This window comes from Asticcacaulis sp. (assembly GCF_027484505.1).
Lineage (GTDB): Bacteria > Pseudomonadota > Alphaproteobacteria > Caulobacterales > Caulobacteraceae > Asticcacaulis.
On sequence record NZ_JAIXSV010000118.1, the window covers coordinates 1 to 91,679 of the forward strand.

80 protein-coding genes and 1 pseudogene are annotated in these 91,679 nt (G+C 57.0%); 25 read left to right on the forward strand and 56 right to left on the reverse strand.

All coding sequences use genetic code 11. The features are described from left to right. Window positions 1-71: 71 nt before the first annotated feature. The 3 genes from Q0072_RS07100 to Q0072_RS07110 are packed head-to-tail and all read right to left on the reverse strand — an operon-like array spanning window position 72 to window position 3,050. Window positions 72-836, reverse strand: coding sequence for an SDR family oxidoreductase (locus tag Q0072_RS07100; RefSeq protein WP_298327704.1), 765 nt, complete (start codon window positions 834-836; stop codon window positions 72-74). Further along, complete coding sequence (locus Q0072_RS07105; RefSeq protein ID WP_298327707.1) at window positions 833-1,996, reverse strand: aromatic ring-hydroxylating dioxygenase subunit alpha; 1,164 nt, start codon at window positions 1,994-1,996, stop codon at window positions 833-835. Before Q0072_RS07105 ends, Q0072_RS07100 begins: the two co-directional genes overlap by 4 nt. Beyond that, complete coding sequence (locus Q0072_RS07110; RefSeq protein ID WP_298327711.1) at window positions 1,983-3,050, reverse strand: 3-oxoacyl-ACP synthase III family protein; 1,068 nt, start codon at window positions 3,048-3,050, stop codon at window positions 1,983-1,985. The genes Q0072_RS07105 and Q0072_RS07110 overlap by 14 nt, the downstream gene beginning before the upstream one ends. Before the next feature lie 191 nt (window positions 3,051-3,241). Here Q0072_RS07110 and Q0072_RS07115 point away from each other — a divergent pair, with 191 nt between their 5' ends. The 4 genes from Q0072_RS07115 to cimA all read left to right on the forward strand — a co-directional run bounded on the left by Q0072_RS07115 (window position 3,242) and on the right by cimA (window position 6,793). After that, window positions 3,242-3,463, forward strand: coding sequence for an acyl carrier protein (locus Q0072_RS07115; RefSeq protein ID WP_298327714.1), 222 nt, complete (start codon window positions 3,242-3,244; stop codon window positions 3,461-3,463). A gap of 14 nt (window positions 3,464-3,477) precedes the next feature. Further along, window positions 3,478-4,407 (forward strand): phytanoyl-CoA dioxygenase family protein, encoded by a 930-nt coding sequence (locus tag Q0072_RS07120; protein ID WP_298327716.1) that lies wholly within the window; start codon window positions 3,478-3,480, stop codon window positions 4,405-4,407. After that, complete coding sequence (gene pseF / locus Q0072_RS07125; RefSeq protein WP_298327720.1) at window positions 4,404-5,096, forward strand: pseudaminic acid cytidylyltransferase; 693 nt, start codon at window positions 4,404-4,406, stop codon at window positions 5,094-5,096. The genes Q0072_RS07120 and pseF overlap by 4 nt, the downstream gene beginning before the upstream one ends. Window positions 5,097-5,200: 104 nt before the next feature. Continuing rightward, window positions 5,201-6,793 (forward strand): citramalate synthase, encoded by a 1,593-nt coding sequence (cimA, locus tag Q0072_RS07130; RefSeq protein WP_298327723.1) that lies wholly within the window; start codon window positions 5,201-5,203, stop codon window positions 6,791-6,793. 105 nt (window positions 6,794-6,898) lie between these two features. On the opposite strand, the gene Q0072_RS07135 is transcribed toward cimA, so the two are convergent. The 3 genes from Q0072_RS07135 to Q0072_RS07145 form a co-directional block, all read right to left on the reverse strand. Next, window positions 6,899-8,512 (reverse strand): MFS transporter, encoded by a 1,614-nt coding sequence (locus Q0072_RS07135; protein WP_298327727.1) that lies wholly within the window; start codon window positions 8,510-8,512, stop codon window positions 6,899-6,901. Between the two features lie 156 nt (window positions 8,513-8,668). Next, window positions 8,669-9,865, reverse strand: a complete 1,197-nt coding sequence (locus Q0072_RS07140; protein WP_298327730.1) for a glycoside hydrolase family 88 protein — start codon at window positions 9,863-9,865, stop codon at window positions 8,669-8,671. Between the two features lie 32 nt (window positions 9,866-9,897). After that, window positions 9,898-13,764, reverse strand: a complete 3,867-nt coding sequence (locus Q0072_RS07145; RefSeq protein WP_298327733.1) for a beta-galactosidase — start codon at window positions 13,762-13,764, stop codon at window positions 9,898-9,900. Window positions 13,765-14,099: 335 nt separating this feature from the next. Between Q0072_RS07145 and Q0072_RS07150 the strand changes: the two genes are divergently transcribed. Then, a complete protein-coding gene (locus Q0072_RS07150; protein ID WP_298327736.1) occupies window positions 14,100-15,344 on the forward strand; it encodes a rhamnogalacturonan acetylesterase in 1,245 nt (414 codons plus the stop codon). A gap of 5 nt (window positions 15,345-15,349) precedes the next feature. Beyond that, entirely contained in the window at window positions 15,350-15,667 is a 318-nt protein-coding gene (rhaM, locus tag Q0072_RS07155; protein ID WP_126422475.1) for an L-rhamnose mutarotase, read from the forward strand. A 173-nt stretch (window positions 15,668-15,840) separates the two neighbouring features. Here rhaM and Q0072_RS07160 read toward each other — a convergent pair whose 3' ends face one another. From Q0072_RS07160 to Q0072_RS07175, 4 genes are all read right to left on the reverse strand, one after another. Beyond that, complete coding sequence (locus tag Q0072_RS07160) at window positions 15,841-16,701, reverse strand: nucleotidyl transferase AbiEii/AbiGii toxin family protein (RefSeq protein ID WP_298327740.1); 861 nt, start codon at window positions 16,699-16,701, stop codon at window positions 15,841-15,843. After that, window positions 16,698-17,402, reverse strand: a complete 705-nt coding sequence (locus tag Q0072_RS07165) for a hypothetical protein (protein WP_298327745.1) — start codon at window positions 17,400-17,402, stop codon at window positions 16,698-16,700. The genes Q0072_RS07160 and Q0072_RS07165 overlap by 4 nt, the downstream gene beginning before the upstream one ends. 52 nt (window positions 17,403-17,454) lie before the next feature. Further along, window positions 17,455-18,303: a DeoR/GlpR family DNA-binding transcription regulator gene (locus tag Q0072_RS07170; RefSeq protein WP_298327748.1), complete on the reverse strand. Its 849-nt coding sequence runs from the start codon at window positions 18,301-18,303 to the stop codon at window positions 17,455-17,457. A 137-nt stretch (window positions 18,304-18,440) separates the two neighbouring features. After that, window positions 18,441-19,958, reverse strand: a complete 1,518-nt coding sequence (locus Q0072_RS07175) for an FGGY family carbohydrate kinase (protein WP_298327751.1) — start codon at window positions 19,956-19,958, stop codon at window positions 18,441-18,443. Window positions 19,959-20,256: 298 nt separating this feature from the next. Here Q0072_RS07175 and rhaI point away from each other — a divergent pair, with 298 nt between their 5' ends. Next, a complete protein-coding gene (gene rhaI / locus Q0072_RS07180) occupies window positions 20,257-21,597 on the forward strand; it encodes an L-rhamnose catabolism isomerase (protein WP_298327754.1) in 1,341 nt (446 codons plus the stop codon). Window positions 21,598-21,635: 38 nt separating this feature from the next. Next, window positions 21,636-22,385 carry a DUF1961 family protein gene (locus tag Q0072_RS07185; protein ID WP_298327758.1) on the forward strand — a complete coding sequence of 250 codons (750 nt, stop codon included), beginning with the start codon at window positions 21,636-21,638 and terminating at the stop codon, window positions 22,383-22,385. Here the strand turns inward: Q0072_RS07185 and cutA are convergent. Further along, window positions 22,375-22,692: a divalent-cation tolerance protein CutA gene (cutA, locus tag Q0072_RS07190; RefSeq protein ID WP_298327760.1), complete on the reverse strand. Its 318-nt coding sequence runs from the start codon at window positions 22,690-22,692 to the stop codon at window positions 22,375-22,377. The two genes, Q0072_RS07185 and cutA, sit on opposite strands and share 11 nt — an antisense overlap. A gap of 88 nt (window positions 22,693-22,780) precedes the next feature. Here cutA and Q0072_RS07195 point away from each other — a divergent pair, with 88 nt between their 5' ends. Continuing rightward, window positions 22,781-23,617 (forward strand): AraC family transcriptional regulator, encoded by an 837-nt coding sequence (locus Q0072_RS07195; protein WP_298327763.1) that lies wholly within the window; start codon window positions 22,781-22,783, stop codon window positions 23,615-23,617. A 168-nt stretch (window positions 23,618-23,785) separates the two neighbouring features. On the opposite strand, the gene Q0072_RS07200 is transcribed toward Q0072_RS07195, so the two are convergent. Beyond that, window positions 23,786-24,226: a VanZ family protein gene (locus Q0072_RS07200; protein WP_298327766.1), complete on the reverse strand. Its 441-nt coding sequence runs from the start codon at window positions 24,224-24,226 to the stop codon at window positions 23,786-23,788. A 261-nt stretch (window positions 24,227-24,487) separates the two neighbouring features. On the opposite strand from Q0072_RS07200, the gene Q0072_RS07205 reads away from it, so the two are divergent. Then, window positions 24,488-24,682 (forward strand): hypothetical protein, encoded by a 195-nt coding sequence (locus Q0072_RS07205; RefSeq protein ID WP_298327768.1) that lies wholly within the window; start codon window positions 24,488-24,490, stop codon window positions 24,680-24,682. Between the two features lie 9 nt (window positions 24,683-24,691). On the opposite strand, the gene Q0072_RS07210 is transcribed toward Q0072_RS07205, so the two are convergent. From Q0072_RS07210 to Q0072_RS07220, 3 genes are all read right to left on the reverse strand, one after another. After that, window positions 24,692-25,756 (reverse strand): mannose-1-phosphate guanylyltransferase/mannose-6-phosphate isomerase, encoded by a 1,065-nt coding sequence (locus tag Q0072_RS07210; protein WP_298327771.1) that lies wholly within the window; start codon window positions 25,754-25,756, stop codon window positions 24,692-24,694. Window positions 25,757-25,923: 167 nt separating this feature from the next. Further along, complete coding sequence (ahcY, locus tag Q0072_RS07215) at window positions 25,924-27,321, reverse strand: adenosylhomocysteinase (RefSeq protein WP_298327774.1); 1,398 nt, start codon at window positions 27,319-27,321, stop codon at window positions 25,924-25,926. A 376-nt stretch (window positions 27,322-27,697) separates the two neighbouring features. Then, window positions 27,698-28,360: an exopolysaccharide biosynthesis protein gene (locus tag Q0072_RS07220; protein ID WP_298327777.1), complete on the reverse strand. Its 663-nt coding sequence runs from the start codon at window positions 28,358-28,360 to the stop codon at window positions 27,698-27,700. Window positions 28,361-28,510: 150 nt separating this feature from the next. Between Q0072_RS07220 and bioB the strand changes: the two genes are divergently transcribed. Both bioB and Q0072_RS07230 read left to right on the forward strand, forming a co-directional pair. Continuing rightward, a complete protein-coding gene (gene bioB / locus Q0072_RS07225; protein WP_298327780.1) occupies window positions 28,511-29,497 on the forward strand; it encodes a biotin synthase BioB in 987 nt (328 codons plus the stop codon). 159 nt (window positions 29,498-29,656) lie between these two features. Next, complete coding sequence (locus Q0072_RS07230; RefSeq protein ID WP_298327783.1) at window positions 29,657-30,823, forward strand: nucleotide sugar dehydrogenase; 1,167 nt, start codon at window positions 29,657-29,659, stop codon at window positions 30,821-30,823. On the opposite strand, the gene Q0072_RS07235 is transcribed toward Q0072_RS07230, so the two are convergent. From Q0072_RS07235 to Q0072_RS07245, 3 genes are all read right to left on the reverse strand, one after another. Then, window positions 30,793-31,665 (reverse strand): TIGR03915 family putative DNA repair protein, encoded by an 873-nt coding sequence (locus Q0072_RS07235; protein WP_298327785.1) that lies wholly within the window; start codon window positions 31,663-31,665, stop codon window positions 30,793-30,795. The genes Q0072_RS07230 and Q0072_RS07235 overlap by 31 nt on opposite strands. Beyond that, window positions 31,662-32,888 carry a putative DNA modification/repair radical SAM protein gene (locus Q0072_RS07240; RefSeq protein ID WP_298327788.1) on the reverse strand — a complete coding sequence of 409 codons (1,227 nt, stop codon included), beginning with the start codon at window positions 32,886-32,888 and terminating at the stop codon, window positions 31,662-31,664. The genes Q0072_RS07235 and Q0072_RS07240 overlap by 4 nt, the downstream gene beginning before the upstream one ends. A gap of 295 nt (window positions 32,889-33,183) precedes the next feature. Then, complete coding sequence (locus Q0072_RS07245; RefSeq protein WP_298327790.1) at window positions 33,184-35,295, reverse strand: M3 family metallopeptidase; 2,112 nt, start codon at window positions 35,293-35,295, stop codon at window positions 33,184-33,186. Window positions 35,296-35,468: 173 nt separating this feature from the next. On the opposite strand from Q0072_RS07245, the gene Q0072_RS07250 reads away from it, so the two are divergent. Continuing rightward, the gene (locus Q0072_RS07250; protein WP_298327794.1) at window positions 35,469-36,320 is read left to right on the forward strand and encodes an aspartate/glutamate racemase family protein; all 852 of its coding nucleotides are present in this window, start codon (window positions 35,469-35,471) and stop codon (window positions 36,318-36,320) included. A 3-nt stretch (window positions 36,321-36,323) separates the two neighbouring features. Further along, the gene (locus Q0072_RS07255) at window positions 36,324-37,655 is read left to right on the forward strand and encodes a glycosyltransferase family 2 protein (protein ID WP_298327797.1); all 1,332 of its coding nucleotides are present in this window, start codon (window positions 36,324-36,326) and stop codon (window positions 37,653-37,655) included. 14 nt (window positions 37,656-37,669) lie between these two features. On the opposite strand, the gene Q0072_RS07260 is transcribed toward Q0072_RS07255, so the two are convergent. The 18 genes from Q0072_RS07260 to Q0072_RS07345 form a co-directional block, all read right to left on the reverse strand. Beyond that, window positions 37,670-38,932: an FAD-dependent oxidoreductase gene (locus tag Q0072_RS07260; RefSeq protein ID WP_298327800.1), complete on the reverse strand. Its 1,263-nt coding sequence runs from the start codon at window positions 38,930-38,932 to the stop codon at window positions 37,670-37,672. 23 nt (window positions 38,933-38,955) lie between these two features. Further along, on the reverse strand, window positions 38,956-41,016 hold the full coding sequence (locus Q0072_RS07265; RefSeq protein WP_298327804.1) for a hypothetical protein: 2,061 nt from the start codon (window positions 41,014-41,016) through the stop codon (window positions 38,956-38,958). Window positions 41,017-41,228: 212 nt separating this feature from the next. Next, a complete protein-coding gene (locus tag Q0072_RS07270; RefSeq protein ID WP_298327805.1) occupies window positions 41,229-42,161 on the reverse strand; it encodes a GDP-L-fucose synthase in 933 nt (310 codons plus the stop codon). A 2-nt stretch (window positions 42,162-42,163) separates the two neighbouring features. Continuing rightward, window positions 42,164-43,294: a GDP-mannose 4,6-dehydratase gene (gmd, locus tag Q0072_RS07275; protein WP_298327807.1), complete on the reverse strand. Its 1,131-nt coding sequence runs from the start codon at window positions 43,292-43,294 to the stop codon at window positions 42,164-42,166. Window positions 43,295-43,447: 153 nt separating this feature from the next. Beyond that, window positions 43,448-44,548, reverse strand: coding sequence for a mannose-1-phosphate guanylyltransferase/mannose-6-phosphate isomerase (locus Q0072_RS07280; RefSeq protein WP_298327809.1), 1,101 nt, complete (start codon window positions 44,546-44,548; stop codon window positions 43,448-43,450). Between the two features lie 140 nt (window positions 44,549-44,688). After that, on the reverse strand, window positions 44,689-45,624 hold the full coding sequence (locus Q0072_RS07285; protein ID WP_298327812.1) for a WcbI family polysaccharide biosynthesis putative acetyltransferase: 936 nt from the start codon (window positions 45,622-45,624) through the stop codon (window positions 44,689-44,691). Beyond that, the gene (locus Q0072_RS07290; RefSeq protein WP_298327814.1) at window positions 45,624-46,700 is read right to left on the reverse strand and encodes a GSCFA domain-containing protein; all 1,077 of its coding nucleotides are present in this window, start codon (window positions 46,698-46,700) and stop codon (window positions 45,624-45,626) included. The genes Q0072_RS07285 and Q0072_RS07290 overlap by 1 nt, the downstream gene beginning before the upstream one ends. Before the next feature lie 153 nt (window positions 46,701-46,853). Continuing rightward, on the reverse strand, window positions 46,854-48,029 hold the full coding sequence (locus Q0072_RS07295) for a glycosyltransferase 61 family protein (RefSeq protein ID WP_298327817.1): 1,176 nt from the start codon (window positions 48,027-48,029) through the stop codon (window positions 46,854-46,856). Window positions 48,030-48,063: 34 nt separating this feature from the next. Next, window positions 48,064-48,999, reverse strand: a complete 936-nt coding sequence (locus tag Q0072_RS07300) for an NAD-dependent epimerase/dehydratase family protein (RefSeq protein WP_298327819.1) — start codon at window positions 48,997-48,999, stop codon at window positions 48,064-48,066. After that, window positions 48,999-51,584, reverse strand: a complete 2,586-nt coding sequence (locus tag Q0072_RS07305) for a rhamnan synthesis F family protein (RefSeq protein WP_298327821.1) — start codon at window positions 51,582-51,584, stop codon at window positions 48,999-49,001. Before Q0072_RS07305 ends, Q0072_RS07300 begins: the two co-directional genes overlap by 1 nt. After that, entirely contained in the window at window positions 51,584-53,476 is a 1,893-nt protein-coding gene (locus Q0072_RS07310) for a hypothetical protein (RefSeq protein ID WP_298327823.1), read from the reverse strand. The genes Q0072_RS07305 and Q0072_RS07310 overlap by 1 nt, the downstream gene beginning before the upstream one ends. Window positions 53,477-53,580: 104 nt before the next feature. Further along, the gene (locus tag Q0072_RS07315; RefSeq protein WP_298327825.1) at window positions 53,581-54,342 is read right to left on the reverse strand and encodes an ABC transporter ATP-binding protein; all 762 of its coding nucleotides are present in this window, start codon (window positions 54,340-54,342) and stop codon (window positions 53,581-53,583) included. A 7-nt stretch (window positions 54,343-54,349) separates the two neighbouring features. Next, a complete protein-coding gene (locus tag Q0072_RS07320; protein WP_298327828.1) occupies window positions 54,350-55,144 on the reverse strand; it encodes an ABC transporter permease in 795 nt (264 codons plus the stop codon). Window positions 55,145-55,261: 117 nt separating this feature from the next. Then, a complete protein-coding gene (locus Q0072_RS07325) occupies window positions 55,262-56,023 on the reverse strand; it encodes a sugar phosphate isomerase/epimerase (RefSeq protein WP_298327830.1) in 762 nt (253 codons plus the stop codon). Between the two features lie 56 nt (window positions 56,024-56,079). Further along, complete coding sequence (locus Q0072_RS07330; RefSeq protein ID WP_298327833.1) at window positions 56,080-56,853, reverse strand: pyridine nucleotide transhydrogenase; 774 nt, start codon at window positions 56,851-56,853, stop codon at window positions 56,080-56,082. A gap of 2 nt (window positions 56,854-56,855) precedes the next feature. Further along, window positions 56,856-57,944 carry an FAD-dependent oxidoreductase gene (locus Q0072_RS07335; protein WP_298327836.1) on the reverse strand — a complete coding sequence of 363 codons (1,089 nt, stop codon included), beginning with the start codon at window positions 57,942-57,944 and terminating at the stop codon, window positions 56,856-56,858. 173 nt (window positions 57,945-58,117) lie between these two features. After that, window positions 58,118-59,896 carry a hypothetical protein gene (locus tag Q0072_RS07340; protein WP_298327840.1) on the reverse strand — a complete coding sequence of 593 codons (1,779 nt, stop codon included), beginning with the start codon at window positions 59,894-59,896 and terminating at the stop codon, window positions 58,118-58,120. Between the two features lie 245 nt (window positions 59,897-60,141). Further along, window positions 60,142-62,826, reverse strand: a complete 2,685-nt coding sequence (locus tag Q0072_RS07345) for a glycosyltransferase (RefSeq protein ID WP_298327842.1) — start codon at window positions 62,824-62,826, stop codon at window positions 60,142-60,144. 194 nt (window positions 62,827-63,020) lie between these two features. Here Q0072_RS07345 and rfbC point away from each other — a divergent pair, with 194 nt between their 5' ends. The 6 genes from rfbC (at window position 63,021) to Q0072_RS07375 (ending at window position 69,938) form a co-directional block, all read left to right on the forward strand. Then, window positions 63,021-63,563 carry a dTDP-4-dehydrorhamnose 3,5-epimerase gene (rfbC, locus tag Q0072_RS07350; protein WP_298327847.1) on the forward strand — a complete coding sequence of 181 codons (543 nt, stop codon included), beginning with the start codon at window positions 63,021-63,023 and terminating at the stop codon, window positions 63,561-63,563. A 43-nt stretch (window positions 63,564-63,606) separates the two neighbouring features. Then, a complete protein-coding gene (rfbB, locus tag Q0072_RS07355; protein ID WP_298327849.1) occupies window positions 63,607-64,656 on the forward strand; it encodes a dTDP-glucose 4,6-dehydratase in 1,050 nt (349 codons plus the stop codon). A gap of 3 nt (window positions 64,657-64,659) precedes the next feature. Next, window positions 64,660-65,559 (forward strand): dTDP-4-dehydrorhamnose reductase, encoded by a 900-nt coding sequence (rfbD, locus tag Q0072_RS07360; RefSeq protein ID WP_298327851.1) that lies wholly within the window; start codon window positions 64,660-64,662, stop codon window positions 65,557-65,559. A 1-nt stretch (window position 65,560) separates the two neighbouring features. Beyond that, a complete protein-coding gene (gene rfbA, locus Q0072_RS07365) occupies window positions 65,561-66,430 on the forward strand; it encodes a glucose-1-phosphate thymidylyltransferase RfbA (protein WP_298327853.1) in 870 nt (289 codons plus the stop codon). Window positions 66,431-67,059: 629 nt separating this feature from the next. Further along, window positions 67,060-68,460, forward strand: a complete 1,401-nt coding sequence (locus Q0072_RS07370) for a hypothetical protein (RefSeq protein WP_298327856.1) — start codon at window positions 67,060-67,062, stop codon at window positions 68,458-68,460. A 308-nt stretch (window positions 68,461-68,768) separates the two neighbouring features. After that, on the forward strand, window positions 68,769-69,938 hold the full coding sequence (locus Q0072_RS07375) for a glycosyltransferase family 4 protein (RefSeq protein ID WP_298327858.1): 1,170 nt from the start codon (window positions 68,769-68,771) through the stop codon (window positions 69,936-69,938). Here Q0072_RS07375 and Q0072_RS07380 read toward each other — a convergent pair. From Q0072_RS07380 to Q0072_RS07435, 12 genes are all read right to left on the reverse strand, one after another. Beyond that, on the reverse strand, window positions 69,935-70,933 hold the full coding sequence (locus tag Q0072_RS07380) for a KpsF/GutQ family sugar-phosphate isomerase (RefSeq protein ID WP_298327861.1): 999 nt from the start codon (window positions 70,931-70,933) through the stop codon (window positions 69,935-69,937). The two genes, Q0072_RS07375 and Q0072_RS07380, sit on opposite strands and share 4 nt — an antisense overlap. 2 nt (window positions 70,934-70,935) lie before the next feature. After that, on the reverse strand, window positions 70,936-71,667 hold the full coding sequence (locus Q0072_RS07385; RefSeq protein WP_298327863.1) for a 3-deoxy-manno-octulosonate cytidylyltransferase: 732 nt from the start codon (window positions 71,665-71,667) through the stop codon (window positions 70,936-70,938). 1 nt (window position 71,668) lies between these two features. Next, entirely contained in the window at window positions 71,669-72,529 is an 861-nt protein-coding gene (gene kdsA / locus Q0072_RS07390; RefSeq protein ID WP_298327866.1) for a 3-deoxy-8-phosphooctulonate synthase, read from the reverse strand. Between the two features lie 112 nt (window positions 72,530-72,641). Continuing rightward, the gene (gene cysN / locus Q0072_RS07395; RefSeq protein ID WP_298327869.1) at window positions 72,642-74,564 is read right to left on the reverse strand and encodes a sulfate adenylyltransferase subunit CysN; all 1,923 of its coding nucleotides are present in this window, start codon (window positions 74,562-74,564) and stop codon (window positions 72,642-72,644) included. After that, window positions 74,564-75,478, reverse strand: a complete 915-nt coding sequence (gene cysD, locus Q0072_RS07400; protein ID WP_298327872.1) for a sulfate adenylyltransferase subunit CysD — start codon at window positions 75,476-75,478, stop codon at window positions 74,564-74,566. The genes cysN and cysD overlap by 1 nt, the downstream gene beginning before the upstream one ends. A 315-nt stretch (window positions 75,479-75,793) precedes the next feature. Then, window positions 75,794-76,312 carry a hypothetical protein gene (locus Q0072_RS07405; protein ID WP_298327874.1) on the reverse strand — a complete coding sequence of 173 codons (519 nt, stop codon included), beginning with the start codon at window positions 76,310-76,312 and terminating at the stop codon, window positions 75,794-75,796. Between the two features lie 125 nt (window positions 76,313-76,437). Further along, on the reverse strand, window positions 76,438-77,250 hold the full coding sequence (gene cysQ, locus Q0072_RS07410; RefSeq protein WP_298327877.1) for a 3'(2'),5'-bisphosphate nucleotidase CysQ: 813 nt from the start codon (window positions 77,248-77,250) through the stop codon (window positions 76,438-76,440). Window positions 77,251-77,328: 78 nt separating this feature from the next. Then, window positions 77,329-78,489, reverse strand: a complete 1,161-nt coding sequence (locus Q0072_RS07415) for an AGE family epimerase/isomerase (protein ID WP_298327880.1) — start codon at window positions 78,487-78,489, stop codon at window positions 77,329-77,331. Between the two features lie 66 nt (window positions 78,490-78,555). After that, window positions 78,556-79,437 carry a hypothetical protein gene (locus Q0072_RS07420; protein WP_298327883.1) on the reverse strand — a complete coding sequence of 294 codons (882 nt, stop codon included), beginning with the start codon at window positions 79,435-79,437 and terminating at the stop codon, window positions 78,556-78,558. Window positions 79,438-79,439: 2 nt separating this feature from the next. After that, a complete protein-coding gene (locus Q0072_RS07425; RefSeq protein WP_298327886.1) occupies window positions 79,440-80,204 on the reverse strand; it encodes a hypothetical protein in 765 nt (254 codons plus the stop codon). A gap of 189 nt (window positions 80,205-80,393) precedes the next feature. Beyond that, window positions 80,394-81,377 (reverse strand): serine/threonine dehydratase, encoded by a 984-nt coding sequence (locus Q0072_RS07430; protein WP_298327888.1) that lies wholly within the window; start codon window positions 81,375-81,377, stop codon window positions 80,394-80,396. Window positions 81,378-81,381: 4 nt separating this feature from the next. Then, window positions 81,382-81,984 carry a hypothetical protein gene (locus Q0072_RS07435; protein WP_298327891.1) on the reverse strand — a complete coding sequence of 201 codons (603 nt, stop codon included), beginning with the start codon at window positions 81,982-81,984 and terminating at the stop codon, window positions 81,382-81,384. Between the two features lie 44 nt (window positions 81,985-82,028). Here Q0072_RS07435 and Q0072_RS07440 point away from each other — a divergent pair, with 44 nt between their 5' ends. Beyond that, window positions 82,029-82,214, forward strand: a complete 186-nt coding sequence (locus Q0072_RS07440) for a hypothetical protein (protein WP_298327894.1) — start codon at window positions 82,029-82,031, stop codon at window positions 82,212-82,214. Between the two features lie 12 nt (window positions 82,215-82,226). On the opposite strand, the gene Q0072_RS07445 is transcribed toward Q0072_RS07440, so the two are convergent. Beyond that, on the reverse strand, window positions 82,227-82,664 hold the full coding sequence (locus Q0072_RS07445) for a transposase (RefSeq protein WP_298327897.1): 438 nt from the start codon (window positions 82,662-82,664) through the stop codon (window positions 82,227-82,229). Continuing rightward, window positions 82,665-82,874, reverse strand: coding sequence for a hypothetical protein (locus Q0072_RS07450; RefSeq protein WP_298327900.1), 210 nt, complete (start codon window positions 82,872-82,874; stop codon window positions 82,665-82,667). On the opposite strand from Q0072_RS07450, the gene Q0072_RS07455 reads away from it, so the two are divergent. From Q0072_RS07455 to Q0072_RS07465, 3 genes are all read left to right on the forward strand, one after another. Continuing rightward, the gene (locus tag Q0072_RS07455) at window positions 82,848-83,366 is read left to right on the forward strand and encodes an SIMPL domain-containing protein (RefSeq protein ID WP_298327903.1); all 519 of its coding nucleotides are present in this window, start codon (window positions 82,848-82,850) and stop codon (window positions 83,364-83,366) included. The genes Q0072_RS07450 and Q0072_RS07455 overlap by 27 nt on opposite strands. Window positions 83,367-83,626: 260 nt before the next feature. Beyond that, the gene (gene galU / locus Q0072_RS07460; RefSeq protein ID WP_298327905.1) at window positions 83,627-84,505 is read left to right on the forward strand and encodes a UTP--glucose-1-phosphate uridylyltransferase GalU; all 879 of its coding nucleotides are present in this window, start codon (window positions 83,627-83,629) and stop codon (window positions 84,503-84,505) included. Between the two features lie 27 nt (window positions 84,506-84,532). Next, window positions 84,533-86,038, forward strand: a complete 1,506-nt coding sequence (locus Q0072_RS07465; protein WP_298327907.1) for a phosphomannomutase/phosphoglucomutase — start codon at window positions 84,533-84,535, stop codon at window positions 86,036-86,038. Window positions 86,039-86,054: 16 nt separating this feature from the next. On the opposite strand, the pseudogene Q0072_RS07470 reads toward Q0072_RS07465, so the two are convergent. From Q0072_RS07470 to Q0072_RS07480, 3 genes and pseudogenes are all read right to left on the reverse strand, one after another. Continuing rightward, window positions 86,055-86,808: pseudogene (locus Q0072_RS07470) on the reverse strand (IS5 family transposase). Window positions 86,809-86,984: 176 nt separating this feature from the next. Beyond that, a complete protein-coding gene (locus tag Q0072_RS07475; RefSeq protein ID WP_298327910.1) occupies window positions 86,985-87,656 on the reverse strand; it encodes an HAD family phosphatase in 672 nt (223 codons plus the stop codon). Window positions 87,657-87,917: 261 nt separating this feature from the next. Then, window positions 87,918-88,211, reverse strand: coding sequence for a hypothetical protein (locus Q0072_RS07480; RefSeq protein ID WP_298327911.1), 294 nt, complete (start codon window positions 88,209-88,211; stop codon window positions 87,918-87,920). Window positions 88,212-88,652: 441 nt separating this feature from the next. Here Q0072_RS07480 and Q0072_RS07485 point away from each other — a divergent pair, with 441 nt between their 5' ends. Next, window positions 88,653-89,249 (forward strand): DUF6088 family protein, encoded by a 597-nt coding sequence (locus Q0072_RS07485; protein WP_298327913.1) that lies wholly within the window; start codon window positions 88,653-88,655, stop codon window positions 89,247-89,249. 409 nt (window positions 89,250-89,658) lie between these two features. Here the strand turns inward: Q0072_RS07485 and Q0072_RS07490 are convergent, their stop codons facing one another. The 3 genes from Q0072_RS07490 to Q0072_RS07500 all read right to left on the reverse strand — a co-directional run bounded on the left by Q0072_RS07490 (window position 89,659) and on the right by Q0072_RS07500 (window position 91,544). Further along, window positions 89,659-90,057, reverse strand: a complete 399-nt coding sequence (locus Q0072_RS07490) for a hypothetical protein (protein WP_298327915.1) — start codon at window positions 90,055-90,057, stop codon at window positions 89,659-89,661. After that, entirely contained in the window at window positions 90,057-91,112 is a 1,056-nt protein-coding gene (locus Q0072_RS07495) for an endonuclease/exonuclease/phosphatase family protein (RefSeq protein WP_298327917.1), read from the reverse strand. The genes Q0072_RS07490 and Q0072_RS07495 overlap by 1 nt, the downstream gene beginning before the upstream one ends. Before the next feature lie 69 nt (window positions 91,113-91,181). Continuing rightward, complete coding sequence (locus Q0072_RS07500; RefSeq protein WP_298327919.1) at window positions 91,182-91,544, reverse strand: hypothetical protein; 363 nt, start codon at window positions 91,542-91,544, stop codon at window positions 91,182-91,184. Window positions 91,545-91,679: the final 135 nt, after the last annotated feature.

A 91,679-nucleotide genomic window follows, 5' to 3' on the forward strand; every position in this document is an offset into this window, starting at 1 on the left:
AAGTGGCCAAGGCCAATCTGTGCAGAGGCTTCGGTACGCACCCACAGATGCATGTGCGCCCCCTCCCCCGATCAGGCCGTGAAGCCACCATCGACACACAACACGGTGCCGGTGATCCAGCGCGAGGTGTCGGCCAGCAGGAAGGCGATAGACGCCGCCACGTCCTCAGGCCGCCCCAGACCCAGAGGCTGCATGTCGATAATCTTCTGGAACTTCTCTTCGGAGACCTTGTTCTTGAAATTCTCCGACATCGGTGTTTCAACCATGGCCGGTGCAATGGCGTTGACGCGGATACCGTCCCGGACCAGTTCGACCCCAAGCCCCTTGACGGCCGAGATCAGCCCACCTTTCGACGCCGCATAGACCACATTGCCCGGCGCGGTTTTCAGCGCCGCCGAGGACGAGACAAACACCAGCGAAGCCTGCGGCGTGTGGCAGACCTTGAGGCGGAACCCCTGCGCCAGCATCAGCGAGGCCGCCAGATTCTGCATCAGCACATCGTGGGCAAAGGTGGGCGTCACCGCCTGTATGGGCAGGGTGCCCTGTATCCCGGCGCAATGGGCGATACCGTTCAGCGGCCCAACCTCGGCGCACAAGGCCTTCAGCCAGGGCACGATACCGGCGGTGTCGGCCAGATCGAACAGCTTGCCCACATGGCCTTCGCCCTCCAGCAGGGAAAGCGTTTCCTCAAGCCGTTCAGCGTTGCGGCCACTTGCCACCACGCGCGCCCCCAGCCGCGACAGATAGACCGCCGCCGCCTGTCCTATGCCGCTGGTCGCCCCGGTGACCAGAACGGTCCGTCCCGTCATATCCATCGGATGAAATGAAGTCGTCACGGCATATCTCTTTCAGCAGGAGGGGGAGGCGTCATCAGGTGCATATAGGTGCGCTGAAACTCAGCGATACGGTCTTCCATGGCCCCCAGAAGCGGCGGCCGCTCCGGCGGCGCATCGCGCATCCCGGCCTGGGTCACCTGACAGATGTCGCGGTCTTCGTCACGGACCTGTTTCGTAAAGCCGCGCAGGCTATCGGCCACCATGTCGCGCGCGGCGCGGCCATTGTTTTTACCGAGCCAGCCCGTTGTCGTCAGACGCAGACTGTCCGTGCCGGTCGGCTCAAACGTCTGAAACGTCAGAAACGCCCCGTAGGAGAAGGTCACGATGATGTTGGGGAAGATCAGAAAGCTGGTATATTCCGGGTAAAGATCACCGCGCTCAAGCTCTATGGCGCGCGCCACATTGTCCCACCATTTGCGTGAGCGGTCGCGCAGCTTACCGGTATAGCGGCTATGGCCCGCATCGGTGCTCAGCGTCAGATCGGTAGACAGGATAAGGCTGAAACTGCCCGAATGGACCATGGGCAGATGATAGCCTTCGGCGGCATTGTCCATGCCCAGCTTCCAGTTGACCGACCAGTCGAGCACTTCGTGCTCAAAACGGTCCGGACAGGCCTCGGAAACGTGGGCGAGGTCATCATAAAAGCTGCCCAGAAAGGTTTTCAGGTCAGGCCCCTCGGCATTCATCCGTACAAAGACGAAATGCCCGACGGTTTCCAGCGCATAGGCTTTCAGCGCCAGCGCGTCCTTATCGGCGTCGTTAAACTCAAAATTCTGCCGGTTCAGCGGGATGCCCGCCGGGCGGCCCGCCGCATCGTAGGTCCAGCCATGATAGGGACAGGTCAGGGGCCGGTTGCCCGACCGCGTACACTGGATTCGGGCAAAGCGGTGCGAGCAGACATTGCGAAAGGCACGCAAAACGCCCTCACAGTTTTGCACGACGATGCTGTGGGGGCCAACCTGAAAGGTAAGGAAATCATTGGGCTGCGCCAGATCCCGCACAAAGCCGACGCACAGCCAGCTACGCGCAAAGACGCGCTCAATCTCAGCCGAGAGGATGTCCTCGCGATAGTAATGATCCGCCGGGATCAGACCCAGCCTTTGCCTCCAGGTTTCATGCGTCGGGGGCATGTCCTGAGGCGCTGCGTCAGTCATACTCATCGACCACACAGTGTGGCATCGGGCCCAGATGCAGCTTCAGAGCTGCCCACGACCAGCCGATACCAAAACCGACCAGCAGGACCGGTGTGGGGGTGGCGAAGGTATCGGACAGACGGTCGGCAATGGTCAGGGGGATCGAGGCCGAAGAGGTGTTGCCATAGGTTTCCATGGCGATCGGCACCTTCTCCGCCGGCAGGCCCGCCTTCTTGCGCAGATGTTCGAGCATGAAGACATTGGCCTGATGGAAGACGACATGGTCTATGTCCTCAACCGTGCTGCCGGAGGCGGCGAGGATCTGATTGACCAGAGACGGGACGTTTTTGAGCGTGAAGGTGAAGACTTCGGGGCCATTGAGATAGAGGCGCGAGGCGCGGTAAAGCCGGGCCTGCGTCTCTTCGTCCTGCGGCCCCTCCTGCGGCAGAAGCGGCAGCTTGATGCCCCCGGCCTCGACCATGATGTGCGGGGCGCCGGCCCCATCGGTGCCGAACACACCCGTCATTTCCGGGGCAGACGCATCCACCTCCAGCGCCGTGGCGGTCCCTGCATCCCCAAACAGCGGCACGGTGGCGCGATCATCCTTCAAAAGGCGCGAGGTCGAGACATCCCCGGCCAGCAGCAGGCCGCGTGCCGGACGCCCGCCAATGCTCAGCGTCTTCAGAAGCGAAGCCACCATCCACAGGCCGTAGGTATAGCCCGAACAGCCCAGATTGACGTCAAAGGCCAGACACGACCCCAGACCCAGCCGGTGTTGCAGCGCGCAGGCGGTGGCCGGGGCCACATAGTCGGCGCTTTGGGTGACAAAGATCAGCACATCAATGCTGTCGCGCGCCCAGCCCAGCTGATCCAACATACCTTCGGCGGCACGCTGACACAGGTCGGAGGTCATCACCCCTTCCGGGGCGATGCGTCGTGAGCGCACGCCGATGGATTTGATCAGGCGTTCGCGCTCGGCCTCATCGGGGATCAGCCCCTCCTCGGCCAGCGTCCGTCCGGTCTTGGGAACACAGGCCCGGATGCCACGCACCGCCACGCCCTGCAATCTGCCTTCGGTCATGAAACGCTCCCGAATCCCTTGTTATGGCCTGTGCCTCTCATCCGCTGCTTTGCGTTAAGATCGCGTTAAGGGACGGGTCCCGGCGCCTGCGCGCCATGCCCGGACGGACCCTGGGTTTAAGGGAATATTAAGCGGATCACCCAAGGATCCAACCGCACAATTTCAATACTTACGGCGCGGGAAAAAACCTTATGACCGACCAGACCTTCATCGCCTCTGTGGCGGAAATTCTCGAAATCGACCCGGCGGGTCTGACGGGTGCGGAAACCCTGACAGAGCTTGGCAACTGGGACAGCCTCGCCGTCATCACCTTTGTGGCCATGGCCGACGCTAACTACAATACGGTGGTCAGCGGCGATCAGCTGCGCGCCGCGCAAACCATCAACGATCTGGCCGCTCTGGTCGGGCTCTGAGACCGGCGCACGCCGTGGCCCAGACGCCGGGATTGCGAGAACGCCTGAAAACGCGGGTTCCCTCCTGGCGGCATTTTGCCGCGCGCGCCCGCGCTGACCGGCGCAATATCGCCTATGACCTGTTGCCGCTGCTCGATTATCGCGGCCGGCAACGGGTGGGCCGCCTGATCCGTCAGTTCAAGCCGCGCACACCCGACCTTGCGCCCTCACCTCTGGCCCAGTCCCTGTGTGCCGGGCTACGCGAAGACGGCTTTACCGCTATTCAGCCGTCCATTGACGCGCAGGTGTTGAGCGACCTCACGGCCTATTTCCGCGACCTGCCCTGCCACGACCCCTATCGCCCGCATCTGGGGCGGTTTCGCTGGGATGAGGTGCCGTCCGACGACATCAATATCGGCTATTTCACGCCCGAAGAGGTGATCCGCGCGCCCCATGCGCTGGCACTGGCCAACCATCCGGACGTTCTGGCGGCTGCCGAGCTGTATCTGGGGGCGCGGCCCATTCTCGACAATATCGGGGCCGTGTGGTCCTTCCCCGGCCGCGCCACGGCCAAGGGCGTGCAGCGGTTTCATCGCGATTACGACTGCGTGGGCAATGTCAAACTCTTCTACTACCTGACCGACATCGACGCCCAATCCGGCCCGCATGTGTTCGTGCGCGGCTCACACCGCTCCCCCATTCTCGAAACGGGCAAGGCCCAGACAGATGCCGACATCGAAGCGGCCTTCGGGGCCGACAAGGTGGTGACGTTGACCGCCCCCGCCGGCTCGTGGTTTCTCGAAGACGTCTATGGCTTCCATAAGGGGCTTTTGCCCGTGTCGCGCCCGCGTCTGCTGCTGGCGTTTCAGTATAATCTCTACGTCACCCCGCATTCGCCCAAGGCCCCGGTGATGGACAATCCCGGCGGATTTGACCCCTATATCAATCAGGTCTTTCTGCGATGAGACGGGTCTGTATCATTCCGGCGCGCGGCGGGTCGAAGCGCATCCCGCGCAAGAATATCAAGCCCTTCTTTGGGCAGCCCATGATCGGCTATTCGATCCGGGCCGCCCTTGAGTCCGGCCTGTTTGCGCGTATCATCGTCTCCACCGATGACGCCGAAATCGCTGAGGTGGCGCGCGCCTGCGGGGCACAGACGCCGTTTGTGCGCCCGCCGGAGCTGTCCAACGACCATGCCGGGACCGGCGCGGTCATGGCCCACGCGCTCGACTGGCTGATCACTCAGGGCGAACGGCCCGACGCCCTGTGCTGCCTCTATGCCACCGCTCCGTTTCTGACGGCGAAACGCCTGATCGAGGGCTGGGAAGCGCTTCAGGGCAAGCGCCACGCCTTTTCGGTGACCAGCTACGCCTTCCCTATCCAGCGCGCGCTTTACGTCACGCGTGAGGGCGGCGTGGCCATGTTCCAGCCCGAACATCGCATGACGCGCTCTCAGGACCTGACACCCGCCTATCATGATGCCGCGCAGTTCTACTGGAGCTGGACAGAGGCGGCGCTGAATGGCGAAGACGTCTTTTCGATCCATTCCGCCCCGGTCATCCTGCCGCGCACTGAGGTCGTCGATATCGACACGCCCGAAGACTGGGAGGTCGCCGAACAGATGTTCGCGGCACTCAGGGCCGGTGAGAAATAGTAATCATCGAAACGAATGGCGCGATTTCAGAGACTTGGCAGCGCAATTACCGCTTAAGTGCGGGAATTTTATTGACGCCCCCAAAGTCAGGCTATAGCTGAGCCATGGCCGAGCGTATCTATCTTTATGACTCCACCCTGCGCGACGGATCGCAGGCGCAGGGAATTGACTTCACCGTTGCCGACAAGCTGGCGATTGCTGAGGCGCTTGACGCCTTTGGCATCGACTATATCGAAGGCGGCTGGCCGGGGGCCAACCCCACGGATGACGCCTTTTTTGCCCGCGTGCCGAAGACGCGCTTTGCGAAAGTGTCGGCCTTTGGCATGACACGTCGCGCCGGGCGTTCGGCCTCAAACGATCCGGGCCTTCAGGATATTCTCAATGCCAATACCCCGGCCGTCTGTCTGGTCGGCAAGAGCTGGGACTGGCAGGTCGAGACGGCGCTGAAGGTGTCAACGAGCGAAAACCTGAAGATGATCGGTGACTCGCTTACCCACATGATCGCGCAGGGCCGCGAGGCGCATTTCGACGCCGAACACTTCTTCGATGGCTATAAGGCCAATCCCGCCTATGCGCTGGAAGCCCTCAGCGCGGCCTATGAAGCCGGGGCGGAGTGGATCATCCTGTGCGACACCAATGGCGGATCGATGCCGTCCGAGGTGTACCGCATCGTCTCCGACGTCAAGGCGAAGTTGCCAGAGGCGAAACTGGGCATCCACTGCCATAATGATACCGAACAGGCGGTAGCCAATTCGCTGGCCGCAGTGGAAGCGGGCGTGCGTCAGATTCAGGGCACGATCAACGGCATTGGTGAGCGCTGCGGCAATGCCAATCTGATTGCCCTGATCCCAACCCTGATGCTCAAGATGGGCTACGAGACAGGCGTGTCGATGGAACAACTCAAAGAGATCGGGTCGCTGTCGCGTCTGATCGACGACCGTCTGAACCGCGTGCCCAACCGCCACGCCGCCTATGTCGGCAAGAGCGCCTTTGCGCACAAGGGTGGCCTGCACGTGTCAGCCATGGCGCGCGACAGCCGCTCCTATGAACATATCGACCCGGCTCTGGTCGGCAATACGCGGCTGATCCTCGTCTCGGACAAGGCCGGACGCGCCAATGTGCTGAACCGTTTGGAGCAGATGGGCATTGAGGTCGCCGCTGATGATGAGCGCGTCAATGAGCTGGTCCGGATCGTCAAGGACCGCGAGGCGATGGGCTACGCCTATGAAGACGCCAGCGCCTCGTTCGAGCTTCTGGCCCGCGGGCTTCTGGGGCAGTTGCCGCGCTATTATGAACTCCTCAGCTATCGCGCGCTGAACGAATGCCGCGTTGAAGCCTCCGGGGCGCAGGACACGATGGCCGAGGCGACCGTCAAGCTGTCGGTCGCCGGCGAAACCGTGATGACGGTGGCCGAAGGCAATGGCCCGGTCAACGCGCTGGATGAGGCGCTGCGTAAGGCCCTGATGCCGCACTATCCGGAACTGAAGGCCATGCACCTTTCGGACTATAAGGTGCGCATCCTGACGCCGTCGGACGCCACGGCGGCCCTGACGCGAGTGGTGATCGAAAGCCGCGATACGGACGGCCACGCCTGGCATACGCTGGGGGTCAGCCCGAACGTGATTGATGCGTCAAACGACGCCCTGTTTGACGCGGTGACGTGGTTCCTGCTCAAGCAGAAGGTCGCTGTTCGCTAAAACCGGGCTTGAGCGGAATGATCCAATAAAGATCATTCCGCTCTGAATATCGTGACTGAAAGGAAGAACCCCGCTTCGATGAAGCGGGGTTCTGCGTTTTTTGGCTTATCGCTTATAGCGGCCCCACAGGTGCTCGAACTTAAAGCCGGTCAGGTTTTCGACCACACGACGGCTCTCTTCCGACTCCGGCTCGGTTTCGCCCGCACGCAGACGCTCGACTTCGTGGACAAGAATGCCGTGGGATTTGACATTGAGGCCGAAGCTCCACGAAATGATCATACCCAGCACCATGACGACGATCGGACCCGCGATCAGGACCAGCACAATCGTGTGGATGGCTTCCGGCGTCTGCTGGATGACCACGGTCGAGTCCTTCGGGGCCGCCAGATAGCCGCCCTGATTGATGATCCAGCCGGTCGCAACGATAGCCGCCGATTGCGCCATCTTGCGCACCAGGGTCATAACCCCGGCGAAGATACCTTCACGACGCTGACCGGTCACCGCTTCATCAATATCCGGCAGGTAGTTATAGACCGACCACGGTACGAAGTTCAGCGTGCCACGCCCCAGACCTGCCAGAATGATCGGCACGATCAGCCAGAAGGCAACGCCGAAATTGGAGTGGTTAAAGGCGGCAAACAGGTTGCCGTTGAGGCCTTCAAGGCCGGCCGCAATGCCTTCGGGCTGCGTGAAGTAGAAGGCGAGGAACAGCAGAAGCGCCGCGCCCACAAAGCTGATGGCGATGCGGTAGGCCAGGGTCGGGCCGGTCTTGATCACCACCTGAATGGCGATCATCACCGAAACGAGCTGCGCGATGTACATCAGCGTCATCATGCCCGAAATCAGCGTCGTGGTTTCGCCCTTGCTCAGCGTTGCCCCAGCCGCCAGAACAGTCGCCACAAACAGCGGGAAGGCGGTGTTGAAGATATCCTGCGACAGGTAGCCGCCCAGATAGATCGACAGGTGCTGACGAAAGGCGCGCAGTTTCAGCGTCGAGAACAGGTCGCGGAACATGTTGACCGGGATCATCAGCGCGGCGGCGGCATTGAAGGGCTGCGGCTGAATACGCTTTTCATCTTCCGTGTACGGACGCTCCCACGAGAAGATGACCACCAGAATGACCACCAGCGAGAACAGCAAACCAAAAATGGTCGCCATGATCAGGAAGGTGTCCGGCGAATCCTTGCCGCCGAAATTGTCGATAATGAAGGTCGGCAGGTAGGAGGCGAGGATGGCAGAGGACTGCGCAATGATCATGCGTGCCCCGGCGAACTTGGCTTTTTCCTTGTAATCCTTGGTCATTTCCGCGGCGAGGGTTTCCCACGGAATGAGGAACATGGTGTAGAGCAGTTCGAAGAAGATAAAGACGAAGAGATAGTACCAGAAGGTCTGACCCGTCACGAACAACAACGCGAAGGACGGCAGAAGCGGTATGGTGATCAGCAGGAAAATCTTGCGCCGGCCAATCTTTCGCCCCACCCAGGTATGGCGCAGATTGTCGGATATATAGCCGATCAGTGGGCAGGTGATGGCTTCCAGCAGGCGCGGCAGACCGAGGATAAACCCGGCATCAATGGCGCTCAGACCGCAGAAGTTGGTGAAGAAATAGAACAGCCAGCCGGTGATGACGGCCTGAGCCCCGGCACCGAGCATGTCGCCCGATCCCCAGCCCCAGTAGTTCATCCAACCCGGTTTACGTACGCTTGCCGCTTCGGCCATATCGTTTCACTCCCAAAATCCGCCTCCCCTGCATAGCGGGGGAGGTGTCGCCGTTTTGACGGCGACGCAGCGGGCTGATCATGCCGACCTAAACCCCACCGTCTTTTTTTGGCTCACACCAAAAAATCCACCTCCCCTGAACCGGGGAGGTGCGTGTTAAATAAACCGGTACAGGAACTCGCCCATGGTCAGCAGCGCCATGGCCTGACCAAACGGCATCGAGGTCAGCGGAATGTCCTTATATTCCTGAATGGAGTTGAACACCGGGGTGCCGAACGACACCTGAGTGAGCTCACCCGAACTGTTGATATGGGCGCGCACGGCCTTGGCGGCCTTGATGCCCATGGCTTCATACTCACGCGAGATATAGCCCTTACGCACGGCCTTCAGGATACCATAGGCAAAGCCCGCCGAGGCCGCAGCTTCTTCGTAAGACGTCTCATCATCAAGGATGGTGCGCCACAGGCCCGACGGGGCCTGAACCTTTGCAAGGGCTTTGACCTGCGCTTCCAGCGTCTCGATCAGAAACAGGCGGAAGGCGTCGTCCTTCGCCAGGTTGAGAAGCTCGATAAATTCCGGGATCACGATGGTGACCCACGAATTGCCACGGCCCCACAGGGCGTTGGCGAAGTTGTGACGGCCGTCAAAGGTCCAGCCGTGGAACCACAGGCCCGTCTTGCGGTCGGTCAGGTACTTAATATGGATCAGGAACTGACGCTTGGCCTCTTCGACATAGTGCGGGCGGTTAAGCAGCAGGCCGATCTTGGCCAGTGGCACGACCGACATCATCAGCGTGTCGTCCCACAGTTGCTGGTTATTGACGCTGTTATAGACGATGTGCTGGAAGCCACCTTCTTCCGTACGCGGAAGATCATTGTAGACCCACTCCGCCCACACATCGAGATAGGGCAGATAGCGGCGGTCGCCGGTGCGCTCAAACAGGTAGGCCAGCGTCAGGAAGGGGGCGACCGTATTGATATTGCGCGACGGCGAGCCTTCCTTGAACCGGTCCTCGAACCAGTTGATCATGATGTCCCAGGCTTTTTTATCGCTGGTCATCTCCCAGACCTTGTACATGCCGTAAAGGCCGATGCCCTGCGTCCACTCAAAGCCATGCCAGGCCTTAGTGTCGATCACGCGGCCATCGGTCAGACGCAGCAGGAACTCACCCGACGTGTCCTCGATGTGGATCAGATTGTCGATCAACAGGTCGATGGCCCGACGATAATCGTCACGATCGGCATCCAGCGCCGCCGACTGATGTTGCAGCAGCGGATGGATGTTGAACGGATCGGTCGGGGTAAGGACCTGATTGTTCGTATTGACGGGCTTTTTGAGGATCTGAGCGGTCATGAGAGGGAACTCTTTGGGGAGAGAAGGTACTGTTAGCGTTGCAGTTTATTGGGTGCGGGCATGATGTCGAGGGGGACGCTCGTGCGCGCGGTACGCAGATTAACCAGTTGAACGGGCTCCAGTGCGTTTTCCGGCTTGCCATCGGTGGTGACGGCCAGAGCGATGGTGTTGTCACCATTGGGGTTTAAGATACCCGGCGGGATGACAAAGGTGCGCTGCGGGCCGATATGGGCGATAAACTGCCCCATATTCCAGCCATTGACGAAGATCAGTACACGGTTTTCCCGGTCTGAGCGCGGCTGTGTCGTGTCACCGAAGCTGAGCCCCAGTTGCACATCGTGCCCCTTAGGGAGGTCGAGTTTGAACTGGGTCCGCAGCCAGTAGGTGCCCGCCGCCGGCGGGGCCGCGGTCTGGCTGGTGGCCTCCCAGCCGTCCTGTTTGCCGGGCAGATACCAGCCTTCGCGCTCGCCGTAGAGGCCACCATTGTTCAGAGGACCGCGGACGAGGTCGGCGATCTGTTCGCCGCCCTTATTGCCCTGAATGCGCCACTCAATCGGGACGGCGAAACGGCGACCGGCGCGGGTGGTCAGAGACGCGGCGATCAGGCCGCGCGCTTCGCGGTGGGCGTCGTCGGCCATCAGGTCCCAGTTGTGCGAATTGTTGCGCACCATGACCGAAATCACGTGCTCACCGGGCGTCAGCTTGTCGAGCTTGAACTTCACGCTGTCGGTGGTTTCGGGGAACTGACGGCCCGTATCGTGTTCGTGCTGGCCGATATATTTGCCATCGACCCACACCTGAATCATACCGGCCCCGCCCGCGCCGTAGAACAGCTCAAGCTGATCCGCCGTCTGATCGGTGATCCTGACGCGCCCGCGATACCAGACGTCGCCGTGGTGGAAGCCGTAATCGCTCATGCTGAGCGTCGGCTGACCGCGTTCGGTGGTCGTCCAGGTTTGAGCCGCTGTCGGGCGGTTGTCGGCCTTCACCCACTGGCTGTCGTCAAAGCCGGGCTGCGCTTCGGGGCTGTCCATGCGGCGCGTCCACGCCACCTGCGCGAGGTCCGGCAGGGTGACCTTTTCCGGGCGCGGCAGGGGCTGGGTGCTGAACAGGCTGCCGTCGTTTTGCGCCGTAACGGCGACCGGTTCCCCGTTGAAGGTGACGCTCGCCACCGACTTCGGGCCCCAGATCGTCAGGGCCGATTCCGTCATGGTGTCGCCCAGAAGATCGAGCTTGCCGCCCGACAGTCTGGCTTCGCGCACCAGTGCCGCCGTCATTTGCAGCACCGGGCCTTCCGCCGTCTCCTGACGCCAGAAAGTGTAGCTGGTCGGCTCATCGGCGATCAGCAGAAGCAGCGGCGCACGGCCACCATCGGTGATGCGCAGACGGATCAGACCGTTATGCGTATAGCTGATTTTCAGGTCGCCGGTTTTGGCATCGTACTTCCACTTGGCTTGACCGGATAGAAGCTCGACCTTCGGCGCTTGCGAGAAGCGCAGCACGGTCTCTCCCGCCTCCCCGACACGGCCATGCAGCAGCGCGATGTCCTGTTCACCCTTCTGGAAATGCGTCTGGATTTCCGAGTTGGAATAGACAAGGTGCTGACGCTCCATCGCGTATGAGGCCAGCAACATCTTGGCGTCCTGACCATTGACGCGCACCGGGATGGTGTAGGTGCCGTCCTTGGTCGCCAACTCAAAGGTCGCGCTGTCGTCGGTCAGGGCATCGGACGGATTGTGAACCGCAAACAGGACGTGGGTCTTCAGCGTCGGATTGATGTTGTGATAGACCTTGATCCTGTCGTTCGAGGGCTTGAGCACCGGCCCCTTGTCCATCTCGGCCAGGACCTGTTCGGCTGCCTGAACAAACATGCCCTGCTGCTTCAGCGCATAGGCCTTTTCGCGCAGGCCCCGATCTTCGGAAATGGCCGCGCCATAGTCATAAGAGGTATAAACGACCGGCCCGGCCAGCCACCCCCACGAGGTGCCCCCGAACGTCATATAGACGTTGTGGATGGTGATACGGTTGATCAGGTTGGTGCCGTAAAAGACGCGCTGATAGCCCTTGCCCTGACGCTTGGCCGTGCATTCATAGGTGCCGTTGGAGCCCCAGTAGTCGAACCAGCCGCCCCCCAGCTCAGCCGCAAAACCGGGCGTTTTGGGCGAGGACAGCGAACCGATGCGCGGTGGCGTCGTGCCATAGATGCCCCAGTCGGGGGCCTTGTTGGGGCCGGACGGATCGGCATGAACGTTACAGGTGCCGCCCGGATAGCCATCAAAGGCATAGATGTCCGTCGGCCCCGGATTGGCCCACGGCGCGGTCGAGTCCTTCGGCGTCCAGTCGGGCAGACGCCCGGCCGCGTTATGGAAGAAGGGCACGCTGATACCATCGGCGCGGGCTTTTTTGGCCAGATGCTCCATCTGACGCACGTGCTTGGGCTCGACCTTGCCCAGCTCGTTTTCGAGCTGATAGGCGATGACGTTGCCCGTGCCGTTGGTGATCTGATGCCGCGCGATGATGGCGTTGATCTGCGTCATCCACTCATCGGTGGCGGCCAGAAACAGCGGGTCATCTGTGCGGGCTTCGGCGCGCTGACGCAACAGCCAGCCGGGGAAGCCGCCGCCGGTCAGTTCGGCATTCACATAGGGGCCGGTGCGGGCAATGACGTACATGCCCTCTTCTTCGGCGATTTCGATGGCACGTTCGACATTGCGGATGCCGCTAAAATCATAAACGCCCGGTGCCGGCGAGTGGTAGCCCCAGTTGAAGTAGAAGGCGACGCCGTTGAAGCCCGACGCCTTCATCTTTTGCAGCACATCACGCCACAGGGACGGATTGGGCAGGCGGAAGGGATGCACTTCGCCCGACCACACCATGATGCGCTTGCCGTCCACCATCAGGGAGTGTTCGTCCCAGGTGACTTTTTTGGGCGGATTTTTGGGCTTGGTGGCTTCGGCCAGAGCCTTCGGGTCTTCGGACAGGACGGTGAAGTGACGCACCACACCCGATACGCCGCCGATTTCTTTTTTCGGCGTCCAGGTTTTGAAGTTATCGTGGCTGTCGGAATACCAGTAGCGCTTGGTGATATAGTCGTCGAAATAGATGCGCCAGCCGCCATTAGGTAGCTTCACCAGCGCCTGACCTTCGCGCCAGTCGCCCCAGCCGGCCCAGTCACCCTTTTTCTCGATGGTCCACGGACCGTACAGCGATTTGGCCGTGGCCAGTTCGATAAATTTGGTCGTCTCGTTCTTGACGAAGGCGGTGTAGCCCTTGTCAGTCGCCACCACGAAGGTGTCGATATAGTTGCCTTGCAGGCCCTGCATGGGCTTGGGCGCCGACCATTGCGAGAAGTCAGCGTTGGGCTCGATCACATAGGCGCCGAACGGCCCCTTGGTGCCGCCCTTAGACAGGGACACCACGACCTTAAGGGAGCCATCTTTGTCGCGGAACCATTCGGGCGCCCAGGTGTTCGTCAGGCCCGGCAGGTCGATCTTGACCTCACGCACCAGTTCCCAGCTTTTCAGGTCTTTCGAGCGGGTGATGCCGAAATCCGAGCCGTCCCAGTTGGTGGTATAGACGACGTAATAGTAGCCGTCCGAATGGCGGATGATCGACGGGTCGCGCAGCAAACCCTTCTGCGGCGTATAAACCTCAGAGCCCAGCGTCTTAAACGTCACGCCGTCGGCGGAGGTAAACAGGCTGAGCGTGTTTTGCGAGGTGGCCATGAAGGCCGACATCAGGAAGACGTTTTGCGCTTTGGCGGCGTCACTGATTTGCGCCTGTTTTTGCGCATCGGAGCCCTGCGGAATCCCCAGTTCCTGTGCCGTCGCGCCAAAGGCCAGCAGGGCACCGGCGGCGGCGATCAGACCGATTTGCGAAACACGCGAAAGAGCTGCCATGCGGAAAAGCTTCCGGCGCAGCGGTTTCTGGTTGGGCATCGGGGGTCCTCTTTTGGGGTTCCTCTGAGACAGCGCCGTGGCCGGGATCTTCAGATCGGCGGGTCTTGGACGCCCGCGCAGCGACGGCCAGCGGCGGCTGGTGCGTTAAGATGACATTGACGACGGGCCATATCAATGAAAAAATATCACAAACGAGCACATAAAGGCCAATTATGATCAGAAAAAACGCCATTATGATCAAAACCAATCAGGGAAATGAGACTCGCTTGCGGACGGGCGGGCTTGTTTTGACGCTTGCCCTGACACTTGCCCTAACGTGGGGCGGAACCTCCGTCATGGCCCAAACCGCAGCTTCGGAAGCCTCCGTGACGACCCTGCCTCAGCGTTTCCTGTTCGATCCCGCCCTGAAAGCCGATGCGACGGCCGTGCGGGTAACCCCCGACATGACCTATGACGCAACCCGCGGCTATGGCTTTACCAATACACGCGATGGAAACGAGGTCGCGCTGGCCGTGAAGGCGGCTCCGGGTGATTACCGCGTGCGCGTGACGCTGGGGGCGAAAAAGGCAGAAAGCCGCACCTCGATCTGGGCCGAAGACCGTCGCCTGATGCTGGCCCCGGTAGCGCTGAAAAAGGGTGAGACGAAGACGGTTGAGTTTATTGTCAATGTGCGCGACGCCTCAGTCGTCACCTCTGAGCAGGACGCCAAGGGCAAGGCCCCGCGCGTCGGTCTGCGCGGCGACGAAGACATCAGCCGCACCTGGGATGACAGGTTGACGATTGCGTTTTCAGGCCCCTCACCCGCCGTGCAAAGCGTAGAGATCGCGCCCATCAAGGCCCGCCGCATCCTGATTGCCGGAGACTCCACCGTCACCGATCAGGCCGGCACGGACTACGCCTCGTGGGGGCAGATGCTGCCGCGCTTTTTAGCCAACGACGTCTCCGTGGCCAATCACGCGCGTTCCGGCGAGACGATGAAGTCGTTTGTCACCTCCCTGCGCTGGGACAAGCTCTTGAGCGATCTGCGCGCGGGCGATGTGGTGCTGATGCAGTTTGGCCATAATGATCAGAAGAAGCAGTGGCCGCGCACCTATGTCGATGCCGAGCGCTCATACCCGGCGTGGCTGAAGGCCTTTGCGACGGATGCGCAGACGCGCGGGGCGAAGGTGGTGCTGATTTCACCCGTGTCGCGCCGCTCGTTTGAAAACGGTAAGATCACCAACACGCTGGCGGGGTATGACGACGCCGTGCGGAAAGTCGCCGCAGAGCTGAACGTGCCGTTTATCGACCTGACGGCGAAGACGAAGATGCTGTATGAGGCGCTGGGGCCGCAGGTCAGCCCGCTGGCCTTTGGCAATAACGGGCAGGACAAGACCCACCACAATGCCTATGGCGCCTATCAGATCGCCAACTACGTGGCGCAGGTGATCACCGATCCGCAAAGCGGGCTGGACCTCAAGGCCGCGCCCGATTTCACCGCCTTCGATCCGGCCCATCCGGCCGATCCGAAACACTATGACCTCACCCCCGCCGACTGGCCCGTCATGCGCGAGGCCCCGGCAAAGATTTCAGGGAACTAAACCTTATGACCCAGATTCACGCCTTCAAAATGCAGCTCAAGCCGGGCTTTGAGGCCGAATACCAGAAGCGCCACGATGAGATCTGGCCCGAACTGTCGGACCTTTTGCACGAAGCCGGAGTGTCGGACTATTCGATCTTCCTTGATCCGGAAACCCTGACCCTGTTTGGCGTCCTGCGCCGCACGGACAACCACACCATGGCCGACCTGCCCGCTCATCCGGTGATGAAAAAATGGTGGGCCTATATGGCCGACATCATGGATTCAAACCCCGACAATTCGCCGGTGGCGAAGGATTTGAAGCCGGTCTTCTATATGGCCTGAGGTAAGGCCTTTCCCCGAACCGACACCCATCCTTGTAAATCTACCGACGGCTGGTAGATTTACAAGGATAACAGGTCTGCGATGATTGGGAAATTGCGCGTCGCTTGTCGTCTATCCGCACCTAGGCCACTTGCAGGCTGAACGCGGATGACCCGCCTTGGGCGTGGGCGAATTCAGGATAGATGGAAATTTTGATGTAGTTTTTGAGCGCGCACGTGAAAGAACCTCGCGCTCCACAGATCAAGGCTTTTGGCTTCGGAGGGGCGCAAAAAGCGCCTGACATCGTCTACGGCATCAGACCAGTCAATCGCATCGATCCTGTTCGTCAGCGCGCCATGCACCCAGTCCCTATCGGCCTCAAGGTCCGTCTGGCCCGCCCACGGGCCTTTTTGCCGCAGCGCCGCTGACAGAAGCTTCAGGTTCGGCCCAACACCTCTGGCTACGTACCAGGAGAAGTCAAACCAGTCGCGGCCTTTCACATAGGGCCGGCAAAGAAGCGCATGGATTTTCAGAGCAAAGTTCGACGAAAGGTCCTGGTGGCGGACTTCATAATCGGTTGGAAAATCGAGATAGGTTGTGTCCTCACCCGAACCCTCAGGCGGGTTTGTGTCAATTTCCAGTTTGATCTTAATGGTCTTTTGCCGCCCATCGGCAAAGCGCAGGTCAAGCTGTCGGGCGATTGCGCTATCTTTCAGGACGGCCTCACGAATGACACTGTCCATGCGTTCTTTTGATACCACCTCAAGCTGGAGACCAAACTGATCGAAGACCTCTAACAGAGTTTTCAAATAGGGTTGGAGGTCAAAGTCCGGGTCGGGCGTGCGCAGGATAAAATCAAGATCTTCAGAGAAGCGGGGTAGACCGTGGAGAATGCGCAGGCACGTTCCGCCTTGAAACAAGGACGCCTCAAAAAAGTCCGCGCGCCAGAGCGCATGTAAGGCGATCTCCTGAAGGATTTCCTTGAGGGCGTTTTCTGTCTCAAGGGTATTGCCCGCGTTGTATTGGTTCAGTTTTTGTCGAATAATGTCGATCATCGCGCCAGCTCCCTATGTTGGGCAAGGGCGTCATAGAGCCTGTTTGCGAATGCCCTGGCGGCTGTGTGCTTATAAACGTCGCACAACCGTTGGAATGTTTGAGGATCGAGCCCGGACATCTGTTCGATATCCACCCTCAGACCCTCGGTGATCCACGACACCCCCTGCCACCTGATTTTGCGGTAGGCCACGATATCCATCAGGGCGCGCAGAGGGGACGCAATCAGAGCCGTCGCGTCATTAAGACGATGGCGTTCTACACCAACCAGAAATTGGTAGGGTTGCAGGGCCAACGGTAAAAAGGTGAAGGCTCCGAAGGTCTCTGTCTCATAGTCGATGGACTTGCGTCCGGGGGTCACTGAGGCGGTTTGACGCACGGCCTCTGGAATCCAGCCGTGAAAGGACAGAGCGCTTTCGAAGGAAACGTAACTGCCCGGATGAAGCGCCTGCGCCACGACGTAAGGGTGTAGTGGTGTTGATCGGAGATGAGCTGGCAGAGCATAGAGCCCGCGCTTGATACGCAAAAGATTTCGGCTTTTAAGCGCTCGGTTCACTATGCCGTAGCGCCGTGCCGCGCTACCGCCGATCGCATCCGCAAGCTGGCGCTCGGTTAAGACCCGATCCGTATATCCATGTAACCTGAGTGTATCCTGCAAGCCGACCATAAAATTCTCAATACTTCCAAAAAGTGAAAGTTTCAAGAATTTTCACAGGCGCGCTATGCCCACCCCAATCTTGAGCGATTTGCCGACCTCAGACGACTTCCGAGGCCTTGCGGTCTTCGGCGGTGACCTGAGCGATGCGCACCTCGATACCGGCGTGCTCCAGCCATTCGCGGGCGGCGTCGGTCAGGCCTTCGTCAGTGATCACCACGTCAATCGCCGTCAGGGGACAGACCGACAGCGAGGCCGGGGCGTCGATCTTTGACGAGTCGGCCAGCACGATCACCTGATCGGCGCGCTCCATCAGACGGCGCTCGGACTGCACCAGCAGGGTGTCCGACTGCATCAGGCCGTTGCGCGTCAGGGCCTGACAGCCAATGAACATCTTGGCCGCCGAGAAATTCTGCAACATCCCGTCGTCATACGGGTTGAGGATGATGCGCTGTTCACGGAACAATTCGCCGCCCGGCAGGGTGACCTTCACCTTCGAGCGATCGAGCAGGCATTGCAGGATGGGGATCGAGGTGGTGAGCACGTGATAGGGCTCATTGGCCATCATATTGGCCAGGGTGTAGGTGGTCGAACCGCCGTCGATAATCATCGAAATGCCGGGCTTCAGGAAGTCGAGCGCGGCGCGGGCAATGGCGCGTTTGACCGGCGCATTGACGATGGTCGAGGCCAGAAAGCTCGATTGCCCGATCAGGCTGTCGGTCTGAAACTCCGGCGTCTTGGGTTCGGCCTTGGCCGTGAAGTGCTTGCCTTCAATGCGCATGGCCCCGCCGCGCACGCGCAGCAGATGCCCCAGTTCGTGCAACTCATTGAGGTCGCGGCGAATGGTCGCCGGTGACACGCCCAGACGCGCCGTCAGCTCATCGACCGAGGTCACGCGGTCCGGATTGAGTTCGTCGATGATCAGCTTCCAGCGATCCTGAAGGTGCATATGGCCCGCCCTGCGTTTCTGTTTCCCGACCTTATACGCGCGGCCGGCTCCGGTCCTACGCGATTGATGATCGAATGTGATTGATTCTTATAGGGCGCATTCCACATGGTGGGAAGCACCTTTTTTGGGTAGTCGCTTCAATCGTTTTCCATCGCCTTTAACCAGGCGGCGCGGTAGGCGCGTATGGCCTCAACGCCCTGCGGTTCGACCGGCTTATAGGCCGGCACCGGCGGCACATGATCACTGAAAAAGGCCATGGCCCCGGCACCGCGCGTCACCCCCGATGAGGTTTCGCAGACCAGAACGGGCGCATCGCGCATGGCGGCCAGAAGGGTGCAGAAGGCGGCATTGTGCGCGGCCGGACCTTCGATCAGCAGGGGCCGATCCGCGGGCGCGATCATATCGAGCGAGGTGACCGCGATCAGAGCCACGTAGATCAGACCCAGCGCGGCGCGCGTTTGCGGCGTGTCGGTTTCAAGCCCGACGATTTCGCCGCGCCGTCCGGGGAAGGGCCCGCCGGCATCAACGAAGCTGGGCAAGGCCATGGCCCCTGAGCCGATCACCTCAAGGACCGTATCGAGCGTCACCGGCACATCGACATGACCATTGGTGATCAGCTCCAAAGCCCGCCCGCCCATAAACCGCGCGCACGGCACCGCACGGCCATAGACGTCGATATTGACGAGGCAGTCGCGATCCGGGCGCAGGCTGTCCGACACGGCGGCCGGCGCAATACCGGGGGCCATGGCGACATACCAGGTGCCCGTCGTCAGTATGACCGGTAGTACCGCGGCCTCATCGTGCTGATGCCGCGCAATAACCAGCGCCAGAGCGGCATTGGAATCGTGCAGGCCCACATGGACCTGACAGTCGGGGCTCAAGCCCACGGCCTCGGCGATTTCGGGGCGCAGCGGCCCGGCCTTTTCCCACGCCGACCGTAGCGGCGCAAAGCGTTCCGCCCAGCCCTCAGAAACTGCCAGACTGGAGAAGGTGCCCTGGGTCGGGTTCCACAGATCCGTGTGACAGCCCAGCGATGTCACCTCCGAACACAGTACGCCCGACAGCCGCCACGTCCAGTATTGGGCATAGGAGAGGATATAGCGCACCCGCTCAAAGAATTTGGGGTCACGCCGCGCGTGCCAGAAGATTTGCGCCCCCAGATTCAGCCCGTTGGGCAGAAGCGGCGACAGGGTCTCCTCAAAGGCCGGACGCACGCGCTGATAAGCCCGTTCATAAGGCAGCGGGATCGAGGCTTCGTAGTCCTGAATGGGTTGCAGCAACTGCTCATCGGCGCTGAGGAAGGCGCAGCCCGCGCCATGCGCGACGGGGATAATGCGGTCGATGCGATAGCGCTGCGACAGGCGTTTCAGCTCGCTCAGGCACCACGTAAAGAGGGTATCGACGTCAAAGGCCGCGTAGAGCCGCGTGTGCAGGTGCGGCGTCTTGAACGTCGTGCGGCTGAGGATCTGCCCTTCGGCGTCGATAACGCTGAGCTTGGCATTGGTCTTGCCGACATCAAAGACGACGCAGACGCCTTCACCCGTCACGGCGGCGCGCGTGTGGCTCCCGGAGACGCCCGTCATCGCGTAACCGTCCGCCGACGGAATATCCTCCGTCGCGGGGCTTACCGACACGTCTCTCAGGCTATTGCGCACCCTTCACTCCCGCCATCAGCCGCTCTTTCGTGAGCGAACGGGAGCCCAATACCGGCTTTCCCGTCCATTGCCGATCATTATTGATCGAAAATTAGCAACAGAGATTGTTTTTTGCCGCTATTTCCGTTAGGATCTAACCATATAAGAAAAGCGCGTCTGCGCACACAAAAAACAGGTTGAGGGGCGGTTTCCCTGCGCTCTCATATACGGCGTGGCGTGTACGCCACATCCATTCCCTTCCCGTGAACGGTCTGTTGATTTGACTCCGTCCGTCTTTTAACCCTATCTGGAGGCCCATGTGCTGAAGGAATGGACACCCCGAATGGGCTATGTCGCCGTCAAAAAGACCCGGTCGGCCCTGCCGCAGGACATTATTGATCGTGAAAATGCGCGGCTGATGGCGGCGCATATGGCCGATTATGAGGCTCTGGGCGTCAGACTGGCGCGCGTGGGTGTCGATATCGAGCACGTGGTCGATCGCCTGATGACGCTTGAGGTCGGTATCCCCAGCTGGGGCATGGTCTCCGGCGGTACGCGCTTTGCCCGCTTCCCCATGCCGGGTGAACCCACCCATATTCTGGAAAAGATCGAAGACTGCGCCGCCGTGCATCAGGTATCAGGCCTGACGCCGCGCATTTCGCTGCATTTTCCCTGGGACAAGGCCAACGACATCGATGAGGTGCGCGACTTCGCTCACGCCTACGGCATGGGCTTTGATGCGGTCAATTCCAACACTTTTCAGGATCAGCCGGGGCAGCGCCTGTCGTACAAGTATGGCTCACTGACCCACTCGGACCCCGCTACCCGCGCGCAGGCCATCGAGCACAATCTCGAATGTATCGAGATCGGTGATCGGCTGGGGGCCAAGGCCCTGACCGTATGGATCGGCGACGGCTCGAACTTTGCCGGTCAGAACGAGTTTGCCGACACGCTGGAGCGCTATCTGGAGAGCATGAAGGCGATCTATGCCGCCCTGCCTCACGACTGGCGGCTGTTTATCGAGCATAAGCTCTATGAACCGGCCTTCTACGCCACGGTCATTCAGGACTGGGGCACCTCCATCCTCTGCGCGCAGACGCTGGGCCCCAAGGCGCAGTGTCTGGTCGATCTCGGCCACCACGCGCCGACGGTCAATATCGAACTGATCGTGGCGCGGCTGGCGCAGTTCGGTAAGCTGGGCGGCTTCCATTTCAACGACTCCAAATACGGCGACGATGACCTCGATGCCGGGTCGCTCAACCCGTTCCAGCTCTTCCTGATTTTCAACGAACTGGTCTATGCCGAAACGCGCGCTAAGGGGCAGTTCAATCCGGCCTATATGATGGATCAGTCGCACAATGTGACCGACCCTATTGAGAGCCTGCTCAATTCGGCGCGCGCCATTGCCGGAGCCTATGTCAAGGCGCTGATCGTCGATCGCAAGGCGCTGAAAGAGCATCAGGCCAATAATGACGTGATGATGGCCCACCATTGCCTGCGCATGGCCTATGAGACCGATGTGCGGCCGGCGCTGGCCATGGCACGACTGCGCAAGGGCGGAGCGATTGACCCCATGCTGGCCTTCCGCGCCACCGGCTACCGCGCCGAAAAAGCCAAGGTGCGCAAAACCCGCGCGGCGCACGGCGGCGGAATCGTCTGATCCACGCGTATAATCGGCAGCACAAACGGAAATTTCGCATGAGCCTTACGCGTCGTCAGTGGCTGGCCTCCGGTCTGGCCGCCTCAGCCTCTTCCTCGCTTCTGGCCCCCTCGCTGTTCGCGGCCGAAGCGGGTGAACTGATCTATGCCAATCCGCTGAAAACCGCTGCCGATGTGGCGAAGTTCAGGATGGAGGGCGATGCGAAGGTCGATTTCCCCAATGGCCGCATGCAGTTGAGCGCACGGCGCGATGCCGCCGAAGGACAGGCCTCGAACTTCGTCTTTTGGTGCCCGGAGGTCTTCCCCGACCATGTCGAGATCAGCTGGAACTTCTGGCCGCTGAAAGAGCCGGGCCTGTGCATCCTGTTTTTTGCCGCGGGTGGGGTGAATGGCGAGCATATCCTGTCACCAAAGCTGAAAGCCCGCGCCGGGATCTACGACCAGTATACCAAAAGCGACGTCAAGGCCTTGCAGATCTCCTATTATCGCCGCCGCTGGGAGGAGGAACGCGCCTTCCATCTGGCCAATCTGCGCTATGCGCCGGGCTTTGAACTGCTGGCGCAAGGCGCCGACCCCCTGCCCGATGTCGAGGACGCCCGACCACCTTACCGCCTTAAAATTCGCAAGTCGGGGGCGAACGTGGCCTTCACCATCAACGACCTGCCCGTCGTGAACTGGATCGGAGCCAACGACCGCCAATGGCCCACCAGCGGCAGTATCGGCTTTCGTCAGATGGCCCCGCTGATCGCCGAATATGCCGATCTCGAAGTGCGCCGGATCAGGGTGTAAGCGCGTCCCTCAGCCACTGTTCGTAATCCGCGCTGGCCCATTGAATGCGCGTGGCGATCAGTTCCGGCACCTCATAGCTATGGGCGGCCCTTACCGCCGCCTCCAGCGCCGGGAGTTTGCCGCGCAGGGTCTTGGCCGTCAACCCGATCTCGTCGGCCGTCTCCACCTTTCCCTGCCACACATAGGTCGCACGCAGCGGCACACACTGCACACAGGCGGCCAGTTTCTGCGTTACCAGAAGCTCCGCGATACGTTCGGCCTCAGCCCTATCGGCACAGGTCAGGGAAACGGTCATAAGATCGGTCATGGCCTCTTATAACCCCGACCACAAGACCGATCAAATATCGCCGTCAAAACCGGGATAGGCTAACCTCCGACGCAAACCGGAGCCCCTCGTGAGCCTGACCGCCAAACTCATCTGGTATATCGAACGCCGCCTGAACCAGCCGCTCAGCCTGTCACAGGTGGCGCGGGTGCACGGCGTCTCGGCCTGCCATGTGACGCGCCTGTTTGCCATGAGCTGTGATCAGCCGCTGATGGCCTATGTGCGGGCCCGCCGGCTGAGCGAGGCGGCGAAGGCGATCCGGGCGGGCAGCGATCTGATCGATGCGGCCTTGAGTGCGGGCTATGGCTCGCACGAAGCCTTCACCCGCGCCTTTCGTCAGCAATTCGGCGTACCGCCGCGGGCCTTGCGTCATGAGCCTGCCCCTGACCTCAGACTGACGGAGCCTCTGTCCATGAACGATATCGACCGCAATCCCAAACCCGACCTGCCGCCTCAGACGCCGCGCCTTGAAAAGCTGGACCGCCTGACCCTCGCCGGGCTTTCGGGCCGGTTTGACTTTGCCAACCTGTCCGGCATTCCGGCCCTGTGGCAGGCCTTTTGTCCGTGGTTCGGCCATATCGAAGGTCAGAGAGGCGGCCTCAGTTACGGCGTTTCGTATAATTACCGCACAGACGGTATCGACTATCTGGCGGGGGTCGAGGTGACCGAAGGCAGTGACCTGCCGCCCGACTTTACGCGGCTGATCCTGCCGGCAGGACGCTATGCGGTGTTTGAACACCACGGCCATGTGTCGGGCCTTTCGCACACCTGGCGCGCCCTTTATGATGACTGGCTTCCCGCTTCGGGGCTGAAGGTGCGCTATGATCCCGGTTTTGAGCGCATGGATGCACGCTATAACGGGGCAACCGGTCAGGGCGTCATCGAAATCTGGATGCCGGTGGAATAGGCCCGTTTCGTGAGGTGGCCGCCGCTTTAGAGCGGAGTGATTTCTACTGGAATCATTCCGCTCAAGCCGCCATTGAGGCGGCGGCCAAGGTGGCGAAGCCACCGCCCGGCGAGGGGCTAAACAAAAATCCAGATCATTATGTTTCTACCGGAAATCATAATGATATAGTCACCTCTCAACGCGATCACGACGCGCCGTTTCTCCAGCACGGGCCATATCCTGTGGCCGGCGGCGTGGCGCGCGACCGCCCAGCCGCACATAATGGCGGAAGGTTTCGGCATAGGAGGGCAGTGTGGCGACGCTGACGCCGATCAGGTCGGCCAGCCAGTCGCCGACACTGGCGCTGCGTCCGGTAAACAGTTGCGCCACCTCGATCAGCGCCCCCAGCACAAGCACCCCCAGAGCCAGGTCTGTGCGCCGCACGCGCGGAAAGGCCAGTTGCAGCATCACGGTCAGGGTAAAAAAGGCGATGATGTGGGCTTCTTTGTCCGTCAGCCCAAACGCCTGTTCAGCACCCGAAAACGGCCCCAGCACCAGCACGGCGACGGTCAGGGTGAGCAGGGCGAGGCAGATACGGATGTACAGCAGGGCTTTCTGTGCGCGGGACATGGCGACCTCTCATGTGTCCCCGCACCCTAAGCACGCAGGGTAAACAAAAGGATGGCAAGACGCGTTAATATCCACTGATCGCGTTTAGGGCGGATTTCATTCAAATTGAATCGAAATCACGCTCTAAATTTTTGGTTTAACGCGCTTTTTTATCCGAAAGTGCGTCACACTTTTCGGAAAGCGCTTTAATCGCGCACGTATCGACGCTTATTTAACCCTGCGCAGTTAGGGTGCGTGGAACCCCACACGCCGGAACCCTGTATGCGCCCTGAGACTGCGAAGCTGAACACCCCCTCAACAGCCTCCAAACACACAAACGACATCGGTCTTCTGAGCGCGCTGGACACCCACGCGGTCATCGAAGCGAAGATGCCACTGAAATGGACGCTGATGGGCCTGTTTATAACCTGCGGGGGCTTCTGGGCGCTGGTGGCGGGTCTGGCGACCCGGCACTGAACCTACGCCCTAACCGTCACTGACTTCGCTCAGCCGCTTGGCCGCTTCTGCCGCCAACTTGACATCCTGTGCGCGCGAAATGGGCGCGACGACGATACCCGACGGCGTGGACACGACCATAATGTCATCAAGACCAATAATGGCCACGGGCGGCCCTTCGGCGCGGATCAGGCAGTTGTGGGCGTCGATCAGGATAGTACGACCCTGCGCATGGTTGCCGACATCATCCTTGGCTCCCAGACGCCACAGTTCGCTGAACCCGCCGACATCGGCCCAGCCGATATCGCAAGGCGCTGTCGCGGCGCGTAAGGTGCGCTCCATCACCGCGTAGTCGATGGAGATAGAGGGACAGAGTTTGAAACTTTCCGGGTCAAGCGTGCGGGTCACGCCCTGCGTCGCGGCCTTATCAAAGGCCTGCTGCGTGGCATTGAGGACATCCGGCTCATAGCGGTTCAGCTCCTCCAGCATCACCTGCGGTGAGAAGAGGAAGATACCCGCATTCCAGTCATAGCCGCCATCGGCGACATAGCTTTGGGCCGTTTCAAAGTTAGGCTTTTCGAGGAAGCGACGAATGCCATAGACGCCCTGAGCCAGCCTCTCGCCGCGCTGGATATAGCCAAATCCCGTTTCCGGAGCGGTGGGGGTAATGCCAAAGGTGACGATGCGGTCCGTGGCCGTCGCAGCGGCCCGGTCGAGGGCGCCGCGGAACACTTCCGGCTTTGAGATCATGTGATCGGCAGGCACCAGCAGCACCAGCGCCTCCGGGTCGATCTCCAGACCGATCAGGGCCGCCACCGCCGCCACCGCCGCCGTATTGCGCGCAAAGGGTTCGAGCACGACCGCCTGCGGCGTGAGGTCGATGGCCTCAAGCTGCGCCGTCGCCAGGGCTTCGTGGCTTTTGCCGCAGATGACCACAGGTTTCAGAAACCCTGCCCCCGACAGACGCAGGGCCGTTTCCTGAATCATGGTGTGCTGGGTGGCCAGCGCGTGAAACTGCTTGGGCTGTTCAGGTGTGGACAGGGGCCACAGGCGCGTACCCGACCCGCCCGACATGATGACCGGTAAGATTTTCATAAATCATCCTTGGAATACAAACTGTTTCCGGACAGGTGAGCGACTATGCGCCGACAAATACCGGTTAGGCAACTGGATGACGGACTTTACCGGGATAGGGCTATAAAAAGTCAAGACCTCCGGTGGTACCGGAGGTCTTGTCGCGCAAACACAGCGTGGAAAAGGTGTTAGTAGCGATAGTGCTCCGGCTTGAACGGGCCTTCAACCGGCACGCCGATATAGTCGGCCTGTTCCGCATTGAGCGTCGTCAGTTTGGCGCCCAGCTTTTCGAGGTGCAGCAGCGCGACCTTTTCGTCGAGCTTCTTCGGCAGGGTATAGACCTGCTTGTCATAGGCCTTGTTATTGGTCCACAGCTCGATCTGCGCCAGGGTCTGGTTGGTAAACGAGGCCGACATCACGAAGGACGGGTGGCCGGTGGCGTTGCCGAGGTTAACCAGACGCCCTTCGGACAGGACGATGATCTTCTTGCCATCCGGGAATTCGACGTGATGGACCTGCGGCTTGATCTCATCCCACTTATAGTTACGCAAGGACGCGACCTGAATTTCCGAGTCGAAGTGACCGATGTTGCAGACGATGGCGTTGTGCTTCATCTCGCGCATGTGCTCAAGGCGCAGCACGTCCTTGTTGCCGGTGGCAGTGACGAAGATGTCGCCGACCTTGGCCACCTCTTCGACGGTGCGGACTTCATAGCCTTCCATGGCGGCCTGAAGGGCGCAGATGGGGTCGATTTCGGTGACGATGACGCGCGCGCCGCCATTGCGCAGCGACGCGGCCGAGCCCTTGCCCACGTCGCCATAGCCGAGGACGACCGCGACCTTACCGGCCAGCATGACGTCGGTGGCGCGGCGGATGGCATCGACCAGCGATTCACGGCAACCATAGAGGTTGTCGAACTTCGACTTGGTGACCGAGTCGTTGACATTGATCGCCGGGAACGGCAGCTCACCCTTTTGCGCCATGGCGTAGAGGCGGTGCACACCCGTGGTGGTTTCTTCGGAAACGCCGGTGATGGCGTCGCGGATCGCAGAATAGAAGCCCGGCTTTTCCTTCAGGTAACGCTTCATGACCTTATAGAGGGCTTCTTCTTCCTCATTGGTCGGGTTGTCGAGAATAGACGCGTCCTTTTCGGCCTTCGGCCCCAGCACGGTCAGCAGAGTCGCGTCGCCGCCGTCATCGAGGATCAGGTTCGGATAGCCGCCATCGTGCCATTCGAAAATCTTGTGCGCGTAGTCCCAGTATTCTTCGAGGGTTTCCCCCTTGATCGCAAAGACCGGCGTGCCCTTGGCAGCGATGGCCGCGGCGGCATGGTCCTGTGTCGAGAAGATGTTGCACGAGGCCCAGCGCACCTCAGCACCCAGCGCCTGAAGCGTCTCGATCAGCACGCCCGTCTGGATGGTCATGTGTAGCGAACCGGCGATACGCGCGCCTTTCAGCGGCTGCGACGGACCATATTCTTCGCGCGTTGCCATCAGGCCCGGCATTTCGCCTTCGGCGATGTCGAGTTCCTTGCGGCCCCAGTCAGCGAGGGAGAGGTCTTTTACGATATAATCTTGAGCGGCCATGACAGGTGCATCCATAGTTTCAAATGTTGCCGTCTTATAGCGGGCCACAGCACCAGATGCAATCAAGATATAAAGATGTCTTTATATGAGCGAGGGGCGCGCTCAAGAGGTCTTGACATATCAGGGAATGCAAAGGAATGTTGAACGACGTTCATTTTTTTGGAGCGAGAGGTGATGAAAAAACGACTCCGACACGTTTGCTTTGCCCTGTCAGGTCTCGTCCTGACGGCAACGCCTCTTGTGCTGACAGATTACGCCTTCAAGCATTGGAGTGATAATGGTGCCGCCCTTCTTTGGGTATATCCTCCGTATGCCTTTTTCATGCATGGAAGTTTTTGGGCAGGCCTTACATTGGTACTTCTGAGCCTATCAGGGATCATGACGCGCTCGAAAAAACCAGATTAATCATGTCTTGCCCCCACTCCCACACCCAAAGTGCGAAGTCGATCACATAGCGTGCGCCGAAATAGACCCAGGCCGTCGCCCCGACCGCCACGGGGACGGACAACAGCAGGCAGACGCCGTCCCGTTGCAACAGGCCCAGCCCCGTCAGCACCACGGCAATACCGGGTATGACATTGGCCCCCGGCATGGGCAGCAGCAGGATCAGCGCCATCAGAAGCGTCTGCGCGCCGGCATAGAACAACCACACCCCGCGCGTCAGGAAGATCAGTCGCGGCCGGGTCAGAAACTCCACCTTACGCAGCACGACGCCGCAGGCGCGAAAGGCCCCGCGCAGCGTCTCACCCTTGAACGCCCAGTTCTTAATGAAGCCCGGCATCCACAATGCCTTATGCCCCAGCAGCATCTGGATCGACGGCCCGATCAGCAGCAGGCCAAACAGGGTCGAAATGCCTGGAATATTGGGAATGCAGATCGGCAGGGCCAGAATGATCAGCAACAGCCCCAATCCGCGCCCTTCGAGGTTTTTGAGCAGGGTGCCGACCGTCACGGTGGGCGCATCGCCAAACGAGTCAGCCAGATCGTCAACCAGTTGCGAAGCCCTGATCCCATGTTGGGGGGCGGTAGCATCAGGCATGGCGAATCTCCACAAGCGCAACGACAACACCGTTACCATAACGCGCCGTCTGTGGGCTGTCATGTGCCGGGTTTGACCGGTTTGTCCGTTCGCGCTAGACGAGACGCGCACCCATGCCTTAGGCACAGGGATTAAAGCCCGGAGTTTGTGATGCCCGATACCGCCCCGACCTTCGCCACGCTGCGTCACGACTGGACGAAGACAGAGATCGCCGCCCTGTTCGACCTGCCGTTCATGGAGCTGGTTTATCGCGCGGCCACCGTGCATCGTCAGCACTTCGACCCGTCGGAAATCCAGTTGTCGCAGCTTCTGTCGATCAAGACCGGCGGCTGCGCCGAAAACTGCGGCTACTGCTCGCAATCGGCGCACCATGATACGGGCCTGAAGGCCTCCAAGCTGATGCCGGTCGATGCGGTATTAAGCGCCGCCAAAGCTGCCCGTGACGGCGGAGCGCAGCGTTTCTGCATGGGGGCGGCGTGGCGCGATCTGAAAGACCGTGACGTGCCCGCCCTCGCTGAGATGATTGCCGAGGTGAAGGCGCTGGGGCTCGAAACCTGCGCGACGCTGGGCATGGTCACCCCGGATCAGGCCAGGGCCCTGAAAGAGGCCGGGCTCGACTATTACAACCACAACCTCGACACCTCGCCGGAATATTACGAGAGCGTGGTCACCACCCGCACCTATCAGGCGCGCCTCGACACGCTGGAAGCCGTGCGCGAGGTCGGCATGAAGACCTGCTGCGGCGGCATTGTCGGCATGGGTGAAACGCGCGAAGACCGCGTCTCCTTCCTGCACCAGCTCGCCACCCTGCCCGCCCATCCGGACAGCCTGCCGATCAACAATCTGGTGCCGGTATCGAACACGCCGCTGGGTGAACTCTCGAAAATAAAGGGCGGGGTCACGCCGGTCGAATTTGTGCGCACCGTCGCCGTCGCGCGCATCCTCTGCCCCAAGTCGATGGTGCGTTTGTCGGCCGGTCGTAACGAGATGAGCGAGGAACTTCAGGCCCTGTGTTTTCTGGCCGGGGCCAATTCGATCTTTGTCGGCAATCAGCTTCTGACCACACCCAACCCGGAGCGCGGTTCAGACGCCTTCCTGCTGCAATCGCTGGGGCTGCGACCAATGGCCGCGTCATAAATCCGCCGCGTCCAAAGGCGACAGATACCCAAAGGCTTCGCAATGGGATAAAGCGAAGCGGGGTTGGGTCGCCGCTTAACCCTCTTGCTGTCTGTCTAAAGGCCTTCTGAAAACAGGAAGGTCACGGCGACCGACCTGATCCGGATATATGAGGCGAAAATGAAAATCGGTATTGCCGGCATGGGCTATGTGGGCCTGTCCAACGCCATGTTGCTGGCCCGTCATAATGAAGTTGTGGCCTTTGATATTGTCCCGGATAAGGTCGCCCTGCTCAATGCGCGCAAATCGCCCATCGTCGATGCTGATATCGAACGCTATCTGAGCGGCGAGCCCATCAACTTCCGCGCTACGCTGGATGCACAAGACGCCTTCAGCGACGCCGAATTCGTCATCGTCGCGACCCCGACCAATTACGACGTGACGACCAACCGTTTCGATACGCGCTCCATCGAGGCCGCCACCGCCAGCATCCTGTCGGTCAATCCAAAAACCACCATCGTCATCAAATCGACCATTCCGGTGGGCTATACGAACCGTCTGCGTGCGATGCACCCAGACGCCCACATCATTTTCTCGCCGGAGTTCCTGCGCGAAGGCCGGGCGCTTTACGACAACCTCTATCCATCGCGCATCATTGTGGGGGAACAGTCGGAAAAGGCGCACCTGTTTGCCGATCTGCTGAAAAACGGCGCGGAGAAAAAGGACATCGAGGTCCTCTTTACCAACAGCGATGAGGCCGAGGCAATCAAGCTGTTTGCCAATACCTACCTCGCCATGCGCGTCGCCTATTTCAACGAACTCGACTCCTATGCCGAAGCGCTGGGACTGGATACGCGCCAGATCATCGAAGGCGTTTCGCTCGATCCGCGCATCGGCAAGGGCTACAACAACCCGTCCTTTGGCTATGGCGGCTATTGTCTGCCCAAGGACACCAAGCAATTGCTGGCCAACTATTCCGAAGTGCCGCAAAGCCTGATCAAGGCGATCGTCGAAGCCAACACCACACGCAAGGACTTCGTTGCCGATAGCATCCTGCGCAGAAAGCCTAAGGTCGTAGGCGTTTACCGCCTGACCATGAAGACCAATTCGGACAATTTCCGCGACTCCTCGGTGCAGGGGATCATGAAGCGCATCAAGGCCAAGGGCGTCGAGGTGGTGATTTATGAACCTGCGCTTGAGGCCGAAGAATTCTTCAATTCAAAGGTCATCCGTGATCTGGAGACCTTCAAGTCCCTGTCGGATGTCATCATCGCCAACCGTCTGGCTGATGAACTGAAAGACGTTGCCGACAAGATCTACACGCGCGACCTGTTCGGCGCCGACTGATCGGCCCGCTGTTGCAGTCGTTCGTGAAATTTCGGCGCGGTGTCAGACGCACCGCGCTCTTTCATTTCACGCACACGGTGCTCAGCGCTGCGGATCAGGTCAGGAATTAACTCGGCCTCCGGCAGGTTCTTCCAGTATTTCTTGGGCATTTCCGACTGCATGGCCTGCACCTTCAGCCGCGCCGGATTGAAGATGTTGGCGAAATAGGTGCGCCACAGGTCATCCGTCTCGTCGCGAATGTCGGGCTTTTCGGCGGCCTCATCACTGACCCTAAGTGTCTCACCATCCCAGGCGGCCGAGCCCTTGGGCGTAGCGATCAGCCAGTCCATGTCATTGAAGCGCCGCTGAAAAAAACCAGCCGTTCGCGCGACGATAAAATGCTCCGGTTCAAACCACGCCACGAAGGCGCGGCGCGGTCCTTGCGTCGGGATTTCGCGGAAACGGACAAAGGCCTTCATCTTGTGCGTGTCACGCCCGACGGATTTGGCAAAAGCATGGGCCAGCGCCACATCCGGATCGGTCACCACGCGCAGCAGAGGCTTATCCGTCTGAAGCCGCCACAGAAGGCGGTAACACAGGTCAAAACGCCGCGGATCGCTATGGCACAGCACGGCTTTTGATAATTCGACAAAGGCGGAAGGAACGGTGACGGCCCTTCTTCCGCCAATTTCGGCCGTCTCTCCCCTGAAATCAGGAGGAAGGCCGGTATCAAACAAACCCGCCTGCGTGCCGGTCGCGCCCCATTCCACCTCCCTCGGCGAAAGTCCCTGACATAAAGCTTCACGCGCCGCGTCGCGCCATTCGCCATAGTCGCCGCGTCCGCGAAGTTCAAACCGCTTCATAGCAGCACCAGTTGCTGCGGTTCCGGCGCGAACAGGGTGCGCAGATCGGCGCGATCGATCAGACGCACCGGCGTCCAGTCAGCGGTGACGACGAACGGCTTGATCTTGCGCAACGACACCTTGAGCCGCTGCAAATCCTCCAGTTTGAGCCGCCGGAAGCGCCGCACGCTGAGGATGGACTGCACCGCCTTGACACCAAAGCCTGGCACGCGCAGCAGCATCTCCTTGTCCGCCCGGTTGACATCGACGGGGAAGCGCGCGCGGTTTTCCAGCGCCCAGGCGAGTTTGGGGTCAAGTTCCAGATCAAGCATCCCGTCGGGTCGGCCCGCCGTGATCTCCCCGATGTCAAACCCGTAGAAGCGATAGAGCCAGTCGGCCTGATAGAGGCGATGTTCGCGCACCAGCGGCGGCTTGATCAGCGGCAAGACTTTTGAGGCGTCGGGTATCGGCGAAAACGCCGAATAGTAGACGCGCCGCAGTCGAAAGCGACTGTAGAGCCCGGCGCTGGAGCCCAGAATGGTGGCATCCGTCGTCTGATCGGCGCCAATGATCATCTGGGTCGATTGCCCGGCCGGCACGAAGCGCTTGCGCCGCTTCTTGTAGGTTGGCTCAGACGCGGCGTCGATCTTCTGTTTCAGTTCGCCCATCGACCGGCGGATATTGGCCGGGTGCTTTTGCGGGGCGAAGGCCTCCACCCCGGCATCGGTGGGCAATTCGATATTGATCGACAGCCGGTCGGCATAGAGCCCGGCTTCCTCGATCAGGGCGGCGGAGGCTTCGGGGATGGTTTTGAGGTGGATATAGCCGCGAAAATCGTGCTTCAGCCGCAGGTCGCGGGCGATGCGCACCATCTGCTCCATGGTATAGTCGGAATTGCGGATGATGCCTGAGGAGAGAAACAGGCCTTCGATATAGTTACGCCGGTAGAATTCGAGCGTCAGCCACACCACCTCGTCCGGCGTAAAACGCGCCCGCTCGACATTCGACGACGAGCGGTTGATGCAGTAGGCGCAATCGAAGATACAGAAGTTGGTCATCAGTATCTTCAGCAGCGAAATGCAGCGCCCGTCCGGCGCATAGGCGTGACAGATACCCGACCCTTCGGTGGACCCCAGCCCGCCTGAGGATGAATCGCGCTTCGATGTCCCGGACGACGCGCAGGAGGCGTCGTACTTGGCGGCATCAGACAGGATGGCGAGGCGTTCCTTGAGCGTCTTCTTCATAATTGTTCATGATATGTTCCAAGGACCCTTTCGTCAATACGGTAGCCCCACCGAAAGACCGGCCACCAGAGCGGCACAAAAACCAAAGGCCATAATCATAACCGTCGCCGTCGATTTCAGTTCGCGCATCCTTGCCTCCCATGTGTGGAGACAGTGTTGCGCGTCACCCGACAGGCCGAAATACGGACCTCACCACCCGTTTATAATGGCCGCGCAAAGCGCGACATGCGCCTGAACAAAAAGGCCGGAACCCGATCAGAGGTTCCGGCCTTAGATCACGCATTTAGAGCGATACTCAGGCGAAGCCGCGTGCCCGCATAAGAGCCTTCGGGACGGCATCGCGGCCACGGAACTGACGATAGGCATCCGCCGGGTCGATGGTGTTGCCGACACTGAGGATGTATTTGAGCATCCGCCCGGCCACGGTCTGATCGTAGAAGCCCTTGGGTGCTTCGGCGAAGGCTTCGGAGCAGTCGGCCGCCACCACATCGGCCCACAGGTAGCTGTAATAACCCGCCGAATAGCCGTCCGACGAGAAGACGTGCGAAAACTGCGGCGTGCGGTGGCGCATGACGATTTCCTTCGGCATGCCGAGCTTGCTCAGTTCCTCGCGCTCAAAGGCGTCTGGATCAATGTCTGCGTCACCGGCCAGGTGCAGCTTCATGTCGATCAGGGCCGACGAGAGATATTCGACCGTGCCAAAACCCTGATTGAAGGTATCGGCCTTTTTGATCTTCTCAAGAAGCGCCGCCGGCATGGGCTCACCGGTCTTGTAGTGCAGGGCAAAGCGCGACAGCACTTCGGGGGTGGAGAGCCAGCGTTCATTGACCTGCGACGGGAATTCCACATAGTCGCGCGCCACCGAGGTGCCCGACAGCGAGGCATAGGTGACGTTCGACGACAGGCCGTGGATAGCATGGCCGAATTCGTGGAACAGGGTTGTGGCGTCATCCCAAGAGATCAGGATGGGTTCGCCCGGTGCCGCTTCGATAAAGTTGGAATTGTTCGACACAATCGGAAGGATCGGCTTGCCGGCTTCTTTCGACTGGCTGCGATAGGCGTTCATCCACGCGCCCGACCGCTTGCCCTTGCGTGCGTAAGGATCGAAGTAGAACAGACCCGACACCTTGCCGTCGCGCAGCACTTCGTAGGTCGTCACATCCTCATGGAAGACGGGCAGACCGGTCACTTTTTTGAAGGTAAAACCGTAGGACTGACTGGCAGCCCAGAACATACCTTCGACCAGTTTATCCAGTTGCAGGTAGGGCTTGATTTCGTTCTCATCGAGATCGTAGCGCGCCTTGCGCACCTTCTCTGCATAGAAGCGGTAGTCCCACGGCTCGATAGTAATACCGGCCTTTTCAGCGTCGGCGACCTTCTGCATATCGGCCACTTCTTCGTGCACGCGTTTGACCGCCGCCGGCCATACCGACTCCATCAGTTGCATCGCGTTTTCCGGCGTCTTGGCCATGGCATTTTCGACGCGCCAGTGGGCGTGCGTCTTATAGCCCCGCAGTTTCGCGCGCTCGACGCGCAGCTTGAGGATCTTCTTGATCAGGGCGTTGTTGTCCCACTGATCGCCATTGTCGCCGCGATTGACGAACAGACGCCACACCTTTTCGCGCGTCGCGCGGTTGGTGCAGAAGGTGGTGACCGGCTCCATGGCGGAACGGGTGTTGGGGATGGCATACAAACCGTCCTTACCCGCTGCCTTGGCCGACGCGGCCGCCGAGGCCATGAAGCCGTCCGGCACACCCGGCAGCTCAGCCTTGCTGAGGTAGAGCACCTGTTCTTCGTCGTGCAGCAGGTTGTCGGAGAACTGGTTGAACAGCACCGACAGTTCCTTGTTGATTTCGGCGACGCGCGTTTTGGCCTGCGGCGTCAGGGCGGCCCCCGACCGCACAAAGCCATTATAGGTGACCCACAGAAGGCGGTCCTGCTCCGGCGTCAGCTTGAACGTGGCGCGGCGGTCATAGACGCTCTTGATCTTCTGAAACAGCGCTTCGTTCTGATTGATCTCGTCGCCAAAGGCCGCCAGCTTGGGCGACAGGCGCTTGGCAATGGCCTGAAGCTCCGGCGTGGACAGCCCACCGCTCCACACGCCGTAGAGGGTGGAGACACGCTCCATCTCCTGCCCCGAACGCTCAAGCGCGACCACGGTATTTTCAAAGGTCGGCGCGGCTTTGTTTTGCGTGATCGCCGCGATTTCCTGACGCTGAGCCGTCATGGCTGCGTCAAACGCCGCTTCGAAATCCGCGATCTTGACCTTATCAAAGGGAGGGATGCCGCCATAGGGGCCGGTCCATTCCGCCGTCAGCGCCGACGCGCCCGTAGCCGCCAGAGCGACGCCCGGCATCAACCCGGCCGAAGTCATTAACCCGATCACCATGCGACGATCCATTTCCATCTGCTGCTCCTGAATACGATTATGGACTCAAGCCTTAACGCCCAGCGCCGCCAAATCCGTTCCATTCGCAATCATCTAAGCATGTACCCTTGCTGGCGACAAGGGCGCGGGTCTATAGACGAGAGGACACTCATTATCGGCATTGCCGAGTGGTTGCGTAAGGGAAAATAAACATGGCTATCGGGGTATTCGATTCAGGCGTCGGCGGGTTGAGCATTCACCGGGCGTTAGTGGACCGGATGCCGCAGGCCGACTTCATCTACCTCGGCGACCAGAAACACGCCCCCTATGGCGAACGCTCCGGCGAAGAGATCGTCGAATTGACGCGTCAGGGCTGCGAAACCCTGTTTGAGGCCGGTGCCTCTCTGGTCGTTCTGGCCTGTAATACGGCGTCGGCCGTGGCGCTGCGCCGCCTGCAATCGAGCTGGCTAGCCGGTTATCGCCAGACCGCGGGCAGAGCCGTCAATGTGCTGGGGATCATCGTGCCGACCATCGAAGCGGCGACCGGTCTGCCGTGGGAGCACGAGGCCGAACGCCGCGGCCCCAAGGTCGAGAATGTCGATGTGCTGGGTATCTTCTGCACCACGGCGACGGCGCGTTCGCGGGTCTATGAAATCGAGATCGACAAACGCCGTCAGGACCTCGCGGTGTTCAGCGAGCCCTGCATCGGGCTGGCCGGCATGATCGAGGCCGGTGAAAGCGAAGACAAGCTGAAGGCGGTCGTCGAAAGCCGCGTGCAGGCGCTCAAAACCCGCATCGGCCGCTATCCCGACCGCGCCATACTGGGCTGCACGCATTATGAGATCATTGGTGACCTGTTCAAGGCCGCCCTGCCCGAAGGCACGCCGCTGATCCATCAGCCGTCCTCAGTGGCCGACGCGCTGGAACGCTACGTGGCCCGCCACCCGGACTATCAGATTGGCACGTCCGGCCTCCGCCGCTTTTTGACGACGGGAGAGCCCGGTCCACAATCGCGCATCGTCGAAGCCTTCTGGGGCGCGCCGGTAACGTTTGAAGCGGTCTAGAACATGTCCAGCGCCTTTACAGCGGATTTCGCTCCCGACCTGTCCAGTGATCTTGGCGGCATCACGGATGATCTGCGTGTTCCTCAGCCCGGCAGCGCCCGGTTTGCGTTGGAAGGCCTTTATCGCTTTCAGGCGAATACGGGTCTGGAAATCGAACTCACCGAAACCGAAACACTACGGCGCACAATCCTGTACCTGAACCCGGCTAGCGAAACCTTCTTGTTCCTGCCGCAGGGGCAGTACGGGCTCCACTACCGCTACACTGGGAGCGCACCGGACAAGGCCGTAGTGCTGAGTGCCCGGCGTCTGGGCGCTGCTGAGAAACTCGGCCTCTATGCCGCTAAGGCGTCCCGGCTCCTGCTCACACCCGATCGGTGGGCCTCAGCCCTCAAAAGCCTGCTGAAACGCCGATCTGGCACAGCGGTCGGCATGAGTCTGACCGCCCCCAGCCAAAGCGCGGCCGCCTCAGACTACCCCATGCGTCCGCTCGAACATCCGGCCGAGGTAACCACCACACCGGCGGTCTCCATCATTATCCCGACAAAGGTCCGCTACGATCTTCTGAATGCCTGTCTGGAGTCGCTGAGCCTTGTCGAGGGCGTCCACTATGAAGTCATCATCGTGGACAATGGCGCAACCAGCCCGGCGATGCTCGACCTGCTGCAACAGGCCGCTGCCCGTCCTGATATGCGCGTTGTCCGACACGACATACCCTTCAACTTCTCGCGTCTGTGCAATCTGGGGGCGGCCGAAGCCCGGCACCCGCTATTGCTGTTTCTCAATGACGATATCGAAGCCCGAGATGGCACGTGGCTGAAGGCCATGGCCGCCTATGCCTTACGCAAAGACGTTGGCGTGGTGGGCGCAAGGCTCCTCTACGCCTCTGGTGACCTGCAACACGCGGGCGTAGCAACCAATCTTGTGCCAGGCCCCGGCCATCCGTGGCGGGGCGCCCCCGAAAGCGTCTGGCAAAACCATCCTTTGCTGGCCACAGCCGGTGAAGTCGATGCGGTCACCGGTGCCTGCCTGCTGATCCGGTCTGACCTGTTCCGGTTTTTAGGGGGCTTCGACGAAGCACGATTCCCGATCACGCTGAACGATGTCGATCTGTGCCTGAAGGCCCGTCAAGCCGGCTTGAAGGTCATCTATGCCCCGGAAGCCACCTTGCTGCACAAGGAAGGGCAGTCACGGAGCGAAGATGACCAGCCGGAACAACAGACCCGCCGTAACGCCGAACTGAGGGCCTTTGTCGAAACCTGGCCCACAGCCGCGCGACAGTCGGTCTTTTACCGTTGGGATTTGCGTCGAGACACCGATACAGGTAAGGCCGTTTGAAGATCTGGGCACCCTTATTTTGTTATCCGAGCGTCAACTTCACCGACAATATTCATCGCCGACAGTATGGCTGCGTCCATATTATAGTACTCCCACTCCGCAAAACGCCCGCAAAGCCATATATTCGACGTCTTCAAGGAGCCTCTTACCAGGTCGACTGCCTCGCGTGCACCCTTGTTTTGGATCACATAAGAATTCGGCTCAAAATTGGTAGAAATCGGGCTTAGATTAAAGGGAAGCTGGCTTATCGAGGCATCGACGACCTCTTTGGAAACCTCCCCAACGAATTCGACTGTGCAAGTCACGCGGTTAGGCGGCAAGTCAGCCGAATTGTTGTTAGGGGAGAAATTGCCAGTCATAATAATACGATGACATTTCAGGTCTTTGTGGGGGATATAGACCCATGAATAAGGGTTTGCGTCACATGAGCACAGAACGGTCGTAGTCCCATTTGACGGCAAATTTTCCACCTGAGCGAACAAGTCACCACCGGAGGTGACGATTTGAGAAATTTTGCGGATATCACCGGTGTAAATGGCTGCGTCGTATGCCTGACCGTTTATGACGACCCTTTCGGACGTTTCGATCTTATCTATCTGTTCGCTGGTATGTACGGCAATACCGTGAAGCAACCGATCGATAATGAATTGCGATCCGCCCTTCTTGGGATAGTAGAACTTCGAATGTACCATACCAGATTCCTTATCGCGCAAAATATTTGCTGCGATAATTTCCTTGACGCTGGGCATAGGGAGCTTGCCGTCCAGCCAGGACAGAGGCATCTCGCGTAGGTCCATTTTCCAGATCTTGGTGTTGTAAGGAATGAAATATTCCGTACACAAAGTTTCGCCAAACCGCTGCACCAAGAAATCGTAGAAGCTAGTATAGTCAGTCAAACGATTGGACGAATTCGTCGCCTTAAGGAGGTCCTCAATAACCTTAGACGCAACGGTTTTATCAAGTTCATACAGATACTGCTCAATTGGATATCCGACGAAACGGTCGCCGAAAAATATCGACGCATTACGTTCGGCGAACAGGAACTCTGTTTCTTTGTCGAAGTTAGACCAGAACCAGTCGGAAACCGCTGCATCCTTGGAATTAAATACATGGCCGCCCACACGGTGAAACAAATTTCCAGCTTCTTCCGTGCATTTTATCAGCCCTCCCGGAACCTTTGCCTTCTCGTAGACCACCACCTCATGACCGCGTTGCTGCAAGAGTTTGGCACAGGAGGCGCCCGATACGCCGCCACCGATGATCGCAACTTTTCCCACAATAATTCCCTTTTAAAAGCGGCTTAAATGGCTGTTTTGGCGTCTAGAGTTCTGAACAGGCGCTGAATGACCTCGGGCGCGATTTCATAATCGCAGTACCCCGCCGTACCCAAGTCCTTGATCTCCGAAAATTCGGGTGTAATTGGCTTTGGCGCGTTTTCACGAATGTGGCCCCAAAACGACATCTGATGGAGATGATGGGTTTCCGAATGTGCCACACCGGGCTTGCCCGCCAGCCACGTAACGAACACCAGACCTGAGCCGATGGTCGCAATATAGGAGTCAATTTCAAACGCCCACATCAAAGTGTCGTACATTGATACTTTGGTACCATCGAACAACTGTACGCTCGCCGGCAGCCTCTCTTTTATAGCGTTGGCCGCATCGGCACAGTCGGGTGTACCATCAAGATAAAGCGCAACCCTACCATGAGCTTTAGCCAAATCTTCCGCCACGGCCACGATACCATCGATTTGGTTGACCCAGACTTTGTTGTGCGCTCTCAACGCCGCCCAGATGAGATAATCTGCTTTCCGGGCCTGCTTCAAAGCGACTTTCTGCTCAGAGGATGCTTTCTTGTTGGCTAGGACCTTTATTTCATTTGCCATTTCATCGGAGATCGACGCACCGATAGGGCGTATGCAGAAAAGATGCTGATCCAGAACTGCTTCACATAAGTCGACTTCGGTTTTTAGGCTCTGACGATCCGGCAAAAGCGTGTCGGGTAGTATGGTGTAGGGGTCGATGTAATCGGCATTATATGTCAAGCCGACCGTAATACCGTCCAAATATCCCTTGCTGGCATAATCGTGCAATCCAGAAATTTCATTCCAAAAGAAATGTCCTACATTTTGCATAGTTCCACTAACTATCGCCCGGTGCGTCGGTGCCTTCAGATATTCCATAACTTTGACAAGTCTGGGCATCATCAGACGGTGGAATTGATCAACGATGGTTTGCATGTCACCCCACTCGAACAGGTGAGAGTGCAACCGCAAGACTATGTTGCCCTTGGGATAATAAAGGAAATTCTTGCTGCCGGAAAAGCCCGATATGATCAGATAGAATGTCTCCACGCTTTCGAAGCGGTAAAACAGCAGTACCTGTTTGACAGCGTCCGTCGGTGAAACCAAGCAGTGGCTAGAGGTTAGTATGGCACCGGTAAACGGGCAGATAGTTTGCGCGCTCCCGGTCAGGGCCGCCAGCTTGCTGAACCCGCCCTGAACTTTTTTGAGCTCCGGGAACCATTCCATTCCATGAGTCATGTCATACTCATTATGGGGTAGGTCTTTGAGCTGCAGCGCTACATCTTTAAACCCCGCGCTCTCGGCATAGAGCGCCGATAGCGCCGGCCGATCAGTGCTCAAAATTCTAACCGCTTCAATGTCGAATCCCGCATCTGAAAGGGCGATTGAATTTGGTACAAAGAACTCACCCCAAGCGTCCAACACCGTCACACGCGGCTGCGCAGCCAGCCACGGATCTAGAGCACTTTGAAAATCCAAGCCAGTCGTCAAGGCGCGCGCTACGCGAGCATCGACGCCGTCATGCAGGGCCTTAGCCACGACATCCAACCGGCGGTAGTCTTCGCCTAAGGAGCCGAAAACTGCTTCAGCCTCCTCAAGGCTCACAGAAGCGCTCCGGTCGAGAAAGGCATCCACCTTCTCGATCTCTTTTCGAATCAGCGCTTTACGCTCCGCCCTCTTTGCCGCGCTTATGTCGGGCGAATAAACCATAATCACATTCAAAAGGTCGAATGCGGCGCCGGCGGACTTGATGCGAATCTCAAGCCCTTCAAGGTCCGGCAACTTCGTCGAGAGACTACAACCCGGCTTCAAATCCGCACTGGCTAGGACCGCTCCGCGCTCGCACAGTTCTAGGACGCCATACGTCTCGGCTTCACGATGAGGGACAATTTGAGGGCTCACTACATACAGCCCCTCCTGCATTACCCAGTAAGGCCCATAGATTACGAAATCCGTGTACCCTTCAGCAACATGAAGAACGCCATCATCCGACAACGAACCTCGCAATTCATCAGGTATGCGGAAGTCACCAACAGGTATTATCTTATCCAAGGCCATTTCATCTCTAAAACTAACTCATGTTTGGAGGCAGAATTACGCCGGCTCATGAGTTGCGATACCTCTATTTACAAACACTCGATTAACTTAGTTACGTGATCGGTGGATTGGGTTGGCGTTTGAATTGGTTCAAACCATACACCTGAGACTATACCAAGGTACGTCGCTTCATTGGCTGCAAATCAGATCAGAGGGGCAGTTTATCTACCAGATCAGTGATTTTCGAGATACCACGAATAGGCATTTAGAATACCCTCTTTGAGACCTATTTTTGGCTGCCATCCCAATCCTCGCAATACGTCCGCACTCATTAATTTGCGTGGAGTTCCATCCGGTTTGGATAGATCATTAACGACTTGACCTTCGTAACCCACGACCTCGCAAACGATTTGCGTGAGTTCAAGAATGCTTACGTCTTCGCCTGAACCAACATTCACATGCTCGGGGGCGCTATAATTTTTAAATAGGAACACCAAGGCGTCGGCGCAGTCGTCACTGTGAAGGAACTCCCGACGAGGCGTCCCGGTCCCCCATACGACTACTTCTTTGTCACCATTCATCTTGGCCTCGTGAACCTTGCGAATAATCGCCGGCATCACGTGACTGGTTTTCAAATCGAAATTGTCACCAGGGCCATACAAATTGGTCGGCATCGCCGAAATATAGTCATGGCCGTATTGCTTGCGATAAGACTGAGCAAGCTTGATCCCTGCTATCTTCGCAATCGCATACCATTCATTCGTCGGCTCCAGCGCGCCGGTGAGAAGCGAGTCCTCACGAATAGGCTGCTCCGCGTATTTCGGATAGATGCAAGAAGAACCCAGAAAAAGAAATTTCTCGACATCAGCCTCATGCGCGGCATGAACAATATTCGACTCTATCATCAGGTTGTCGTAGAGGAATTCCGCTGGATAGAGATCGTTTGCCAAGATACCACCGACCTTAGCGGCGGCCATGATGACCCCGTCTGGGCGCTCGGACTTAAAAAAAGCCTCCACCTCGGACTGTCGCTTCAAATCGGCTCGCGCACGATCGGCGGTTATTACCTCGCACCCCTCTGAAGCAAGTCGACGGACAACAGCCGACCCTACCATGCCCCGGTGTCCAGCAACATAGATACGCTTGCCTTGCAAATTGTAAGTCATATTTAGCCTTCCAAACTGACCGGCAATTCCAAGCCGTGAGCTTTAAGGATGGCAAAACGACGGGCAGCCTTATAGTCCTCGGCAACCATCTCAGCGCACATTTCCTGCACGGTGATCTCCGGTGTCCAGCCCAGACGTTCCTTTGCCTTGGTGGGGTCACCTAGAAGGGTCTCCACTTCGGCGGGACGGAAATAGCGCGGGTCGATCCTCACGATAACATCGCCGACTTTCAGGGCCGGGGCAAGTTCGCCCTCGATCGCCGCCACTGTAGCAACCTCATCGATGCCCTCGCCAGAGAATTCAAGCGTAATCCCCAACTCCTTCGCTGACCAACTGATGAATTCACGGACTGAATATTGCACACCGGTAGCGATAACGAAATCTTCCGGCGCTTCCTGCTGCAACATCATCCACTGCATGCGAACGTAATCCTTGGCATGCCCCCAGTCTCGCAAGGAATCGATATTGCCCATGTAGAGGCACTTTTCGAGGCCGAGAGAAATATTGGCTAGACCACGCGTGACCTTGCGCGTAACGAAGGTTTCCCCGCGGCGTGGTGACTCGTGATTGAAGAGGATGCCGTTGCAAGCGTAAATCCCATAAGCCTCCCGGTAATTCACTGCAATCCAGTAAGCATATAGCTTGGCGACCGCGTACGGCGAACGGGGATAAAACGGAGTCGTTTCACGTTGCGGAATCTCTTGAACCAGACCGTAAAGCTCAGACGTCGAGGCCTGATAGAAACGGGTTTTCTTTTCTAGGCCGAGGAAGCGGATGGCCTCGAGCAGACGCAGAGCCCCCATAGCATCAACATCGGCGGTGTATTCCGGAGCCTCAAAGCTCACGGCCACATGGGATTGGGCGCCGAGGTTGTAGATTTCATCCGGCTCAATGTCGCGAATGAGACGAGTTAGGTTTGATGTATCCGTCAGGTCACCGTAGTGAAGTTTGAAATTCGAGTTGGAAATGTGCTGATCTTCATAAATATGGTCTACACGCGCCGTATTGAACAACGATGCGCGACGTTTAATTCCATGAACCACATATCCTTTTTCAATAAGGAACTCTGCCAGATACGAACCATCTTGGCCAGTCACGCCCGTTATGAGGGCCGTTTTTTGCTTTTGTGTCATCTCTAAAATCTCGAAAAGTTATAATTCTGGAACCTACGCCTACGGCGCGACACCATGATGGTTGATTTCATACGACCAAATCGCGGCATTTGCCAACGCTTGTTAAAATAATTTTGCCGCACCGCACATCAGGAACCGTTTTTTAATTAACAGCTAATTCATTTCGACCAAACCAGCAAGCTCAGCTGGAAGGGCGCGCTGTTCAATTTGCAGCTTTTTGGCGGCTTCTGCCGCTAGCTTGACGTCTTGGGCACGGGCAATGGGCGCCACGACAATTCCCGAAGGGGTCGAAACCACCATGATGTCGTCTAGCCCGATGACCGCCACAGGCGGGCCGTCGGCCCGTACTAGGCAGTTGCGGGCGTCGATCAGGATGGCACTGCCCTGTGCGTGGTTGCCACTACCGTCCTTGGCCCCCAAGCGCCAAAGCTCGCTGAATCCCCCTACATCGGCCCAGCCGATGTCGCATGGTACCGTTGCGGCTCTTTTCGTGCGCTCCATGACCGCGTAATCGATCGAAATCGACGGGCATAGCATAAAGCTTTCAGGATCAAGCAGGCGGGTCTTGCCATTATTTACCCCACGTTCGAGCGCGTCACGCGACGCTTTCAGCACCGCGGGCTCATAGGCCGCAATTTCCTCAAGCATGATTTTTGGCGAAAAAAGAAATATGCCAGCATTCCAAGCATACCCGCCGTCGTTGACATATGCCTGTGCGGTCTCGAAATTCGGCTTTTCAAGAAAGCGGCGAATACCATACACACCGTCCGTCAGCTGCTCGTCGCGCTCTATGTAGCCAAAGCCCGTTTCCGGAGCGGTGGGCTGAATACCGAACGTAATAATCCTGTCGTCGGCGACTAAGCTGGCGCGCCGCATTGCAGCGCGAAAGGATTCGGGCTTTGAAATGACATGGTCAGCGGGCACCAAAAGAACTAAAGCCTCAGGATCTACCTCCATACCTATCAAGGCCGCCACCGCCGCTACCGCCGCCGTATTTCGCGCAAACGGCTCAAGCACGACCGCTTGGGGCGACAGATTGATGGCCTCAAGCTGAACGGTCGCCAGCGCGTGATGGCTTTCACCGCAGATAATCACCGGGCTTAGAAATTCCGGCCCCGAAAGACGCAGAGCTGTCTCCTGAATCATCGTATTATGCGTCGCCAGCGCGTGAAACTGCTTGGGCCGCTCCGGCGTAGACAAAGGCCAAAGTCTAGTACCTGATCCGCCCGACATGATGACCGGCAATATTTTCATAACTGGGTATCCCCAAAATATTCAAACGCCATTATAAGCCCCTCTCCCCCACATAACAAGGCGCTTATACTTCCCCATAAGCACGAGAAATACACCGCGACACCGTTCGTAGATGTCCATAGGCCGCCACTAAATACAAGTCATGACGCCGATATCGAACCGCCACTCACCAGCAAGGGTTCGATTTTCGCCACCGTTTCTAAAAAGGGCGAAACAAGCAAGCGCTCACGTGGGACGTTATCATAAAAATTAAATAGATCAATGAGATATTGCTTCATGGTGAGCGAGCGGCTCTCACCAGCTGGGGTAAGCCAAGCTGGGCGCTTAAAATCGAATGATCCGCGCGCGCCGATCCGCGCGGCTAGGGCCGGATAGACTGGCCAAGTAAAGCTTTCCCCGAGATGGTCCTTCTCGATTTCGGGCAGGGGGGCGCTCCTGGGAATAAGGCCGAGCCGACTGTAGAGCTGAGCAGCTAGGGCAGCGAGTACGCGAACGGCAGGATGATTGGTCATATACATGAAGGGCTCCCCCTGGCCGAGCCAACCATCAATCATTCCGTCGATTTCGAACCCCATCTCTCGCAACTGCGATTCAACAGCGTTTCTTGCCGCTGGGAAGACGTCGAAATACCCTAACTCGGTAAAAATCAGACCGTTGTAGAGGCTCAAGGTGCGCTGAGGCGACAACCCCAAAAGAAAGCCAGCGACTGCAATCTTCGAGTGAAAATCGGAATGGACAGCGTTGATAAGTCCCGTACTGTCGAAAGCGTAGCTGAGATCGGGGTGGAATCCCGAGAATACGAAGGTGGGCATGAAATGGGCGTTGGGATGCCATCCCGTTAAACGATCGATCTCCAATTCGGGCATGCCATGGCCTGAACCGATTTGTGTGAGGACAAGATCGAAATCCTTAATTTTTGCGACAATTGCCTCAGGTGAGTCCGGGGGATTGACGCCGGCGTGCCACGCCGAAACGACGGCGTGTGGAATTAGGTGACGCGTTGCCTCCGCCAGTCCTTCCGCCTGACACCCTCCGACAATCGCCACTTTCAGCTTTTTCTTGAACAGCTTGAACATTAGGCCCTCCGGTCAATGTGTTCTTCGTCGCAGATGACCTGACTCACGCTTTCGATGAGTGCTCTCTGGTAACGAATATCTTCTTCCCGGATCACATAGCTTCCCGCTGCGACGTGCGATTTGACGAGTGTCTCGTCGAGATAGTGGCGGGCGAAGTTGCGCATGACATGATCGACCCCTTCGGCGGTAACCTCACGCAAGTCTTCCATGAAAAATCTACCTCGCGCATGCGGCCCGGTGATCATCTCGTAGGACGGGAAATAATCGACAAAATCGAAAGCATGCTGCGCCATGTCAGCCACGACCCGTAAGGCAGCCTTGGAATAGGCGTTTGCTACCAGGACATGCTGGCGTGCATACGTGGCGATCAGCGCGACCGGCGACACTGTCAAAACGACTCGCACAGTTGGGTTCACCTTGCGCAGCAATGTCAAAAACAGGGACAGGTCGGCAGACATCTCCGGAACAGAAAAATTATGAAATACAAAACTCTCACCGGCCGGGGCTTCGGCCACAACACCGGGCGCGAGAGGTACGACCGCCTCATCCGACTGACTCCTCCACCCTTCCGTCAAGCCAAGCGTAAAGATGAAAACGTTGCAGGTTTCAAAAATAGTCTGTACCGCTGCCAGATGCGCCTCCCTGTCTGCCAGCACATCCTCCTCGTTCGCAAAACCTTCGGACTGGATCACTGGGCGAAACGGATCCACAAAGCGTCCGTCGTCCCTGCGCCAGGCGCGTCCGGCGGGATCGAAAAGTCCGAACGCCCTCTGAAACAGTTGCAGAAGCTGACGCACGGTATATATGTTGCCATAGCGCGCCGAGAAAGTGCTGTAATTTTCGTCAGTTGCGCCGACAGAGCTGGGGCCGGTTTCCGCGCGCAAGTAGGTGAACCCTGTGGATTGCAGGGTCCGGGCGATATGCTGGGCGAAGCAGCTTCCCGCAGTAGCTATGCGATCTTCGCGGCCAAACCGAAATCGTGAAGGGATAATCGGATCTAAGGTCTCCGGGGTTCGCCCGGACACGGATCGACGCCAGAAGTGATGATCGGGAAGGTCTCGGTAAGGACTGATCATAACGGCTCCGGTTTAAACACGGCTTCAGACAACATTCGGAAAATATGCCCGGTGGTCCGCAGAAACGACCGAGACAAAGTAGTCCTTCGGTTTGCCGAAAACAACGGCCGACCCGCAGAGGCATGTCCGCCGACAAACCGACAGTATGGCGAACTAAGCTTCAAGCGCATCCACAAACTCATGGAAGGTACTGACTTCAATATGTTTGGGCGTATGGTTTTCGGGGAATATGTAAGCCACATGCCCCTGCTTGATGTGGGCTATCCCATAGTGCCAAAGGTTGTTGCGATGGCGGAGTGACAATACGCCCAGCCGAATACCCGGTTGAGCGAATACTATATTATGCAACGCACTCCCGTCTTCACCTATGACGATTCGTGCCTCCCTCATCATCAACAACTGCTGTTCGACCGTGTAATCTTGTGGGGAAACGATCCGATATCCGCGGCTTTGCGCGGCGCGCTCCAGAGCATCGATATTATCGAAGCTCTCCCGATTTCCCTTTGACCAGCCCCGACGACTGAAGAAAATTTTCTCCGCCATCGCGCTGATCGGCATACTGTACACCGCCGGAGGGCGCACCTGGGCCCATGCGTCTTCAAGCGCCCGCCCACCCAGACGGAATCCAGATTTGGAACTAGTGGGCACCTTGGCGTGTTCGACTCTGAAAAAGCGTGAAGGATGTGGCCTTATGGCATCTATGTCTAAACCAAAAGACTTTAGGAAATAGGCGGCCCAACGCGGGACGCTGTCGCAATACACTGGCAATGAATCGAGCCCGGCCTCACGCAGGACATTGAGCCTCGGCAACATGTCAAGCAACCAATGCCCATAAATATCTTGACCCGGCGCAGAAAGGACCACCGCCTCACCTCTTATAGTATTCCGGTCAAGAGTTTCGTCCAGTTGGCGACGAAAGCATGGGTCGGCGAACCTTCGGACCATTTTAGGCAATTTATGGCGTTCGGCGTACCAAAGGGCGAAATCACATCCCCAGCACAAAGGCTCGCCAATAACGGCCTCGTTCGTGTCGAAATCGATAGGAAGTGCGCAGTTTTCAACGAAGGCATACTGATTGAAATCAATTATGCCAGATGCAATGAAGCCAGGCGTTGCTAACGCATCCTTGTATTCCTGATGAATATGATCGTCCGGACCGAAGCGTATGAGGGTCTTTTCGTCGAACTCCAGAAATGGGCTGTCAATTACGCGATCGAAAGCGATCTTGCCGTCCTGCGTTACAAAGCCGGCAAATGCGTCTTGTCCGTCCGTCGGAATGCTACGAATGGCGATATGTTCAAGATACTCGTATTTTATTTCGGCAGTCATGCAAGACCGTAGCTCGCGGTTGGGCGCAAAAGAGTTATTTGGAAATGGTGGCTATCAGATTTCGGATACCATCCGCCAGTTCCACGGTCGCCTGCCAACCCAGAATTGACCGCGCCTTATCGACATTCAGTACATTCGAGCGGACGTCGATGCGGCGCCCGGGCATACGAGTCACGGACAGTTTACGCCCGAGCTCGCCTTCGATTTTAGTGAGGAGACGATTGAGACTGGTACCCCGACCGCTGCCTATATTGAAAACCGCCGGCGCGCCCTCGGTAAGAGTATTGCATTGCGCCAAAGCTATCATCCCCCTTGCCGCGTCATCGATATCGATATAATCGCGAACGACTTCTCCATCGCCCCATATCTCGATCTGCTCGCCGCTCACAGCAAGACGTACGAAACGTGACAAAGCTCCCTGCATTCGGCCCTTGTCTTGACCGGCACCATAAGGGTTCGACAGGCGCGCTACGCGGGCATCAACTCTACCGGTAAAGCGATAGAGATTACAGTAGGTTTCCGCGCAAACCTTGCCAGCGCCGTATGCATTTATAGGCTGAAGCGGATGCGTCTCGTCTATTAGGTCCATGGCTGCATGCCCGTAAACCGTTCCGCCCGAAGAACAAAAGACAAGACGGCCGCCCGTCTTTTCCATCAGATTGAGTAGACGAAGCGTGAATATCACATTGGTTTCCATGTCAGCAAGTACATCGGCTTCAGCCGACGAGGGCAGACTGGACCATGCCAGATGGTAAACCACGTCGCATCCGTCAATGACACGGCGCAGGTCATCATCCGAACTGTTGAACAGGTCGAGCCCCACCCCCTCGAAAGGAGGCGATTTGGCTTCGGCCATCCTAGGAAACGACCTGCCGACAACCCGGACGTGCCCGCCCTGTTCGCCCAAAGCGCGCACCAAACCATTGCCGACAAATCCTGTCCCGCCAAGGACTACGCTGCGCAAAGTCATTACCGCGTGTACTTAGGGAAGTAGGTGGAGGCGAGCTTGTAGCCAGACTCTTCGACGATGACAGGCAGAAGGCGTTCTAACGCGTGTAACATAGTGCCATCGATCGGCAGTGGCTCCTGCGGATAATCTTCCTCTGTGAATTGGGCTTCGACCAGTTTCTGAAGCGCATCTCGACGGGCCCAGAACATGGTCCCGACCGGGAATTCCAAGTGCTCAGGAATCTGCTTAATGCCCAGTCTTGGTGCCATGTCAGCCGCAATTTCCTTATTGAGCTCCCAGCCGACCAGAAAATCGTTTTGCGGAAACACCATGCCGATCGACGGATCTTTTTCCATCTCTTCAATGATGATGTCGGCGGCCGGAGCGTCTGGCCCCATGAGATGCTGCCACAGGAACACACGCCATCGGTTACCCAGATCGGAGTCGTAATCCATCGTATGGACGCTGCGCTTGCCGTGTACGTGACCAATGATATCGTACCCGTCCAGAGCGCCTTCAAGTAACTTCACGAATGGACGCACATCACGTCCGAGGTTGTTGAGAACGCTGATCTGTACGCGTCCCTTAGTATAGGCCTCGGTCATTTTTTCCAGACGGTGCGCTGCTTCGGAAGCGGTGGTGGTTAGGAAAAGGTCGACCGGCTGTTTGTTAGCGTCCATCGCCTCAAGAAATTCGGGGAAGTTGTCGAGGTAATGGAAGTGACCATGCATTGCGACCGGTTTGCGGGTAACAACGAGCTCACGTTCGCTACGGTCACCAGGCAGATGAATGACTTTATGTATCCAAGGCCCAATCGGGCGACCGGAGCGGGCGAAGTGGACCAAGGGATCGACCGTCCCGTCACGCGGGAAATCCGGAGCAAGCTCCCCGTAGCGCAAAGCGTGAAAGCCCTCCAGTGCCCGCCGCGGGTGATCGCCCCACACGGCCGGGCCACAAAAGTTGACGTTGCTAGTGTCGAGCAGGTAACGACGCGCCGCTTGGGCGAGAGTCAGCGAGGCAGTCGCCTTAGCCCCAAGATAAAGTTCAGCGTTGAACGATTTTTCAGTCACCAGCGTTTCGACCTGATCGTCAATGCCCTTCAGACGTGCCGCCGCATGACGGCCGAACGTGTCGAGCTTCTTAACGTAGGTCATCATGTTAAAATTCGCGCGAGCGATGCGCGATACAGTGCGGGAAATCTTTTGCTTTCGTGAAGCATCTTGCGCTAGAGACGCCAACTCTTCAGCGATGGCGCCCGTATCCATATAAGCGGCCACAAGTCCGCGGGTGTCTTCATGAGCGGACAGAATTTCTGCAAATCCCGTCGCTTCCTCGAAACACAGAACTGGCACGCCGCGCAACATGGCGTCAATGCCAACATTGGGAAGCGGATCAAGCCGTGAGCTTACAAAAAGCGCGTCCGCAGCCGCGTAGACTGGCTCAAGATCATCGACGGGTGAATACATATGTATCCGGTCTTTTATTCCGCAACGTTCGATCTGTTCGTCTAGGAAGGTATAATACTGATTTGGTTTGGGAAGAACCCGCTCGCCGATCCAGATAAAACGGAAATCGATATCCGGGTAGCGAGCATTCAGTGCGGTCGCCGTGGCGATGAACAGATCAACGCCCTTGCGCAAATCGACCGCACCGAGACCGACCACCGTAAAAGGAGCATCCTTGGCCGCCAGCAGTTTTTCCAAGGCCTTGTCTGAAGCACCCGACATGGAGTTGCCGGCTTCAATCACTTCGCCGTCCAGAAGCCGCGGAACCTCGGAGGGGCCTTGTGGTTGCAGTATGTAGTGACGCTGTTCAATTATGCCGTAGGCATCTGAATTCGACCTGTGAACCAGCTTCGACGGAAAAACGATCAGGTCGCTGCTCTTGAAAAACGCTGTCAAAGCGTAAGGCGCGCTATGGCTCGCAAATTCATGGACCAACGAAATAAGTGGTATCTCAGTCTGGCGCAGCGCCACCCCGAACATTCGCGTTTCGACACTGTTGGCAATGACATAAATCGGATCATAGGCGGCCTTGATTCGCTCGGCCAGACGCTTACATTCGTGCGGATTGTCCGTCACCTCCGGGCCTGGACACTCGATCACAGCGGAGGCGAACGTGTCTAAACTCTTTGTTAAAGGCCCCCCTTTACGCAGGAGAACCACGACGTTACGCGTTAGTTTCAACTCGCGCATGATATTCCAACCAAGGATCGGCGCGCCGGAATAGGTAGCTTCATGCAGGATCAGCACGACCGTCGGTTTGCCGGGGTCTATCTTCGAAAGGTTCAACCTTATGCGATCACAGGCGAACGTGATCGCCCGTCCCTCATGCCGCCCGAACAACTCGTAATGAACCAGCGCACTCATGCCCGACGCACGCACGTCGGGGTTTAGACTATGATAGACTGAAGGATCGAACACCGCCGACGCCGGTATACCCAGCCTCTCACCGACTGTCAGATAATGCAGAGCTGGGTTTTCGGCCGCCTTGGGATCGGCGGCCTGCTTGAGGTAAAAATCTTTATCGAAGTAAACACTGTCAGTGATCAAGTGGACCGTGGACGTGTCTATGGCAGCATCATTTTTTTGAGCCGAATTACTCATTATTTCCTAGTCCTGAATACGGTCAAAATAGCTCTAGGCAGAGCTGTCAGTTTCCAGCTGTTCGACGCCAAGATAGCTTCGCGTTCCCGAAGTAGCGGTGCGGCGTCTAATTTTTCCTGGCGAAGAGTCAATACTTCCTGCTCAAGCAAATTCAGTTTTTCCGTTGCATCAACATAGACATCACGGGACACCATATTCTGCTCATTGAACGATTGAATGCGCATTATCTCCAAACTCAATTCCGCTACCCGCGCCGCCATAATCCCGCGCTCATGGTCAATCGAACTTGCGCGAGCCACTTCATGTTCCAGTGCCTCGCGTAGAGACGCAACAGTCTTTTCCCGGTCAGCCTCGACGTTTCGCACGTGCTGCTCGACCTCTCTGAGCCGCTGGACCGTGCCATTGTATGCTTCCTCTGCTCTTATTGCCCGCGCCTCGACGGCTTCAGTGGAGTGCGACAAGCCGGCCTGCAGACTATCGGCATATTGTTGAAGGCGGATGACTTCGGAAGAAAGTTCATCGATGCGCTCCTGAGCGGCATCACGCTCGCGCTCGGCAATCGCCATACGTTCTTCGATTTCCCTCGCTTCGGGCGGGGCATCGGATCCGCCCATCTGGGGCACGGGTTGTGAAACAACAATTTTATTGTTGGCGAGAACACTCTCGAGAAGCGTGCGGTTTTCCTCCTGCAGCTTTAGATTCACTTCCTGCAGCCGATAAAGCTCCCGTTCAAGCTCAATTTTACGCTCCGAGTAAAAACTAAGCTCTCGGGAAAGGTCCCGAATCTCTTCTAATAACTCCGAGGCCTTACCATCACTATCCTGCGATACAATGAGATCGGTCTTGAGGACAGAGACCGTAGGCTTTTTGAGGAATTCTGCGCCTACCACGAGCTTATCGTCCGGTAAAAGGGCCCCACGAGTACGGTCGGCGCCGGAAATCTCGCTAATTGGATCCGATTTCGCTTGTTCGTCTTCGCCGAGGGCTTCCGGTATTGACCTTTCTTCGACAAACTCTGCTGAGACAGCAGCCTCCCTGACATCGGTAGGCTTGATCGGTTCCACGAAGTCCACGGACTCGACGAGATCGAGTTGCGGAGGTGACACGTAGTCGCGGCTATCGTTTAAGTAGCGCTCAATAGCTTTTATAACGTCTGCGTCAACCTTCTGGTTGTTTTTTGTCGCCCGTAGTAACGCTTGGTGCACCATATCAGCGAAAGGGTGAAATGGAGCGGTCAGAGTGTCACAAGGTTTTGATATAGCAAATTCTATCCGGCGCCGTAAGATCAATGACTCCACTTGCTGGTAGGACTCTTCGGATAAATCTGGCAGACGGGTCTTGGTTATCCGCTCTACGTCGTCAAGACGCTCAATCCAAGATTCCAGCAACGTTGCATAGTCAAGGAAAATGCCGCCTCCCTTTTCGGCAAGCGTATTCGCAATGACGATAGCTTTAAGCCAAGTCCTGAATTTCTCCCCAGCATCACCGAAACTGTTCGTGGTAAGGTTCTCTGGGGCAGACACCTCAAAAATGGATACCACTTGCCCGCCCGATGCTTGAAAGGCCCTGAGCCAGAAACCCGAAAGGGCACCAATGTCGGATAGATTTACGGCGATTTTCTCGCAGTCCGTGAACGCCGCGTCCAACGCCTCTACGGCGCGCTGCGTGAAAACTGTGTCGAAGTTAGAAAGATCCGCCGTTTCAGGACTGATATCATCCAGTTCCCCAACCGAAGGAACAATGTCTGAGACATCCTTCGACAACGCCGCAATCTCTTTATGATTCCAGTAATCCGCGGAGTTCGTTATACCAAGGGCACAAAACAACCTATGGAGCGTGGAAACGTAACGTGGCTCGCCCCCTGCGATAACATAAAAAATTTTGAATGACATTACAATCCCACCATCATGCGGCAATGCCGAAATAGAAAGTGCAAAATAAAATTATTGAAGTCGTTAAAAAGATGCACAATTAGTGAAGGGTAAAAAGCCCGTTGTCACTCCTGTTTTTTCGTTTTCGGCGTCATTGTGGAGAAGTCCCAACCGTCGACCGGTCCAAAATAGGATTGGCTTCCGCTGTCAAGGATCAGCAGCTTGTTACAAACGTTTTGCACCAAATCAGCATTATGGGTCCCTACCACCATAACACGCGACTTCTCCAGTATCTGATTCATACGTTGGATTGCGCGATCCTGGAAGGACGCATCGCCAGCACCGATCCATTCGTCCAGCAAAAGCACATCGGGTTCTAATGATGTTGCCACGGCAAATACAAGCCTTGCCTGCATGCCAGCGCTATATGCCTTTACTGGCAAGTCCACATAACTACCCAGTTCGGAAAATTCGACCATTTCTGGCATTCTCGAAAGTATTTCCTTCGTGCTGTGTCCTCGCATACGACCCATGTTCATAATGTTGTCGCGCCCGGTCAGCGAACTGTCCAGCCCAAGCCCAATATCGATCATTGACGAAATCCGCCCCTTGACATCTACAAGGCCTCGATCAGGTTCGTAAACGCCAGCTAGAACCTTCAAGAGAGTCGTCTTACCGGCACCATTGTGTCCCATGACACCCAATCGATCACCTTCCTCCAAGGAGAACGTGATCGAATCAAGTGCTTTTACGTGGATCACATCTTGACCGTCACGCAGCAGCTTCCCTCCTATAGCCATATTGGCAAGCGTGTTTCGCAACGAAGCGGCACGGATCGAGTATATCGGGTAAGCAAGCGAAACGGAATTCAGAGAAACAATAGACATTATTCACCTATACCCAGAAAGGAATACGGCGTCTCAGCGGGGGAAACACGAGAGCGCTGACGAGGAGACCCGAAATCATCGTTACAAGGGCCAGAACCCAGAGATGCATGGGGGGCGCATTCCCAAGCAAGGGGTCTCGTATAACCTCAACGAGACCAAAAAATGGATTGTAATCAATTATTACCTTCCGCCATCCTTCCACTTTTCCCGCAGGATACCAGAAAATGGGCGTGACGAAAAAAACGAGCTGCGAAATGTAAGGCATCAGGAAGCGCAGATCGCGAAACCGCGCTGCAAGCATACCCATGACGCATCCCCAAGATAGAATGGTGACGATAACGATTGGCAGCCCCAGCAAAACCGACCAATGCGGAACCTTAAAGTTCTGGACACACACGAGGGCAAAGAAAAACACAATCAAGTTGTGGAGGAAGATAAGCACTGAACGGGTGACGTTTTCGAATACGTAAAAAGTGAATGGATAGGCGTGATTTTTGATTGTGCCCGCCGCGCCGAGGAATATTTCGACTGCTTCGCCCAGCACATACCCCACGAGTCCGTAGACCAAGATCCCGGCCATGATTCGCGGCAGAACCTCATGCAGATTCTGACCCATGATGAGTCCAAAGACTAGGGACAGCGAAAGAGAGGTCGCCACCATGCTACCCGCAATCCACAACGATCCGAGAGCGGTGTTTTTATACTTTGAGGAGATGCCGTGGTAGGCTTGGTGAAACCATACCTTGTAAAGCTTGAGACCGTTTCTCAAGTCCTTCCCGGCCTTGTTAAAATCTGAACTCATTTATTGGACCTTATCTTGCTGCACCGCAAAAAAATCGCGATACTATGTAACTTACTTTGTGTCGGCATGCAATCTCCTGTCGCACGACGAACTTAAAAATCAAAAAAAACCAGTCACTTAATTAGGCAACTCGTTAGGCGCAAATCCGTATGTTTTCGAAACGTATTTCAGGGCTTCTTCAAGGGCTTTCAGATCATCGCCGACCTGTCGCATTTCGATTACCACCCAGCCATCATATCCAGATTGCCGTAACCTCCGGGCTACCGCAGGATGATCACATATCGGCGCTTCAAAGCTGCCGAGGTTCGGCTCGGAAGCATGAAAATGGACGAAAGGCGCTTCATTCAGTTTTTCCACCGGGTTGTCTCCGCCGAGAGTTATGCAGGCGATATCGAAGTGCGTGGCGATAAATGGATGATTACATTCTGCAACGAAGTTCGAAAGCTCGTCTATCCGGTCTAGGAAATCACAGTTATAATACGTTGGCACCGGCTCGATCCCGATAATGTATCCGTGAGACTCAGCGATATCACCCAGCAGACGCATACGCGATAGACCTAAGGCGGTCGCCGCTTCAAGGCTTAAATCACCGCGCTTGCGATTGCCAGGCGCGCCAAAAACTGCGATTTTGGCACCTAGGGCCTGAGCCACGCTACCGATACGCTCCATCTGTTGACATAGGGCCTGAAACCCATGGTCACCTGCAAGCAACTGAGCCTGCGGCTGATTGAAGAGAATGGCCTGTAGGGAGCATATTTCCAAACCGCTTGAATTGCACTTAAACCTGTACTCGTCCAGTCTTTCCGCAGTAAGGCAATCCCACGCGGCCAGACGCGAAGGCGCGACCTCCACACCCGCCACGTTATAGTCCGCCAACAAGTCAAACGCTTCAAATTCCAGCGCGGGGCCCCAAGCAAGATTGCTGACTCCAAGCCTCACAATGCACCCGCCGACACCTTGGCAATCATGCGTGCCATAGCAGCAAATATCTCCTCCTGCCTAAGGATGTATGGCACCTCCGCCCCAAAGACGCCGGCATACTTCGTACGAAAGTCGTAAACAGGCGCTCCTGCGGTCTCTGGCGCCACCTCGGCATCGGGAAAAAAACGCTCGATAAGGGCCTTCATCGTCACCGGTTCGGTCGCGAAATGCACCAACTGCAAGTTCTGCTTTTCCACTATATCGAGGTCGCGCGCTAGGCGCTCAAGCGGGTACCATTGAAATGCACTTCTCGGGTTTATATTGATCGTCCGATGCCTGTTGATGAGATCGTATAATGCGTTCTTCCGTAGATTGTCACCGAACAAAGCCGGCAGACGCACAATACTCGCGTGGGGAAAGCGAGTACGGACGAAACTTTCAAAATAAAGACGGTTAGTGCCGTACGCATTCAAACCAGCCTTGTCTGGAACGCGATCTTCAGTAGCCCCGCAGGGATTCTTAAATACATCGATCGTCGAAATCAACGTAAACGCGTCAGATTCGACATACGACAAATGTGAGATCAGGTCGTCGATCTTCGCCAAATCCTCTGCCGGATTTTCGTTTGCCCACCACTTAACGGCCGAAACGCCAGCGCAGACAAGACGATCGAACTTTTGCCCGCGGATATTCGCGATATTCGCGGAGGCATAAAGGTCGCTGAACGGCTTTTGCATCAGCAAGTTTCCTCCGACGAAGCCTGTATAGCCTATCAGAGCCTCACGCATTTTTAGACCTTGAGATTGAGCGTTTTCTGTTTCAGTGAAGAAAAATCGTCTTCGACCTGATTGTTGGAGAAAGACTGGATAAAATTGAGAATGCGGTCGGAGGCAACGAAAATGGTGTCGATCTTACCCGACATAACCTTGAAGATCCGATTTTCACGATATACACCGCAGCTGCGGTCGTCAAACTTTCCTACAGGCTTCGTTTTGATCGACAATTGCGGACCTATGAAACGGTATGTATCCCTAAATTCTGGGAGGTATCTAGTGATCTGCATCTCCATAGAATCAACCTTGCCTCTCACCACATCAACATTCACTGCATCCCTTAAGCTACGAGCTTCCTGCGGAGTCTGGCAAGTCCCTAGCGGCGTGTGAGGGACGCTGGACAGAGTATAGATATTAGGGTCTTCGGTCGGATAGATCGAGCAAAGAGGCCCATCGACTAACGTAATTGCTGGCAGATTCACTCCGGCTTCGTAATACAGTAATATGGTTGGTTCGTAGAACAAGTTAATAGGCAACCTTTTATGGTGCCCCCATGTAGCCTCCACCAAAAAATCGAAAATCTCGCCATCCACCTCGACGTGCTTACCGTGATCGACAATCTTCTGGACACGCGTCTTCAGGTGGAGGCTGTCGCCGAGGAGAGTTTTGAAGTAATTGCGAGCACGTTCCACGAGAAGGACGCGTTCGTCCACCATCATTACTCCATCCATATTTTTGAGGCCGCCCGCCGTCGCGCTTACCTCTCGATAGTTAAGGCCCGTTGACGTCATGATCAGCTTGTAAGTCTGCCAATCGATCAGGCTGTCTTCGCGCGGGACCGCGTAGATGTTTTCCTCGACTTCACGACTAAGGCCGGAATAACGTTCCATGAAGCGGCTGAAACCGTCACGCGACTGGATGCGCGTGCCGTGGTGACGGGCGTAGTGAAAGCCAAGATGGAGTCGGAACTGGTTGTTACCGGATGCTTCATGAAGCAGACGACCGTGCTGCTCGAAAAGCTTCACCTCGAAGCCGAGCGCCATAAGACTGGTGGCCACGTGACAGCCGTACCAACCACCCCCGATGACCGCAATACGCGCCGCCATATGCGCACCCCTGTTCTCAAATTTACACGACAGAAACTAGAGCGTATGTCGTTTATTTTTATTGGAATTAGCGCTCTGAATTTTTCGTTTAACGCGCCCTTTCATGCGAAAAGTGGGGCACACTTTTCGGAAAGCGCTCTAGAGTCTGCACGTCGAATAATTCACGGTTCGATTTATGCAATACTTTTTATTCTCTCGACTGCCCAGTCGGCAAAATCTTTCGGTTTAATTGTAAAATTTTCACGGTCTGCACCCTCAAATCTCAGCAAAGAAGCGTCATTCGACGGCAAAATTTGAGCCTTTTCAGATGGCATAAAATCTAGGGCTAATGCATCTTCCAAATATAGTTCAGTGTCATAAATCCGGACATCGTATTTGTAATTAATAACACTGCGACTAGAGAATACACCTCCCCTTCCATTAGCTAACCATTTATATTTGGCCAGTCCCGCGCCCCAATGAGTGATAAAATAGTCGCAACGCAAAGCAGCAATGATACTGTCGCTAACAGGGCAAGGCACGATAGATTCAATCGTTACAGGGGGTGAATCCGCAACACTAAGCACGCCTCTTCTTTTTAGAGAACTCAGTTCAGACCTATACCATGCAAGAAATTTTTCCACTTTCTCTTTCTCGATTTCGGCAATAGACTTCTCTCCTTTTATAACAGTTTCCATATGACTGTTCATCAAAGCGGTGCTGTCGTTGCCAATGTAATTATGTCCATCAAAAATGATGTGGTAGCTACCTCCATCGGCAATCAACGCTCGTATCAGCGCCTTGTAGCCGTTAAACTGTTCAGGCCACATGCGGTTTTCGAGGCGGAGACCGATAAGGACGACCTTGCGCCCCTCATCCTTTCGTGCAGCAATTTCGGCATCCAGAGCCGCACTTTTCCTTTCGGCGATTTTCAGAACCCGTTCTCGAAATGCGGTCGTTATCTTGAAAGTGCTGTAAGGGAAAAAATTGTGCTTTTCGATAAACGCGGCTCGGACCAGTTCGAAATCGGTGACGTTACGAAAGACTTGGCTCGCCAATTCGGGGAACACTTCATCGACCGGGTACAAGGGCTCGTCACAGAGGTAATGTACGAAGACCGACAGCCTGCGCCCAGGCTTCAAGCATATACCGAGTGTCGATAATTCATTCCAAATATAATGCCCAATATGGTATTCGCGGAAGCAATGCGCCCTATCGCTTGTTGGACCATCATTTAGTCTTTTCGATATCGCGCTTTTCAAAAAGCAGGTTAGTGTTAAAGCCCGAGGGAATATATCTCGACTGCGCGGCTCAAATTCGTAAGTAACACCTTCAACTGTGTCTAGAACTCCAACAATGTGTTTCTCATGGCTAGAAACTAAAAGTACCAGGCTCGACCACTCGGGATGATCATTGTAACCTAAGAAGTCGAAATTATTGACCATAAAGAAGAAGCGCCAAGAAATAGTGTCTCCCTCATCGTTGTCAGCCTCTATGGAACCTTTTTCGTACTGCTCATAGGTAATGAACTGTGGGAAACAATATCCCTCTCCCACCGCGTACGCATCCGCCTTGAGGCGCCGAATGAACGACATAATGCGCGCCTGTCGCTCGGTCTGCGGCGCGTCGAAAGTTTGAAAGGACAGGTGCGGATAGCCCGGTTGGAAACATGGACTGTGGCGACCAAGCAAGTCGCCCAAATCAACCAGGTCTTTCAGAGCCTGCTCGTCAACCTCGGCCGCCTCGGCGTCACTTAATGACGGACCTTCGCCAAGATAAAGGTTTCTTATGACGTCTGGATCAGCCGGGTCGAGGTGCGGGACCACCACATTAAGTTCATGATCGAGAATCCACAGCGCCCTCAGATCTCCGCTCACCAGCCGCATGAAAATACACTTTTGAGTGTAGACGGCATACTCCGGCCCCCAGTCCCCTGTAAACCGCGGCAAGGTTGGCCCAAAGGACTGAGACACGACCAATCCCGGGAAAATGCAGGTCATCTCCGTGTCACTGATCGTGATATTTCTTGTGTGAAGAACCATAAAACCTACCAACTAAATCTGAAGACCCGCCCCTGTGGCGAGTTCACCACCCCGTACTAAACAGCAGCGCTGCTCGTGAAATTAATTAAAAAAATCAACAAATAAAAAAATGACAACCATCCATCAAGGCCAATCCGACGGGTTGAACGCCGAACTTAAGCGACAGGACAATATCTTCAGCCACTTGGCAACAGCGTATTTGGTGCGTTTTCCAGAGATGCATCGGCAAAGTCTTGGCTTTCGGCGGCCTCCGTACAGATTTGCTCAAGCATATTGGAAAGCACTCGGGCCATGGCCTCGGCACTGTGATACTCTCCGACGAGACGGATGGCAGCATCCGAAAGTTCACGCCATGCCATATCGTCAAGGCCATACAGTTCAATAACGGCTTTCGCAATAGTCGCAGCTGAATCCGCTTCCCGGCCAAATGCCTTGATATCGGACGGCATCCCTTCAATGGCAACAGGCGTCCCTACCACCGGCAGCCCATGCGCCATGGCGGTGACAATCTTGCCTTTCGCCCCAGCACCGTAGCGAAGCGGTGCCACGAAAACGCGCGCTTGCTCAAGCCTTGCCGTAAGATCTTTAACGTAACCAGCGATGACTACGCGCTCTGACTGCAAGGCTTTAAGCTCCTCTGGTGGGTTGTTCCCGATGATAACCAGCCTGGCCCCTGGACAGGCTGCGGCAATGCCCGGCCAGATGTGCCGGATCATCCACAAGGCCGCATCTAGGTTAGGCGGGTGGCCGAAACTACCGATAAAAACGATATCAGAGCGCGCATAGGCAGGCGCCGATGCCCCGGCTATGGCAGACACAAGAGGCAGCACCGACACACGAACCGAGGGGTCGTAGTCGATTAGGAGGTCTTTTTCGACGCTGGAATGGACGAACGTGCCGTCGACGCCCTGAACGATATCCATCTCCAGTCGCTTCATATACACGGCATCGGCCAGAAGCTCCGGATTGTTTTCCACGATGGACTGACGTTCGAGGCGCAGATAGTGCAAATCCGCGTTTAGATAAAGAACCCGTGCGTCGATATTTTGTGTTTGCAGTATAGACAAGGCCCGTCCCGCCGGTGCCGGGCGAATGAGTTGCAACACGGAGATATATGGGGCAAAGCGGCCCAGAATTTCCCCCATAGACGATTCGTAAGGGGCATATAAGCACTCGACACCCATGGCTTGAAGCGCCGCGGTCCGGTCGCCGTCGTACAGGAAGTTGTCCTCTGGTAAAAAGATGACGTGGTAACCAAGGCTGAGATACGCTTTCATAAGCGCGACTGTCGCTGCCGATCCTGCATCTTGGTCCGGGGTAGGCGTAACGGAGTCGAGCATTAGGACCACTTTTTTAAGAGGCCGGTTGCGCTCTAGCCACGGCTCAACACCGTTTTCCCTGTGGCCGGCGAGAACCGGCGCCCATCGTTCAAGGAATTTTTTCTGGTTCTCGACTTGGTAGGCCTTAACACCCACTCCTGTGTCCGTTCCCGACGTGACCCCCTCATAGTGTATAACCCTGGACAGGGGCGTCATCCACACCTGTTGTCCACGTTCCCTAATACGGAACGCCATATCCGTGTCTTCGTAATAGGCCGGCGCGAACAACGGATCAAAGCCGCCAAGCGACTCCCAAATATCTCGGCGCAAAGCAATCGAACACCCCGACACATAGTCCACACGACGGGCATGACTGTACCGGGGCCGATTGGGGTCATCATTGCGTCCGTAATTCCAAGCCGACCCGTCTTTCCAGACGATACCCCCGGCCTCCTGAAGGCTGGCATCTGGAAAATAAATCTTGGAACCGACCAGTCCGGCGTTCGGTAAGGTTTCAAGCCCCTCGATCAACGCATCAAGCCACCCGCTGACAACCCGTGTGTCGTTGTTGAGGAGAACTACATAGTCCCCGCGTGCTTCGCCGACCGTTATGTTACAGTTGTGCAGAAAACCGACATTCACCCGATGCCGCACGTAGCGGATACCTTTTATGCTGCAGAGTATGGCCTCGGTACTGTCAGGCGACGCGTCATCGCCAACGATTATCTCGAAAGCATAGCGAGACCGATGCGACAGCAGCGCGTGAAGGCAGTTAAGAGTATAGGCGACCTGACCATAGACCGGGATAACTATGCTGACGACCGGCGCGGACAAGTCCCGATCCATTTGATTGAGAATGCGAACGGCGGCGTCCATATCTGGCTGGCTTTCAAATATTCGCGTCGCTGCCGCAAACTCCTTCGCAGCCCGTATCTCGTCTATCACCGCATCATCGGGTCGCTGATCGTAAGCAAGATGCCCGCCCTCCCGAGTAGCGCCGTCGCGGCGGGGCCAATTGACCGTTCGCCAGTCATCTACTCGCAGAAAACCTTCTGGCCTTCCACTACCGAAATTGGACGGCTCGAAACGTCGGCCCTCGATGTAGCCATGGGAAAGAAAGTGGACATATGGGTTGATCCCAGCCTGCGCCACATCTGCATGCGCAGCGAGATAGAAAGCAGTATCGAAAAAAGGTTCTGGGTCCAGTTGGTTTTTCACGCCGTGCATTGCAAAATGTCGGATCGGATCTTCCGGTTCACTGCTGTCGAAAGGATTCTGGCGGAGATAGAAGTCACTATCAAAATTAGAGTGCCGCAGGGCGCGCAGATCGAAAAGAAGCTTGAGGCCTTCGCGCGCACCCATTTTTTGGGCCCATTTCAGCGTCGTCACTAAATCTCCGGCCAGCGCGGTGGCATTGCCTGCGCGCAGCCATTGCGCTCTCTTTTCGGTTTCAGCGTTACCCATTGACCATGGCAAGGGTTGTCTGGACGATTTTCTGAGAAAGATCTTCTGGTCCAGCCACTGGATAAATTGCCCGAGCAAAGGATACGGCTCCCGGATTCATTGAAAAAAAATCGATAGGAGCACTACACCAACACGACAATCAAAGGAAGCCTCTTGATCTCTGATCGCTGTCAAGGCATGAAGTCGAATTTATAAACGAAGCCTGCCGGTGCCAGTTGCCTCCTGTGGTCGCAGCCCCCGTCATGAGTTGAACATTTTGCGGGTATATTTTTATGAAGTTTGCGACTTTCGATGTAGCTGGTCCAGCTATAATCACGCCGACAAAGATTGGCGATGCGCGCGGCTATTTTATGGAGACATATAAGGACGCTTGGTTTCGCGAGCACATCGCGGATGTCACATTCGTCCAAGATAACCAATCGATGTCAGCACAGGTAGGTACTATACGCGGCCTTCATTATCAAAAGACTCCGTTCGGTCAGGGCAAACTCGTGCGCTGCCTAAAAGGTGCAATTTTCGACGTCGCGGTTGATATAAGGCACGACTCGCACACATTCGGTCAATGGGTTGGGGTTACCCTTTCGGCGGCTGGGGCGGAGCAGTTGTGGGTTCCCGAAGGGTTCGCGCATGGGTTTTGCACGCTTGAGCCCGATACCGAGGTTTTCTATAAAGTGACCAATACGTATTCGCGTGAGCATGACGCGGGACTGGCCTTTGACGACCCCGAAATTGGAATCAACTGGCCGATTGATTTGGCAACTGCGATATTGTCCGATAAAGACAAATTGCAACCTCAGCTTCACGACCTACGATAAATATTTTTCTCTTTCACAACGCGATTCATTTCAAGGATTATAGATGCGCATTCTTGTCACAGGCGGAGCTGGTTTCATTGGTTCAGCACTGGTTCGTTACCTGGTTTCTGAGGTAGGAGCGACCGTTCTTAATCTCGATAAGCTGACCTATGCCGGCAATCTGGCCTCGCTGGCGCCGATCGAAGGTGCCAATAATTACAGCTTCGTTCAGGCGGACATCTGCGATTATGCCAAGGTTGCGCAGACGATTGCTGACTTCAAGCCTGACCACATCATGCATCTGGCCGCCGAAAGCCACGTGGATCGCTCGATCACCGGAGCGAAGGATTTCGTTGAAACCAATGTGATGGGCACCTTCTCAATGCTGGAAGGCGCGCGTCATTACTGGAATTCTCTGACGGGTGACGCAAAGGCGGCTTTCCGCTTCCTGCACGTCTCGACCGATGAGGTCTATGGCTCGCTGGGCGAAACCGGCCTTTTTGAAGAAACCACGCCCTATGATCCGTCGTCGCCTTATTCGGCGTCGAAGGCCGCTTCGGACCACCTGGCCAAGGCCTGGCACCGCACCTACGGTATGCCGGTCGTCGTATCGAACTGCTCGAACAACTATGGTCCTTACCACTTCCCGGAAAAGCTCATTCCGCTTAACATCATCAATGCGATGCAAGGCAAACCGCTGACGGTTTATGGTGACGGCTCCAATATCCGTGACTGGTTGTATGTCGAAGATCACGCACGTGCCCTGCACCTGATCTGCTCGACCGGCCGTCTGGGGGAAACCTACAATGTCGGTGGCCGCAACGAGCGCAAGAATATCGACGTCGTCAACCGCATCTGCGCAATCCTCGACGAACTGCGTCCGCAGAACGCCCCGCATTCGAATCTGATCACCTTTGTCACCGACCGACCGGGTCACGACCATCGCTACGCGATCGACGCCACGAAGCTGGAAAACGAGTTGGGCTGGAAGGCGCGCGAGAACTTCGACACCGGCATCCGCAAAACGGTTGAGTGGTATCTGGAGAACGAGCATTGGTGGGGTCCGCTGCGCGGCGAATACACCGGTGAGCGTCTCGGCGTTTTGAAGGCCTGAGCCATGCGCATCCTTGTCACAGGCACCGAAGGTCAGGTTGATACCTCTCTTAAAGCATTGGGAGAGCAGATGGGGATCGAAGTGATCCGCATCGGTCTGCCCGATATCGACCTGTCTAAGCCCGACACCCTCGCCGGTCCGGTGCGTGCGGCAAACCCTGACGTCATCATCTCTTCGGCCGCCTACACAGCGGTTGATAAGGCGGAGAGTGAAACCGAACTGGCTCAGGCCATTAATGGCGATGGTCCAGGTGCTCTGGCGAAACTGGCGGCTGAGCTGAACGTGCCGATCCTGCATCTCTCGACGGACTATGTCTTCGCGGGTGACAAGACGGGCGTCTATGACGAGACGGATACTCCGGCTCCGGTCAGCGTCTATGGCCTGACGAAGCTGTCTGGGGAAACACAAATCGCGGCGGCAACGTCCAATCACGTCATTTTGCGCACGGCGTGGGTTTATTCGCCCTATGGCAATAACTTCGTCAAAACCATGCTGCGGCTGGGCGAAACCCGTGACGAGCTGAATGTCGTTGCTGATCAGCGCGGCTGCCCGACCTATGCGCCGGAGATCGCCCGCGCCCTGATCGCGGTGGCGCAGCGTGTGGTGGCTGACCCAGATCCCGCTCTGAGGGGTGTGTTCCACCTGACGGGGCAGGGGGAAACAACCTGGGCCGGCTTTGCCGAACGTATTTTTGCCGGCTCGGTGGAGCGCGGCGGCAAGCCAGTCAAGGTCAATCCAATCCCGACGGAGGCCTATCCGACACCGGCCAAACGGCCTGCCAATTCGCGACTTAGCGGTGAAAAGTTAAATACATTTTTCGGGTTACGTTTAGACCCGTGGGAAAAATCATTAGATGAATGCCTGACCGCCCTGACGGGTAAGTCGGCAAACGAGGTATATTGATATGAAGGGTATTATTCTCGCCGGCGGCAGCGGTACGCGCCTCCATCCCATGACGATTGGTGTCTCCAAGCAGATGATGCCGGTCTATGACAAGCCGATGATCTATTATCCGCTGTCCACCCTGATGATGGCTGGTATCAGGGACATTCTGATTATTTCGACGCCGCACGATCTGCCGCTGTTTAAAAAGTTGCTGGGTGACGGCAGCCAGTGGGGCATCAACCTCGAATTCAAAGAACAGCCTTCGCCGGATGGTCTGGCTCAGGCCTACATCATCGGGGCGGAGTTTGTCGGTTCGGAACCGTCTTGCCTGATCCTGGGTGACAACATTTATTACGGGCCGTCCCTGCCCCTCTTCCTCGAAGATGCCGCCAAGATCCAATCGGGCGCCAGCGTCTTTGCCTACCAAGTCTCAGACCCTGAGCGCTATGGCGTCGTTGAGTTCGATGAGAACTTCAAGGCTCTGTCGGTTGAAGAAAAGCCGATCCGCCCGCGCTCGAACTGGGCGATTACCGGCCTTTATTTCTACGATCATCAAGTCGTTGATATCGCGGCGAACCTCAAGCCCTCCGCGCGCGGCGAATACGAAATCACCGACGTCAACCGTGTTTATCTGGAGCGCGGCGAACTGAGCGTGCAGGCCATCGGCCGCGGCTATGCGTGGCTCGACACCGGTACGCCGGACAGCCTGCTCGACGCCGCCGAATTTGTGCGCGTGCTCGAAAAGCGTCAGGGCTTCAAGATTGCCTGCCCGGAAGAAATCGCCTGGCGCAAGGGCTTCATTGACGACGCTCAGCTTGAGAGCCTGTCGATTACGCTCGGCAAGAGTGACTATGGTAAGTATCTGCGCAAGTGTTTGACGTTATCCTGACGCGCCAAGAAATCACACTGGATTTGTTTTTCGGACCGGTTAAGTTATTTAGCCAACTTAATCGGTGATTTTTACTTATGTATAGAACCCCGCTATGAGAGCTTTGTTTCTCTTGAGCGCGGGTATTAGTCACCGGATTGAGCCATTCGGTCCCGAAATCGCATGGTGTTTCGATGCTGTCTTTATCTGCGGATGGGCTTTCAACATCATTTTTGAGGCAAAAAAGCCTGATGTTGCCGGATGCGCAGAAAACTTATGGCACGCACAAGACGATTTACAACCTCTTTTTTTGCCCTAGACCCGAATCCCGCCAGTGTTCTTTTTCAGGTGAAAAAGCTGGAGTTGGGTCTGCACCATGCATCTCCGGATTGTGCATCTTGTCTTTTTGAAGTGTCGTCAGAACGTGAACGATGCGTAGACTAGTCTTCCATATGCGGATTGGCCAATGAACCAATATTTTTTTGTTGTGGCCAGCGCCTTACTTCGAACAGGCCTATGGTTAAAAACTGCCCGGAATGGGAGTGTGGGAGACTGCCAGAATGCTTGTTTTGCCAGTGACAACAACGGCGGACGCTTGCGATCTGGCCCGTTGTTATGCAAATAAGGCTTGATAGAAGGAGCTTGCTACAGTGAAACAAACGCTGATCGGTTATGACATCTTATCTATCCTACACACCCCGCATCAGGGCGAAGCGCGGTCGGCATACAGAGGTGTCGAGTTTTGGGAGGGGAGCGGTCACGATTGGCACTTGATGCAGGTGCCGCTGGCAGTGCCTACCGATACAGAAGTCACCGTTAGAATCGTTGTTGAAGCTGATCCCGACGCCGGGTCTCTTCTTTATGTTGGAAAGGTGAACGCGGAGCATCTTCTCTTTTTGAACACCTCTACGCTGGAATTTTCGTCATCTGAGAACGTAAAGGCTAACGTCAAGCAACAAAACGGCGGCGCAATAGAGATTAATCTCACATATCAAATCAGCGCTCCAATTCTGTTTTTGGGATCAGCCCACGCATCACAGAACCCGCAGTATCAAGGGAAAGGTGCGCGTCAATATACAATTTTAATGATTGAAATTGAGTATTGGTCAAAGCCTGTCAGTGAAAAGAACAGCGGACTAATAATAAGCTCTGACTTTATGGCCCATCGTGCCAATGTTGAGCTTACAAGTTTGACATTGCCAGTTGGATATTCATCGCGTGATCGTGTTTTAGCCGTAGGAAGAAACGGCTATATATTTGTTTATGAAGGAACAAATAACCACGCGATGCAGCTTACCATGCCGGAAGAGATTGCATCTGATTATGCAGATTTATGGAAACGGACTATAAACAATCGGAAAAACTTATCAAGGCGGCATAAATTTCAGTTTTTGCAATTGGTCATTCCTGAAAAGGCAACAATACTCCCAGAGTTTGCTCCATTTGACACGTATGGCGGATCGACAATATTTAAAGCAGTAAATGCGGCATTTGAGAAAGATGCAGATTACATAAATGCCGTAAAGCTTTTCGACGATAAAACACGATTGCTTTCATATCCGACAGCCAACAATCATATGACTGCTTTTGGAAGTTTCGTCATGTTTTCCGAGATGATGCGACGGCTAGGTCTTAAGTCACCAAAGGTTGAATTCACAACGCCTCGCCCGCAGCGAAGCGATCTTGCTGACCATTTTGGAGGTATTCAGATTTTCCAACTGGCATCTGATCCCATTTCACCGGAACTGGACGATGCGGCGAGACAATTAAGCATCACAGAGCGAGTGACAGCGAAAAGCAAGGTGGGGACCGGGATTACGTGGCATAATCCGAGCGCCCCGATTAAAAAGAAAGTCATCGCTTTTGGAAACTCATTCTTTGACGCTGGTGATTTTCCCCACCAACTTAGCTGGTGGTTTGCGCGTTGGTTCACCGAATTTCAGATCGTATGGACAGCGGACATGATAGAGCAGACTGTAGCGGCAAGAAAACCAGACGTTGTTATTTGCCAAACCATTGAAAGGTTTATGATCCGCCCCCCGAAGAGTTAGTTTATCCGAACCGCCATCAAAAAAAAAATATCGTTAACTGGCTGTACTTTTTCTCAATACGCGAGCCCATTAAAACTAAAATCTCTAATTAAACTCCGGGTTGCAGGATAAAGAAAGTTCCATGAATAAATAGAAACTCAGGGAGATGGAAAGCAAGCGTTTATCTGGCCGATTGAGCTTAAAATTCTAGGGCATGAGGTAATCCAGCCGTGAGAGCGGCCAGAGTAATGGCGATTGCTGAGATTAGTCGCAAGGACTTTTTGCGCCAATTCGTTTGCTGAGATTATCGGAGCCCGATATGATTTGATATGGTCGTCCTTCTGAAAGAACTGCTCGGCACCGTTCATCGGCGTTTGTTTGCTTTGCGATGGCAAGCCACTTCGACGCGTTGGCCTGCAACACAGATGCGCGCGCGCCCTTCTGCTGACGCCCTCTGGCTAAGTGGTTTTTTATCCGAGCCTTTGGGTATAGGCAGGGCTGGACAACTGACCGCCCTAGCGCTCGAAAATGCCGGATACACCGTCCTACGAGACGATTTACGCCCCTTGCATCGCAGACTGTTGACACGAAAGCCGGAGCCCTTTGCGGAAGACGCTCCGATATGGATCATCCATGGCAATCCGCCGGAAGCAAAGATAGCTCTGTTTGCCCGTGATCCGGATCAATGGGCTCACATGTACCGCATCGCTTACTGGGTATGGGAGAGTGATCTCGCGCCAGCGGACTGGGTGGCAATAGCACAATGGTTTCACGAAATCTGGGTGCCCAGCGCCTTCGCCAGAGACGCGTTTCAACGAGCGTTCGAGCGCGCGGGTCAAACGGATCTGGGGGATAAACTGAGGGTTATGCCGCATCCCGTGCCGATTAAAAGCGTCTCTCCTGGCGCGCATCATTTTGTGCGTGTTTTGACCCTGTTCGATCCCCGAAGCGATCTCGAACGCAAGAACCCGGCTGCCGTTGTACGCGCCTGGCAACTGGCTTTCCCCGATCCGACCAGTGCGCAGCTGATCATCAAGACCTATGAAGCGGCAGAGACACACGCGACATTTAAGGCGTTGCTGAGTCAGGCTGGCAACCGGTCCGATATCGTTTTCCAATGCGAAACCTTGGATATCGAAGCCACAGAGCAACTGATCGCCAATGCAGACGTGCTGATCTCCTTGCACCGGGGTGAGGGTTTCGGGCTCCCTCTCGCAGAGGCCATGGCCGCAGGTGTCCCCGTGATAGCAACCGGTTGGTCAGGGAATATGGAGTTTATGGATGCGAATACGGCAAAGCTGGTGCCGTACCATCTGATACCAGCCAACGTGCGCTACAACGGCCCTGACGCGCAGTGGGCGGAGCCAGATGTCGCTGCCGCGGCAGGTGCACTGAAACACCTTTTCGAAAACGCGAACGCGCGACGTGCTCTTGGGAAACGTGGCCGCGAGGCCATTGCACGCTTGCATGTTCCGTGGCAGCGCGAGGGCCTGTTTTAAGCCACGCCCGCCCGCAGGATTTCATGCAGGTGAATGACGCCGACGGGGCGGGCGTCTTCGACCGCGAATATGCCTGTAATGCTGCGGGCGTTCATTTCTGCCAGAAGCTGTGAGGCCAGCGTGTCCGGTGTCGTTACGCGCGGGGCTTTTGTCATCATCTCTGACACGGCCCGGTCGGTAAAGCCCTCACTGAAGGCACGGCGCAAGTCGCCATCGGTGACGATGCCAGTCAGGCGGCCGTCTGTATCGACGACGCCAGTCATGCCGTAGCGTTTCGACGACATCTCGACAATCGCCTGAGACAGAGGGGTCTCCTCGCCGACCAGCGGCATGGCGTCGCCGCTATGCATCAGATCGCGCACCTTGAGCAGGCGCGAGCCCAGCTTGCCGCCGGGATGATACTGCCGGAAATCCTGCGCCGTGAACTTGCGCAGCGACAGGAGCGCCACGGTGATGCAGTCACCCATGGCCAGTTGCATGGTCGTGGAGGTCGTCGGCGCCAGCCCGTTGGGGCAGGCCTCGGCCATCTTCGGCAGGACCAGAGCAATATCGGCTGCGGAACCCAGCGCGCTTTTGGCGCCTGATGTAATCGCAATCAGCGGCACCTCGAAACGGCGCGTATAGGCGATGATGTCCGCCAGCTCCGGCGCTTCGCCCGACCACGACAGGGCCAGCACCACGTCATTACTACCGACCATGCCAAGATCGCCGTGGCTGGCCTCAGCCGGATGCACAAAGTGCGACAGTGCCCCGGTCGATGCCAGAGAGGCGGCAATTTTGCGCCCAATATGACCGGACTTGCCCATGCCAGTGACAATGATGCGCCCGCCGTGAGCCTGCGCCTTCAGTATGGCGTCGATAGCCGCCTCAAAACGCCGCCCCAACTCCCCGTCCAGCGCCTCGCGCAGGGCGCTCAGGCCGGCGGTTTCGATCTCGACGGTCTGCTGTGCAGCCTGAAGGGCAGAGGTGGCCTCAAGGGCGGTTTCAAGAACCATGACTATTTCCCACTGAGGCGACGGCGCGCCTCTTCCAGATCAGCCAGCGTATCGACCCCCAGTGGCACTTCGGCCACTTCAACGGCGTCGATGCGCATACCGTGTTCAAGCGCGCGCAACTGCTCCAGCTTTTCGCGCTGTTCCAGCGGCGACGGGGCCAGCGTCACGAAACGCTCCAAAGCCGAACGTCGCCAGCCGTAAAGGCCGATATGGTGATAGAGGGGCCCCTCACCCCACGGCGCGGTAGCGCGTGTAAAGTAGAGGGCACGGAAACGTCCGGGCGCAATCGGCGTCCCGACCATCTTGACCACCGATGAGGCGGTGCGTTCGGCTTCGGTATGAATTTCAGCCACCGGCGTGGCGATATCCACTTCGGCGTCTTTCAGCGGTTCGAACACCGCACGGATGGTCTCCGGAGCCACGGTGGGCAGGTCACCCTGCACATTGAGCAGAATGTCATAGGCGCGATCCGGGTCGATATTGGTGATGGCCTCATAGATGCGATCGGAGCCCGACGGGTGGTCGGGCTTGGTCATCACGGCGTTGCCGCCGACAGCACGAATGGCCTCAGCGATCTCGGGCGTGTCGGTGGCGACCCAGACAGGGGCCAGATCGGCCTCCATGGCGCGCCGCCACACGGCGACGATCATTGGCTCGCCATTGAGGTCGGCCAAAGGCTTATTGGGCAGTCGGGTCGAGGCCATGCGCGCCGGAATGAGGATGACCGGCTTCATCTTAGTGGGCAGAGTCCCGCGCCGTGATGGCCTTGGCCACCTGATCAATCGCCATCAGGTCGCGCATCAGGCCTTCAAATGACGCCAGCGGCACCATATTCGGGCCGTCAGAGGGCGCATTATCCGGGTCCGGATGGGTTTCGATGAACAGGCCGGCGACACCGACTGCTACGGCCGCACGCGCCAGAACGGGCACGAATTCGCGCTGACCACCGGAGGAGCCGCCCAGACCGCCGGGCTGCTGCACCGAGTGGGTGGCATCGAAGATCACCGGCGCGCCGGTCGAGGCCATAATGGGCAGACCACGGAAGTCCGACACGAGCGTGTTGTAACCAAAGCTGGTGCCGCGATCGCACAGCAGGACGTTCGGGTTGCCACCCAGCACGATCTTATCGAGCACATTTTTCATGTCCCAGGGGGCGAGGAACTGCCCCTTCTTGACATTGATGGCACGACCCGTCGCCGCGGCCGCCAGCAGCAGGTCCGTCTGACGGCAGAGGAAGGCGGGGATTTGCAGCACATCGACGGCTTCGGCCACCGGGGCGCATTGTTGCGACTCGTGCACGTCGGTGAGGACAGCGAGACCAAGGCTTTCACGGATTTCCGCAAAGATCGGTAGCGCGTCTTTCAAGCCAATACCGCGCGCAGCCTTGGCCGAAGTGCGGTTGGCCTTGTCAAACGAGGTCTTGAAGATGACGCCGAAACCGAGACGGTCGGAAATCTCCTTCAGGGCCGACGCCACTTCCAGGGCGTGTTCGCGGCTTTCCAGTTGGCACGGCCCGGCAATGACCGAAATGGGCAGGTGATTGCCAAACTTGGCTGAGGCAAGTTCGACGACGGAATTGGCGCGCAATTCGGACATGGCTGTACTCCAGAGACTGTTGCGGTCTAGTGCATAATGCGCAGCACTTCAACCCGCCTTCGGAGCAGAGACATGGGGCCATCGGCGGGCGATTACAAGTCAGCCGCAGAGGTCAGATGACGTAGGTCGGCTCCACCGGCAGATAGCCGTTTTCAAACAGCCACTGGAAGATACGTTCGGCCTCGGCCTCTGGGGCTTCACCGTTTTTTGCCACCACGATTTCCGGGCTTTCCGGCGCCTCATAGGGGCTGTCGATACCGGTAAAGTTGGGGATCTGACCGGCGCGCGCCTTCTTGTAGAGGCCTTTGACATCGCGGGCCTCAGCGACCTCCAGCGGCGTAGCGACGTGGATTTCGACGAACTCACCGTCCTGGAGGAGTTCGCGCGCCATTTGACGCTCAGCGCGGAACGGCGAGATGAAGGAGACGAGCGTGATCAGACCGGCTTCGGTCATCAGTTTGGACACCTCGGCCACGCGGCGGATGTTTTCCACCCGGTCAGCATCCGAGAAGCCCAAATCCTTGTTCAGTCCGTGGCGCACATTGTCGCCATCAAGCAGCGTCGTGTGATAGCCTAGGCTGAGCAGTTTCTTTTCAACCAGATTGGCGATGGTCGATTTACCCGCCCCCGACAGGCCGGTGAACCACAGGACCGCCGGCTTCTGCCGCTTGATGCCCGCGCGCGCCTCTTTCGAGACCTCCAGCGCCTGCCAGTGCACATTGCTGGCGCGGCGCAGGGCATGGTCGATCAACCCCGCCCCTAGGGTCAGGTTCGAGATGCGATCAATCAGGATAAAGGCCCCCGTAGCCTTATTATCCGCGTACGGATCAAAGGCAATGGGCGACTGCGTAGCGATGTTGACGGTGGCGACTTCATTGAGTTTCAGCGTCTTTGCTGCCAGCTTCTCAAACGAATTGACGTCGGTCTTGTGGCGGATGTCGGTGACGGTCGCCGTGACCGTGCGCGCGCCAAGCTTGAGCAGATAAGGTCGGCCGGGCAGCAGCTCGTCTTCGTTCATCCAGATCAGGCTGGCCTGAAACTGCTCACACACCTCCGGGCGAGCCTGCGGGGCGGCGAGGGTATCGCCGCGCGAAATATCGATTTCGTCTTCCAGCGTCAGGGTAACGGCTTCGTCGGCACCGGCCTCCGGCAACTCGCCGTCATAGGTGACGATGGCCTTTACGCGCGAGGTCTTGCCGGAACTGGCCACAACCACCTCATCGCCCGGACGCACTGTGCCCGAGGCGATGGTACCAGAGAAGCCACGGAAATTCAGGTCAGGGCGGTTAACCCACTGCACCGGCAGACGGAAGGGTTTTTGCGTCTCATCGCGATTAATCTGAACGGTTTCCAGATGCTCAACGAGCGTCGGGCCGTCGTACCAGCCAAGCTTTTCGCTGCGGTCCAGCACGTTGTCGCCAAAGCGCGCCGACAGTGGGATGGACACCAGCGTCTCAAACCCGAAATCGGCGGCAAAGGCGCGATAATCCGCTGTGATCTGCTCATAGACCTCTTTGGAATAGTCCATCAGGTCGATCTTATTGACCGCCAGAACGACGTGCTTGATGCCCAGAAGCGAGACGATGAAGGAGTGCCGGCGGGTCTGGGTCAATATGCCCTTGCGCGCATCGATGAGGATAACGGCGAGGTCGGAATTGGATGCCCCCGTCGCCATGTTACGCGTATATTGCTCATGGCCGGGCGTGTCGGCGACGATGAACTTGCGCTTTTCGGTCGTGAAGAAGCGATAGGCCACGTCGATGGTGATGCCTTGTTCACGCTCAGCCTGAAGTCCATCGACCAGCAGCGCCAGATCAATCTCTTCACCCACCGTGCCAAAGCGTTTGGAGTCTTTCTCGAGGCCCGCCAACTGATCTTCAAAGATCAGCTTGGTGTCGTAGAGCAGACGACCAATCAGGGTCGATTTGCCGTCATCGACGCTGCCGCAGGTCAGAAAGCGCAGAAGGCTCTTTTTCTCATGCGCAGCCAGGTAGTCGGTAAAGGCCGCGGTATCGATCTTTTCCAGAGCGTTCATCAGAAATAGCCCTCACGCTTCTTCTTTTCCATCGAGCCGGCTTCGTCGTGGTCAATCAGGCGACCCGATCGCTCAGAGGTCCGTGCCACCAGCATTTCGGCGACAATCTCTTCCAAAGTTTTGGCATCGGACTCGATCGCGGCCGTCAGAGGATAACAGCCAAGCGTGCGGAAGCGGACATTGCGGATTTCGGGGGTTTCGCCGGGTTCGAGCGGCAGCCGCTCATCATCGACCATGATCCACTGACCGCCGCGCCGTACCACCAGGCGCGGGGCAGAGAAATACAGCGGCACGATGGGGATATTCTCGACGAGGATGTATTGCCAGATGTCCAATTCAGTCCAGTTGGACAGCGGAAAGACGCGGATCGACTCGCCCGGCTTGATGCGGGCATTATACAGATTCCACAGTTCCGGCCGCTGGTTTTTGGGGTCCCAGCCGTGGTTCTGCGTGCGGAAGGAGAAGATACGCTCCTTGGCCCGCGACTTTTCCTCATCGCGGCGCGCGCCGCCAAAGGCTGCATCGAAGCCATGCGCCGTTAGGGCCTGCTTGAGCGCGTCGGTCTTCATGATGCCGGTATAGACCGAGCTGCCATAGTCAAACGGGTTGACGTTGTCGCGCAGACCATCAGGATTGGTATGCTTAAGGAGGGTCAGACCGAGACGCGCGACCGTGTCGTCGCGGAACTGGATCATCTCCCGGAACTTCCACGTCGTGTCGATGTGCATCAGGGGGAAGGGTGGCTTCGACGGATAGAAGGCCTTTAGCGCCAGATGCAGCATGACCGACGAATCCTTGCCGATCGAATAGAGCATGACGGGGTTTTTGAACTCCGCCGCCACTTCGCGCATGATATGGATCGACTCGGCTTCCAGCCGCCGCAGATGAGTCAACCGGTCAGGGGTAATCGACATGCCTTGCCACACTCTTTTCGCGGACCCCGCGGTCCGTTTCTTGTCCGGCTTTTACGAAGGAAGACTTACGCGGACAAACGTAAAAGGCTGTTAGAACGGTTCAGCGGTGCTAATCAATGCCGCCTAGCGGTCAACGCCCCTATCCGGCTCTCTATGCCGCTGTCGGCGCTGTTCTTTATCCTGCGGAGTTTCGATCACTTTCGGACCAAGTTTGCGCTTGAGGAAGTGAACGATGTCTAAAGCCGTTTGCGGATTCTCGTGCGCCCCTTGCGAGGGATAATCTCATGAACGTCGTCTTCGGTGAATGCACTCGGCTCAGTCATCGGGAGATAATCTCCACCGGTCACGATTGCAGGTCATTAGAACGGCAACGTGTTTAAGGTGTGCTCTTAACTCAGAGACAATGTCATCCCCACGAATGGCTTCATTTATAGAGGCGAATTCACAACCACGAAGCTGGCGGACCATCTGAGCAATCCGACGGTTGCTTTCGCCCAATGCCTCGAGCTCGTACTGACCAAACTGAGGTAGTCGCGTCAGATACCCCCTCAATAAGGACGCATACCATTTTTGAAGTGAAAGCCCGGAAGCGGTGGCGCACGCCTTCGCGGCGGCGAGTTCTGAAGGCGTGAATCGGACTTGAACGCCTATAGACACCTCTTCTGGTTCGACCGGTTCAATTTTGTATGACGCCTCTTTTGTATTTAAGGCTTCAACAACAAGCCGCCTTAAACCTTCGGACGCACTCACCCCATCCTTTTTACATTTGCCGACGAAAAGCGGCTTTAGGTTGCCAAGATAAGCAACGACGCTCTGCTCACCAACCTGGGTCATACCTCTCATTGCCTGTCCTCTCGCTGGAGGACTGTCAGCGTATTTCAGTAGTGGCAGAGGTCAAGAGAAGCGAGGCTCAAACTCAACCCCAAGGCGTTACGCACAATTCAGATTTGGTTTCAGCGCTATGCAGAGGCAATTGCACCAACAAGACTCTGATCGCCATAGGCGACAAAATAAGGATTGGCAAAATCGGTTGCGTCCGCTCGGTCGCGTTTGCCGTAGGTAAGCGGCTGCCCATCCAGTGTTGTAACCAGACCACCGGCGGCGCGCAATACGGCATCGCCGGCTGCCGTATCCCATTCCATCGTGCGACCGTGTCGGGGGTAGAGGTCAGCTGCCCCTTCGGCCACGCGGCAGAATTTCAGCGATGACCCAGCGGCTACAAAGTCATTGACCACATACTGCTTAAGCCACTCTTCCGTCTCCGCGCTGCCGTGCGAGCGGCTGCCGATAGCGGTCAGAGCGGTGGGAGCCTTGCGCACACGAATGGCCTGTTGCGTGCCAATGACACCTTCATTGACGGTGGCCCGGAAGGCACCCTTACCTTGCGCGCCCCAGAAGATCTCACCAAGCGCAGGGGCATAAACCACGCCAGTAACAGGTACGCCCTCTTCGATCAGGGCGATATTGACGGTGAATTCGCCATTACGGGAGATAAATTCACGCGTACCATCCAGCGGATCGACCAGATAGAAGACCTTGTCTGTCTCTGGCACGTCACCCTTTGAGACGGCCTCTTCGGCGACGACAGGGATGTCCGGCGACAGCTTGGCCAGTTCCGTCAAAATGATCTCTTCCGCCGCGCCATCCGCTTCGGTGACCGGAGAGGCGTCTGACTTGGCATCAACCGAAAAATCCGTCTGATAGACGTCTATAATCTTGGCCCCCGCCTTCAGCGCAATCAGTATCAGCAAGATTGGCGGGACATCAGACATTCGGCGCACTCCGAGAAAAACTACGGGCTTTTAGAATGACGTGAGCGCACACTCAAGCCCGTAAGCTGTCTTTGAGTCTCACATTTCAACGCGGAAGGTTTCGTCGATGGCGCAGATAATGTGATAAAGGGTCGAAGCTGGTGCGGGCTCCTGTACGAAGCTGCCGTCCGGGTTCATCTTGTCGCGATAAAGCCCGCGCACAGGCGCGTCGAAATATAACTCAAGACCTTCGATACCCTTGATCAGCTTTGCGACATAGCCCGTCTTTTCTTCGGGCGTCGCGGCGATGGACTGCAAGGCCACATAGGCCTTCATGCGCTCAGTCTGGGCCCACAGGCGCGCCTTGTTGTCCTTAACCGAGAAGTCGTCCCACAGCTCGAACACCGTAGCGTTGCGTTCATGATCGGTGCCGAAGTCTTCAGCGATTTCGACCAGACGCTTGGCGGGCGCAATAAACTTATCATCGCCACTGATGGCCGCCCAGCGAACCAGCAACCACGCCCATTCAAACTGATGGCCCGGCTCGATAATACGACCCATCTCACCTTCCAGCGGGTTCCAGTCGCCGTCGAAATATTCGCGCAGGCTGCCATTTTCCGGGTGCAGGAACTTGTCGAGACATAGCTGCGCGATTTCGCCCGCGATCTCTTTCCAAACGCCGTCACCGCCGGCTTCGATCCACGCCAGCGAGGCCTCGAACATGTGCATGTGCGGATTGGTTTTCAGCGGCAAGGTGCGCGGATTGGCTTCTTCGAAGCCGCGCACCGGGTGCTTGTAGGTCGTCATCAGCGTATCGCGGATAGCGATGGCCTTTTGCTCAAGGCTCTTGTCGTGTGGGCGCACCTTGAAGGCCGAAGCATAGGCCAGAAGGGCGAAGGCGTGGTCGTAGAAGTCGAACTCGGCCTTTACCACTTCGCCTTGTGGCGTCAGCACAGCATAGACGAGGCCTCCCGGTGCCGCGGCCGGACCGCTCAGCCAGTTCAGCCCCGCGTCAATGACCGTATCGACATCGCCCTCATACCCCATCTGTCGGGCCAGCGCATAGGAATAGACCTGACGGGCGGCGACGCGCGTGCGACGGTTAACGTCCGCAGGCGTTCCATCAAGCGCCAGGGTTTCAAAGACACCGCCCTTGGCCTTATCAACGCCGGTATCGCGCCAGATCGGCAGGGCCGCGTTAAACAGCCAGTCTCTCAGCCGCGCCTTCGCATCGTTCAGCGCCTTCGCCGTGTCGTTCATAACTTAACCTCAACATAAATGCGCCCGCCGCATCCGAATAGGGGGCCGGCCTTGAACCCTACGCCCTTATTGCGCGGGCGTTGCCATCTGAAACTGAATGATCAGCGTCTTGCCCGAACCGCCGGACGGGGCATTGACCGACGAATTGCCAACAGACACGACCCGCAGCAGGGGCTCTCCACCCTCAGGCTGGTTGCGTAATTGCCCCAAAACAGGCCGTGAAGCGACCAGAGCCTGATGGAAGGCCACGGATCGTTCCAAAGACAAGGCCTGAGCCGCGCGCCCGTCGGCCGTAAAGGCGTTAATATTGGCAACGGCAAGGATCGTAACGGCACTCATCTTGGCCTCTCCCTGACAACCCGCTGCATTGGTGCCGTAGGCCATGCAAGGCAGTCGCGTCGCCAGACTACTCGCCAGCTCTGTTGCGGCGGCCTGTCCCTCGGCGGACAAGGTCGCTGTACCCGGCGCGAACAGGCGATCCGCGTCGAAACTGGTGGTACCATCCGAGAGGTTTACGCTCGCTTGTGGCATTTTCTGGCTGACATCACCATTCAGGGCGGCGGCAAATACCGCCTGAGCTGCCGCTGATTTCTGCGCAGCTTCGCTCTGAACATCGACAGGAGGCGCCCCGGAATAGGCAAAGCAGCGTCGCTCGCCCGTCCCGCCCGTTTCAAGAAGGTCCGTGTCTTTCAGACAGACAATTCTGTTTTTGTAATCGACTTCGATATTTGCGGAATGAGAGCGCAATTCCGTCGCCACCTTCATCAAGGCAGTGGTCTGCGCGTCCTTAGCACTGGTGAGTTCTTCAGTCGTGTCCCGGAAATGCAGGGCAAAATAGGCCAGCATGATGATGAAGATGAAGAGGACGCCGACCATAAGATCGGTCATCGAGACGTAGTAGCTTTCGCCTTCTTCCATTTCGGAGGCGCGGCGGTGTTTGAAGCGCATATTCAAACCTTTCCGCCGATCGCGGTTTCTAGTCGCTTCAGGCTCTTGAGCTGCTCCAGTGAGACCTTTTCCGGCGGCATGAAGCTCACACAGCTATCAAGGGTCACGAAGAAACCCGCCTCAGCGCTCTCAATCGCCTTGCGCCAGAACCGGGCGACCACGCGTAAGATGATGGAGCAAAAGACCCCGGAAATGGAGGTCCAGAACTTCGTGGCCGCAATCGCAAGCAGTCCCATCAGCGCGCTTTGCATCTGCGACCCGCCGTCACCGCCGGCCATGGCCGCTGTCGCTTCTGACAGAGCGGCGACAATACCCAGAAAGGTAATCACCAGACCGACAGCCACCAGAATATTCGCCCACCATTCCAGAGCACGGGCGGGCTCATCCAGACGATCAAAAGCTTCCGCCGCACAGATGGAGGTAACGAACCCATCGCCTTCGCTATCGACAAGCAGGCTTCGGTAATTGGCCCAGCCGAGCACAAGAGCCGCCGACAACCGGCCATCGGCTCCGGTACCGGAAAAGCGTGTGTCCACCGTCGCAAACTGTTCAAAGAAGGCCATCCGACGATTGCGCCCGGCAAGACCCCCTAAAAGGTTCCAGCGGTCACGGATTTCCATAAGCAAGGGGTTATAAACCCGCACAGCGGTAAACCCTATCAGACCCAGTGCGAAAACCAGTATGGCCCCCGCCAGAATGAGCGCAACGCCTGGCGAACCGAAGGCCATCACGACAAAACCGGTCACGGGATCAAGCTTTGCAGTCATAGGTGCTCCTAAAAATCAGTAATTCCGCGTTGCGGTCAGAATGCCATGTTTAAAAATAGAACAGGGCTCAATGACGGCCCCCAACGATTAAACCTAAAGCACTTTTTGAGGCAAAATCCAAAAGGCTTTTTGGCGGTTGCCTATCTGAAAGTTGAAAAGAATGGGCTCGCCCGCTTCTCGTTGCGGTACTTACAGCGGCCAGTCCCGGAGATGATCCTCCGCCCATATCTGCCTTTGCGTATCCGCACCGATATTGCCACCAGAAAGGATGACCAGAACGGTTCGCGGTCCCGTTTGGGTTCTCAGCCAACGCTGAACCCCCGCCATGCACATGGCCGAAGTGGGTTCAATGGTCAGTTTCAAGAGATGGGTCAGCCATTGGGTCCACAGGATGATTTCACGCTCGCCAACTTCATGAAACCCATCGAGTTGACGCAGGTAGGACAGGGTACGTTCAGACACGGCGAGCGTCCTTACACCGTCGGCTATAGTCATCGGTGTCTCGTTCAGACGCACAATCTGACCGCTTTGTACAGAGCGGTGAGCATCGTTAGCCATTGCCGGTTCACAGGCAAAAACCTTCGCCTTTGGCCGCGCCAGCCGGGTGGCCAGCCACGTCCCCGACATCAGTCCGCCCCCGCCGCAGGGGGCGAAGACTGCATCTGCCTCCGCCCCATCCTGCAACGCTTCGAGACAGGCGGTGCCCTGACCGGCAATAACATAAGGGTTGTCATAGGGATGGACAAAGGTGGCACCGCGCTCAATGTAGTCCGAAATTGCGGCTTCTGCGATCTGACGCGTTTCGGTGACCACCACCTCCGCCCCGCAGGCACGGGTCGCAGCTATCTTTAAACCTGAGGCCTGCTGTGGAATAAATATGGTGGCCTTGACGCCTAGACTGCGGGCCGCATAGGCCACAGCCTGCGCGTGGTTGCCGGAGGAAAAGGTACACACGCTATAAGACAGAGCGTTCTGTTCTTGCAAAGCTTTGAGGGTGTTGGTCGCACCGCGCAGTTTGAAGGCCCCGATCCTTTGCAAATTTTCGGCTTTGAATATGATACGGTGACCCAAGGCTGTGTTCAGCGTCTCGGATTGAATCAGAGGCGTTCTGTGTACCTGCCCGGCGATGCGGACCTGCGCCATCGCCACATCTTCCGGGGTCACATCCGTCATGCGCTCAGCCCTCTGTCTTTCCCGACCGTTTCAGCGCCTCAAGCTTCATCATCAAAGGGAGGTCAGAGAACCAGTGGCGATTGCAGCGGGGTTCATAAATATCATTATGCCCCAACTGTATCTCTGCTTCGTCCTCAACCTTCTTGAACGTTTTATGGGCCGGCTGCCCGCAAACCGCGCAGTGCGACCGCAGTTTGACCACTTCGTCAGCCATAGCCATCAACAGACCCGTCGCGGCAAAGGCATCGCCCTTCCAGTTAGTGTCAAGACCGGCTGCTACAACATCCGTTCCGGCTTCCAGAAGGCATTTGACCACATCGACCACGTCACGGTCCATGTCCTGAAAAAACTGCACCTCGTCAAAACAGACCAGATCGGCCTCACGAAAACGGGCTTCGATGTCGCCAAAGGCGTGCAACACAACTGCCTCGGCGGCCAGGCCATCGTGCGTAATCACTTCGGTTCGTGAGTAGCGCACATCAAAGGCGGTTTTGACGACCAGCACATCCTTACCCTCGCCATTGCGGGCCCACAGGATGCGCTTCAGAAGCTCGGTCGTCTTGCCCGCAAACATCGGGCCGCAAATCACCGTCAACCGGCCATACATCTCAAACGTCTCCGGACACATTACGAATCGCTGACAGTGTACACATGAGCAAGGCAGACCTCACCGCAAATCCACAGGACGAAAATAGGGAAGCCGGACACCCGCAAAAACCTCATGAATTGGGCGGCATAACACGCTGTTCGGATGCGGCGGTGTTCCAGCGGGTCAGGATGTGCGTCTATGGCGCTTTTATTGGTGTTTCGGTCGGTGTTTTGGCCATTTGTTCCTGAAACCGGGCGGACTCATCCTAGGGCTCGCCTGCGTTCATGGAAGATCAGCCGGTTGAAGTTATAGGCCAGATTGGCCAAGGTGAGTTTGGCCTCAGCGCGTTTGAGGCCGATGGTGCGGATAAACAGACCAAACCGGTTCTTCTGATGCGCAAACACATGCTCGACATGGGCGCGGACCGAGGACTTGGCCGCATTGGCCCGTGCCGACAGCCACTTCTCGTTGCTGCGTGACCGGTACGCGCTGTCGGCCCAGTCGTCGCCACTGATATTGTCGGTCGTGACCACACGTTTCAGCAGACGTCCGTCCGCCTCTTTGGCCGAGGTCACGGCCATTGACCGGATAAAGCCAAAACGCCGGTCGATACTGATATGGGACTTATAGCCGAAGACGGGCACCGCAATCATCGGCAGGGGCGTGCCGTCCTCCCGGTAGCGGACCTTGCCACCCACCTAGAGCGTCCAGCGCGCGTCTGTGTCCTTTTGCGCGGCCTTGTTTGGCTCATCCGGCCAGATCTCCTGCGCGCTCTTTCCAGATTTGATCGCGTCCCGCTCGCTTCCGGTGTTGCGCTGCTTCGGCGCCGGCACCAGTGAGGCATCGACAATCTGGCCCGACATCGGGATGTAGTCCTTCTTATGCAGTTGCCAATCGAAGGCTTTCATCACCCGTTGAAGTGTGCCCGTCTCGGTCATACGATTATCCACATCGGCAAACTCATATCGACCGGTACCGCGCCTTATCTCGACAAGGCAGACGAGAAAGAAAGTCATTTTATCGTTCTGGAAAACGAAGGGGGAAAGCCATTCAAGGTGTGGGGCGTTGACCTGCCAAGAGCTCTTGAAGAATCAAGCGCCAGCGTGGGTGAGGAGGTGCTGCTTGCCTTCAAGGGGCGCCAAAAGGTGGAAGTGGATGTTGCGGTCCGCGATACGGCCGGAAAAATCATACGCCACCAAAAGCAACTCGTCGATCGCAATGCCTGGGAGGTCAAACGCTTTGAAGATCTGCGTGAGGAGGCTCGCCAATTGGCCCAGCGCGCAGCGAAGGCTTTCGACACACCGCCCAATTTAAGGGTCTTTGACAAGGCCGCGCCAAGCTCCGTTCCTCTACCTCAGTTGAAGGTCAAGCGTCCGCGGCCTCTGGAACGATACCTGTAGATTTGCTGACCCGGTCTCGTTGAGCATTTGGCCGGGGCCGCGCTCGCCGGCGCCTCGGAATGCTGTCCTATTCGGCGTCGTAGCGGGAGTAAAACTCGGTTGGATGCCGGGAGATCAAGCGCAGTCTAAGAGCAATCATAGTCAATTATTTACGTGAGGGCGCTTGCGGGCAGGCACGGCGCCAACTAAACGAGTGTGGTAGCCATTCGCGCAGCCGTGTCGCTATAAATTCGTTCCACTGCATTTCAAATGGATCAGATATGACATTTAAACGGGTACGCAAAGCGGTGATACCTGTTGCGGGTTTTGGTACTCGCGTTCTGCCGGGTACGAAAGTTATTCCAAAAGAACTTCTGAACGTCGTGGATCGTCCGATCCTCTCCTATATCGTGGCTGAGGCGCGCGACGCCGGCATTGAACATTTCGTCTTTGTCACCGGCCGCCAGAAGGGGGCCATTGAAGACTACTTCGACCATCAGTTTGAACTGGAAGCGCAGCTGGAGGCAAAGGGCAAGACCGCGCTGCTTGATCAGTTACTCGCGGAGCTACCCAAATCCGGCGAGATGAGTTTTGTCCGTCAGATGCAGCCCCTGGGACTTGGCCACGCAGTTAACTGCGCGCGTGACATCATAGGCGATGAGCCTTTTGCCGTATTGTTGCCGGACATGGTGATGGATGCCGAGACCCCGGCTCTGTCGCAAGCCATATCCGCATATGAGAAGGTCGGAGGTAATATTATCCTCGTCGAAGAGGTGCCGGAGGACGAAACCCATAAATATGGCGTCGTCGCCGTTGAAGACTCGGATGATCCACTTCGGCGCATGACCGGCATGGTTGAAAAGCCGGCTAAGGGTACGGCGCCGTCTAACCTTATCGTTTCCGGTCGCTACATTCTCCAGCCTGACATCTTTCCCTTGCTGTCGGAACAGGTGCCAGGCGCAGGTGGCGAAATTCAATTGACCGACTCAATGGTTTCTCTGATGAAAACGCAGGGCTTTTTTGCTTTGCGATATGATGGAGAGACCTATGATTGCGGCGATAAGATCGGTCTGCTAAAAGCCAACGTCGCTCTCGCTCTTAAGCGACCCGATCTCAATAATGCCGCGCGAGCGGCACTCAGTCCTTACTTTGCTAGATAAACAGCTTTTATTTTACCGGATAATTTCATGACCGTTCTTCTGCCTCGCACCGACCTTGTCCCCAACACATTTGAATTTGAAACAGAGGCCTTTGTCAAAACGACGGGTTTCCGCGAATATGACGCCCGCTGGGTGTTCGGTAAGGAGATCAACCTGCTGGGTATTCAGGCCCTCGGTCTGGGGCTCGGCAGCTATATCCACGAACGCGGAGTCAAGCCGCGCATCGTGGTGGGTCACGACTATCGCTCCTATTCCATCAACATCAAGAACGCTCTGATCATCGGCCTCATTCAGGCCGGTTGCGAAGTGCTGGATATCGGCCTGTGCCTTTCGCCGATCGCCTATTTTGCGCAGTTCGACCTTGATGCGCCCTGCGTGGCCATGGTCACGGCCTCGCACAACGAAAACGGCTGGACCGGCGTCAAAATGGGTTGTCAGGCCCCGCTGACCTTCGGACCAGATGAAATGGGCCGCCTGAAGGAAATCATCATGGCGGGCGCAGGCGTTGAACGTCCTGGCGGCTCACTCAAGCTGGTTCAGGGCGTACAGGAGCGTTATCTCGCCGACGTCGCCTCGAAGGCCCAGTTGAAGCGCAAGCTTAAGGTTATCTGCGCCTGTGGTAACGGTACGGCTGGCGCGTTCGCGCCGCAGGCTCTGCGCGCCATGGGGGCCGAGGTGATCGAAATGGACACCGTCCTCGATAACACCTTCCCGAAATATAATCCGAACCCGGAAGACCATCACATGCTGATGGAAATGGCCAAGGCCGTTAAAGAATACGGTGCCGATCTGGCGCTGGGCTTCGACGGCGACGGCGACCGTTGCGGCGTAGTCGATGACACGGGTGAAGAAATCTTCGCCGACAAGATCGGCCTGATGCTTGCGCGTGACCTGTCGGCCCTGCACAAGGACGCGACCTTTGTTGTCGATGTGAAATCGACCGGCCTCTACAAGACCGATGAGGTGCTGAAGGCCAACGGGGCGCAGACCGTTTATTGGAAGACGGGCCACTCCTATATCAAGCGTAAGACGTCGGAACTGAAGGCGCTGGCGGGCTTTGAAAAGTCCGGGCACTTCTTCTTCAACAGCCCGATTGGTCTGGGTTACGACGACGGTATTGTCGCCGCGGCTGCCGTTTTGGCCATGCTCGAACGAAATCCGGGTAAATCTCTGAGCGAACTCAAGACGGCCCTGCCAGTCGCGTACACATCGCTGACCATGTCGCCGCATTGCGGAGACGAGGTGAAGTATCAGGTCCTCGAAAAGATCGTGCAGGAATATGTCGATCTGTACGCCAAGGGCGGCGAAATCCTCGGCCGCAAAATCGTCGAGGTCATCACAGTGAATGGCGCTCGCGTGCACCTTGAAGACGGCTCGTGGGTGCTTGTGCGCGCCTCATCCAATAAGCCGGAACTAGTCGTCGTGGTGGAAAGCCTGACGTCTGCTGACGATATGCGCGACCTGTTCCGCAAGGAAGTCAAGCCCCGTTTGGCTGCTCATCCGGAAGTCGGCAGCTATAATCAGGAAATCTAGGCTCAGGACTCATTGATCAGAGCCAGAAGATGACGGTAGCGGCGATGAGTATGGCAGAGAAGAAGGTGTGGGCACAGCGGTCGTAGCGAGTGTGTACGCGCCGCCAGTCTTTGAGCTTGGCGAACATGTTCTCGACCTTATGGCGTTGTTTATAGAGTATTTTGTTATGCTCGATCTGGATTTTCCGATGACGCTTTGACGGGATGCAGGGACTTATGCCCTTATCCTTCAAAGCGTTACGGAACCAGTTGGCGTCATATCCCCGATCGCCCAGCAAAGTTCTTGCTTTGGGCAGTGTATCCAATAGCAAAGCCGCGCCCTTGAAGTCGCTGACCTGTCCGGCGGTCAGCAACAGGCGTATGGGCCTGCCATGCTGATCGGTAACCGCATGAAGTTTGGAGTTCAGGCCGCCTTTGGTGCGTCCGAGAAGGCGGGGAAATCCCCTTTTTTTAGCAGACTGGCTGCGGTGCGGTGGGCTTTGAGATGCGTGGCGTCGATAATCAGTTGCTCCGGATCACCGGCCTGCGAGGCCAGAGCGGTGAAAATCCGATTGAAAACACCCATCCGGCTCCAGCGCATGAAGCGGTTATAAAGCGTCTTGTGCGGACCATAGCCCTTGGGGCATCCTTCCACTGAAGTCCATGTTTTATAAAGTAAATAATCCCGCTGACCACGCGCAGATCATCCACGCGAGGAACGCCGTGCGACAACGGAAAATACCGGCGTATCCGATTGAACTGCACCTCAGACAGCAAAAACAGGTCATCCATGATCCACCTCCTTCCAAAAGTGAATCACCTCAGACCTCCCTTGGGAATCCTTCCCGTTAATTAATAGGGCCTGAGCCTAGCTATTCAACTTGGCGCAGACTCTGTCCGTTATCTTGAGTCGTCAAGGTAACGGACTTCGATTTTAGGAATAAGACAAAAAATCAAGGCAATATCTGTCAAAACGACTCTTCTGAAGAGAGCTCATCTCGTCTATCCACGTTGTTAAATCTGCGCACACCATCCGAAAGCAAGAAGCCGTTTCGTAAAAGATCTGCCTCCAAGGCTTCAGGGGACGTGAACAAATGGGTTTTGAAGCCGAGATTGTGCGCTGCCTCAATATTTACGGCGGTATCATCGACAAACAGAACCTGATCGGGCGTCTGTGCCATTCGATCAAGGGCTATTTCAAAAATTTCCCGGCTGGGTTTGATGACCCCTTCCTGACCCGATACGATGACGTCGGCAAAAAGGTCGAACACCGGCGACATTGCCCTTACACCGTCCCAGACCTCTAAAGGCATGTTCGTTAGCCCAAACAGCGGAACTTGTTCGGCATTGAGCCGCTCTATCAGGCCAACCGTCCCTGAAATAGGTGGGGCGAACATTTCTAAAAACCGATCTCCCCACGCAACGATATGCGCCTGATGCTCTGGATAGTTAGACATAAGCTCTATCCGGTTGTCGGCGAATGTGATGCCAGCGTCATGCCGCTCGTGCCAGGGTCGGGTAATAACGGCATTAAGAAAGTGATCGCGTTCCGATGGTTCGGCAATCAGATGATTAAAAAGGTTGTGCGGATCCCATGGTATAATGACATTCGCTACGTCGAACAGGACTGCTTTTACCATATCAACCTCCGATGCCACATATTCCCACAAATGCTGCATTTGCGTAAAGACTAAGTTGCAGGGTGGGGTTGCAAATGTCGCTTAATTCTTGACCTCCAGATGCGAGGAAGAGATCAGCCCCGCGTTAACATATGTGGTGGGGGGCTATGGCTACGGCCCAGTTCCCAACGGGCTTCTAACCCACGGGGGATACGGCCTGCCCCGCGCTGCCAGAGTCTAACTTATCACAGGCCGCGTTCACGAACTTACAAAGGGGGGAGGTTAGGTCGCTCGCCTCCGCCATTGCCCCTGCCGCGCGCCACTTTTAGGCCCTCGGCTGACCGCTCCCCAGAGCAGGTCTTCGAGGTCAGGTTCCAGCGCGGTATCGTCGAAGGTCCCTACGAGGGCGTCCATAATCTCGAGAACGGCACCTTCGACCTGATGGTCTTCCGGCAAAGGACGTGGGTCAGGTTCTTCAAGGCTTGGGCGATAACCGTAAAGCTCCAGCTCGGTCAGATAGTGGTCGGTGGATGACGCGGCACGGGCGGGTTCGAATTCCGGGTATTGATGGGACATGGCGTGGCTCCTTCGCTGTTGAGACCGCGCCGTCGCGGCCTTCAAGGCGAGGGCAAATCAGCCTTCGGCCGCAAGCACCGGCGCGCGCGTCGGCGAGCAACGCCAAGAGGCCTTTGGCCTTGCGGCGGCCGAAGGCTGATTTACCTCGACCTCTGAAGAAGGCCGTGGCGCGGGCCCCGAAGAGCCAGCCTGGCCGAAGAACACGATATGGGACCGATGGACGGGTCAGGGCCCCTCGACAATCTGCAGCTCGGATACCACCTCAATCAAGCGGGTGAACGGCCAGACCAGTTCTCCGGCTCGATAATAACTGGCTCGCGATGACGGATTTCAGCCATCCGGGTGCCGGGTTAGCCACACTTGAGCTTAATCCTCAGGACTGGACGACACCTTGTAAAGTGTCAGAAAATTTAATATATATCTGACACTATGGAAGGTCACATGAACACGCTCGCGGAACAGATTGAAGCCTTGGCGACAGCCTTGCCGGAGGGAGAAAGCCTTTCTGCGAAGGCGTTGTTGCATCTGGGCACACGCGAAGCCGTGGATCAGGCTCTCTCACGCCTCGTCAAGCGCAAGAAGCTGATCAGGGCTGCACGAGGCCTCTATGTCTGCCCGGTCACCAGCAGGTTCGGTACGCGTCCGCCCGCCGCCGCAAAGGTTGTGGAGGCTTTGGCCAGCCAGACCGGTGAAGCGATCGTCGCGAGCGGAGCAGCGGCGGCGAATGCTTTGGGCCTTACGACGCAGGTGCCTGTCAAAGAGGTCTACCTGACGTCCGGTCGTGGCCGAACCCTAAAATTGGGGAAGCACCAGGTCGAGCTGCGACACGCGCCAGCCTGGCAAACTGTCCTACCGCAGTCAAAGGCGGGCCAAGTCGTCCGAGCGTTAACCTGGTTAGGTAAACTTGGTGCTCCGTCTGCCGTTTCCATGTTGCAGCAGAAACTGGCGCCAACCGAAATTCAGGAGCTTCTCGGCCTACGTCGTCAACTGCCGTCGTGGATGGCGCAAGAAATCAGCCGGATGGCGCCACGTGGCTGACGACTATCTCTCCATGTCCGCGGATGAGGTCCGGGCACGGTGATTGACCTGAGAGCCTGACCGGGCGCGCCAGGGGCTGCGCATATAGGACTGGTAGAGGTCGGCGGCTTGATCCCGCATAGCTTCGAGCACGTCCCGACGGGCGATAAGCGCCCTCCCCGCGACGATGAGACGTTCCAGCTCAACTGCGCGCCCCTCTGAGCCGTCCTGCTCGTCCTGTCGGATTGGCAGCGTCTGGCGAAGACACACGGCGTAAACGCGCCCTCTCAGAAGCAGATTGCAACCTGCCTTAGCGGAACGGGCTGAGGTGACTATTCGCTTCATCGGTCTCTCCTCTCAGCGGCTGCGGGTTTCCTAAAGTGCCCTTTGCAGATAAGCCATTCCCCTCTGAGATATGGCAGCCTTACCCTTACGCCTGCACCTCAGAGTGGGACTGAGCAGACCAACCGGTAATGCGATCCTTGCGAAACGTGCGTTCTTCCTGACGATTGAGGCAAACGCCTTCGATATAGGCGCCGTGGCTGCGCCAGTTGGACACCCGGCGCTCGGTAACGACCCCGTCGCGATCGGCATAGGTGAAGGTGGCAAACTCACCCTCTTCGCCTTCAACCCAGCGCGGGTCCGTCGCGGCGAGGTCGCGATCATGCTCGTCAAGCGTTCGCGCGACCTCCGGGTCGGCCCGCTTGTACTTCGAAGGATTACGCAGAGCCTCCGTCGGCGTCACACCCCGTCTCATGCCGATCAGATAGGTCAGGGCCGCACCCGCGATAAGCCCTGCCACAAATGCGATCAGTGTCGTTACGGTCATCACTTGCCTCCCCGAACGAGATCAATGGCAATCGGCCAATGGTCGGAGTTGCCAGACCCCGTGCCGGTTTCGGCATTGAACCGGAAAGCCTTGGGACGCATCACCTGATCGCGATCGTCCCATTGCAGTTGTTCAGTGTCGGTCAAAACCGTGCGGAAGGTCTTGGGATCAATGGCCCAGTCCTGGCTCGCCCCGCTGGCCTTCTGGGTGATGACGTCGAGATAGGACCAGGTCTTTTCACGGCCATAGAACTGGCTGCCGCTACCCCGGCAGGCATTGTCCAGTTGTGTCGGCAAAACCCAGCCAGTGAAGGCGGCGGCAAGCCCTTTGCGCTCCTCCGGCGCACAGTTGAAATTGAAGTCGCCCGCCGCCAGGATGACGTGGCTCTGCGGCAGTTTGGCGGCCAGGGCCGCTATCGTCTGTGCGGCGATTTCCCGGCACACGCGCGGATTGCCGCCTGAGGGCAGATGCCCGCCAAAGATGGTCAGCGTCTTGCCGTCCGGTAGAGCGAGATCGACCTGCAGAAGGTCGCGGGTCGTACCGGCAGAGCCATCGCGGCTCTTGCAGTCAGAGGCGCTGGTCAGATCCACCGGGAAGGACTTCGGCGTAAAGCCACTGGCCAAAGGCAGTTTGGACAGAAGGGCGACCTTGATCCCCCGCTGATCGGGCTTGGGGGCCGGACGGTTAGGATCGGCGTCCAGAAGCACCGCCGTCACATAGTCAGCACCGGCATTATTCAGTGTGCCTTTGATCGCCTCGAGGCTCGCCTGGCTTTCCACCTCTGTCAGAACGAGGACATCGGGCCCCCGCCCGAAGTCAAAGCGCTGGATGACGCGGGCGACGTTTGCAGCCTTGGCCGATACCCAGGCCGGCGTATTGATGACTTCGTTGCTCGAGCCATTGGGCATTCTGGGGTCGTCTTCGGCGTCGAAGAAGTTTTCGACATTATAGGTCATGACGGTCAGGCGCGGTGCGGCCTCCTGCGCGGCAGCGCCGCCCGCAACGACAAGGCTCAACAGGCCACTCACCAGCCAGGGGGAAGTTTTCAGGGTCATGACGGGCTCCATTGATGTTGGCTCATTTACCGGCAGGATTTCGATACCGTCCAGCGGTTTTCAGGTCCGCTAACCCGAAACGGCAGAGACTTGCGCCGCTTCGAGCGTCGCCATGGCCTCAACAAAGCTCAGGCCCACACCGGCCTGCGGCAGATCAAACGTCACACCGTCAAAATCGCGATAAACCCATTTGTCATCGCGCAGCATGCGCAGGGTCGCGCCATCGCGCGAGACGTCCTTTTGATCGACCTTGGTCATGGCCCGCGTCTCCCAGTCGGTGATCAGCTTTTCGATGCGTCGCTGCATGGAGGTCAGGGTACCGAGCGCACAGGCGCGGCCTTTGACAAGCGGTTGCGGCAGGTCGCTCAGGGTGGCGATCATTGCGGCCAGGCGGTCATGATAGAGGCGCAAGCCTTCGGGGTTGAGGCTCATATCGGCTTTCCGGTCGGTCAATGAGAGCGGTGAGGTGCCACGCCGGCAAAGCCCTTGGCAAGGTGCAGATATTGGGTTTCACTCAATGGCCCACAGGAAGAACGACCGATGTGTAATCTCTACTCTATGACCAGC

Coding starts and splice junctions, on each gene's coding strand:
- Q0072_RS07250 (WP_298327794.1), top strand. CDS start 35,469: ATGGCTATCGGGGTATTCGATTCAGGCGTCGGCGGGTTGAGCATTCAC.
- Q0072_RS07205 (WP_298327768.1), top strand. CDS start 24,488: ATGCGCCCTGAGACTGCGAAGCTGAACACCCCCTCAACAGCCTCCAAA.
- Q0072_RS07285 (WP_298327812.1), bottom strand. CDS start 45,624: ATGTTCAAGCTGTTCAAGAAAAAGCTGAAAGTGGCGATTGTCGGAGGG.
- Q0072_RS07495 (WP_298327917.1), bottom strand. CDS start 91,112: ATGACCCTGAAAACTTCCCCCTGGCTGGTGAGTGGCCTGTTGAGCCTT.
- Q0072_RS07440 (WP_298327894.1), top strand. CDS start 82,029: ATGAGCAAGGCAGACCTCACCGCAAATCCACAGGACGAAAATAGGGAA.
- Q0072_RS07185 (WP_298327758.1), top strand. CDS start 21,636: ATGAGCCTTACGCGTCGTCAGTGGCTGGCCTCCGGTCTGGCCGCCTCA.
- Q0072_RS07300 (WP_298327819.1), bottom strand. CDS start 48,999: ATGACTTTGCGCAGCGTAGTCCTTGGCGGGACAGGATTTGTCGGCAAT.
- Q0072_RS07465 (WP_298327907.1), top strand. CDS start 84,533: ATGACCGTTCTTCTGCCTCGCACCGACCTTGTCCCCAACACATTTGAA.
- Q0072_RS07415 (WP_298327880.1), bottom strand. CDS start 78,489: ATGAACGACACGGCGAAGGCGCTGAACGATGCGAAGGCGCGGCTGAGA.
- Q0072_RS07220 (WP_298327777.1), bottom strand. CDS start 28,360: ATGCCTGATGCTACCGCCCCCCAACATGGGATCAGGGCTTCGCAACTG.
- cimA (WP_298327723.1), top strand. CDS start 5,201: ATGGCCGAGCGTATCTATCTTTATGACTCCACCCTGCGCGACGGATCG.
- Q0072_RS07230 (WP_298327783.1), top strand. CDS start 29,657: ATGAAAATCGGTATTGCCGGCATGGGCTATGTGGGCCTGTCCAACGCC.
- bioB (WP_298327780.1), top strand. CDS start 28,511: ATGCCCGATACCGCCCCGACCTTCGCCACGCTGCGTCACGACTGGACG.
- Q0072_RS07450 (WP_298327900.1), bottom strand. CDS start 82,874: ATGAAAGCCTTCGATTGGCAACTGCATAAGAAGGACTACATCCCGATG.
- Q0072_RS07170 (WP_298327748.1), bottom strand. CDS start 18,303: ATGCACCTTCAGGATCGCTGGAAGCTGATCATCGACGAACTCAATCCG.
- Q0072_RS07200 (WP_298327766.1), bottom strand. CDS start 24,226: ATGTCCCGCGCACAGAAAGCCCTGCTGTACATCCGTATCTGCCTCGCC.
- pseF (WP_298327720.1), top strand. CDS start 4,404: ATGAGACGGGTCTGTATCATTCCGGCGCGCGGCGGGTCGAAGCGCATC.
- rfbD (WP_298327851.1), top strand. CDS start 64,660: ATGCGCATCCTTGTCACAGGCACCGAAGGTCAGGTTGATACCTCTCTT.
- Q0072_RS07490 (WP_298327915.1), bottom strand. CDS start 90,057: ATGACCGTAACGACACTGATCGCATTTGTGGCAGGGCTTATCGCGGGT.
- Q0072_RS07280 (WP_298327809.1), bottom strand. CDS start 44,548: ATGAAAATATTGCCGGTCATCATGTCGGGCGGATCAGGTACTAGACTT.
- Q0072_RS07320 (WP_298327828.1), bottom strand. CDS start 55,144: ATGAGTTCAGATTTTAACAAGGCCGGGAAGGACTTGAGAAACGGTCTC.
- Q0072_RS07430 (WP_298327888.1), bottom strand. CDS start 81,377: ATGACGGATGTGACCCCGGAAGATGTGGCGATGGCGCAGGTCCGCATC.
- Q0072_RS07335 (WP_298327836.1), bottom strand. CDS start 57,944: ATGGCGGCGCGTATTGCGGTCATCGGGGGTGGTTGGTACGGCTGTCAC.
- Q0072_RS07375 (WP_298327858.1), top strand. CDS start 68,769: ATGGTCGTCCTTCTGAAAGAACTGCTCGGCACCGTTCATCGGCGTTTG.
- Q0072_RS07435 (WP_298327891.1), bottom strand. CDS start 81,984: ATGTATGGCCGGTTGACGGTGATTTGCGGCCCGATGTTTGCGGGCAAG.
- Q0072_RS07295 (WP_298327817.1), bottom strand. CDS start 48,029: ATGACTGCCGAAATAAAATACGAGTATCTTGAACATATCGCCATTCGT.
- Q0072_RS07500 (WP_298327919.1), bottom strand. CDS start 91,544: ATGAGCCTCAACCCCGAAGGCTTGCGCCTCTATCATGACCGCCTGGCC.
- rfbA (WP_298327853.1), top strand. CDS start 65,561: ATGAAGGGTATTATTCTCGCCGGCGGCAGCGGTACGCGCCTCCATCCC.
- Q0072_RS07475 (WP_298327910.1), bottom strand. CDS start 87,656: ATGGTAAAAGCAGTCCTGTTCGACGTAGCGAATGTCATTATACCATGG.
- cysN (WP_298327869.1), bottom strand. CDS start 74,564: ATGAACGCTCTGGAAAAGATCGATACCGCGGCCTTTACCGACTACCTG.
- Q0072_RS07380 (WP_298327861.1), bottom strand. CDS start 70,933: ATGGTTCTTGAAACCGCCCTTGAGGCCACCTCTGCCCTTCAGGCTGCA.
- Q0072_RS07290 (WP_298327814.1), bottom strand. CDS start 46,700: ATGATCAGTCCTTACCGAGACCTTCCCGATCATCACTTCTGGCGTCGA.
- Q0072_RS07160 (WP_298327740.1), bottom strand. CDS start 16,701: ATGATCGACATTATTCGACAAAAACTGAACCAATACAACGCGGGCAAT.
- rhaM (WP_126422475.1), top strand. CDS start 15,350: ATGACCCAGATTCACGCCTTCAAAATGCAGCTCAAGCCGGGCTTTGAG.
- Q0072_RS07255 (WP_298327797.1), top strand. CDS start 36,324: ATGTCCAGCGCCTTTACAGCGGATTTCGCTCCCGACCTGTCCAGTGAT.
- rfbC (WP_298327847.1), top strand. CDS start 63,021: ATGAAGTTTGCGACTTTCGATGTAGCTGGTCCAGCTATAATCACGCCG.
- kdsA (WP_298327866.1), bottom strand. CDS start 72,529: ATGTCCGAATTGCGCGCCAATTCCGTCGTCGAACTTGCCTCAGCCAAG.
- Q0072_RS07110 (WP_298327711.1), bottom strand. CDS start 3,050: ATGACCGAAGGCAGATTGCAGGGCGTGGCGGTGCGTGGCATCCGGGCC.
- Q0072_RS07455 (WP_298327903.1), top strand. CDS start 82,848: ATGCAGTTGCCAATCGAAGGCTTTCATCACCCGTTGAAGTGTGCCCGT.
- gmd (WP_298327807.1), bottom strand. CDS start 43,294: ATGACACAAAAGCAAAAAACGGCCCTCATAACGGGCGTGACTGGCCAA.
- rfbB (WP_298327849.1), top strand. CDS start 63,607: ATGCGCATTCTTGTCACAGGCGGAGCTGGTTTCATTGGTTCAGCACTG.
- Q0072_RS07145 (WP_298327733.1), bottom strand. CDS start 13,764: ATGGCAGCTCTTTCGCGTGTTTCGCAAATCGGTCTGATCGCCGCCGCC.
- Q0072_RS07115 (WP_298327714.1), top strand. CDS start 3,242: ATGACCGACCAGACCTTCATCGCCTCTGTGGCGGAAATTCTCGAAATC.
- Q0072_RS07480 (WP_298327911.1), bottom strand. CDS start 88,211: ATGTCCCATCAATACCCGGAATTCGAACCCGCCCGTGCCGCGTCATCC.
- Q0072_RS07265 (WP_298327804.1), bottom strand. CDS start 41,016: ATGGCCTTGGATAAGATAATACCTGTTGGTGACTTCCGCATACCTGAT.
- galU (WP_298327905.1), top strand. CDS start 83,627: ATGACATTTAAACGGGTACGCAAAGCGGTGATACCTGTTGCGGGTTTT.
- Q0072_RS07245 (WP_298327790.1), bottom strand. CDS start 35,295: ATGGAAATGGATCGTCGCATGGTGATCGGGTTAATGACTTCGGCCGGG.
- Q0072_RS07485 (WP_298327913.1), top strand. CDS start 88,653: ATGAACACGCTCGCGGAACAGATTGAAGCCTTGGCGACAGCCTTGCCG.
- Q0072_RS07310 (WP_298327823.1), bottom strand. CDS start 53,476: ATGTCATTCAAAATTTTTTATGTTATCGCAGGGGGCGAGCCACGTTAC.
- Q0072_RS07135 (WP_298327727.1), bottom strand. CDS start 8,512: ATGGCCGAAGCGGCAAGCGTACGTAAACCGGGTTGGATGAACTACTGG.
- Q0072_RS07105 (WP_298327707.1), bottom strand. CDS start 1,996: ATGAGTATGACTGACGCAGCGCCTCAGGACATGCCCCCGACGCATGAA.
- Q0072_RS07315 (WP_298327825.1), bottom strand. CDS start 54,342: ATGTCTATTGTTTCTCTGAATTCCGTTTCGCTTGCTTACCCGATATAC.
- cysD (WP_298327872.1), bottom strand. CDS start 75,478: ATGTCGATTACCCCTGACCGGTTGACTCATCTGCGGCGGCTGGAAGCC.
- Q0072_RS07405 (WP_298327874.1), bottom strand. CDS start 76,312: ATGACCCAGGTTGGTGAGCAGAGCGTCGTTGCTTATCTTGGCAACCTA.
- Q0072_RS07240 (WP_298327788.1), bottom strand. CDS start 32,888: ATGAAGAAGACGCTCAAGGAACGCCTCGCCATCCTGTCTGATGCCGCC.
- Q0072_RS07420 (WP_298327883.1), bottom strand. CDS start 79,437: ATGCGCTTCAAACACCGCCGCGCCTCCGAAATGGAAGAAGGCGAAAGC.
- Q0072_RS07330 (WP_298327833.1), bottom strand. CDS start 56,853: ATGCGTGAGGCTCTGATAGGCTATACAGGCTTCGTCGGAGGAAACTTG.
- Q0072_RS07140 (WP_298327730.1), bottom strand. CDS start 9,865: ATGACCGCTCAGATCCTCAAAAAGCCCGTCAATACGAACAATCAGGTC.
- ahcY (WP_298327774.1), bottom strand. CDS start 27,321: ATGGCCGCTCAAGATTATATCGTAAAAGACCTCTCCCTCGCTGACTGG.
- Q0072_RS07385 (WP_298327863.1), bottom strand. CDS start 71,667: ATGAAGCCGGTCATCCTCATTCCGGCGCGCATGGCCTCGACCCGACTG.
- Q0072_RS07210 (WP_298327771.1), bottom strand. CDS start 25,756: ATGAAAATCTTACCGGTCATCATGTCGGGCGGGTCGGGTACGCGCCTG.
- Q0072_RS07425 (WP_298327886.1), bottom strand. CDS start 80,204: ATGACTGCAAAGCTTGATCCCGTGACCGGTTTTGTCGTGATGGCCTTC.
- cysQ (WP_298327877.1), bottom strand. CDS start 77,250: ATGTCTGATGTCCCGCCAATCTTGCTGATACTGATTGCGCTGAAGGCG.
- Q0072_RS07305 (WP_298327821.1), bottom strand. CDS start 51,584: ATGAGTAATTCGGCTCAAAAAAATGATGCTGCCATAGACACGTCCACG.
- Q0072_RS07235 (WP_298327785.1), bottom strand. CDS start 31,665: ATGAAGCGGTTTGAACTTCGCGGACGCGGCGACTATGGCGAATGGCGC.
- Q0072_RS07150 (WP_298327736.1), top strand. CDS start 14,100: ATGGCCCAAACCGCAGCTTCGGAAGCCTCCGTGACGACCCTGCCTCAG.
- cutA (WP_298327760.1), bottom strand. CDS start 22,692: ATGACCGATCTTATGACCGTTTCCCTGACCTGTGCCGATAGGGCTGAG.
- Q0072_RS07270 (WP_298327805.1), bottom strand. CDS start 42,161: ATGACTTACAATTTGCAAGGCAAGCGTATCTATGTTGCTGGACACCGG.